Annotated in this window: 92 protein-coding genes, 1 other RNA gene, 7 pseudogenes and 1 riboswitch (1 of these 101 running past the window's edge); of the genes and pseudogenes, 50 read left to right on the top strand and 50 right to left on the bottom strand. The window is 63.1% G+C overall.

All coding sequences use genetic code 11. The features are described from left to right. From IHE30_RS10565 to IHE30_RS10550, 4 genes and pseudogenes are all read left to right on the top strand, one after another. Nucleotides 1-3,006: pseudogene (locus IHE30_RS10565) on the top strand (hemagglutinin repeat-containing protein) (its annotated part extends 4,605 nt beyond the left edge of the window); the annotation flags it as partial. A 1,481-nt stretch (nt 3,007-4,487) separates the two neighbouring features. Next, a complete protein-coding gene (locus IHE30_RS10560) occupies nt 4,488-4,865 on the top strand; it encodes a hypothetical protein (protein WP_337690426.1) in 378 nt (125 codons plus the stop codon). 61 nt (nt 4,866-4,926) lie between these two features. Beyond that, nucleotides 4,927-5,760 carry a hypothetical protein gene (locus IHE30_RS10555; protein ID WP_337690425.1) on the top strand — a complete coding sequence of 278 codons (834 nt, stop codon included), beginning with the start codon at nt 4,927-4,929 and terminating at the stop codon, nt 5,758-5,760. A gap of 350 nt (nt 5,761-6,110) precedes the next feature. Continuing rightward, nucleotides 6,111-6,383 (top strand): hypothetical protein, encoded by a 273-nt coding sequence (locus IHE30_RS10550; RefSeq protein ID WP_337690423.1) that lies wholly within the window; start codon nt 6,111-6,113, stop codon nt 6,381-6,383. Between the two features lie 298 nt (nt 6,384-6,681). On the opposite strand, the pseudogene IHE30_RS10545 reads toward IHE30_RS10550, so the two are convergent. The 5 genes and pseudogenes from IHE30_RS10545 to lpxK form a co-directional block, all read right to left on the bottom strand. Further along, nucleotides 6,682-7,439 (bottom strand): annotated as a pseudogene (locus IHE30_RS10545) (SDR family NAD(P)-dependent oxidoreductase). A gap of 117 nt (nt 7,440-7,556) precedes the next feature. Continuing rightward, a complete protein-coding gene (gene adk / locus IHE30_RS10540; RefSeq protein WP_337690421.1) occupies nt 7,557-8,219 on the bottom strand; it encodes an adenylate kinase in 663 nt (220 codons plus the stop codon). 205 nt (nt 8,220-8,424) lie between these two features. Continuing rightward, nucleotides 8,425-9,240, bottom strand: coding sequence for a 3-deoxy-manno-octulosonate cytidylyltransferase (gene kdsB, locus IHE30_RS10535; RefSeq protein ID WP_337690420.1), 816 nt, complete (start codon nt 9,238-9,240; stop codon nt 8,425-8,427). Nucleotides 9,241-9,244: 4 nt separating this feature from the next. Then, entirely contained in the window at nt 9,245-9,439 is a 195-nt protein-coding gene (locus tag IHE30_RS10530; protein ID WP_337690418.1) for a Trm112 family protein, read from the bottom strand. Continuing rightward, nucleotides 9,420-10,445 (bottom strand): tetraacyldisaccharide 4'-kinase, encoded by a 1,026-nt coding sequence (gene lpxK / locus IHE30_RS10525; RefSeq protein WP_337690551.1) that lies wholly within the window; start codon nt 10,443-10,445, stop codon nt 9,420-9,422. The genes IHE30_RS10530 and lpxK overlap by 20 nt, the downstream gene beginning before the upstream one ends. Before the next feature lie 454 nt (nt 10,446-10,899). Between lpxK and xseA the strand changes: the two genes are divergently transcribed. Next, nucleotides 10,900-12,276 carry an exodeoxyribonuclease VII large subunit gene (gene xseA / locus IHE30_RS10520; RefSeq protein ID WP_337690416.1) on the top strand — a complete coding sequence of 459 codons (1,377 nt, stop codon included), beginning with the start codon at nt 10,900-10,902 and terminating at the stop codon, nt 12,274-12,276. A gap of 232 nt (nt 12,277-12,508) precedes the next feature. Beyond that, nucleotides 12,509-13,093: a superoxide dismutase [Fe] gene (gene sodB, locus IHE30_RS10515; RefSeq protein ID WP_337690414.1), complete on the top strand. Its 585-nt coding sequence runs from the start codon at nt 12,509-12,511 to the stop codon at nt 13,091-13,093. A gap of 199 nt (nt 13,094-13,292) precedes the next feature. Here sodB and mdtD read toward each other — a convergent pair whose 3' ends face one another. From mdtD to IHE30_RS10485, 6 genes and pseudogenes are all read right to left on the bottom strand, one after another. Then, nucleotides 13,293-14,741, bottom strand: coding sequence for a multidrug transporter subunit MdtD (gene mdtD / locus IHE30_RS10510; RefSeq protein ID WP_337690413.1), 1,449 nt, complete (start codon nt 14,739-14,741; stop codon nt 13,293-13,295). A gap of 301 nt (nt 14,742-15,042) precedes the next feature. After that, nucleotides 15,043-15,308: pseudogene (locus tag IHE30_RS10505) on the bottom strand (ABC transporter substrate-binding protein); the annotation flags it as partial. Between the two features lie 97 nt (nt 15,309-15,405). Beyond that, entirely contained in the window at nt 15,406-17,517 is a 2,112-nt protein-coding gene (fusA, locus tag IHE30_RS10500; protein ID WP_337690411.1) for an elongation factor G, read from the bottom strand. Nucleotides 17,518-17,754: 237 nt separating this feature from the next. Next, nucleotides 17,755-18,249: a DUF192 domain-containing protein gene (locus tag IHE30_RS10495; protein ID WP_337690550.1), complete on the bottom strand. Its 495-nt coding sequence runs from the start codon at nt 18,247-18,249 to the stop codon at nt 17,755-17,757. A 248-nt stretch (nt 18,250-18,497) separates the two neighbouring features. Next, nucleotides 18,498-18,686, bottom strand: coding sequence for a hypothetical protein (locus tag IHE30_RS10490; RefSeq protein ID WP_041753068.1), 189 nt, complete (start codon nt 18,684-18,686; stop codon nt 18,498-18,500). A gap of 616 nt (nt 18,687-19,302) precedes the next feature. Further along, nucleotides 19,303-19,872, bottom strand: coding sequence for a pseudouridine synthase (locus IHE30_RS10485; protein ID WP_337690409.1), 570 nt, complete (start codon nt 19,870-19,872; stop codon nt 19,303-19,305). Nucleotides 19,873-20,163: 291 nt separating this feature from the next. On the opposite strand from IHE30_RS10485, the gene icd reads away from it, so the two are divergent. The 3 genes from icd (at nt 20,164) to IHE30_RS10470 (ending at nt 24,290) form a co-directional block, all read left to right on the top strand. Next, nucleotides 20,164-21,417, top strand: a complete 1,254-nt coding sequence (icd, locus tag IHE30_RS10480) for an NADP-dependent isocitrate dehydrogenase (RefSeq protein ID WP_337690408.1) — start codon at nt 20,164-20,166, stop codon at nt 21,415-21,417. A gap of 220 nt (nt 21,418-21,637) precedes the next feature. Beyond that, the gene (locus IHE30_RS10475; RefSeq protein ID WP_337690407.1) at nt 21,638-22,069 is read left to right on the top strand and encodes a DUF2946 domain-containing protein; all 432 of its coding nucleotides are present in this window, start codon (nt 21,638-21,640) and stop codon (nt 22,067-22,069) included. An 88-nt stretch (nt 22,070-22,157) separates the two neighbouring features. Then, nucleotides 22,158-24,290 (top strand): TonB-dependent copper receptor, encoded by a 2,133-nt coding sequence (locus tag IHE30_RS10470; protein WP_337690405.1) that lies wholly within the window; start codon nt 22,158-22,160, stop codon nt 24,288-24,290. A 70-nt stretch (nt 24,291-24,360) separates the two neighbouring features. Here IHE30_RS10470 and IHE30_RS10465 read toward each other — a convergent pair whose 3' ends face one another. Then, nucleotides 24,361-24,567, bottom strand: a complete 207-nt coding sequence (locus IHE30_RS10465) for a cold-shock protein (protein ID WP_337690403.1) — start codon at nt 24,565-24,567, stop codon at nt 24,361-24,363. Nucleotides 24,568-25,075: 508 nt separating this feature from the next. Between IHE30_RS10465 and clpS the strand changes: the two genes are divergently transcribed. Together clpS and clpA are read left to right on the top strand one after the other, a co-directional pair. Beyond that, nucleotides 25,076-25,390 carry an ATP-dependent Clp protease adapter ClpS gene (gene clpS, locus IHE30_RS10460; protein WP_337690402.1) on the top strand — a complete coding sequence of 105 codons (315 nt, stop codon included), beginning with the start codon at nt 25,076-25,078 and terminating at the stop codon, nt 25,388-25,390. Further along, a complete protein-coding gene (clpA, locus tag IHE30_RS10455; RefSeq protein ID WP_337690401.1) occupies nt 25,387-27,687 on the top strand; it encodes an ATP-dependent Clp protease ATP-binding subunit ClpA in 2,301 nt (766 codons plus the stop codon). Before clpS ends, clpA begins: the two co-directional genes overlap by 4 nt. A gap of 58 nt (nt 27,688-27,745) precedes the next feature. Here the strand turns inward: clpA and dut are convergent, their stop codons facing one another. The 6 genes and pseudogenes from dut to IHE30_RS10425 form a co-directional block, all read right to left on the bottom strand. After that, nucleotides 27,746-28,192: a dUTP diphosphatase gene (gene dut, locus IHE30_RS10450; RefSeq protein ID WP_443193643.1), complete on the bottom strand. Its 447-nt coding sequence runs from the start codon at nt 28,190-28,192 to the stop codon at nt 27,746-27,748. A 109-nt stretch (nt 28,193-28,301) separates the two neighbouring features. Then, on the bottom strand, nt 28,302-29,321 hold the full coding sequence (locus tag IHE30_RS10445) for an LLM class flavin-dependent oxidoreductase (RefSeq protein ID WP_337690400.1): 1,020 nt from the start codon (nt 29,319-29,321) through the stop codon (nt 28,302-28,304). Nucleotides 29,322-29,389: 68 nt separating this feature from the next. Then, on the bottom strand, nt 29,390-30,592 hold the full coding sequence (coaBC, locus tag IHE30_RS10440; RefSeq protein WP_337690399.1) for a bifunctional phosphopantothenoylcysteine decarboxylase/phosphopantothenate--cysteine ligase CoaBC: 1,203 nt from the start codon (nt 30,590-30,592) through the stop codon (nt 29,390-29,392). Between the two features lie 59 nt (nt 30,593-30,651). Further along, nucleotides 30,652-31,158 carry a signal peptidase II gene (gene lspA / locus IHE30_RS10435; protein ID WP_337690397.1) on the bottom strand — a complete coding sequence of 169 codons (507 nt, stop codon included), beginning with the start codon at nt 31,156-31,158 and terminating at the stop codon, nt 30,652-30,654. Further along, the gene (gene ileS / locus IHE30_RS10430; protein ID WP_337690395.1) at nt 31,159-33,996 is read right to left on the bottom strand and encodes an isoleucine--tRNA ligase; all 2,838 of its coding nucleotides are present in this window, start codon (nt 33,994-33,996) and stop codon (nt 31,159-31,161) included. A 148-nt stretch (nt 33,997-34,144) separates the two neighbouring features. Next, a pseudogene (locus tag IHE30_RS10425) lies at nt 34,145-35,229 on the bottom strand (bifunctional riboflavin kinase/FAD synthetase). Nucleotides 35,230-35,340: 111 nt separating this feature from the next. Here IHE30_RS10425 and purN point away from each other — a divergent pair. The 6 genes from purN to nadC all read left to right on the top strand — a co-directional run bounded on the left by purN (nt 35,341) and on the right by nadC (nt 42,293). Further along, nucleotides 35,341-35,982 (top strand): phosphoribosylglycinamide formyltransferase, encoded by a 642-nt coding sequence (gene purN, locus IHE30_RS10420; RefSeq protein ID WP_337690394.1) that lies wholly within the window; start codon nt 35,341-35,343, stop codon nt 35,980-35,982. After that, entirely contained in the window at nt 35,979-37,265 is a 1,287-nt protein-coding gene (locus IHE30_RS10415) for an RsmB/NOP family class I SAM-dependent RNA methyltransferase (protein ID WP_337690393.1), read from the top strand. The genes purN and IHE30_RS10415 overlap by 4 nt, the downstream gene beginning before the upstream one ends. A gap of 1 nt (nt 37,266) precedes the next feature. After that, nucleotides 37,267-38,640, top strand: coding sequence for a mechanosensitive ion channel family protein (locus IHE30_RS10410; RefSeq protein ID WP_337690391.1), 1,374 nt, complete (start codon nt 37,267-37,269; stop codon nt 38,638-38,640). A 228-nt stretch (nt 38,641-38,868) separates the two neighbouring features. Next, entirely contained in the window at nt 38,869-40,065 is a 1,197-nt protein-coding gene (locus tag IHE30_RS10405; protein WP_337690389.1) for a DesA family fatty acid desaturase, read from the top strand. Nucleotides 40,066-40,233: 168 nt separating this feature from the next. After that, a complete protein-coding gene (nadA, locus tag IHE30_RS10400) occupies nt 40,234-41,373 on the top strand; it encodes a quinolinate synthase NadA (protein ID WP_337690547.1) in 1,140 nt (379 codons plus the stop codon). Further along, nucleotides 41,373-42,293 carry a carboxylating nicotinate-nucleotide diphosphorylase gene (nadC, locus tag IHE30_RS10395; RefSeq protein WP_337690388.1) on the top strand — a complete coding sequence of 307 codons (921 nt, stop codon included), beginning with the start codon at nt 41,373-41,375 and terminating at the stop codon, nt 42,291-42,293. Before nadA ends, nadC begins: the two co-directional genes overlap by 1 nt. Before the next feature lie 39 nt (nt 42,294-42,332). Here nadC and nadB read toward each other — a convergent pair whose 3' ends face one another. From nadB to radC, 4 genes are all read right to left on the bottom strand, one after another. Beyond that, nucleotides 42,333-43,931: an L-aspartate oxidase gene (gene nadB / locus IHE30_RS10390; protein WP_337690386.1), complete on the bottom strand. Its 1,599-nt coding sequence runs from the start codon at nt 43,929-43,931 to the stop codon at nt 42,333-42,335. 198 nt (nt 43,932-44,129) lie between these two features. Further along, nucleotides 44,130-44,297, bottom strand: a complete 168-nt coding sequence (gene rpmG, locus IHE30_RS10385) for a 50S ribosomal protein L33 (RefSeq protein WP_013434320.1) — start codon at nt 44,295-44,297, stop codon at nt 44,130-44,132. A gap of 11 nt (nt 44,298-44,308) precedes the next feature. Beyond that, entirely contained in the window at nt 44,309-44,542 is a 234-nt protein-coding gene (gene rpmB, locus IHE30_RS10380) for a 50S ribosomal protein L28 (protein ID WP_041753083.1), read from the bottom strand. Between the two features lie 133 nt (nt 44,543-44,675). Next, nucleotides 44,676-45,395, bottom strand: a complete 720-nt coding sequence (gene radC / locus IHE30_RS10375; RefSeq protein ID WP_337690381.1) for a RadC family protein — start codon at nt 45,393-45,395, stop codon at nt 44,676-44,678. 91 nt (nt 45,396-45,486) lie between these two features. On the opposite strand from radC, the gene IHE30_RS10370 reads away from it, so the two are divergent. From IHE30_RS10370 to IHE30_RS10335, 7 genes are all read left to right on the top strand, one after another. Next, complete coding sequence (locus IHE30_RS10370; protein ID WP_337690380.1) at nt 45,487-45,942, top strand: FKBP-type peptidyl-prolyl cis-trans isomerase; 456 nt, start codon at nt 45,487-45,489, stop codon at nt 45,940-45,942. A gap of 8 nt (nt 45,943-45,950) precedes the next feature. Beyond that, nucleotides 45,951-46,904 (top strand): 4-hydroxy-3-methylbut-2-enyl diphosphate reductase, encoded by a 954-nt coding sequence (gene ispH, locus IHE30_RS10365; RefSeq protein ID WP_337690379.1) that lies wholly within the window; start codon nt 45,951-45,953, stop codon nt 46,902-46,904. A 717-nt stretch (nt 46,905-47,621) separates the two neighbouring features. Next, nucleotides 47,622-47,774 (top strand): hypothetical protein, encoded by a 153-nt coding sequence (locus IHE30_RS10355; protein WP_337690378.1) that lies wholly within the window; start codon nt 47,622-47,624, stop codon nt 47,772-47,774. Between the two features lie 206 nt (nt 47,775-47,980). Next, complete coding sequence (locus IHE30_RS10350) at nt 47,981-48,931, top strand: branched-chain amino acid ABC transporter permease (RefSeq protein ID WP_337690377.1); 951 nt, start codon at nt 47,981-47,983, stop codon at nt 48,929-48,931. A 22-nt stretch (nt 48,932-48,953) separates the two neighbouring features. Continuing rightward, a complete protein-coding gene (locus tag IHE30_RS10345) occupies nt 48,954-50,123 on the top strand; it encodes an ABC transporter permease subunit (protein WP_337690375.1) in 1,170 nt (389 codons plus the stop codon). A 28-nt stretch (nt 50,124-50,151) separates the two neighbouring features. Continuing rightward, entirely contained in the window at nt 50,152-50,928 is a 777-nt protein-coding gene (locus IHE30_RS10340; protein WP_337690373.1) for an ABC transporter ATP-binding protein, read from the top strand. Between the two features lie 25 nt (nt 50,929-50,953). Continuing rightward, a complete protein-coding gene (locus tag IHE30_RS10335; protein WP_337690546.1) occupies nt 50,954-51,670 on the top strand; it encodes an ABC transporter ATP-binding protein in 717 nt (238 codons plus the stop codon). A gap of 176 nt (nt 51,671-51,846) precedes the next feature. Here IHE30_RS10335 and IHE30_RS10330 read toward each other — a convergent pair whose 3' ends face one another. Both IHE30_RS10330 and IHE30_RS10325 read right to left on the bottom strand, forming a co-directional pair. Then, complete coding sequence (locus tag IHE30_RS10330; protein ID WP_337690372.1) at nt 51,847-53,034, bottom strand: acetylornithine transaminase; 1,188 nt, start codon at nt 53,032-53,034, stop codon at nt 51,847-51,849. Between the two features lie 324 nt (nt 53,035-53,358). Beyond that, nucleotides 53,359-54,390, bottom strand: a complete 1,032-nt coding sequence (locus IHE30_RS10325) for a CDP-6-deoxy-delta-3,4-glucoseen reductase (RefSeq protein WP_337690370.1) — start codon at nt 54,388-54,390, stop codon at nt 53,359-53,361. Between the two features lie 177 nt (nt 54,391-54,567). On the opposite strand from IHE30_RS10325, the gene IHE30_RS10320 reads away from it, so the two are divergent. Then, nucleotides 54,568-55,665 carry an SDR family NAD(P)-dependent oxidoreductase gene (locus IHE30_RS10320; protein WP_337690544.1) on the top strand — a complete coding sequence of 366 codons (1,098 nt, stop codon included), beginning with the start codon at nt 54,568-54,570 and terminating at the stop codon, nt 55,663-55,665. Nucleotides 55,666-55,672: 7 nt separating this feature from the next. Here the strand turns inward: IHE30_RS10320 and IHE30_RS10315 are convergent, their stop codons facing one another. Beyond that, nucleotides 55,673-55,864 carry a hypothetical protein gene (locus IHE30_RS10315; RefSeq protein ID WP_337690368.1) on the bottom strand — a complete coding sequence of 64 codons (192 nt, stop codon included), beginning with the start codon at nt 55,862-55,864 and terminating at the stop codon, nt 55,673-55,675. A 174-nt stretch (nt 55,865-56,038) separates the two neighbouring features. Next, nucleotides 56,039-56,740, bottom strand: coding sequence for a pseudouridine synthase (locus tag IHE30_RS10310; protein WP_337690542.1), 702 nt, complete (start codon nt 56,738-56,740; stop codon nt 56,039-56,041). 217 nt (nt 56,741-56,957) lie between these two features. Here IHE30_RS10310 and IHE30_RS10305 point away from each other — a divergent pair, with 217 nt between their 5' ends. After that, nucleotides 56,958-58,268 carry a hemolysin family protein gene (locus IHE30_RS10305; protein WP_443193642.1) on the top strand — a complete coding sequence of 437 codons (1,311 nt, stop codon included), beginning with the start codon at nt 56,958-56,960 and terminating at the stop codon, nt 58,266-58,268. A gap of 738 nt (nt 58,269-59,006) precedes the next feature. Here IHE30_RS10305 and IHE30_RS10300 read toward each other — a convergent pair. Then, nucleotides 59,007-59,948, bottom strand: a complete 942-nt coding sequence (locus IHE30_RS10300) for a CysB family HTH-type transcriptional regulator (RefSeq protein WP_337690366.1) — start codon at nt 59,946-59,948, stop codon at nt 59,007-59,009. 216 nt (nt 59,949-60,164) lie between these two features. Between IHE30_RS10300 and IHE30_RS10295 the strand changes: the two are divergent. The 3 genes and pseudogenes from IHE30_RS10295 to IHE30_RS10285 form a co-directional block, all read left to right on the top strand. Continuing rightward, nucleotides 60,165-60,550 (top strand): annotated as a pseudogene (locus IHE30_RS10295) (nitrite/sulfite reductase); the annotation flags it as partial. Further along, nucleotides 60,507-61,736: a sulfate adenylyltransferase subunit 1 gene (locus IHE30_RS10290; RefSeq protein WP_337690538.1), complete on the top strand. Its 1,230-nt coding sequence runs from the start codon at nt 60,507-60,509 to the stop codon at nt 61,734-61,736. The pseudogene IHE30_RS10295 and the gene IHE30_RS10290, both read left to right, overlap by 44 nt. Before the next feature lie 45 nt (nt 61,737-61,781). Further along, nucleotides 61,782-62,066, top strand: a pseudogene (locus IHE30_RS10285) (SAM-dependent methyltransferase); the annotation flags it as partial. Between the two features lie 38 nt (nt 62,067-62,104). Here the strand turns inward: IHE30_RS10285 and lptG are convergent. Together lptG and lptF are read right to left on the bottom strand one after the other, a co-directional pair. After that, nucleotides 62,105-63,253: an LPS export ABC transporter permease LptG gene (gene lptG, locus IHE30_RS10280; protein ID WP_337690364.1), complete on the bottom strand. Its 1,149-nt coding sequence runs from the start codon at nt 63,251-63,253 to the stop codon at nt 62,105-62,107. 3 nt (nt 63,254-63,256) lie between these two features. Then, nucleotides 63,257-64,354 carry an LPS export ABC transporter permease LptF gene (gene lptF / locus IHE30_RS10275; protein ID WP_337690363.1) on the bottom strand — a complete coding sequence of 366 codons (1,098 nt, stop codon included), beginning with the start codon at nt 64,352-64,354 and terminating at the stop codon, nt 63,257-63,259. Between the two features lie 220 nt (nt 64,355-64,574). Between lptF and IHE30_RS10270 the strand changes: the two genes are divergently transcribed. Both IHE30_RS10270 and IHE30_RS10265 read left to right on the top strand, forming a co-directional pair. Beyond that, nucleotides 64,575-66,092, top strand: coding sequence for a leucyl aminopeptidase (locus tag IHE30_RS10270; protein WP_337690362.1), 1,518 nt, complete (start codon nt 64,575-64,577; stop codon nt 66,090-66,092). A 55-nt stretch (nt 66,093-66,147) separates the two neighbouring features. Beyond that, a complete protein-coding gene (locus IHE30_RS10265) occupies nt 66,148-66,564 on the top strand; it encodes a DNA polymerase III subunit chi (protein WP_013434351.1) in 417 nt (138 codons plus the stop codon). 51 nt (nt 66,565-66,615) lie between these two features. Here the strand turns inward: IHE30_RS10265 and ilvD are convergent, their stop codons facing one another. Next, nucleotides 66,616-68,289 (bottom strand): dihydroxy-acid dehydratase, encoded by a 1,674-nt coding sequence (ilvD, locus tag IHE30_RS10260; protein ID WP_337690360.1) that lies wholly within the window; start codon nt 68,287-68,289, stop codon nt 66,616-66,618. 119 nt (nt 68,290-68,408) lie between these two features. On the opposite strand from ilvD, the gene IHE30_RS10255 reads away from it, so the two are divergent. Further along, nucleotides 68,409-69,359 (top strand): LysR family transcriptional regulator, encoded by a 951-nt coding sequence (locus tag IHE30_RS10255; RefSeq protein ID WP_337690358.1) that lies wholly within the window; start codon nt 68,409-68,411, stop codon nt 69,357-69,359. Nucleotides 69,360-69,385: 26 nt separating this feature from the next. Continuing rightward, nucleotides 69,386-70,297, top strand: coding sequence for a prolipoprotein diacylglyceryl transferase (lgt, locus tag IHE30_RS10250; protein ID WP_337690357.1), 912 nt, complete (start codon nt 69,386-69,388; stop codon nt 70,295-70,297). A 95-nt stretch (nt 70,298-70,392) separates the two neighbouring features. Here lgt and IHE30_RS10245 read toward each other — a convergent pair whose 3' ends face one another. From IHE30_RS10245 to IHE30_RS10225, 5 genes are all read right to left on the bottom strand, one after another. Further along, the gene (locus IHE30_RS10245; RefSeq protein WP_337690536.1) at nt 70,393-71,115 is read right to left on the bottom strand and encodes an SIMPL domain-containing protein; all 723 of its coding nucleotides are present in this window, start codon (nt 71,113-71,115) and stop codon (nt 70,393-70,395) included. A gap of 226 nt (nt 71,116-71,341) precedes the next feature. Then, complete coding sequence (locus IHE30_RS10240) at nt 71,342-71,809, bottom strand: EVE domain-containing protein (protein WP_337690534.1); 468 nt, start codon at nt 71,807-71,809, stop codon at nt 71,342-71,344. Between the two features lie 60 nt (nt 71,810-71,869). Continuing rightward, nucleotides 71,870-72,051, bottom strand: a non-coding RNA gene (gene ssrS / locus IHE30_RS10235) — 6S RNA. A 68-nt stretch (nt 72,052-72,119) separates the two neighbouring features. Continuing rightward, nucleotides 72,120-72,440 carry a cell division protein ZapA gene (locus IHE30_RS10230; protein ID WP_337690355.1) on the bottom strand — a complete coding sequence of 107 codons (321 nt, stop codon included), beginning with the start codon at nt 72,438-72,440 and terminating at the stop codon, nt 72,120-72,122. Continuing rightward, nucleotides 72,437-72,787, bottom strand: coding sequence for an ATPase (locus IHE30_RS10225; protein ID WP_337690353.1), 351 nt, complete (start codon nt 72,785-72,787; stop codon nt 72,437-72,439). Before IHE30_RS10225 ends, IHE30_RS10230 begins: the two co-directional genes overlap by 4 nt. Nucleotides 72,788-72,906: 119 nt before the next feature. Continuing rightward, nucleotides 72,907-73,162: riboswitch (cobalamin riboswitch) on the top strand. A 532-nt stretch (nt 73,163-73,694) separates the two neighbouring features. Here IHE30_RS10225 and IHE30_RS10220 point away from each other — a divergent pair. The 3 genes from IHE30_RS10220 to IHE30_RS10210 are packed head-to-tail and all read left to right on the top strand — an operon-like array spanning nt 73,695 to nt 77,421. Then, a complete protein-coding gene (locus IHE30_RS10220) occupies nt 73,695-75,515 on the top strand; it encodes a TonB-dependent receptor plug domain-containing protein (RefSeq protein ID WP_337690532.1) in 1,821 nt (606 codons plus the stop codon). A gap of 50 nt (nt 75,516-75,565) precedes the next feature. Beyond that, entirely contained in the window at nt 75,566-76,552 is a 987-nt protein-coding gene (locus IHE30_RS10215) for a FecCD family ABC transporter permease (protein ID WP_337690351.1), read from the top strand. A gap of 11 nt (nt 76,553-76,563) precedes the next feature. Beyond that, nucleotides 76,564-77,421, top strand: a complete 858-nt coding sequence (locus IHE30_RS10210; RefSeq protein ID WP_337690530.1) for an ABC transporter ATP-binding protein — start codon at nt 76,564-76,566, stop codon at nt 77,419-77,421. A gap of 143 nt (nt 77,422-77,564) precedes the next feature. Here IHE30_RS10210 and IHE30_RS10205 read toward each other — a convergent pair whose 3' ends face one another. Further along, the gene (locus IHE30_RS10205) at nt 77,565-78,578 is read right to left on the bottom strand and encodes a cobalamin-binding protein (protein WP_337690349.1); all 1,014 of its coding nucleotides are present in this window, start codon (nt 78,576-78,578) and stop codon (nt 77,565-77,567) included. A 114-nt stretch (nt 78,579-78,692) separates the two neighbouring features. Between IHE30_RS10205 and IHE30_RS10200 the strand changes: the two genes are divergently transcribed. Next, nucleotides 78,693-79,316 carry a ParA family protein gene (locus tag IHE30_RS10200; RefSeq protein WP_337690348.1) on the top strand — a complete coding sequence of 208 codons (624 nt, stop codon included), beginning with the start codon at nt 78,693-78,695 and terminating at the stop codon, nt 79,314-79,316. 37 nt (nt 79,317-79,353) lie between these two features. On the opposite strand, the gene panD is transcribed toward IHE30_RS10200, so the two are convergent. The 4 genes from panD to IHE30_RS10180 all read right to left on the bottom strand — a co-directional run bounded on the left by panD (nt 79,354) and on the right by IHE30_RS10180 (nt 81,779). Beyond that, the gene (gene panD, locus IHE30_RS10195; RefSeq protein ID WP_337690346.1) at nt 79,354-79,746 is read right to left on the bottom strand and encodes an aspartate 1-decarboxylase; all 393 of its coding nucleotides are present in this window, start codon (nt 79,744-79,746) and stop codon (nt 79,354-79,356) included. 107 nt (nt 79,747-79,853) lie between these two features. Further along, complete coding sequence (gene panC, locus IHE30_RS10190) at nt 79,854-80,687, bottom strand: pantoate--beta-alanine ligase (RefSeq protein WP_337690344.1); 834 nt, start codon at nt 80,685-80,687, stop codon at nt 79,854-79,856. Nucleotides 80,688-80,716: 29 nt separating this feature from the next. Next, entirely contained in the window at nt 80,717-81,592 is an 876-nt protein-coding gene (locus tag IHE30_RS10185) for a segregation and condensation protein A (protein WP_443193641.1), read from the bottom strand. 1 nt (nt 81,593) lies between these two features. Next, nucleotides 81,594-81,779, bottom strand: coding sequence for a DUF3460 family protein (locus IHE30_RS10180; RefSeq protein WP_337690343.1), 186 nt, complete (start codon nt 81,777-81,779; stop codon nt 81,594-81,596). Nucleotides 81,780-82,110: 331 nt separating this feature from the next. On the opposite strand from IHE30_RS10180, the gene IHE30_RS10175 reads away from it, so the two are divergent. Together IHE30_RS10175 and IHE30_RS10170 are read left to right on the top strand one after the other, a co-directional pair. Beyond that, complete coding sequence (locus IHE30_RS10175; protein ID WP_337690342.1) at nt 82,111-83,817, top strand: autotransporter assembly complex protein TamA; 1,707 nt, start codon at nt 82,111-82,113, stop codon at nt 83,815-83,817. Between the two features lie 38 nt (nt 83,818-83,855). Continuing rightward, nucleotides 83,856-87,986, top strand: coding sequence for a translocation/assembly module TamB domain-containing protein (locus IHE30_RS10170; RefSeq protein WP_337690341.1), 4,131 nt, complete (start codon nt 83,856-83,858; stop codon nt 87,984-87,986). A gap of 33 nt (nt 87,987-88,019) precedes the next feature. Here IHE30_RS10170 and metG read toward each other — a convergent pair whose 3' ends face one another. Both metG and IHE30_RS10160 read right to left on the bottom strand, forming a co-directional pair. After that, complete coding sequence (gene metG / locus IHE30_RS10165) at nt 88,020-90,134, bottom strand: methionine--tRNA ligase (RefSeq protein ID WP_337690339.1); 2,115 nt, start codon at nt 90,132-90,134, stop codon at nt 88,020-88,022. Between the two features lie 294 nt (nt 90,135-90,428). Next, complete coding sequence (locus IHE30_RS10160) at nt 90,429-91,091, bottom strand: OmpA family protein (RefSeq protein WP_337690336.1); 663 nt, start codon at nt 91,089-91,091, stop codon at nt 90,429-90,431. 333 nt (nt 91,092-91,424) lie between these two features. Here IHE30_RS10160 and apbC point away from each other — a divergent pair, with 333 nt between their 5' ends. From apbC to IHE30_RS10140, 4 genes are all read left to right on the top strand, one after another. Then, nucleotides 91,425-92,513, top strand: coding sequence for an iron-sulfur cluster carrier protein ApbC (gene apbC, locus IHE30_RS10155; RefSeq protein WP_337690334.1), 1,089 nt, complete (start codon nt 91,425-91,427; stop codon nt 92,511-92,513). Nucleotides 92,514-92,602: 89 nt separating this feature from the next. After that, entirely contained in the window at nt 92,603-93,130 is a 528-nt protein-coding gene (locus IHE30_RS10150) for a superoxide dismutase family protein (RefSeq protein WP_337690332.1), read from the top strand. A 102-nt stretch (nt 93,131-93,232) separates the two neighbouring features. Continuing rightward, the gene (gene dcd / locus IHE30_RS10145) at nt 93,233-93,802 is read left to right on the top strand and encodes a dCTP deaminase (protein ID WP_337690330.1); all 570 of its coding nucleotides are present in this window, start codon (nt 93,233-93,235) and stop codon (nt 93,800-93,802) included. A gap of 104 nt (nt 93,803-93,906) precedes the next feature. Then, on the top strand, nt 93,907-96,192 hold the full coding sequence (locus tag IHE30_RS10140) for an arginine/lysine/ornithine decarboxylase (protein ID WP_337690327.1): 2,286 nt from the start codon (nt 93,907-93,909) through the stop codon (nt 96,190-96,192). A 188-nt stretch (nt 96,193-96,380) separates the two neighbouring features. On the opposite strand, the gene argH is transcribed toward IHE30_RS10140, so the two are convergent. The 3 genes from argH to ppc form a co-directional block, all read right to left on the bottom strand. Beyond that, nucleotides 96,381-97,790, bottom strand: a complete 1,410-nt coding sequence (gene argH, locus IHE30_RS10135; RefSeq protein WP_337690325.1) for an argininosuccinate lyase — start codon at nt 97,788-97,790, stop codon at nt 96,381-96,383. A gap of 63 nt (nt 97,791-97,853) precedes the next feature. Next, nucleotides 97,854-98,837, bottom strand: a complete 984-nt coding sequence (locus IHE30_RS10130; RefSeq protein WP_337690323.1) for a helix-turn-helix transcriptional regulator — start codon at nt 98,835-98,837, stop codon at nt 97,854-97,856. A 188-nt stretch (nt 98,838-99,025) separates the two neighbouring features. Next, nucleotides 99,026-102,019: a phosphoenolpyruvate carboxylase gene (gene ppc, locus IHE30_RS10125; RefSeq protein ID WP_337690322.1), complete on the bottom strand. Its 2,994-nt coding sequence runs from the start codon at nt 102,017-102,019 to the stop codon at nt 99,026-99,028. Nucleotides 102,020-102,150: 131 nt separating this feature from the next. On the opposite strand from ppc, the gene hemC reads away from it, so the two are divergent. The 4 genes from hemC (at nt 102,151) to ppa (ending at nt 107,751) form a co-directional block, all read left to right on the top strand. Continuing rightward, nucleotides 102,151-103,119, top strand: coding sequence for a hydroxymethylbilane synthase (gene hemC, locus IHE30_RS10120; protein WP_337690527.1), 969 nt, complete (start codon nt 102,151-102,153; stop codon nt 103,117-103,119). Nucleotides 103,120-103,135: 16 nt separating this feature from the next. Continuing rightward, nucleotides 103,136-105,508, top strand: a complete 2,373-nt coding sequence (gene hemDX / locus IHE30_RS10115) for a fused uroporphyrinogen-III synthase HemD/membrane protein HemX (protein ID WP_443193640.1) — start codon at nt 103,136-103,138, stop codon at nt 105,506-105,508. Between the two features lie 3 nt (nt 105,509-105,511). Continuing rightward, nucleotides 105,512-106,705 (top strand): heme biosynthesis protein HemY, encoded by a 1,194-nt coding sequence (locus tag IHE30_RS10110; protein ID WP_337690321.1) that lies wholly within the window; start codon nt 105,512-105,514, stop codon nt 106,703-106,705. A gap of 515 nt (nt 106,706-107,220) precedes the next feature. Continuing rightward, complete coding sequence (gene ppa, locus IHE30_RS10105) at nt 107,221-107,751, top strand: inorganic diphosphatase (RefSeq protein WP_337690319.1); 531 nt, start codon at nt 107,221-107,223, stop codon at nt 107,749-107,751. Nucleotides 107,752-107,934: 183 nt separating this feature from the next. Here ppa and IHE30_RS10100 read toward each other — a convergent pair whose 3' ends face one another. The 3 genes from IHE30_RS10100 to IHE30_RS10090 form a co-directional block, all read right to left on the bottom strand. Further along, nucleotides 107,935-108,390, bottom strand: a complete 456-nt coding sequence (locus IHE30_RS10100; RefSeq protein ID WP_337690317.1) for a DUF3331 domain-containing protein — start codon at nt 108,388-108,390, stop codon at nt 107,935-107,937. A gap of 152 nt (nt 108,391-108,542) precedes the next feature. Next, nucleotides 108,543-108,806, bottom strand: coding sequence for a GIY-YIG nuclease family protein (locus tag IHE30_RS10095; RefSeq protein ID WP_337690316.1), 264 nt, complete (start codon nt 108,804-108,806; stop codon nt 108,543-108,545). 1 nt (nt 108,807) lies between these two features. Then, a complete protein-coding gene (locus tag IHE30_RS10090; protein WP_443193639.1) occupies nt 108,808-110,034 on the bottom strand; it encodes a GNAT family N-acetyltransferase in 1,227 nt (408 codons plus the stop codon). 9 nt (nt 110,035-110,043) lie between these two features. Here IHE30_RS10090 and IHE30_RS10085 point away from each other — a divergent pair, with 9 nt between their 5' ends. Then, on the top strand, nt 110,044-111,723 hold the full coding sequence (locus tag IHE30_RS10085; protein WP_337690314.1) for an NAD+ synthase: 1,680 nt from the start codon (nt 110,044-110,046) through the stop codon (nt 111,721-111,723). 145 nt (nt 111,724-111,868) lie between these two features. Beyond that, nucleotides 111,869-112,207: a P-II family nitrogen regulator gene (gene glnK / locus IHE30_RS10080; protein ID WP_337690313.1), complete on the top strand. Its 339-nt coding sequence runs from the start codon at nt 111,869-111,871 to the stop codon at nt 112,205-112,207. A gap of 45 nt (nt 112,208-112,252) precedes the next feature. On the opposite strand, the gene IHE30_RS10075 is transcribed toward glnK, so the two are convergent. Together IHE30_RS10075 and trxB are read right to left on the bottom strand one after the other, a co-directional pair. Further along, nucleotides 112,253-113,032: a Smr/MutS family protein gene (locus IHE30_RS10075; protein ID WP_337690311.1), complete on the bottom strand. Its 780-nt coding sequence runs from the start codon at nt 113,030-113,032 to the stop codon at nt 112,253-112,255. Between the two features lie 49 nt (nt 113,033-113,081). Then, on the bottom strand, nt 113,082-114,077 hold the full coding sequence (gene trxB / locus IHE30_RS10070; RefSeq protein WP_337690309.1) for a thioredoxin-disulfide reductase: 996 nt from the start codon (nt 114,075-114,077) through the stop codon (nt 113,082-113,084). Between the two features lie 378 nt (nt 114,078-114,455). On the opposite strand from trxB, the pseudogene IHE30_RS10065 reads away from it, so the two are divergent. Beyond that, nucleotides 114,456-115,343: pseudogene (locus tag IHE30_RS10065) on the top strand (DNA translocase FtsK 4TM domain-containing protein); the annotation flags it as partial.

Here is a 115,343-nt window from a genome sequence, read left to right as displayed (position 1 = left end):
CCAGGGCTGACGATCGGCTCGCTCAACGGCAACGCGAGCGGGACGAAATCGCCGGGGTTGCCAGTACGGGGCAGCATATCGACGATCGTCGATCCAATCATCGCGAGTGCCACGGCGCTAAATGTGCTGAACAACCTAACGATTCCGCAAGGCGGGTTGTTCAGACCGAATCCCGCACCGAACCCAAGCTATGTGATCGAGACGAACCCCGCGTTCACGAACCACAAGCATTTCATGTCGAGCGATTACTTCTTCAAGCAGATCGGCGTCGATCTTACGCCTCTCGAGAAACGTCTCGGCGATGGGTTCTACGAGCAGCAACTGGTGCGCAATCAGGTTACAGCGCTTACGGGCAAGGCGGTGCTCGGTCCGCACACGGATGTGCAGTCGATGTACCAGTCTCTGATGGCTGCCGGTGCCGCGTTGTCCAAGTCGCTTGATTTGCCGATTGGCGTGAGCTTGTCAGCCGAACAGGTGTCGAAGCTGACGAGCAACGTGGTGATGATGGAGACGCGCGTGGTCGACGGTCAGTCGGTTCTGGTGCCGGTCGTGTATCTGGCGAAGACTAGCCAGCAGAACATGGATGGCCCGCTGATTACTGCGACAAATATCGATCTGCAGAATGTGCAGTCGTTCACGAACAGTGGCACCGTCAAGGCAGAGCATACGCTTGCCATTCAGGGCAAGCAAATCGCCAATGCGTTTGGCGCGCTGCAAAGCGGCGGTCTGATGTCACTCACGACCGAGGGCAAGATCGACCTGACGTCGGCCAACGTGAAGGCCGGCAGCCTGCAACTGGATGCGGGGAAAGATCTGGTTCTCGATACCGCGACGAAGACGACGCACCAGGTGAGCCGTGACGGCGCGACGCGCGTTACGACGAAGCTGGGACCGACCGCAAAACTGGAGGTGGCGGGCGATGCGAGCATGGTGACCGGTGGGGATGTCCAGCAGCATGCCGGCAATCTTGTGGTTGGCGGCGATCTCAGTACCGATATCGGTGGTCACTGGACGCTCGGCGCGCAGCAAATCGGCGAGCACAAAATCGTACAACGTGCGAATGGTGTATCGAACACGGACATCAACAGCGTGGTCGGCAGTTCGGTCAAGGTCGGTGGTATGTCCAATATCAACGTTGGCGGCGACCTCACGGCGAAGGGTGCGCAGATCGACCTCGGGCAAGGCGGCAACCTTGTCGCCAAGGGGGACGTGTCACTCGGCTCGGCGAGCGCGACAACGATCACGAATAGCAACAGCTCGGGCAGCGACAGTCATGGCAGCTATGCGGAGACGCGGCATACGCTGAATCAGACACTCACGGGCACGACACTCAAGGGCGGCAACACCGTCAATATCGTGTCGGGTCAGGACATCACGCTCAGCGGCAGTGCGATCAGCCTAGATAAGGGCCGTGCGAATCTGCTGGCAGCCGGAGACGTGAACGTGGGCGCGGTGACTGAAACGCACATATTGAATTCGCGCGAGACGCATAGCCACAGCAATGTCGTGAGCGGATCCCAGGCGGCGAGCGGTATTGACCAGACGGCGGCCTACAGTCAAGGCAGCACGGTTTCAGCCGACGGCGTGACGGTGGCAAGTGGTCAGGACGTCAGCATCATGGGCAGCCAGGTGGTCGGCACGCATGAGGTAAAGTTGCAGGCGGGCCGCGATGTCAACATTACGACTTCGCAGGACAGGGCACAGTCGTCGAGCTACTATGACAAGAAGGAATCGGGCCTGCTATCCGGAGACGGACTGGCCGTGACGATTGGCTCGCGCGCGCAGTCGGACCAGGTGCAGTCCTCGTCGGTCACGCATTACGGCAGCGTGGTCGGTTCGGTCAAGGGCAACGTGACGATCGATGCGGGCAACGAACTGCTTGTGAAAGGCAGCGATCTCATCGCCGCGAAGGACATGGTGGACACGGCCAAAACGGTGACGCTGCAGAGCGTGACCGATGAACAGCACCATAGCGGACAACAGGCGAGCCGGCAAAGCGGCGTGACGCTCGGGATTCAAACGCCGGGCATCGCAGCGGTAAATAATGTGGTGCAGCAGGCCAGCGCAGGTGCCCACAGTCAAGACGATCGGGTACGGGCGCTGCGCGGGTTAGCCGGAGCCAGCGGCCTGTACGGTGCGTACCAGTCGGTGCCGGACGAATTAGGCACGCTGGCTAAGGGTGAGCTGCCTGAAGCGAAGCTGACGGTGAGCGTCGGCTCGTCCGGCAGCCGCTCGGCGTTCAGCGAGGACCGCACGCAAGCGCGCGGCAATCGCGTGCAGGCAGGCGGGAGCGCGACACTCCAGGCGACGGGCGAGAAGGACCAAGGCCAGGGGAATGTGATCATTCGCGGCTCGCAGATTGATGCGCAAAACGTCCACCTTGCGGCCACCGATCGGGTCGATCTGCTCAACAGCACCGACACCGAGCGTGTGCGTCACGACAATGGCTCGACAAGCGGCAGCGTCGGCGTCTCGATCGGCACGAAGGGGCTGGGGGTGTCGGCGTCGGCTGCGCGTGCTAACGGCGACGGTAACACGGACGGGGCGATGCAGAACAACACCCATGTTCGCGCGAGCGACACCGTGACGATCAAGAGCGGTGGCGATACGAACGTCGTAGGCGCGAACGTGAAGGGCAATCGGGTGGTCGCCGACGTGCAGGGCGACCTGAATGTGGCGAGCGTCCAGGACACCAGCATGAGTGCGGCGCACCAGCATAGCGCGGGCGCCGGGCTTAACGTGAGCCAGGGTGGGGGCAGTGCCAGTTTCAACGTGCAGAACGGCAACGCGCGCGGCAACTACGCGAGCGTTGCCGAGCAGGCGGGGATCGAGGCTGGCGAAGACGGTTTTGACATCGCTGTGAAGGGCAACACCGATCTGAAGGGGGCGTTTATTGCGAGTGAGGCGGCGAAGGCGCAGAATCGCCTGCGGACTGGCACGCTGAGCTACTCGGCGATTGAGAACCACTCGAATTACCAGGCGGGCACCTTGGGCATCGGCGGTGGCGCGACGGCAGGCGACGGCGGCAATGTGTACCAGCCGACCGGATCAAGCTCGGGCAAGAATGCCGGGGGAGCGTCGCCGTTGTATCTGAGCGAGAGCGGCAGCAGTCGTGCCCGCACGCAGAGCGCGATCAGCGATGCTGAGATCAAGATCACGAACCCTGATCAACAAAAGCAGGCTATCGCGGGGCTGAACCGCGATGCGACGAATCTAAACGGTCGGGTGGACAAGACGCCGGACGTCCAGCAGAGCTTGCAGAATCAGAGTGAGCTGATGGGCGCGATGCGTGACGCCGGTGAGGCGCTCGCGCGGCGGATTGGGGACGTGGCGGATGCCAAGCGCGATGCCTTGCTCAAGGCGGCTAGCGAGAGCGACGATCCGCAACAGAAGCAGCAGTATTTGGCCGAAGCGGAGCAATGGGGTGAGAGCGGGCGCTACCGTGTTGGCCTGCAGAGCGCGGGCGGCTCGCTGGTGGGGGGCATTGGCGGAGGGCTGTTGGGGGCGGCGCACAGCGGCGCGGGGTCGTTGGTATCGGCGTTGCTGGCGAACAAGCTCGATGAGGTAAGCCGACAGATTGCGCAGCAAAAGCCGACCGGCAATGCGGAGTTGGACAAGATGCTGGGCAACATTGTGGCGAATGTGATGTCGACTGTGGCGGGGGGCGTGGTCGGCGGGGCACAAGGGGCGCAGGCGGCGTACAACGTCGATCGGTTTAATCGGCAGTTGCATGAAGACACGAAAGCGAAGGAGCAGACGCTGGCGAAGAAGCTAGCGGCGGAGAGCGGCGGCAAGTACACGGTGCAACAGATCGAGGACCAGATGGCGCAGATGAATTTGGTGACGTCGGATGGCGGGATGCTGTCGGGAAATGTGCGTGTGGCGTCGGGAGATAAGCCGCAGGCTGGTACAGCTTGGACTCTTTATGGGGTGAATAGGGCGGGCCAGACGGTATGGATGCAAAGCCTTGGATCGGGCGATGCGGATTTGCAGACGTATATTGTAAAGGGCGCACAAGGTAGCGGGTTCTCGTATCAACCGACAACGGATAAATTTACCCAATATTCTGTCGGTGTTTCGGGAACGGTGATGCTGCCGTTCGTTGGTGGCGGTGGAGGCTTGAATATGGGAATTTCCACAGATGGAACAATGGCGGGAACATCACCGTTCATTCAGGTTCAAGCTAACGGCATGGCAAGCGCGGGAGCGTACGCTGGGGTAGGCGGAAGTGTGGGCGTTAGTCATACAAATGGTCCTCTGACGTCTGGCGCTAGCACTGGGGGATACGCAGAATTGGATGCGGGCTTTGGACCGTCAGGCGGAGCAAATTTCTCAATTAACAATAACGGAACCATTGGCGGAATTGGTGGGGCAGCACCTATGAAGGTGTTTCCTGGTGTTGGCTATGGAGCTGGGATCGGCGCAGGTCTTTCGACGACATCCACAATTGTTTTCCCATCGTGGAATGATCTATTTGGGCATAAAAAATGAAATCGAGAAACGCAGATATCTTTAAATCAATTGCTATTTATATTTTAGAAACTGCATTTTTCTATACGCTTTCTTTTTTTTTGGTCTACCTTGTCGCTCCTCCAAAGGCCGTATTTCTTGCAGGCTTGTCATTATTTTTCTTGGTGTGCGCATGTCTTATCGGGCGACCGGTGGCGCCGCATTTGCTGCTCATGCTGCTTACTCGTCCAGCGATTTTTCTTATGTGCTTCGTTGTGATTGGCTTTGGAGCATTCGGAACGGGAGAGCCTGATTTGACGGTATTTGCTCCTGCTCTTTCATTATCTTTGCTCGGTGCTGCATTTGCAGATCGAGTAGAAAAATCGCATCACAAGAAAAATAAGGCAGACGAGTGATCGGTTCAATAGGCAGCTGCATCAAAACGAATATGATTTAGCGAAGCGGCATGCGAAGCTTGTGGCGCAGCAGCTAAAGATTAGTGAGCAGGAAGCGGAGGGACGAATCGTCGCGGAGATACTGCGCAATTCGGATCAGCAGACGGCGCAGGCGTCAGGCGGTAAACAGGATTACGAGATTCGCCGCATCGTGGGCTGCCAGAATCTGAATTGCTACGGTGATAAGAAGGATCCGCAATATGCGGATCAAGATTACAACCGCGAGTACATCGAGCCGAATCAGTCTTCGTACGATTTAGGTCAGCAGCAGCTTGGACAGGGTCAAACGTATAATGAACTGGTAAAGGCGAACATTCAGAAAAATCCGGTTGGCGCAACATTGGCGGGAGCAGGAATGATCGGCTTGGGTGTTGCAACGGTAGGTGGCATACCGTCTCTGATTGGCATGGCTGCTGGCGGCAGTATTGGCGCTGCGGTAAATAGTGGTGCGGAATACGTATTCAACAACGGACAAATTGACCCGGTCGATGCAGGGGCATCGGGTTTGGCTGGTGCGCTGACGTTTGGTACAGGCCTCTTACCCGGTATGTTAATGCAAAGAGGAGCTTTATTGGGCTCTGCTGTTAAAGGTGAAAATCCGAATATTGGCATGGCAGGCGCTGCTGCTGGTTCGCTGGTTGGTTATAAGGCGGGCGGCTCGCTTGAGCGTGCTTTGAATGTCAGAATGAACCCGTGGTATCGGCCGGAGTGGGTTGATGTGGGCTTTGGTATGTCGAAATATGTTTCGTCCAGCGTACTGCCATCGCTTTTAGGTACGGCATTAGGAAATGTGGTATCAGAATCGACAAGTGGTACTACTGTCATATTGTTTGATATTCTATCTTCTAAGGAATAAATCTACGAATGGGGTAAAATATTCAGACGTTGCTTGTGTATATGCTTATTTGCTTGTTGACGTTTATTATAGGTGCATTGTTTGTTGAGTTTGGTTTGATGCCTTTTATTGTGTGTCTCCAGGGTGGTAAATCATATTATTTGCCAAGTTTAAAAAGGATTTGTGAGTGGGGTAAATTGATAGTTTTTGCTACAATTTTGTGCGGATTTTGTGCGTGGTTGTGTGATAAAAATAATATTAATCGATAGTTTTTTCCAATAGGTAGTTGCATCAAGATGCGAATCCGCGTAAGGATGAAAGAAAGCGCATTAAAAAATATCGCACCGGCGTACGCGGCGGCACATGCTGGAATGACAATAAAGGAAGCTACCGATAGGCTCGCGGCCCAGTTGTTGCGTCAGGTCGATACGGTGGCGGTGAGCCAGGGCGGTTGGGACCAGGATGCATCGAACTATTATTTGAATGCTTATGCAGCGGCCCATCCCGGCGAGACGATTGGAAAAGACCAGTGGGGCAATGCAGTGCCGTTGTTTGGTGACAGCACGATCTTTAGCGCGACTCCGCAGACAACGAGCCCGCCACCTCAATTAGGATTGAGTGCGGTCGAGGATACTTTGTCGTGATGCCGCGTCGGCGCAAATTATTTCGACATCGACGGCAGTCGTAACCCTTGTCGGCATGCCGTTTGTTGTCTGCATGCTTGTGTGCTCGCCCTTCGAGGCCCGGCATAGGCGTAATAGCCTCTAACGTTGACTCAAAAGCCATCGCAATCGTGAATCAGTAGCTCAAAAGCCACCCACAACTTGTGGCTAATTTTTTTTCTTGTCATGGGCGACACAATATAGGCCACCGCGCGCCGTGTTTAGTTGCGTTAGCGGCTCTAAGTTATTTCGTCTGCACCGCTTATCCAGCTGTACCCGATTACTTCAGCTGCACCCAGATCATGCCGTCAAGCCGGATTACTTCACCGTTGAGCATTGGATTATTCAAGATCTGCTTGACCAGCATCGCATATTCGAAAGGCTTGCCGAGCCGGGAATGACGCCATCGCGCCGAGCGCGTGCTGACCCTTTTGGGGCATGCCTAGCAACATCGGCCGTCTCGAAGATGCCGAGGGCGATCGTCATGATACGGATTGCGCTGCGTGACAGCTCGCGAGCGACCGGCAGCGTCATCCCAACGACACCGCCCTTGAAGGCTGCCTAGGTGGCCTGGCCGATCTAGCCATCGAAAGCGGCGACCGATGCGGTGTTCACAATGATCCCGCGCTCGCCCCGCTCATTGGGCGGGTTGGCCGACATCGCGGCTGCCGCAAGCCGGATCGTGTGTTAAATGTGCCGATCAGATTCACGCCAATAGTTTTGGCAAACAAATTAAGCGAAGGCGGGCCATCCTTGCCAACGGTCTTGGTGCGCTGGCGCGATGCCAGCGCAATTGACCAGGCCGCGCAACGTTCCAAGCCGTGTGGCGGTTTCGATCACGTCGCGCGCATCGTCCTCGCGTGACACGTCGCACTTGACGAAGTGGCTATCGAGTTGGTCGGCCAGTGCTTGGCGCGCCGCTTTATTCAGGTCGGCGATGACCAGCTTGCCGCCGTGCTCGGCCAGCATCCCGGCTGCGCCCGCGCCTAAGCCCGAGGCGCCCCCCGCGATGACAAAAACGTGATCGCGGATCTGCATGCCGATTGTCTCCTAATGTCGATACGCGTGCAGCCTCGTGAGCCGCGCCGCATGGGCGGCGCTACGATCGTGGCAATCTTGGATCGTTGTGTCCTGGATCGTGTCGCTCTGTGCCGGCTACTGCAGCGCGTCGAACACGCGTTGGCGGATCTCGTCGACGGTGCCGAGCCCGGAGATTTTCCGGTACCGGGGGGCCTTCAGCCCATTCTCGTCACCGTGCTGCGCCCATTGCATATAGTAGTTGATCAACGGGCACGTTTGCGCGACGTAGACGTCCAGGCGCTTGCGGACCGTTTCTTCCTTGTCGTCGTCGCGCTGGACCAGGGGCTCGCCGGTCACGTCGTCCACCATATCAACCTTCGGCGGATTGAACTTGATGTGATACGTGCGTCCCGAGGCCGGGTGCGTGCGGCGTCCGCTCATGCGCTCAATGATCTCGTCAAACGGCACGTCGATCTCCAGCACGTAGTCAATCGCCACGCCAGCCTGCTTCATCGCGTCGGCCTGCGGGATCGTACGTGGAAAGCCGTCGAACAGGTAGCCGTTCTTGCAATCGGCCTGCTGAAGCCGTTCCTTGACGAGTCCGATGATCAGCGTATCCGGAACGAGTTCGCCCGCGTCCATGTAGCGCTTGGCCTCGACGCCGAGCGGCGTGCCGGCCTTCACGGCCGCACGCAGCATGTCGCCGGTCGAGATTTGCGGGATTGCAAACTTGTCCTTGATGAAGTTCGCCTGGGTGCCCTTGCCCGCGCCAGGGGCGCCTAACAGGATCAAACGCATGATGATTATCTCCGAGATTGCTTGTGAATTCTGTGAGCGGGCAGACCATCAGCGTCGCACGCCAATCAGACTGCAGCCTGACGCACGGTGCGTGTGCGCGGCGGACAATTCATCGCCAATGAGCGCCGTACATGCCGCCTGTCGCCCCTGTCGCTACCGGGCCGCGCGGCATAAGCGTCCGATTATGCCACGCGGCGCGTGATCCTCAGCCTCGTTGGGCGAGAATCGCGCGAACTCGCGCCAGGTCCGCCGGCGTGTCGACACCGGGCGGCGGCGCGTGTGGCGTAAGCAACACCGCGATCCGTTCTCCATGCCACATCGCCCGCAGTTGCTCGAGTGCCTCGGCGATTTCGATTGGTGCCTGCGAAAGGTCGGGGTAGCGGCGCAGGAAGCCAGCCCGGTATGCGTACAGGCCGATGTGACGATGTACCGCAGTGCTCGGCGCCGGCAGCCGCGCGATGTTGACCACGGGCGCCGTGCTGTCCTCTGGGCTCCACTGCGGCTGGTATGCGTCGCGTGACCACGGGATCGGCGCGCGGGAAAAGTACAGTGCGATACCGCGGGCATCGAGGACCACCTTCACGATGTTCGGATTGAAGACCTCCGCTGACTCAGTAATCGGATGGGCGGCGGTGGCAATCGCACAATCGGGATTGGCGGCCAGGTGCGCGGCGACGCCGGCGACCAACCGCGGCTCGATCAGTGGTTCATCGCCTTGCACATTGACCACCAGCGCGTCGTCGGGGAGTCGACATGCCTGCACCACTTCGGCCAGCCGGTCGGTACCGGTCGGATGGTCGGTGCGGGTCTGCAGTGCCTCGATGCCATGCGCTCGGCACGCATTGAGCACGACTTCGGCGTCGGTGGCGATCAACACGCGGCTCGCGCCTGACGCGCGGGCCTGCTCGGCCACGCGTACCACCATAGGCTTGCCGGCTAGGTCGGCGAGCGGCTTGTCCGGCAGGCGGGTGGACGCGAGGCGGGCCGGAACAACGACGATGAATGGAACTGCGGCGTGCATCAGATTAGTTGCCGGCCGGCTCGACCGGTGTGCCCTCGACCGTCTGGCGCGCTTCATCGGCCAACATCACTGGAATGCCGTCGCGGATCGGATACGCGAGTTTATCAGCATGGCAAATTAATTCCTGCGCGTTGCGATCATGGTGCAGAGGCCCCTTGCACAGCGGGCAGACAAGGATTTCAAGCAGGCGAGCGTCCACGAAGTTTCTCCACAACGAGCGCAATCAGGCGAGGGTCGAGCGTGGCGTCGACGGGCACCGCCCATAGACGCGTGTCACGCCAAGCCGAGCATTTTACCGCATCCTTTTCGGTGATCAGGATCGCATCGGCTGCATCGGTTACGAACGGGTTCTCATCGAAAGCGTAGTGGTCGGGCAGTGCGCGTGTCGCGGGCACGAGGCCGCTCGCGCGCAGTGTCGCGAAGAAACGCTCCGGCGCGCCGATGCCGGCAGCGGCCAGCACGCGCTCGCCGGCGAACTGCGCCAGCGGCCGGCGCAGGTGCGGATGATCCAGGTGCCATGCGTCGGCGGGCTGCAGCGTCAGCGCGAAAGTCGCTGGCCACGGTGGCAGGCTGCACCCGTAAGGGCTGTTGATCAGCGTTGCGTCGCGGGCGCGACTCAACGGCTCGCGCAACGGCCCGGCGGGCAGCAGGAACCCGTTGCCCCCTAGTCGGTGATCGAAGACCACCAGCTCGATGTCGCGTGCGAGCCGGTAGTGCTGCAGGCCGTCGTCGCTGACGATCACATCCACTTCCCGATGGGCTTGCACCAGCGCGCGGGCGGCCGCGACCCGGTCCGGGCAGACCCACACGGGTGCCCCGGTGCGGCGGGCGATCAGCAGCGGCTCATCGCCCGCTAGCGCAGGTGGCGACACGGGGCTGACCGCGGTGGGCTGCACGATGCGCGCGCCATAGCCGCGCGACACCACGCCGGGCGTGAAGCCTGCGTCGCGCAACGCCTCGATCAGCGCGATGACGGTGGGCGTCTTGCCCGTGCCGCCGACCGTCACGTTGCCCACTACCACGACCGGTACGCTGACGTGCCACGTCTTGCGCCAGCCGCGCGCATACGCGAGCCGGCGCAGCGCGCAGACGGCGGAAAATAACTGGGACAAGGGCCATAGCGTGTACGCGAGCGCGCCACGGCGCTGCCATTCACGCGAGAACAGATGCTCGAGACGGGCGATGAGGGCACGGGGCAGTGGCATAGGCATGGCGGTGGGTACGGATGGGGAAAGGCGCCGGACAATGGGACGGCGTCGGTCAACGGCACGGCAGGCCGCAACTCTAACGTGGCGCAGGCGCGCGCGGCAAGCCGGCTGATAGGCCGGGTGGGCCGATGTTCGCATGGGCGCGCCGATCACATTCGTTCACAATGGGTTCAATGTCGACATACGTTCAATGCCCTCAGCATACTATCCCCAGTTATTGTGGATAAATGTGTGGGAATCTCGGGGTTACCGCCGGTAAGCCCATGGAGGGGAAAGGTTTTTATTGACTTGCCTCCCACTGGAGCAGTACGCAAAGCTTTGCGCGGCAACGGTTTGACGATCCCGCGGGAGGACGGCCGACCGGTGCGGCGCAAAGACCGGTAGAATTGACCGTGTGGACAGCTGCGGCCCCGTCGGGGTCGTGCCGATCCTCCCGTCCCCAGTACGCCCGATGACAGCAGAATTTTCCTCCCCGGCCACCTTTGTCGGCGACGACGCGGTGATTCCCGTGTCCGCCTTGAATCGCGCGATCGGCACCTTGCTCGAGCGTGCGTTTGCGCTTGCCTGGATCGCCGGCGAAGTCTCGAACTTTACGCGGGCAGCCAGCGGCCATTGGTATTTCTCGATCAAGGACGATTGTGCGCAGATTCGTTGCGTGATGTTCCGTGGCCGTGCCCAATATGCACAGTTCACGCCGCGCGAGGGCGACCGGATCGAAGTGCGCGCCACGGTGACGATGTACGAGCCGCGTGGCGAGTTGCAACTGAACGTGGAGGCGGTCCGGCGCACCGGGCAAGGTCGGCTGTACGAAGCATTTTTGAAGCTGAAGGCGCAGCTCGAGGCCGAGGGCCTGTTCGCCGCTGAGCGCAAGCGCGCGCTGCCGCCGCACCCGCGGGCCATCGGTATCATCACGTCGCTGCAAGCCGCGGCGCTGCGCGACGTGCTGACCACGCTTGCACGGCGCGCCCCGCATGTACCGGTCATTGTCTACCCGGCGCCGGTGCAGGGCGCTGAGGCGGCCGCGCGCGTCGCGGCAATGATCGACACGGCCAATCGCCGTGCCGAAGTCGATGTGCTGATCGTGTGCCGCGGCGGTGGTTCGATCGAGGACTTGTGGGCGTTCAACGACGAATCGCTCGCGCGGGCAATCGCTTCCAGCGCGTTGCCGATCGTGTCCGGCGTCGGGCACGAAACCGATTTCACAATTGCCGACTTCGCGGCGGATGTTCGCGCGCCGACGCCGACGGCGGCAGCGGAACTGGTCAGTGCGCAGCGCACCGTGCTATTGCGCGAATTGGACCATCGCCACGCGGCGCTGGCGCGCGGCTTCGGCCGGATGATGGAGCGGCGCGCGCAGCAGTTGGACTGGCTGGCGCGCCGGCTCGTGAGCCCGTCCGAGCGAATCGCCCGGCAGCGTCAGCACCTGCGGCAACTGTCGCTGCGGTTGGGCTCGGCTGGCGCGCGTCCGGTGCGGGACGCGCGCGCGCGGCTAACGATGGTGCAGTTGCGCTGGCGGCGCGGCCGGCCCGACATCGAGCGAGCGGCTGAACGTGTGCAGCGGCTCGGGCAGCGCCTGCACGATGCCCTGCATAGGCAGCACGAGCGTCGACGCGCGCAGGTATCCGAGTTGGCTGCCCGCACCGAATTGCTCAGTCCGCGGCGCACGCTGGAGCGCGGCTATGCGGCGCTGATCGACCCGCACAGCGGCGCGGCGGTGCGCGCGCCGGACGCGCTCAATCCGGGCCGCCGCGTGACGGTGCATCTCGCGCACGGCAGCGCGGATCTCGGTATTGCGCACGTGCAGCCCCGCCTGGATGAGGAATTCTAGAGCGGCGCATGAGTGTCCGGCGCATAAGTGTTGCCTGCCGGCGATATCGGCGCTGGCTATCGCGCAGGATGGCGCACTGCCGAGCAGTTCTGACTCATTCACAGGAATAAGCAAAGTTATGCTGCGCGTAAAGGTCCGACGATTTGCGGGGTTATTCCAACTCACCTAGAATCGGGTGCTCGGCAGCATGACTCTCCCTAGTCCCCAATCTGTTATAAAGGAAGTTTGCACCATGGCACAACATACGCTCCCCCCTTTGCCGTTTGCGAAGAATGCGCTGGCTCCGCACATCTCGGAAGAGACGCTGGAATTCCACTACGGCAAACACCATCAGGCCTATGTGACGAACCTGAACAACCTGATCCCGGGTACGGAGTTCGAGAACTTGTCGCTGGAGGCGATCGTCAAGCAATCGTCGGGCGGCATCTTCAACAACGCAGCACAAGTGTGGAACCACACGTTTTTCTGGAACAGCCTGTCGCCGCAGGGCGGCGGCGTGCCAACCGGCAAGCTCGGTGACGCGATCAACGCGAAGTGGGGCTCGTACGACGCATTCAAGGAGGCTTTCACAAAGGTGGCAATCGGCACGTTCGGCTCCGGCTGGGCCTGGCTCGTGAAGCAGGCCGATGGCTCACTGAATATCGTCTCGACTAGCAACGCCGCAACGCCGTTGACGACTGACGTCACGCCGTTACTGACGCTGGACGTCTGGGAGCACGCTTACTATATCGACTATCGCAACGCACGTCCGAAGTTTGTCGAGGCGTTCTGGAACGTCGTGAACTGGGATTTCGCCGCCAAGAACTTCGGCGTGTGAAGCTTGCGCGCGGCATCGCCGCGCGCGTACCCGCCACGCGTCGCTCCTACGTGAGCGACGCGCCATTCCAGTCGATGTCCGCGTTGTGCGGCGCCCCGTTGCGGTGCGTACGCGTAGTGCGACGGTGTTGCGCGGTGCGCGGTGCGCGATATGCGATATGCGATATGCGATATGCGGCGTGCACGCAGCCGTGCGCCGCTTAGAGGGTCTCGGCATCGCCATCGTGCCTGTCGGGGCTGCGGATGTCCGGCGCCAGTTGCCCGAATATCCACGCAGATAGTGCAGTAATCACGCCAACGCAGATAAATGTCGCGTGAAATGCCGGCAGCGTCTGCGATGGCGCGTTGGGTCCGAACAGCGCCGTGAACGTGGTGAGCAGCGCGCCGGCGATCGTGACGCCCAGGCTCATCGACAGCATTTGCACAAGCGAAAACAGGCTGTTACCGCTGCTTGCCCCTTCGCGTCCAAGGTCTTTCAGCGTCAACGTATTCATCGCGGTAAATTGCATCGAATTCACGCTGCCGAAGATCGCCAGTTGCACGAGTCGGACCCACAGCGGCTGATCGGGTGACATCAGCGCAAAGCTGGTCATGGTTGCCCCAACCAGGACGGTGTTGGCCAGCAGCACGCGGCGGTAGCCGTGGCGCATGATCAATGTCGTGACGATGCGCTTGGACACCATGCCGGCCGCTGCCACCGGCAGCATCATCAGACCCGCATGAAACGGTGTGTAGCCGAGGCTCACCTGCAGCAGAAGCGGCAACAGATAGGGCATCGCACTGCTGCCGATGCGCGCAAACAGATTACCCAGCAGGCCGACGCTGAACGTGTGAATACGGAATAGCTCGAGCGAGAATAGCGGGTGCGGGCTGCGCGTCGCGTGCAGTCCGTAGGCTGTCAGGCATGCGAAGGCTAGCACCAGTAATACCAGCACGGGCGCGTGCGCCAGTCGCAACTCGGCTAGCCCGTCCAATGCCAGCGTCAACGCCAGTATGGCCACGGCGAGCAACAGGTAGCCTTTCACGTCGAAGCGCCCGACTGTGTCCAGCGGTTCACCAAGCATGAACAGCGCCGTCGCGATGCAGCCTGCCAGGCCGACCGGCACGTTGATCAAGAACACCCAGTGCCATGACGCGACGTCGGTGAGCCAGCCGCCCAGCGTCGGCCCGATCAATGGCCCGACTAGACCGGGAATGGCCACGAAGCTCAGTGCTGGCAGGTAACGCTCGCGTGGGAAGCTGCGCAGCACGGCAAGCCGTCCGACGGGCAGCAGCATCGCACCGCCCACGCCTTGCACCACACGCGAGGCGACGAGTTGCCAGAGGGCCGACGCGTTTGCGCACATGAGCGAGCCGAGTGTGAAAACGAGGATGGCGCTGAAGAACACGCGTCGCGTGCCGAACCGGTCGGCCAAGAAACCAGAAATCGGGATCATCAACGCCATCGTCAGCGAGTACGCAATCACCACGGACTGCATGCGCAATGCCGATTCGCCAAGGCTGTGCGCCATGGCTGGCAGTGCGGTATTGACAATCGTCGTGTCCAGCGCCTGCATGAAGAATCCTGTCGCGACCAGCCACAGCATGATGGTCAGCTTGCGCTCCGGTGCAACGGCGTGGTGGGTGGGTCGAGACGGGGTTCCGGACATAGGTTAATCGGACGGTTTCGCAACACAAGCCGCTATTCTAGGCGGCTTTGGTCTGTCGTTTGCGCCGCCTGCTCGATAAAACGCCGCGCCCGCGCCTCGCCGGTTAGCGTGACGCTCACGCGCACTCCGTGTTCTAGAACACGAGCTGCAGCGCGTCGATTGACTCGGCACTACGCCGTGCCAATGGCCGCCGGCGGTAGGGCCTGCCGGCGAACTTGATTGTGGCGCCGGGGTCCGACGCGACCACGCCCAGTACGACCTTGGTCAGCGTTGTCTTGCCGTGTGCGGCGGCACGATGGCCCGCATTGTCATTGTCAGGCGATATGTCTATGTCGTGCGGGAAGTTGCCGTTAGGCGCGTCCAGATGGAATGAGACGGTATGGCTGTCCTGCGCCCGGGCGCCGCTAGGGCTGAGCCCGCCCTTGAGGATCGAGGCAGCAGCCGAGCCGGTTTTCGGAGCGCGCAACCGGTCGGAACGTTGCGACGATGTCGTTGGCGGTAAACGGCGTACCGTCGTGTGTCGTGAAAACACACGTTTTCTCGTAGCCTGAACGTCCATACGCTGCCATTCGTCGATCGCGTGGTGCCGCAGCGGATCGCGACACGCCGCGGCGCGCGGCCTGCCTGACAGCGCCGCGGCGCGGCAAGGGGGCATGGGCGGGGCTCAGCGTGCCGACTTCGCGTTGATAACGGCGTCAGCGACATGCTGCGGACTTTCCGCGTAGTGCTTGAACTCCATCGTATAGGTCGCGCGCCCCTGTGTCAGCGAGCGCAACGTGGTCGAATAGCCAAACATTTCGGCCAGCGGCACTTCGGCGCGCACCACCTTGCCGCCTCCGCCCGCGATGTCCTCCATGCCCTGGACGATGCCGCGGCGGCTGGACAGATCGCCCATTACGTTGCCCATGAAATCCTCCGGCGTTTCGACCTCGACCGCCACCACCGGCTCGAGCAGCACGGGCCGCGCGCGTCGCATGCCTTCCTTGAACGCGATCGAGCCGGCCATCCGGAACGCGTTTTCGTTCGAGTCCACGTCGTGGTATGAGCCGAATGTCAGCGTCACCTTGATGTCCACGACCGGATAGCCAGCCAGCACGCCGGCCTGCATCGCTTCACGGATGCCCCGATCCACTGCCGGGATGAACTCGCGCGGAATCACGCCGCCTTTGATCGCGTCGACGAACTCATAGCCCTTGCCGTGCGGCTGCGGCTCCAGTGCGATCACCGCGTGCCCGTATTGGCCGCGGCCGCCGGACTGCTTAACGAATTTACCCTCGATATCCTGTACTGCGTTGCGTACCGTCTCACGATAGGCCACTTGAGGCTTGCCGACCGTCGCTTCAACGTTGAATTCGCGTTTCATCCGATCAACCAGGATTTCCAGGTGCAGCTCGCCCATGCCCGAGATGATCGTCTGGCCTGACTCCTCGTCGGTCTTCACACGGAACGATGGATCCTCCTGCGCGAGGCGGTTCAATGCGATACCCATCTTTTCCTGGTCGGCCTTTGTTTTCGGCTCCACGGCCTGCGAGATCACCGGCTCCGGAAAGATCATCCGTTCTAAGATGATCACGTTGTTCGGGTCGCACAGCGTATCGCCGGTGCTCGCCTCCTTCAGGCCGACTGCCGCGGCGATGTCACCGGCGCGCACCTCCTTGATCTCGGTTCGCTCGTTCGCGTGCATTTGCAGGATACGGCCGATCCGTTCTCGCTTGCTTTTGGTCGGATTGAGCACGGTGTCGCCCGAGTTGACGACCCCTGAGTACACGCGAAAGAAAATCAGCTGACCGACAAACGGGTCTGTCATGATCTTGAACGCCAGCGCGGAGAACGGCTCGTCGTCGGCCGGATGCCGCTCGGCCTGTTCGTCGTCCGGCGTGTGGCCGAGGATCGCCGGCACGTCGACCGGTGACGGCAGGTAATCGATGACCGCGTCGAGCATCGCCTGCACGCCTTTATTCTTAAACGCACTGCCGCACAGCATCGGCACGATCTCATTGGCGATCGTGCGCTTGCGCAGTGCATCCTTGATCTCTTGCTCGGTCAGCGAATGATGATCCTCGAGGTATTTTTCGAGCAACGCTTCGCTGGCTTCCGCTGCCGCCTCGACCATCTTATCGCGCCATTGTTGCGCGAGCTCGGCCAGATCGGTCGGGATGTCCTGGTACTCAAATTTCACGCCAAGACTGTCCTCGTCCCAAATGATCGCCTTCATTTTGACCAGATCGATGACGCCCTGGAAATGGTCTTCTGCGCCGATCGGAATCTGAATTGGCACCGCGACGCCGCGCAGCCGTTCGCCGATCTGCCGCTGCACGCGGAAAAAGTCCGCGCCGACGCGGTCCATCTTATTGACGAACGCGATGCGCGGCACGTTGTACTTATTGGCCTGGCGCCATACCGTTTCCGATTGCGGCTGAACGCCGCCGACCGAGTCGTAGACCATGCACGCGCCATCGAGCACGCGCATCGAGCGCTCGACCTCGATCGTGAAGTCCACGTGCCCCGGGGTGTCGATAATATTGATCCGGTGTTCCGGATAGTTGCCCGCCATGCCTTTCCAGAACGCCGTGGTCGCCGCTGACGTAATGGTGATGCCGCGCTCCTGCTCTTGCTCCATCCAGTCCATTGTCGCGGCACCCTCGTGCACTTCACCCATCTTGTGGCTCACGCCGGTGTAGAAGAGGATGCGCTCGGTGGTCGTCGTCTTGCCGGCGTCAATATGGGCGCTGATGCCTATGTTCCGGTAGCGCTCAATGGGAGTTTTACGGGCCACTTGAATCTCCTTCTTCGCGATGGGATGGCCGGTCCGGCAGGCATCAGACACCGTGTCCGCCCGACGAACCGGGAAAAACGGCCTGCGCGGGCGCTCAGTAGCGCGCGCCAATAGACATAGGATAGCGTTGCGCGGGCCGTTTTGCTTGATTCGGTGAGCAAGCGCGTTGCCCGATGAGCGGGTCGGGCGGGCAGCAAGTGAGGCGCCGCGGTGTGGGCGCTGCGGTTCGGAGCGCGATCAGCGTGCAGGCGGCAAGCCGAGCACGCGCATGCCAGGCTTGATGCCCTTTGATGCAAACCATCCCTTGCTCATCTCGAGCGCGTATACGCCATGGTGAGCGGGACAGTGGTTATTTTGTGTCTGCGCCTGCATTTCGTCCAGATCCGTGATCGTGCCATCGGCGCGGATGAAGGCGATCGACAGCGGCAACGGCGTATTTTTCATCCAGAAGCAATGAATGGCGTTCTCGTCAAATACGAACAACATGCCTTCGTTCGGCGCCAATGACTCGCGGAACATCAGGCCTTGCTCGCGATCGGCCGGGTTCGCGGCAATGGCCGCGTCGACCACGTACATGCCGATCGTCAATGAGGCACGCGGAAATTGCTCGGGGCGCTTCAGTGCGGCCGGCAGCGGCTGCGCCAGCGCGCCGCAGGCCCCCAGCGCGAGCGTGGCGCCGGCTACCAGCGCGGCGGCAACACGGGCCAGCGGTGCTGGCCTCGAGGTACCGATGCCAAGCCGCGGTGAGGCGGGGCGGGCATGCCGGGCGGGCACGCGGAGCAAGCGGGACACAGACAGCGCGGATCGCACCGGAACAACCACGGCAGACTCCTCGTAATGTGAATAGTGAATACGCGCATGTTACGCGAATCACTGGGTAGTACAGACCAAAAAAGGCAGATCGCCTTACGGCAACCTGCCTTTGAATGCCGTCGCAACGGCAGTGCAGCGTCGTTCTTGTCGCTTGAGGGACGAAAAACTTAATTCGAAGCCGCTTCCGAAGCAGCAGCGGCCTTCTTCGCCGCCTTCTTGTGCGACTTGTGAGCCTTTTTGTGTGCTTCGGTCTTCGAAGCAGCTGCCGGCGCCGATGCGGCTTCCGGAGCCGACGATTGCGCGAAAGCAGCAGTGGCAAACAGGCCAGCGACCAGGGCAGCGATCAGTTTGTTCATGTTGTTTTACCTCAAATTTAGTTAACTTAACCAAATGACCCGCTTGATGAGTCATGTCAATCAACGCGGGATCCCGCTTTCGGTTGACAGGCTCGTTCGACAATTCGTGCGGGCCTGCTGCGTTCGTGCCATCCTGCGTACGGCAGGGTGGTGACGTCGGCTGATGCCGGAGCACGCTGTGGCGGCATCCGAGTTCATAACGCGGCGCCCGGCGATCGGGTTGACGTGCGCTTCGGCAAATGGGTGACAACCTATGCCGGCAATTGGCACTGGGCAGGGGCAGCGCTAGGGCTTGGGCTTGGGCCAAGGACCAGGGGCCAGGGGCCAGGGACCAGGGACCAGGGACCAGGGACCAGGGACCAGGGACCAGGGACCAGGGACCAGGGACCAGGGACCAGGGACCAGGGACCAGGGACCAGGGACCAGGGACCAGGGACCAGGGACCAGGGACCAGGGACCAGGGACCAGGGACCAGGGACCAGGGACCAGGGACCAGGGACCAGGGACCAGGGACCAGGGACCAGGGACCAGGGACCAGGGACCAGGGATCAGGGATCAGGGATCAGGGATCAGGGATCAGGGATCAGGGACAGGGACAGGTGGCACGACAGGCGCGTCAGCGCGTGCCGTGCCACGGCGCTGACGGTGGCAGCGCGCGCCATTGGCCGGGCGCCAGGCCGAGCGCGAATACATCCAGCGCGCCGATACCAACGCGAATCAGGCGCAACGTCGGAAAGCCCACCGCTGCGGTCATCCGTCGCACTTGGCGATTACGGCCCTCGCCAAGGGCCAACTCGATCCACGTGGTCGGAATCGCAGCGCGATAGCGTACCGGCGGATCGCGCTGCCACAGGCCGGCGGGCGGCTCGATGAAGCGGGCGCGGCAGGGCCGGCTCACGTAGTCCCCAAGGTCCACGCCGCGCTCCAGGGCGGCCAGTGCCGAAGCCGGTGCAGCGCCGTCCAGTTGTGCCCAGTAGCGCTTGACCAGCTTGTGGCGCGGCTCGGCGATGCGCGCCTGCAGCGCGCCGTCGTCGGTGAGCAACAACAGGCCCTCGCTGTCCGCATCGAGCCGACCTGCAGGGTAGACATTGGGCACGTTGACCCATGTGGCCAGCGATGCACGCGTCTCGTGGGCGGAGAACTGGCAAATCGTGCCATATGGTTTGTTCAATGCAATTAATCGCATGGGCGATGCGCGGGCGCCAAGACCCGCCCCTATGGCAAACGGCGTGATATTAGCGCATAATATGGAACGCTAGTCTTATATCTTATATAAGACTAAACGCATCGACGTGGTGCCGTGGTGCCGTGGTGTCTTGCCGGCGCGCTAGAAGCTAGAATAGCGCTTCGCCACGAGCGACCCGCGAGTCTCAGTGAGGCCGCCGCGAGCTGCCTTAGCAGTCGACGCAGGAATAACGCATGTTGACGCGTAGCCGCGCAGCATATTTTCAGCCCGTCCATACCATTGGAGTCGAACATGCCGTATCAGCACATCAGGGTTCCGGCCGGTGAGAAGATCACCGTCAATCAGGACTTTTCGCTCAACGTCCCGGATCAGCCGATCATTCCGTACATTGAAGGCGATGGCATCGGCTTCGACATTACGCCGGTGATGATCAAGGTGGTCGATGCGGCGGTCGAAAAGGCTTATGGTGGCAAGAAGAAGATCGCATGGATGGAGATCTTTGCCGGCGAGAAAGCAACTAAAATCTACGGGCCGGATGTGTGGCTTCCGGAGGAAACGCTGCAGGTCCTGAAGGAGTACGTCGTCTCGATCAAGGGGCCGCTAACCACACCGGTTGGCGGCGGCATCCGCTCGCTGAACGTGGCGCTGCGCCAGGAGCTGGACCTGTACGTGTGCCTGCGTCCGGTGCAGTATTTCAAGGGCGTGCCTTCGCCGGTGCGCGAGCCCGAGAAGACCAACATGGTGATCTTTCGCGAAAACTCGGAGGATATCTATGCGGGCATCGAATGGGCCGCGGAGTCCGAGCAGGCCAAGAAAGTGATCCAGTTCCTGCGCGAGGAAATGGGTGTCAAGAAGATCCGTTTCCCGGAGACATCGGGGCTTGGCATCAAGCCCGTGTCGCGCGAAGGCACGCAGCGGCTGGTGCGCAAGGCCATTCAGTATGCGCTCGACAATAACCGCAAGTCGGTCACGCTGGTGCACAAGGGCAACATTATGAAGTTCACCGAAGGCGCGTTCCGCGATTACGGTTATGCGCTCGCCCAAAAGGAGTTCGGCGCGCAGCTGATCGACGGTGGCCCGTGGATGAAGATCAAGCATCCGAAGAGCGGTGCCGAGATCGTGATCAAGGATGTGATCGCCGACGCATTCCTGCAGCAGATCCTGCTGCGCCCGGCCGAATACGACGTGATCGCGACGCTGAATCTGAACGGTGACTACATTTCGGACGCGCTGGCGGCGCAGGTCGGCGGCATTGGCATCGCGCCGGGCGCCAACCTGTCGGATTCAGTCGCAATGTTCGAGGCGACCCACGGGACCGCGCCGAAATACGCGGGCAAGGACTACGTGAACCCGGGCTCGGAAATTCTGTCGGCCGAGATGATGCTGCGCCACCTAGGCTGGACTGAAGCGGCTGACGTGATCATTTCCGCGATGGAAAAGTCGATCTTGCAAAAGCGCGTTACGTATGACTTCGCGCGCCTGATGGAGGGCGCGACGCAGGTGTCGTGCTCTGGCTTCGGTCAGGTGTTGATCGAAAATATGTAACAGTATCCCGCACGGGCCGGCGTATCAGCCGGAACATAGGACCCCTGTGGCACAGGTAATGTGCCACAGGGGTTGTTGCGTCGGCGCGGCGCGCATGCGCTGACCATTTGTCGCCTTTCATCGCGTCGCACCCACGGCATGGCGAGCTGCGGCAATTCGCCACTCACCCACAGCGGTGGCTGAAATACAATTGAAAGAACGGCGTTGGCGACGGATAATCTTGACCCGTCCGATCTTCACGATCTTCACCGTCATCTCTGCGACGCTTGTGCGTTGTTGTCCGATGCCCCATCGCCGCACCCGAAAACTGACCGCCTGGCTCGGCCTGACGGCGATCTGGCTGATCGTCTTGATGCCGCTCGCCTCGCAGTGGCTCGGCCACGCTGGTCGCGGCGTCGACACGGTACTGTGCAGTGCGGCCACGACGGGCGAACGGGCCTCGGCCCACGGATCGGCGCATGTGGGTGGACACCTGGACGCATGCGGCTATTGCAGCCTGCTTGCCCACAGTCCGGCCATCGGCGCACCGCAGGTCGCGACGCTCATGCTGCAGCGCCAGCGCGCGGCCATGCTACCGGTGATCGATGGCACACCCCGGCCCGCGTCGCGGCATCTTGTCTCTTACCCCCGAGCCCCCCCAGGCGCGGTTTGACGGCTGCTTTTTTGCTCATTCCGTAACCGATGCCTGCCGGACCGGCTATTTAACTGCCGGCCTGGATGGCATGCCATGGGTTGTTTGCATGAAATTCTCCTTCCTGAATCAGGCGGCGTCGCGTCGCCCGATCGACGCGCATCTTGTATTGGAATGCAACCGCTGTCGGCGTTGGGCGCCTTCGGTGTTCGCCGCAGTGGCGGGCTTATTGGGCACAGTGAGCGCTCACGCGCAAGCTGCTGCGTCGTCGCCTGACGCGCCCCCGGCGGGCGCCGCGTCGATGCTCGTGCCGATCGAGGTCATCGCCAATGCGCCGAAGCATCCGCTGGTCGTGGTGACCGACCCGAAGCAGCCACGTCAGCCGCTGCCCGCGAGCGACGGCGCCGACTATCTGAAGACGGTGCCGGGCTTTTCGGCGATCCGCAGCGGCGGCACCAATGCAGACGCGGTGTTTCGCGGCATGTCCGGATCGCGGCTGAGCCTATTGAGCAATGGCGCGCCGATGCTGGGTGCCTGTTCGGGCCGCATGGATGCCCCGACCTCGTATATCGCGCCGGAGAGCTACGACAAGGTGACCGTCGTCAAAGGGCCGCAATCGGTACTTTACGGGCCGGGCGCATCGGCTGGCACGGTGCTGTTCGAGCGTACGACCCGCCGCTTCGACGCGCCGGGCATGCGCTTCGATGGGAGTCTGGTTGGCGGCTCGTTTGGCCGCAACGACCAGAATGTCGACTTGAGCGCGGGCGTGCGCGAAGGCTATGCGCGCGTGATTGCGAATCACGCGCATCAACAAGACTACCGCGACGGCAACGGCAATACGGTGCCATCGCAGTGGGACAAATGGAACGTCGACACGGCACTGGGCTGGACGCCAAACGAGCATACCCGCATTGAAGCGAGCGCCGGTACTGGCGACGGCTATGCGCGCTACGCCGGCCGCTTCAAGGACGGTGCACGGTTCCGGCGCGAAAGTTATGGTCTGCGTGCCGAGCGCTCGCACCTGGGCGAGGTTTTGGACCGCGTCGAAGCGCAGGTCTACTACAATGATTTCGACCATGTGATGGATAACTTCACGCTGCGCTCGCCGGCAGGCGGCGGCAGGTCCATGCCGATGGCATCCGAAGTGCGACGGCGCACGTTCGGCGCTCGCAGTGCCGCGACGCTGCGGTTCACGGACCAGTTTAAGCTGGTGGCGGGAGTGGATGGGCAGCACCATGCGCTCGACAACCGGTCGCTGCAGCAGGCCGCCGCCAACGGCAACGGTCCGTGGAAGCCGTCGGCAACCTTGTGGAGCATGGGCGGATTTGGCGAACTAACCTGGTACGCGACGCAGGCTGAGCGGATGGTGACGGGGCTGCGGGTGGACCGTGCCGCGGCACGCGACCGGCGCGTCAACGTCGGCCAAGCACCGAATCCGACGGCCGACGTGCAACGCGAGCGCACTTTGCCCAGCGGCTTCGTGCGTTACGAGCGCGATCTCGCGACGTTGCCCGCGATGTGGTACGTCGGGATCGGGCATGCTGAGCGTTTCCCTGATTACTGGGAGCTGTTCTCGTCGAAACGGGGTCCAGAGGGCTCGATCAACGCGTTTTCGTCATTGCGTCCCGAAAAGACGACGCAACTGGATATTGGCGCGCAGTACAGTGGCGAGCGCGTTGACGCCTGGGTGTCGGCGTATGCGGGCAGCGTGCGGGATTTCATCCTGTTCGACTACGTGTCCGAGCCGATGGGACCAGCCAGTCGGACGCAGGTTGGTGCACGGATCCTCGGTGGCGAATTGGGCGCCACGTGGCGCGCCACGCCGGCGTGGCGGTTCGAGACCTCACTGGCGTACGCATGGGGGCGTAACAACGCCACGGGCGGGCCGTTGCCGCAGATTCCGCCGCTGGAAGCGCGCGTTGGCGCAAACTACCAGCACGGGACGTGGTCGGTCGGGGGACTGTGGCGCGTGGTGGCGGCGCAGCGTCGGTACGCGTTCAATGAAGGGAACGTGGTCGGCAAGGATTTCGGGCCAAGTGCCGGCTTCGGCGTCGTGTCACTGCATGCGCAGTACGCGTTCGGCAAGGCGGCCACGCTGACGCTAGGCGTAGACAACTTATTCGACAACGCGTACACCGAGCATCTGAATCTGGCGGGCAACGCGGGCTTTGGTTACCCGGCCAATTCACCGGTCATGGAGTCCGGCCGCACGGTGTGGTTGCGCCTCGGCGTCAAACTGTAGCGTCGCGGAAAAAGAAAAACCCGGCTTACAACCGGGTTTTTCTGCTTCGCACCGCAAGCGATTCGAACGATCAGGCTGCCGCCTGGATATTCGAAGCCTGTTTGCCTTTCGGTCCCTGCACGACTTCGAAGCTGACCTTCTGTCCTTCCTTGAGGGACTTGAAGCCGTTCATTTGAATAGCCGAAAAATGCGCGAACAGATCCTCACCGCCTTCGTCCGGCGTGATGAATCCGTAACCTTTGGCGTCATTGAACCATTTGACCGTACCAGTCGCCATCCTACTTCCCCTGTTACTCGTCCTTGCTACACGAGCACGTTCGAAAAGCTCCGTGCCCCATGCGGCCGGATCCCTCTAACAAGCTCACCCGGCATTTTTCCTTCGGCTACAACTAGAAAAAAGTGCCAGCTTGATTGTTGGTGGTCTAAAAGTCAGTGTCAAGGAAATTTTGCAACGCCCGAAAACCCGTTGTTTGGGCTCCCAATGCAGGCCTGCACGACGCGCGAGCGTCATCTTGACGTTATCTCAATGCGCTCTGTCCGACGCCCACGCAGCGCGAGGGCTTGAAAAGTCGCATAATGCACCGAGATAGCCACGGAACGAATTTTGCGTAGGCAGGATCAGCGCAACGCTGTGCGCCTCGCCGCAGGGTGGGGGTGACCGTTGGCAGGGTGCCGGAGAGGCTGTCGCGCTCTGGTGACGAAAGGATGTGTGCCGCGCCGTATCGGGTGCCCGTTGGAGTTTTTGGCGGGATTGCTTGCGTGGCCGAGTTGTTTAGAATGGGCGTATGGCCATTATCCCGGATAAGCAGGACGGTACAGTACTGGAGCGGCAGGAACACAAGGCCAAGCCGCCGTCAATGTACCGCGTGGTTTTGCTGAACGACGACTTCACGCCAATGGAATTCGTCGTGATGGTAATACAGCAATACTTCAACAAGGATCGCGATACTGCGACGCAGATTATGTTGAAAGTGCATCACGAGGGGCGTGGAATTTGCGGGGTCTATACGCGGGACATTGCGTCGACCAAAGTTGAGCAGGTTGTAACGCACGCGCGGCAAGCGGGACATCCGCTGCAGTGTGTGATGGAGGAAGCATGATTGCCCAGGAACTGGAAGTCAGCCTTCATATGGCGTTCATGGAAGCACGCCAGGCAAGGCATGAATTCATCACCGTCGAACACCTGTTGCTCGCCCTGCTGGATAACCCGACGGCGGCGGAGGTGCTTCGCGCGTGCGCCGCGAACATCGAGGATCTGCGCCAGAATCTGCGCAACTTTATCCACGATAACACGCCGATCGTGCCGGGGACCGACGACGTCGACACGCAGCCTACATTGGGCTTTCAACGCGTGATCCAGCGCGCGATCATGCATGTGCAGTCAACCTCCAGCGGCAAGAAGGAGGTGACCGGCGCGAACGTGCTGGTGGCGATCTTCGGCGAGAAGGACTCGCACGCGGTGTACTACCTGCAGCAGCAGGGCGTGACCCGGCTGGATGTGGTCAACTTCATTTCGCACGGCATCGCGAAGACTGCGGGGCCGGATGTGGCGAAGGCTGGCGAGCCGCCGGCCGACGGTGACGATGCCAGCGCGCAGAAGGAAACGCCGCTGGCACAATTTACGCAAAACTTGAATCAGCAGGCGCGCGACGGCAAGATTGACCCATTGATCGGACGCGAGCCCGAGGTCGAACGGATGGTGCAGGTGCTGTGCCGACGCCGCAAGAACAATCCGCTGATGGTAGGCGAGGCCGGCGTGGGTAAGACGGCCATCGTCGAAGGGCTGGCATGGCGGATCGTGCGCGGCGAGGTGCCCGACATCCTGGCGGATGCGCAAGTGTTTTCCCTCGACTTGGGGGCGCTGCTGGCGGGCACGAAGTACCGGGGCGACTTTGAGCAGCGGCTCAAGATGGTGCTCAAGGAGTTGAAGGACCGTCCGCATGCGATCCTGTTCATTGATGAAATTCATACGCTGATCGGTGCGGGCGCCGCCTCGGGCGGCACGCTCGATGCGTCGAACCTGCTCAAGCCGGCGCTGTCGTCCGGTCAGCTCAAGTGCATCGGGGCAACGACCTTCACCGAATTCCGGGGCATCTTTGAAAAGGATGCGGCGTTGTCGCGGCGCTTCCAGAAAATCGACGTCACTGAGCCGACGGTCGAGCAGACGGTGGCGATCTTGCGTGGCTTGAAGTCCCGCTTTGAGGAGCACCACGGCGTCAAGTACTCGTCCGGCGCGCTGTCGGCGGCGGCCGAGTTGTCTGCCCGGTTCATCACCGACCGGCATTTGCCGGACAAGGCGATCGACGTGATCGACGAGGCGGGTGCGGCGCAGCGGATCCTGCCCAGGTCCAAGCAAAAGAAGACGATCGGCAAGACGGAGATCGAGGACATTATTTCCAAGATCGCGCGAGTGCCGGCGCAAAGTGTGTCGCAGGACGACCGCAGCAAACTGCAGATGCTGGACCGTGATTTGAAGAGTGTGGTGTTTGGCCAGGATCCGGCAATCGATGCGTTGGCCGCGGCCATTAAGATGGCGCGTGCCGGGCTCGGCAAGACGGACAAGCCGATCGGCGCGTTCTTGTTCTCCGGGCCGACCGGCGTCGGCAAGACAGAGGTGGCGCGTCAACTGGCCTTTACGCTGGGCATCGAGCTGGTGCGCTTTGATATGTCCGAATATATGGAGCGCCATGCGGTGAGCCGGCTGATCGGCGCGCCGCCTGGCTATGTCGGGTTCGATCAGGGCGGGCTGCTGACGGAGGCGGTGACAAAGAAGCCGCATTGCGTGCTGCTGCTCGACGAGATCGAAAAGGCGCACCCGGACATCTTTAATGTGCTACTGCAAGTGATGGACCATGGCACGTTGACGGACAACAACGGCCGTAAGTCGGATTTCCGTAATGTCATCATCATCATGACGACGAACGCGGGCGCCGAGGCGATGAACAAAGCGACGATCGGATTTACGACACGTCGCGAGACCGGCGACGAGATGGCGGACATCAAGCGGATGTTCACGCCGGAGTTCCGCAATCGGCTCGACGCGATCATCAGCTTCCGTTCGCTCGATGAGGAAATCATCATGCGCGTGGTCGATAAGTTCCTGATGCAGCTGGAGGATCAGTTGCACGAGAAGAAGGTCGATGCGTTGTTTACCGATGCGTTGCGCAAGCACTTGGCCAAGCACGGTTTCGACCCATTGATGGGTGCGCGGCCGATGCAGCGGCTGATCCAGGATACGATCCGCCGCGCTTTGGCGGATGAACTGCTGTTCGGCAAGTTGATGAACGGTGGGCGTGTGACGGTCAACGTCGATGACAACGGCAAGGTGCAACTCACGTTCGACGAGAACGCGGCGCCGCGCAATCCGACAAACCCGGAAACGGCCGAAGTCGAGTGACCGCGGCGGTGGTTGCGCAATAGCAAGGCGCGGGCGACGTCCCGCGCTCTTTTATCGATTAGTGCCGGCCAGTGCTGCCGAAGCCGCCGGCACCCCGTTCACTGTGCGAGAAATCGTCGACCACGTTGAATTGCACCTGCGCCACTGGCACCACCACGAGTTGCGCAAGCCGCTCCATTGGATTCAGCGTGAACGCGGTCTCGCCGCGGTTCCATGTGGAGATCATCAACTGGCCCTGATAATCGGAATCGATCAGTCCCACCAGGTTGCCGAGCACGATGCCGTGCTTGTGGCCCAATCCGGAGCGCGGCAAGATCAATGCCGCATAGCCGGGGGTACCGATATGGATGGCCAGGCCGGTTGGCACCAGCGCGGTGGCGCCTGGTTGCAGCACCAGCGGTTCGTCCAGGCAGGCGCGCAGGTCCAGACCGGCGCTACCGGCAGTGGCATAGGCGGGTAGGGCATCCTGCATGCGCGGGTCGAGAATCTTGAGGTCGATGTTCATCAGTCAGTAATGGGAGCAGCGTGCTGGCATGACGGCATGCGCTATGACACGCCGTCGCGGCATCGACGCCGTACAACGCGATGACATCGCCAGCACGCAAAAGACTCAATTATGCCGTCTCGTGCGTTGGCGCGGCCAGATCGAATGCTTGCGCCAGCAATTCGTACGAGCGCAGCCGTGCCTTATAGCTGGCCGCGACGGTGAGTACAATCAACTCGTCGGCGTTGAACTGCTGCTGAATCTCCAGCACACGCGGTACCACCGACTCTGGTGTGCCGATGATGCTGCGTGCTCGTTCGCGCTCGATGATCAGTTGTTCGCGTTCGCCATATGTCTGCTCGAGTGCTTGTTCGACGGTCGGGATCGGTTCATTCAAGCCATACGCCATTTGCACGCGGCGCAGATCGACGGCCTTTTCCAGCGCGTCGGCCTGTTGCTCGGTATCCGCGCAAATCACAAAAACCGCGGCGGCTAAGTAGGGACGAGCTTCAAACCCGGGTTTGAATTGCGTCCGGTATGCCTGCGCGACCGTGTGGCCAAAGAACGCGTTGATGAAGTGCGCGAACGCGAATCGGATGCCAAGCTGCGCAGCCAGTGCACCGCCGAAGTCGCTTGACCCGAGTATCCACAACTGCGGCTGCGTGGCGACATGGGGTTGCAGCAGCACGTCTTTTGCGAGCGAGTCTTCAGCGAGTTGCCCGCGGAACAGCCCGGCCAGTTCGGTCACTTGCTGCGGAAAACACTCGCCACGATTGTACGCGCCGGCCGCGACGGCCTGCGCGGTGCGCATATCACCGCCGGGCGCGCGGCCCACGGCCAGATCGACACGCCCTGGGAACAACGCCTCGAGCATCATAAACTGCTCGGCGACCTTAAACGCACTATAGTAGGGCAGCATGATGCCGCCCGAGCCGATCCGGATGCGTTGCGTGACGCTGCCCAGGCGCGCGAGCATCACCTCCGGTGCGGGATTCGCCACCGAGCGCAAGCCGTGATGCTCCGCGCACCAAAAGCGGGTATAGCCTAGCTGGTCGGCAAGCTGCGCAAGTTCGACGGTGGCGGCAATGGCGTCGGCGACCGAATGGCCGTCGATCACCGGCGTTTGATCGAGTACTGACAGTCGAGTCATCTGAAGACTGGATAGCGTGCCACACGCGTGGCGGGCCGAGAGCAGGGCGCCGTGCGCGCGGGCGTGACTTACGCGAAAAGACTGCCCGGCACGCGCTGCGCAATTTCGTCGACCAACGTGCGCGCGAGTGATTGCTTATCCGCGCGCGGCAACGGCGTCGAGCCGGTTGCTTCGAATAGTACGACTTCGTTGTCATCCTTGCCGAATGTTTTCGGTCCCAGGTTGCCAATCAGCAGCGGGACGTTCTTGCGCCGCCGCTTCGCTTCACCGTTCACGCCAAGCTCGGCGCTTTCCGCCGCGAAGCCGACGCAGTAAGGCGGCGAGGGCAGCGCAGCGACGCTGGCCAGGATATCCGGATTCTCGACGAAGCCCAGCGGCGGCGCCGGCTGACCGGCAGCTTTCTTCAGCTTGTGCTCGGATACCTGAGCGACACGCCAGTCGGCGACCGCGGCGACGGCGATGAAAATGTCGGTGTCGGCGATGGCCGCCATGACCGCGTCGTACATTTGCTGCGCGGTCTGTACGTCCTCGCGGCTCACGCCCCACGGCGTGGCGAGCGCGACCGGGCCGGCGACCAGGTGCACACGCGCACCGGCCTGCGCCGCGGCACGCGCGAGCGCGAAACCCATCTTGCCGCTCGAACGATTGGTGATGCCGCGGACCGGATCAATCGGCTCGAACGTGGGGCCCGCCGTGATCAGCACGCGTTGTCCCGCCAGCTTCTTCGGCTGGAAAAAGGCGATGATCGCTTCGTACACCGCTGCGGGTTCGAGCATGCGGCCGGCGCCGATCTCGCCACATGCCTGCGGGCCGGAGTCCGGGCCGAGCACTGTGATGCCGTCCGCGCGTAGCTGGGCGACGTTGCGTTGCGTCGCCGGGTTTTGCCACATCTGGCGGTTCATCGCCGGCACGACCAGCAACGGGCAGTCACGCGCCGCGGCCAGCGTGGACAAGAGATCGTCGCATAGCCCATTGGCTAGCTTGGCGATGAAGTCAGTCGACGCGGGGGCGATCACGATCGCGTCTGCGCGGCGCGACAGGTCGATGTGCGGCATGTTGTTATCGATTCGTGCGTCCCACTGGCTGGTGTAGACCGGATGGCCGGACAGGGCCTGCATCGTGACCGGCGTGATGAATTGCGTGGCCGCCTCCGTCATCGCCACTTGGACGGTGGCGCCGGCTTGGGTCAGCATGCGTGTCAGCTCGGCCGACTTGTAGCATGCAATGCCGCCCGTCAGTCCAAGCACCAGGTGTTTGCCCGCCAGGTCCATATCGCTCCTTCCGCTATTGCGTGTGTCCGGTGCCGGCATTGTTTCCCGATCCGGGTTTTTCAGCGTGCCGCGCGCACGCGCCTAAGCTCGTCGAGCACCAGCAGCACCGCACCGATCGTGATGCTGCTGTCAGCAATGTTGAACGCCGGCCAATGCCAGTCGCCGACATGAAAATCAAGGAAGTCGATTACATGGCCGTGCACCAGCCGGTCAATGACGTTGCCCAGCGCGCCGCCAAGAATCAGCGCCAGCGCGGTGCAAAACAGTTTCTGCCCGCTGTGGCGCTTGAGCAACCAGGCGATCACCAGCGCGGCGACGATGCCTAAGGCGGTGAACGCCCAGCGCTGCCAGCCGCCGGCAGTCGCCAGAAAACTGAACGCGGCGCCGCGATTGTAGACCAGTAGTAAATTAAAGCATGGCGCAATCGGATGCGGGTCGCCGTACACGAACAAGCGCGACACGGCGATCTTGGATAGCTGGTCGAGCAGGATCACGATTAACGATATGCCTAGCCACGGCATGAGCGTGGCCGAACGGACGGCGTTGCGGGATAAGGTCTTCGCCATTTATGCAATGCTCCGGTGTTCGCCATCTCCGAATAGGTTCGCCGTGCAGCGCCCGCACAGCGTCGGATGCTCGGCGTTCGCGCCCACTTCCTCGCGGTAATGCCAGCAGCGCTCGCACTTCAGGTACCGGGATGCGATCACGTCGATTGCCTCGTCAGCCTCGTTGTCGACCTTGATGACCCGCGCCGCGGAGGTGATCAGCACGAATTTCAAGTCGTCACCGAGGCTCGCGAGGGTAGCGTAGCGTGCACCATGCGCGCGGATCTCGACTTCGGCCTGCAACGACGAGCCGATCCGGCCGGCTTCGCGCGCCGCTTCGAGTGCCTTGGTGACATCGCCGCGCAATTGGCGCACGAGCGCCCATTTATCCAACAACGCCGCCCCTTCGGGCAGCGGCGGATAGACGTAGTATGTTTCAGTGAAAATCGTCGTGTGCCCCGGCTGGAAGATCTTCCACGCTTCCTCCGCGGTGAACGACAGGAATGGCGCGATCAGCCGCAGTAGCCCCTGCGTGATGTGGTACAGCGCCGACTGGGCGCTGCGCCGCGCGTGCGAGTCAACCGCCGACGTATATAACCGGTCCTTAAGCACATCGAGATAGAAGCCGCCGAGGTCCTCTGAGCAGAAGGTTTGCAGCTTGGCCACGACCGGATGGAATTCGTACGCGTCGTAGTGGTCGAGCACTTCCTTTTGCAGCGCGGCGGCGCGCGCAAGCGCGTAGCGGTCGATCTCGAGCCACTGCTCAGGCAGCACCATGTTCCGGTTCGAGTCGAAATCCGACAGATTCGCCAGCAGAAAGCGTAACGTGTTGCGGATCCGGCGGTAGCTTTCCACCACGCGCTTTAGAATCTCATCGGAGATCGACAGTTCGCCGGAGTAGTCGGTCGAGGCCACCCACAGGCGAATGATCTCGGCGCCAAGCTTGTTCGAAACCTCCTGCGGCGCGATCACGTTGCCAACCGATTTCGACATCTTCCGGCCCTGTCCATCGACCGTGAAGCCGTGCGTCAACAGCGCCTTGTAGGGTGGCCTGCCATCGAGCATTGAGCCGGTCAGCAGCGACGAATGGAACCATCCGCGGTGCTGATCCGAGCCTTCGAGGTACAGGTCGGCGGGCCACTGCAGCTGCTGCGCGTGTGAGCCGCGCAGCACATGCCAGTGCGTCGTGCCGGAGTCGAACCAGACGTCCATCGTGTCGCGGTTCTTTTCATATAGGTCAGCGTCGTCGCCGAGTAGCTCGCGTGCATCAAGCGACTGCCATGCCTCGATGCCGTGTTGCTCGACGCGTTGCGCGACCTGTTCGAGCAATTCCAGCGTGCGAGGGTGCAACTGGCCCGTCTCCTTGTGTACGAAGAAGGCCATTGGCACGCCCCACTGGCGCTGGCGCGACAATGTCCAATCGGGTCGATGCGCGATCATGTTGTGCAGTCGCTGCTTACCCCACGCCGGATAGAACGTGGTGGCCTCAATGCCGTCGAGCGCGGTCTCGCGTAGCGTCTTGCCGCCACCGACGGGCGTCAGGTCCATGCCGGCAAACCATTGCGACGTCGCGCGGTAGATGATCGGCGTCTTGTGCCGCCAGCAATGCATATAGCTGTGCGCGTAATGGTTCGTGTGCAGCAATGAACCGGCATTGCGCAACGCGTCGACGATCTTCGGGTTCGCCTCCCAGATCGACAGGCCGCCGAACAGCGGCAACGATTCGATATAGCGGCCGTCGCCCATTACCGGGCTTAGGATGTCGCCATCGTCGATGCCATGCGCCTTGCACGACTGGAAGTCCTCGATGCCGTAGGCCGGCGACGAATGTACGACGCCGGTGCCGGAGTCGATGGTCACATAGTCGCCGAAATAGACCGGCGCAGTGCGCTTGTAGCCCGGGTGCAGGTTGGCCAGCGGATGGTGGAAGCGGATCCCGCCAAGCGCGGCGCCTGGCGCCGACGCGATGACCGTGCCGTCCAGGCCGTACGTGGCCAGGCACGGCTCGACGCGCTCGGAAGCCAGGATCAGCAAGCCGCGCGGCGTGTCCACGAGGCTGTACGACAGCTCTGGGTTCACGTTCAGCGCCTGGTTCGCGGGAAGGGTCCACGGCGTGGTGGTCCAAATCACGATCGCGCCGTCGGCACTGGGCAACGACGGCAGCCCGAATGCCTCGGCGATCCGGTCGGGCTCGGCAAACGGAAACGCGACGTCCACGGCGGGATCGACACGGTCCTTGTATTCGACTTCCGCCTCGGCAAGGGCCGAGCCGCAGTCAAAGCACCAGTTCACCGGCTTCAGGCCGCGGAACACATAGCCCTTTTCAAGGATGCGTGCGAGCGCGCGGATTTCGTTCGCCTCGTTCGCGAAGTTCATCGTGCGATACGGGTTGTCCCAATCGCCGATCAACCCAAGCCGGCGGAAATCGGCTTTCTGGCGCTCGATCTGCTCGGCGGCATATTCGCGTGCGTTACGTTGCACCTGCTCGACCGGCAGCGACTTGCCGAAGCGCTTCTCAATTTGGATTTCGATCGGCATGCCGTGACAATCCCATCCGGGCACATAATCCGCGTCAAAGCCGGCCATGTTGCGCGCCTTGACGATCATGTCCTTTAGGATCTTGTTGACCGCGTGTCCGATATGGATATCGCCGTTCGCATAGGGCGGGCCGTCGTGCAGCACGAACTTCGGCCGCCCCCGGCTGGCCTCGCGAATCGCTTCGTACACCTTGTTCTGTTGCCATTCCTGGACCCATTGCGGTTCGCGCTTGGGCAAGTCGCCGCGCATCGGAAACGGCGTGTCGAGCAAGTTGACGGGGTACTTGGAAGGCTGCTTGGAATCGGCTTTCTTGTCACTCATGATCGGGATGGTAGAGAAGTTCGGTGGCCGCTAACGGCGCATGCCGGCCGCATCGGCGAAGCACGGCATGTCGCGCGGGCGCGGGGCACATGTCGTCGGCCCCCCACACGCGTCACCGCGCACCTTGCCGGTACGCGGTGACGCAGCGCTATCTAATTCGGTCAGTGGCGGACGTCGCAAAATCGCCCCCCGGGCCGGGGCCGCCACGCTGCTCGGGCTGCGTGGCGGGATGGGCCGGTGCTGCCGCCCGGTCGCCTTGCGCGGCGAAGTATTCACGGGCGGTGGCGACATCGCACGCGATCGCCCGGCCGAGCGCCTCCAGGTCCACAAACTTCTGCTCGTCGCGCAATTTTTCAAGAAATTCGACCCGCACCAGCTTGCCGTACGCGTCGCCATGCCAGTCTAGTAAATGTACTTCCAACAAGACGCGGCCAGAATCGTCCACGGTCGGGCGCCAGCCCAGGCTGGCTACGCCAGGCAACGGGCCCGCCTCGATGCCGTGTACCCGCACGATAAAGATGCCGGCCAGCGCGGGACGCTTGTGCGAGATCGGCAGATTCAGCGTCGGAAAGCCGAGGTCGCGTCCCAGTTTCATGCCATGCACGACGTGGCCGCTGATCACGATCGCTCGGCCGAGCGCGGTGCGAGCCGCCGCGAGGTCGCCCGCAACGAGCGCGGCGCGCACGGCCGAACTGGAGATGCGCGCGCCGGATGGGTCCGCTACGGTGGGCATCTGCTCGACCTCGAAGCCATACCGTGCGCCGGCCGCCTTGAGCGACAGGAAGTCACCGGCGCGCTTTGCCCCGTACCGAAAGTCGTCGCCGATCATGACCCAGCGCGCGTGCAATCCGTTGACGATGATGTGCTCGACGAACGCGGCCGGCGACTGGCTGGCGAACGTGTGGTTGAAATGCTCGACCACGACCCGGTCCACGTCGTTGCGCCGCAATGCCTCAAGCTTGTCGCGCAGCATCGTGATGCGCGGTGGTGCGCCGGCCGGATCGAAGAACTCGCGGGGGTGCGGTTCGAACGTCATCACGCAGACCGGCAGCGCGCGCGCGTTGGCGGCGGCACGCACCCGCGCCAGCAACGCCTGGTGGCCGCGATGCACGCCGTCGAAGTTGCCGATCGTCAACGCGCAGGGCGCGCGCTCTCGGCATTTGGAAGACCCCTGAAGACTCTCACGATGATTGGCCGGTCGGGCTGCGGCGTTGGATGGCCGCGCCGACGCATCGCGTCGGCACATTGCCGCAAAGCCCACGATTATAAACGCTCGCACCCGATTTCGGCGGGGAACCGGTGGATCGGCGCAGGCAGCAGGGGCGCCGATGATAAAATCCATGGATGAAAAAACTCGTCATCCTGATTTCCGGACGCGGCTCTAACATGGAGGCGATCGTGCGCGCATGCGCCGCGCAACGCTGGCCGGCGCGCGTTGCCGCGGTCGTCTCCAGCCGACCCGATGCCGCGGGCTTGACGTTCGCTGCCGCGCACGGCATCGCCACGGCGGTCGTTGACCACGCACAGTTCGACGGGCGCGAGGCGTTTGATGCAGCGCTGGCACAGGTGCTGGATGCGCATGCGCCGGATCTCGTCGTGCTGGCCGGCTTCATGCGCGTGCTGACGCCGGCGTTCGTTGAGCGCTATGCGGCCCGCATGATGAACGTGCATCCATCGTTGCTCCCCAGCTTCACGGGTCTACATACGCATCAGCGCGCGCTGGACGCAGGCGTGGCGGTGCACGGCGCGACGGTCCATTTCGTGACTGCTGAATTGGATCATGGCCCGATCATTGCGCAGGGCGTGGTGCCGGTGCTTGCCGGCGACGATGCTGCTGCGCTTGCTGCACGGGTACTGCGCCTGGAGCACGAGCTTTATCCGCGCGCGGTGCGCTGGTTTGTCGAGGATCGGCTGCGCGTGCGTGACGGCCGGGTGGAGTTGGCGGCCGCCGAGCCGCGGCTGGTGTTGGGCGGGGATAGGGTATGAAGCTACATGGATTTTTGATCGGCCAGACCGAAGCGTTGCTGGGCGACGTGCTGAAGTTTGCCGGTCCGGCTGACGTGGCCACGAGCCGATTCTTTCGCGCGCATCCGAAGCTTGGCCACGCCGAGCGCGGTGTGATCGCCGAGACGGTATTCGCGGTACTGCGCCGCAAGATGGAATATGGGCATTTGGCTGAGAGCGGCAGCGGCACGCCGGCACGTCGGCTGACGCTGCTCGGCCTGATGCAGACCGCCGGCCTGAACGCATTGCGTCCGCATCTGTCGCAACAGGAATTCGCGTGGCTCGACCACGTGTCGAAGATCGATCCGGCGAGCCTGCCGGCGCGCGTGCGCACAAACTTGCCGCCCTGGATCGAGTCTGCGTTGGGTGTGCGTCTGGCCGCCCTCGATGCTGGGCCGGATGCGGTGGCGCAGGAGTTGGCGCGGCTCGCTGCGGCGCTGAACTATCCGGCGCCGCTGGATCTGCGTGCCAATCCGATCCGCACCAATCGCGATGCGGTGCTCGCCGCGCTGGCGGAGGCGGGCGTGCAGGCGGAGCCGACGCCGTATGCGCCGCTGGGCATTCGGGTAGCCGGCAAGCCCGCGATCCATACGTTGGCCGCTTTTCAGCAAGGGTGGTTTGAGGTACAGGACGAGGGCAGCCAACTGTTGTGCCAGCTGGTCGCGCCGCGCCGCGGCGAGATGGTCGTCGATTTCTGCGCCGGAGCGGGCGGCAAGACGCTCGCGCTGGGTGCGATGATGCGCTCGTCCGGGCGGCTGTACGCGTTCGATGTGTCCGACAAGCGGTTGAGCAAGCTCAAACCCAGGCTCGCGCGCAGTGGCTTATCGAACGTGCACCCGGTCGTCATCGACAGCGAGCATGATGTGAAGATCAAGCGGCTGGCCGGCAAGATCGATCGCGTGCTGGTCGATGCGCCGTGCAGCGGCCTGGGTACGCTGCGCCGCAATCCGGATCTCAAGTGGCGTCAAACGCCGCAATCGGTCGCTGAGCTGGCGGTGAAGCAGGCATCAATCCTTGCCGCTGCCGCGCGACTGCTCAAGCCGGGCGGGCGGCTCGTCTACGCGACGTGCAGCTTGCTTGGCGATGAGAACGAGGGCATCGTCGAGTCATTCATCGCCGCTCACCCGATGTTCGAACGCGTGCCGGCGAGCCAGGTGCTGGCCGAGCAAAAGATCGCGCTCGATACCGGCGATGACCTGACGCTGTGGCCGCACCGGCACGGCACCGATGGCTTCTTTGCGGCGGTGATGCAACGGGTGGCGTGACATGCAGGATCAGGTACTGACGCACCTGTTCGGCGACTTGATGCGCGAGATCGGCCAGCCGATGCGTGACCTTGGCCAGCCGGCGGTGCTTTGGCAAGTCGTTGCGCTGATCGGCGCGCTAGCGCTGGCATGGGGGCTCGCCGGTTACGCCCGCCAGCGGCTGGACGCGTATCGCCGCGCCCGCCACGCGGCAGTACGCTTCGGCGCGGATGGACTGAACAAGGCGTTGTTTCCGTTCCTCGGCTGGTTGATCGTTGGCGGCACGGGACTTGTGCTGGGCCAGGCGATGAAAACGTCGCTACTGGACCTGGCGCGGGTGCCGCTGTTCGGTATAGCGCTGATCTATGTGGCGTTGTACCTAATGCGCCGGGTGTTTTCCCGGGACGGGCACCTGCGCGGGCTCGCGTACCTGGTTGAGAAAATCGTCACCGTGCTGGTATGGGCCGGCATGGCGCTGACCGTGGTGGGCATTCAGGACGACGTGCTGCACTGGATGGCCAGCGTGGAGTTTCGCGTGGCCAACGCGCACTTGAGCCTGCTGTCGCTGTGCAATGGCCTGCTGTGGGTCATGATCACGTTGATTGGCGCACTGTGGGCGGGCCGCACGCTGGACGAGCGGCTCATGCGGGCCCATTCACTCGATGCGAACCTGCAGGTTGTGCTGTCGCGTATCGGCCGGGCGTCATTGATCCTAGCCGCGGTGCTGGTAAGCCTGTCGATCGTCGGCATCGATATCACCGTGCTCGGCGTATTGGGCGGCGCGCTTGGCGTCGGGCTGGGCTTTGGATTGCAGAAGATTGCCAGCAACTACGTGTCGGGGTTTATCATCCTGCTGGACCGCTCACTGCGGCTCGGCGACACAATTTGCGTGGGCGGTCTGCAAGGCCGGGTCACGCAGATCCGCACCCGCTACACGGTGGTGCGCGGGCTGGATGGCGTCGAGACGCTGGTGCCGAACGAGAAGCTGATCACCGATATTGTGCAGAACCAGTCGTCGTTCCTCACGCGCGGCTGGACCAAGGTGTCGGTCCAAGTGGTGTATGGGACGGACGTGGACCTCGCGATGCGCGTGCTCGTCCAGGCTACGCAGGGCGTGGAGCGCGTGTTGCAGGATCCGGCGCCACGCCCTTATCTTGCCGGATTCGGTGCCAACGGGATCGAGCTGGAGCTGGGTTTCTGGATTGCCGACGCGGCGCTCGGTACCGCGTCGGTGCGCTCGGCCGTCAACTACAATATCTGGGCGGGGTTCAATGCGCACGGTATCCGCATTCCGGTCGCGCAGCGCGAGGTGCGGATTCTCAATGCCGCGGCCATCGAACCGTTCTCTACTGCTATTGAACCGATGCCGGTCGCCGCAGTCGAAATAGCCGATTAGCTCGATTCCTCCTTTCCTATGCCATGCACTAGTCCTATGTCTTGCACTAGAGTATGTCGCGCGTCAGGGGCTGCGACTGTGTGCCACGCAACAGGGAATCATTTTTGTGACAGGCACTTGCGGTTGATCAGGTAGAATCTTGAATCAGCCCTTTCGCGGCCGCCGCGACAGGTCACGTCCGATACTTTAATCGGGCGTTTTTTCCGATTTTGTTTTCCGGGTATTAATTTGCTGAATTTCGTGCTTGATTTCGTTGCCCATGGCCTACTGAACTGGTCTTGGTGGCAAATCGTGCTGTATACGCTCGTGATGACGCACATCACGATCATCGGTGTCACTGTTTACCTGCATCGGCACCAGGCGCACCGCGCGTTGGACTTGCATCCGATCGCCAGCCACTTCTTCCGCTTCTGGCTGTGGCTGACCACGGGCATGGTCACCGGCCAGTGGGCGGCGATCCATCGCAAGCATCATGCGAAATGCGAGACCGATGAGGATCCGCACAGTCCGCAGACGCGCGGGATATGGAAAGTGCTGCTCGAAGGCGCCGAACTGTACCGCGCCGAGGCGAAGAACGAGCAAACGCTGAAGAAGTACGGGCACGGCACGCCGGACGATTGGCTCGAGCGGCATGTCTACGCGAAGCATGCGGTGCTCGGCGTGACGATCATGGCGTTGATTGACTTGGCGCTGTTCGGCATCGTCGGCATTTCGGTGTGGGCCATCCAGATGGTGTGGATTCCGTTCTGGGCTGCTGGCGTGGTCAATGGCCTCGGCCATTTCTGGGGCTACCGCAATTTCAACTGTGCGGATGCAAGCACGAACCTGTTCCCATGGGGCATTCTGATTGGGGGGGAGGAGCTGCACAACAATCACCACACCTATGCGACGTCGGCAAAGCTGTCCAACAAATGGTACGAGTTCGACATCGGCTGGATGTACATCCGACTCATGTCGGCATGCCGGCTCGCGAAGGTGAAGAAAATTGCACCGACGCCGAAGCTGGCGGCGCGCAAGGCGGTGCCCGACCTGGATACATTGCACGCGGTGCTGGCCAACCGCTACGAGGTGATGGCGCGCTATGCGAAAACGGTCAAGCGGGCGTACCGGCAGGAGTTGGCACACTTGAAGGAATTGGGCGCGCGTGAGAAGTACGCGCTGATCAAGGGCGCGCGCGAGTGGATCCATAAGGATGAGGCTGGCCTGGACGAGCCGCAGAAAAGGCAACTGATGCAGATCTTCGCCAGCAGCCAGCGCCTGCGCACGTATTATCAGTTGCGGGTGGAGCTGGCACAGATATGGGATCGCTCGAACGCGTCACGCGAGCAATTGCTGTCGCACTTACAGGACTGGTGCCATCGCGCCGAGCAAAGCGGCATCCAGGCATTGCAGGAGTTCGCATTGCGCCTGCGCCGCTACGCGTAAAGGCGGGCGTCGGCCAATTCCGTTACACTTGAAGTTCGTCTTGCCACAAAAACCCCGCATAGGCGGGGTTTTTCGTTTCGGCGCACCATAAAGGCGACCAGCGTGCGTCAATGGGGATGCTCGCGGATGGTGGTGCAGACGGTCACACTGAGCAGCGAGAGGATCATGATGAACCAGCATTCGATCAGGACGGTCGAGTTTGACCAACCGGTGATGCCCAACGGAGCTTGCAGCGTCGGGCAAGCATGGGCGCGTGTGCCGCAGAGCCTATCGGCGGCTGAGCGCGCCGAGCTGCGCGTGCGCCTGCGCGAGTTGCTGGCGCAGCGGCAGGCCGTGCTGGTCGCCCATTATTATGTCGACCCGGAGCTGCAGTCTCTCGCGGAGGAAACCGGCGGGTGTGTTGCCGATTCACTGGAAATGGCCCGCTTCGGCCGTGATCACGATGCCCGTACGCTGGTCGTGGCCGGCGTGCGTTTCATGGGCGAGACCGCGAAGATTCTGAGCCCCGAAAAGCGCGTGCTGATGCCGGACCTGGATGCGACATGCTCGCTCGATCTAGGCTGTCCTGCCGACCAGTTTGCCGCGTTCTGCGACGCCCATCCTGACCGAACCGTCGTCGTGTACGCGAACACGAGCGCGGCGGTCAAGGCCCGTGCGCACTGGATGGTGACTTCGTCAATCGGGCTCGATATTGTCGCCGCGCTGCATGCGCGCGGCGAGAAGATCTTGTGGGCGCCGGACCGCCATTTGGGCAGCTACATCCAGCGCAAGACCGGCGCCGATATGCTGATGTGGCAGGGCTCGTGTCTCGTGCACGACGAATTCAAGGGAATCGAGCTGGACTTGTTGCGTGCCGAGCATCCGGACGCCAAGGTACTCGTGCATCCGGAGTCGCCGGAATCGGTCGTTGCGCAGGCCGACGTGGTCGGCTCGACCACGCAACTGATCGACGCGGCGAAGGCGCTTGACGCGACCCAGTTCATCGTAGCCACCGACCTGGGCATCCTGTACAAGATGCAGGCGGCGGCGCCGGGCAAGACGTTCATCGCCGCGCCGACCGCGGGCAACAGCGCAACATGCAAAAGCTGTGCGCATTGCCCATGGATGGCGATGAACAGCCTGACCAATCTCGTCGCCGTGCTGCAGTCTGGTGCAAACGAGATATTTGTCGATCCGGCCATCGCTCAGCGTGCGCGGATGCCGATCGACCGCATGCTGGACTTCGCGGCGCAGAAAAAGCGCAATATACGGGCGAGCGGCGACCTGGCGCGCGATGATGCGTTGTTTCGACATGTGGGGGCGGCGTGATGGGCGTGACCAACAGCCGCGAGATCCGCACGGTGGCGGTGCCGCAGTGGGACGGCTATGAGCAAATCCGCCAGCACTACGGCGACGCGTTCACGGCCGCGCTGCACCGGAACGTGCAAGACGCGCTGGCCGAGGATGTTGGCGCGTGCGACTGGACGGGCTTGCTTGTGCCCGCCAACGACGTGTTCGATGCCCGGATCATCGTGCGCGAGCCCGCTGTGCTATGCGGTGTACTCTGGTTTGCTGAAGTGATGCGTCGTGTCGATGCCCGCATCGAACTGTCATGGCATTATCGTGAAGGCGAATGGATGCACGCCGATACGCCAGTGTGCTCGTTGCGCGGCCCCGCGCGCGCGCTGTTGACGGCCGAGCGCAATGGCTTGAATTTTTTACAATTGTTGTCCGGCGTCGCGACAGCCACGCGCCGATACGTCGATGCGATTGCCAGCACCCGGGCGCGGATTCTCGATACACGCAAGACGCTGCCTGGCCTGCGGCTGGCGCAAAAATATGCCGTTCGGGTCGGCGGCGGCGACAACCAGCGGCTGGCGCTGTATGACGGCATCCTAATTAAGGAAAATCATATTGCGGCCGCGGGCGGTGTTGCCGCCGCGCTGCAGGCCGCGCATGCGTTGCAGGCGAGTGTGCCGGTGCAGGTCGAGGTCGAGACGCTTGAACAACTGCAGGTGGCACTGGCGCATCGTGCTCAATCGGTGTTGCTAGACAACTTCACGCTGGACATGATGCGTGATGCGGTTGCGCTGAACAATCATCGGGCCCTGCTTGAGGTCTCCGGGGGGGTTGGCTTGGACACGGTGTGCGATATCGCGGCGACCGGCGTGGATCGGATATCGATTGGCGCACTGACCAAGGACGTGCGCGCGACCGACTATTCGATGCGGATCCTCGATCGCGCGTAGCCGCCGGCGCTGGGTCGTCGCGGGCGTGGCTACGGGCAATCAGATCGAGTGGTGGCGGGCTCGCTTCGGGCTCAGCACCGTTGGCATCGCTTTAGGTAACGCCTGCTCCCAGTCGCGGCTGAAATGCAAGCCGCGGCTTTCGCACCGGGAGCGGGCACTGTCGACGATCAGCAACGCCACATCGACCAGGTTGCGCAACTCGAGTAGGTCGCGGCTGATACGAAAATGCGCATAGTACTCGTGGATCTCATCGCGCAGCAGCGCTAGCCGGTGCTTTGCCCGCGCCAGTCGCTTGTCGGTTCGCACAATGCCGACATAGTTCCACATCAGCCGCCGCACCTCATCCCAGTTGTGGGCCACGACGACCTCTTCGTCGGCATCGGACACGCGGCTCTCATCCCACTCCGGCAATTTAAGCTTGTGCGCGGCATGAAACCCTGCGTCTTCGATGGCTCGCGCCGCGGCCCTGCCGATGACCAAGCACTCCAGCAGCGAATTGCTGGCAAGCCGGTTGGCGCCGTGTAAGCCCGTATAAGAGGTTTCGCCGACCGCGTAGAGTCCGGTAAGATCGGTTCGGCCGGCCAGGTCGGTCACGACGCCGCCGCACGTGTAATGGGCGGCCGGTACGACGGGGATTGGGGCGCGTGTGATATCGATGCCGAACTGCTGGCATCGGGCAAGGATTGTCGGGAAATGCTTGTGCAGGAATGCAGCCGGTTGGTGACTGATATCGAGATAGACGCAATCGATACCGCGCTTTTTGATTTCAAAGTCAATTGCGCGGGCGACGATGTCGCGTGGTGCCAATTCCGCGCGCTTGTCATGCTGCGGCATGAAGCGGGTGCCGTCCGGCAGCTTCAGTAATCCGCCTTCGCCGCGCACCGCCTCGGAAATAAGGAACGAGCCGGCATACGGATGGTACAGGCAGGTCGGATGGAATTGAATGAACTCCATGTTCGCCACCCGTGCGCCTGCCCGCCAGGCCATCGCAATGCCGTCGCCAGTCGCGGTGTCCGGATTCGTCGTGTATAAGTAGACCTTGCCGGCACCGCCGGTGGCCAGCACGGTGTGCGGTGCCTCGATCGTTAGTGTCTTGCCGCTTTCAATGTCGAGCACGTACAGCCCGAGGCAATGCCGGCCCGGCAACCCGAGCCGGTCGGACGTGACCAGGTCGATCGCGCAATGATGCTCGAGCAGGGTGATGTTCGGGCGTCGGCGAGCTTGTTCGGCAAGCGTCGACAGTACCGCGTGGCCAGTGGCATCGGCCGCATGAATGATGCGCCGATGGCTGTGTCCGCCCTCGCGCGTCAGGTGAAACCCCAATTCGGCGTTATCGTCCTTGGTGAACGGCACGCCTTCGCCGACCAGCCATTCGATCGCCGAGCGTCCGTTCTCGACGATGAAGCGCGTTGCGGGTTCGTCGCATAGGCCTGCGCCGGCGACCAGCGTATCGCGGACATGGCTCTCGATGCTGTCTGCCGAATCCAGTACAGCTGCGATGCCCCCTTGCGCCCAGTTGCTGGCACCGTCGGACAGGGCCCGCTTTGCGATGACGGCGACCCGGCAGGTGGGCGCTAGGTTCAACGCCACGCTCAACCCAGCTAGCCCACTACCGACGATGACGACGTCGAAATTCATTGGGATGGTCTCCTCATACCATACGTGACGGGCCCGAACCCGTACGTGGAAACGAAGGAGCATACCCCGATGTGACACGACGTGCAAAAAGCAAAAGACCCCGGAGGCCGGGGTCTTTTGCTCTTCGTCAGGCTCCACAGTCTCGAGAGAGACGTTGAGCTTCCGACCGGCGGGCCGATCGGAGGTCCCGCAGATCCATTACTTGATCTTCGTTTCCTTGTATTCCACGTGCTTGCGCGCGACTGGGTCGAACTTCATGATCGCCATCTTTTCAGGCATCGTGCGCTTGTTCTTCGTCGTGGTGTAGAAGTGGCCGGTTCCGGCCGTCGATTCCAGCTTGATCTTGTCGCGAGCGCCTTTGGCCATGTCGCAGCTCCTTAAGCTTCACCGCGCGCACGCAGGTCTGCGAGCACGGGATCGATGCCATTCTTGTCGATCAGGCGCAGGCCCGCGTTCGAAACGCGCAGTCGCACCCAGCGATTTTCGCTTTCCACCCAGAACCGGCGGCTTTGCAAGTTCGGGAGGAAGCGACGCTTGGTCTTGTTGTTCGCGTGGGAAACGTTATTGCCGACCATCGGCGCTTTCCCAGTAACTTGACATTTGCGTGCCATCAGAGCACTCCTAATACGCTTAAATTCGGGTGATACGAGAGGGTTGGTATGGGCAAACCGCAATCCTAGCAGAAAAAGATAAGGAAAATCAACCTGTTTTGCGTCATCCGCACGAACTGTCGTGCGTGCCCGGCTATAGCAGTCCGTGGCGCGCGAGCGACAAAATGGTGTCCGATGTCACGATGAAATGATCGAGCAGCTTGACGTCCATCAAGCACAACGCATCCTTGAGCGTGCGTGTCATCGACAGGTCCGCCGCACTGGGCTGCGCCGCGCCGGAGGGGTGGTTATGCGCAATGATCAACGCGGCGGCGTTGGTTTCCAGCGCGCGTCTGACGACTTCGCGCGGATAGACTGCGGCATGCGACAACGAGCCGCGGGACAGCTCCTCCGCATGGATCATACGCAGCCGAGTGTCGAGGAACAAGCAAACAAACACCTCATAGGGCCGGGTGCCAATCATCAGGCGCAGATAGTCTTCGACGATCTCGGGGCGATCCAGTGTCGCCTGCTCGCGCGATTGCTCGCCCAGCGCGCGTCGCGCGATCTCCGTGGCCGCCTGCAGCCGTGCGATCTTTGCTGGTCCGACGCCGGTGACCTGAATCAACTCGTCATGGGACGCGCTGAACAACCCGCGCAGTGAGCCAAAGCGCGCCAGCAATTGCTGACCCAGTCCGACCGCATCGCGTCCGCGACTGCCGCTGCCCAGGTACAGTGCAACCAGCTCCGCGTCGGTCAGGGCACGCGCACCGGCAACGAACAATCGCTCCCGTGGCCGCTCATGTTCCGGCCATTGACGGATCGGGATCGGCACATGTTGGCGCGCCGTCGGGTTGTCGGTTCCGGGTTGCATTGATTAACCTCCATGTTGGTGTCGCTGCGGTGGCTTACAATGACAGCTTGCGTGGTCGCAGTCCGCGGCGCGCGGTATTTGAAACTTGCGCATGAGCATCATTGATATTGCCGAGGTGAAGCCCGGTTCCCATGTCACGCTGCACTACCGGCTTTCGCTGGAGGGGGGCGCGGACATCGTCAACACGTTCGACGACAAGCCTGCGACGCTGTTGCTCGGCGCGGGACAGCTCGCGGGACCACTGGAAGACATTCTGCTCGGCATGAAAGTCGGGCACCACTCGGCCATTCGGCTGGCACCGGAGCAGGCATTTGGCGTGCGTAATCCGGAACTGGTGCAGAAGGTCTCGCTGGCCACGCTGCGTGAAAATTCGATGATTGGCGAGGATTTCTCTCCTGGCGATTTGGTCGAATTCAACGCCCCTAGTGGAGCGCGCTATGCCGGCGTGCTCAAGGAGGTCGGCGAGACGTATGCGCTGTTCGACTTCAACCACCCGCTGGCCGGCCAGCATCTGACCTTTGAGGTCCAGATCATCGGCATTCTGTAGGAAGCGCTATGACCGCAACAACCGAATACCCGAGTGAAATACTGCTGGCGCAGCCGCGTGGATTTTGCGCGGGCGTCGATCGGGCGATCGAGATCGTTGAGCGTGCATTGACGCTGTTCGGTTCGCCGATCTACGTGCGTCACGAGATCGTGCACAACGCCTATGTTGTGGATGACCTGCGTCGCAAGGGCGCGATATTCGTTGAATCGCTCGACGACGTCCCGGACGGCGCGACGCTGATCTTCAGCGCGCACGGCGTGCCGAAGGCAGTGCGCACCCGCGCGCTCGACAGAGGATTGCGGGTCTTTGACGCCACCTGCCCGCTGGTCACCAAGGTGCACATGGAGGTGGCCAAGCTGCGTGCCGAAGGTTTCGAGATCGTGATGGTTGGCCATCGCGGCCATCCGGAGGTCGAAGGTACGATGGGGCAGGCCAGTGCGGGCATGCACCTAGTCGAGACCGCGGCGGACGTTGCTGCGCTAAAGGTCGCCGATGCCGACCGGCTTGCATACGTGACGCAGACCACGCTGTCGATCGACGATGCAATGGAGGTGATCGGCGCGCTGAAGGCGCGCTTTCCCGCCATTCGCGAGCCGAAGAAGCAAGACATCTGCTACGCGACGCAAAACCGGCAGGATGCGGTGAAATTCATGGCGCCGCAGTGCGATGTCGTGATCGTCGTCGGCAGTCCGAACAGCTCCAACTCGAACCGCCTACGCGAAGTGGCGCAAAAGCGTGGCGTGCCGGCCTACATGGTTGATGCGCCGGAGCAAATCGATCCGGCCTGGTTGGGCGGCAAGCAACGCGTTGGCGTGACGGCGGGCGCTTCGGCACCCGAGGCATTGGCACAGGCGGTCGTCGAGCGGCTGCGTCAATTGGGCGCTTGCTCTGTCCGGACGCTGGATGGCGTCCAGGAAAACGTCTCCTTCCCATTGCCCAAAGGGCTGGCGCTGCTAGCTTGAGCCACCGCGGCGGCGCCTTACCGCCTGAGGCGGCGGCCTCATCGGCCTTGCGCAGTAGCGCTGCACGCTGTGTGACAGCATCGACTTCAACTTGCTCCCGCGCTTCGCGTTGGCGCTGGACGAAATCGCGCATTAGATCGCGCACCACTTGGGACGCCGGGCGGTGCGCTGCTTTGGCTTCGGCCGCAAAAGCGTCGCGCAGCTCGGGTTCCAGCTTCATCGTGAAAACAGGGGTTTTTGACACGGGTGACCTCAATCCATTAATTGATACTGATTCGGTATAGACGATGTCAGTATCAATGGCAGCCTTCGTATTTCGCAGACGCGGCCGGCCCATGCGCTTTGCCAAATCAGGCGTGGTTTTACGGGGCGGCGGCGAAAATGCGAGGGCTGTTGGGGGAGGACCACTCTTGTGGAAGTCGAGCTGCGACTGTTCTGGCGGATCGTCCGAGCCTTCTGGCGACGGGTCGTCCGAGCCGAGCGCGCCATGCCCGACGCTACCCCATCCTCACGTGCCGTCAGCACAGGAATAGGGCGCAGGCTGGTTTTGAATATTGTTCACTGCAAAAACGGCGTTACAATGCGCGCGTTTCGTAACCTGTTTAGGGACGAAAGTCGTCTTGCTGTAAGGCGCGGGAGACCTACTTAATGCGGAACCGATTTGTTGGCACTGTATCCGGGACGCGCTTGCGGCGTACACCGATCGCGCGCAGCAGGATGAAACGAAGACTGGTGGATTTTGCCGTATCGTCCTATTCGGAAAGTTGGGCTGCTATTCGCACGGGGCAGATGGCGGCGCCAGGCCGTGTGCGGCTCACTGACTACAGCGAGGTAATGCGCCACATCAAACTGGTTGACAACGGCGTGTAGCGCTGCGGCACCGGGCTAACCCTCGGTGCCGTTTTCGTATCCGCCACGCCAATTGACGTATTTCCATGACGAATACGCCAATATCGTCGGCGGCAGACCTTTACCGGTTCATTTTGGGTACCAGGAGCACCGCGCGCTTCGCCTCGCCATGCCGCATCACCTGCGGCCCGGCTGCGTTCCGTGGCGTACGGTCCAAGGAGCATTCAATGGATATTTTCATCCAACAGATCTTGAATGGTCTGGTGCTGGGCAGCGTCTACGCGATCATCGCGTTGGGCTACACAATGGTGTACGGGATTCTGGGCATCATCAACTTCGCGCATGGTGACGTACTGATGGTGGGCGCGATGGTCGCGCTCTCGGCGATCAGCGTGCTGCAGACGCATTTCCCTGGGCTGGGCAACGTGCCCACGCTGGTCATTGCACTGATGATTGCCGCAGTCGTATGTGCGTGCCTCGGTTTCACGATTGAAAAGGTGGCGTACCGGCCGCTGCGTCGTGCGCCGCGCCTGGCTCCGTTGATCACCGCCATCGGTGCTTCCATCCTATTGCAGACGTTAGCGATGATCATTTGGGGGCGCAACCCGCTGTCGTTCCCGCAGTTGATTTCCACCAATCCGCTTCATGTCATCGAGGCCACTGATACGTCGCCTGGCGCCGTGATCTCGCCCACTGAAGTGGTGATCATCGTCACGGCGTTTGTCGTGATGGTCGGGCTGCTGCTGCTGGTGCACAAGACCAAGCTCGGACGGGCAATGCGCGCGATCGCGGAGAACCCAAATGTGGCCAGTCTGATGGGCGTGAACCCGAACGTCGTGATCTCAGCGACGTTCATGATCGGCTCGGCGCTGGCTGCCTTGGCTGGCGTGATGATCGCCTCCGAGTACGGCAGCGCGCATTTCTACATGGGCTTCATCCCGGGCCTGAAGGCATTCACGGCAGCGGTGCTGGGGGGCATCGGCAATCTGGGCGGCGCAATGGTGGGGGGCGTGCTGCTGGGGCTGATCGAGCAGCTGGGCGCCGGCTACATCGGCGATCTCACCGGCGCAGTGATCGGCAGTAACTACCAGGACGTGTTTGCGTTCGTGGTGCTGATCATCGTGCTGGTCTTGCGTCCGTCCGGCTTGTTGGGCGAGCGCGTTGCCGATCGTGCCTGACGCGTCTTGAGGAGCACTCAATATGACTTCCATTCAACCCACCGAGACGTCCATGGCACGGGTTCCGGTCAAGAGGACGGCTAAAGACCATGGGATCATACTGCTGGTGACAGTGCTGGTCGTCTGCACGCCACTGCTCATTGGCGCCGTGGGCGGGCCCTATTGGGTGCGCGTGCTGGACTTCGCGATGCTGTACGTGATGCTGGCGTTAGGGCTGAACGTGGTGGTGGGGTTCTGCGGATTGCTGGACTTGGGCTATATCGCATTCTATGCCGTGGGCGCCTATACGGCCGCACTGTTGTCCTCGCCTCATCTCACCACCCAATTCGAGTGGATCGAGCATCTAGCGCCCGGCGGGCTGCACGTATCGATTCTGCTGATCGTGCCGGTGGCGATGGCCTTGGCTGCCGTGTGCGGTGTGTTACTCGGCGCGCCGACGCTGCGCCTGCAGGGCGACTATCTGGCGATCGTCACGCTGGGCTTTGGTGAAATCGTGCGGATCTTCATGAACAACATGGATCGCCCGGTGAACGTGACCAACGGCCCGAAAGGCATCACGGGCATCGATCCGGTGCAGATCGGCGGCTTCAATCTCGCGCAGACCCACGAACTGTTCGGCCTTAAGCTCCCGGCGGTCTACCTGTATTACTACTTGTTCGTGCTCTGTTCGCTGTTCGTGATCTTCGTCTGCACGCGGCTACAGCATTCGCGTATCGGCCGCGCGTGGGCCGCGATTCGGGAGGATGAGGTCGCCGCGAAGGCGATGGGCATTAATACACGCAACGTGAAGTTACTGGCGTTCGCAATGGGTGCCTCATTCGGCGGGCTGTCCGGCGCGATGTTCGGTGCGTTCCAGGGATTCGTGTCACCGGAGTCGTTCACCTTCTGGGAATCGGTAATGGTGCTCGCGTGCGTGGTGCTCGGCGGCATGGGACATATTCCCGGAGTGATTCTCGGCGCGGTGCTGCTCGCGGTATTCCCGGAATGCCTGCGCTCGACGATGGGACCGCTGCAGAACGCGATCTTTGGCCATCAGATCCTCGACACGGAAGTGATCCGACAGTTGCTGTACGGGCTGGCGATGGTGGTAATCATGCTGTATCGGCCGGCAGGGCTGTGGCCGGCGGCCAAGCATGAGGACAAGCTCGCCAAGATCGCGCGGCGCAACGGCAAGCAGGCCTTGCGCGCGTGACGCGTCTGCAGACACGGAGTCAACAGCAATGAGTGAACAAACGATTCGGCTATCCGTGAAGGGCGTCAACAAGCGCTTCGGCGGCCTGCAGGCACTTTCCGATGTGGGGCTGGAGATCCGCTCGGGCGAAATCCATGGGCTGATTGGCCCGAACGGAGCGGGCAAGACCACGTTCTTCAACGTGATTACCGGGCTGTATACGCCGGATTCGGGCGAGTTCGTGCTGGACGGCTGTCCGTACATGCCAACCGCGGTCTACCAGGTGGCCAAGGCCGGCATCGCGCGTACTTTCCAGAACATCCGGCTGTTCGGCGGGATGACGGCGCTAGAGAATGTGATGGTTGGGCGTTACGTGCGGACGCGCCAGGGGTTGATCGGCGCAATATTGCAAACGCCGGCCGAGCGGCAGGAAGAGCGCGAGATCAAGGCGCGCGCGCTGGAATGGCTGGATTATGTGGGTGTGCTGCAGTACGCCGACTACACGGCCCGCAATTTGTCATACGGTCACCAGCGGCGGCTAGAGATCGCGCGGGCGCTGGCGACCGACCCGAAGCTGCTCGCCCTGGACGAGCCGGCCGCGGGGATGAACGCGACCGAGAAAGTCGAGCTTACGCGCCTGCTGGAGAAGATCCGCGACGATGGCAAGACCATTTTGTTGATCGAGCACGATGTGAAGCTGGTGATGCACTTGTGCAACCGCATGACCGTGCTGGATTACGGCAAGGTCATCGCGCATGGCCTGCCGCAGGACGTGCGCAAGGACCCGAAGGTGATCGAAGCCTATCTGGGCGCGGGAGTGCATTGAGATGGCGACGAGCGATGTGAGCGCAATGAACGGGGCAATGCTGGAGATCCAGGGACTGCAGGTGGCCTACGGAGGTATTCAGGCGGTCAAAGGGGTGGACCTGAAGGTCGGGCAGGGCGAGCTGGTCACGCTGATCGGTGCCAATGGCGCGGGCAAGACCACGACGATGAAGGCGATCGCCGGGATCAAGGAATGGGCCGGCGGCGATATCCTCTATCTGGGTCAATCGATCAAGGGCGTACCCACGCACGAATTGCTCAAGCGGGGCTTGGCGATGGTGCCGGAGGGCCGGGGTATCTTCGCGCGCATGTCGATCTTGGAAAACATGCAGATGGGCGCGTATCTGCGTACCGATTCGGCGGGCATCAAGGCTGATGTGGAGCGCATGTTCGGTTTCTTCCCACGCCTGAAGGAGCGCGCCACGCAGTTGGCGGGCACGCTTTCGGGCGGCGAGCAGCAGATGCTGGCGATGGCGCGCGCGCTGTTGTCGCGGCCAAAGCTGCTGTTGCTCGACGAGCCGTCGATGGGCCTGTCGCCGATCATGGTGGAGAAGATCTTCGAGGTGGTGCGGGCGATTTCCTCGGAAGGCATGACGGTGTTGCTAGTCGAGCAGAACGCCCGCCTCGCGCTGCAGGCGGCCAACCGTGGCTACGTCATGGACTCCGGTGCAATTACGATGTCGGGCGACGCCGAACAGATGCTGGACGATCCCAAGGTGCGTGCCGCCTACCTCGGCGAATGAGCCAACTGGGCACCGGCCGAGCCTCGACGTGCGGTCGGTGCCGGCACTTCAGGCCGGCGCGGGCAGGCACCCCATCGATACCGCGGGTTGGGCCCCATTAATCTTTTAAGGACGAGGGACGCAGCCCATACTGCCGGCAACCGGGCGCCGGCCCGCATGCCGGCCTTGCTCCCGGCTCAAAGCACCTGGTCCAGCACGTTGTCGAGCATCGTGAGCATCTGGTCGATCTCGGCGCGCGTCACGTTCAATGCCGGCATGAAGCGCAGCAGGTTAGGGCGGGCGGCATTGAGTAGCAGGCCTTCCGGCGCCAAGTCGCGTGCTTTCTGGACGATTTGTGGCCCGACGTCCCGGCCGAGCAGCAACGCGCGCAGCATGCCTTCGCCACGCTCGCCAGCCAGCCCGCGCGCGTCGGACAGCGCGAGCAACCGCTCGCTCAGGTAGCGAGCGTTCTCGCGCACGTGTTCGAGAAAGCCCGGCGCAACAAGCTGCGATATCACCGCTTCGCCGACCGCGGTCATCAACGGGTTGCCGTTATACGTGCCGCCCTGGTCGCCGGCCTCGAAGCACGCGATTTCGTCGCGGGCGAGCAACGCGGCCAGCGGTACGCCACCGCCGATACCCTTACCCAACGTCATGATGTCCGGCTCAATGCCGCTGAGCTGATAGGCGAACAGCGTGCCAGCGCGGCCGCAGCCGCTTTGCACTTCGTCGACGATCAGCAGCACGCCGCGTTCGCGCGTGAGGGCCCGCAATTGCTGCATGAACTCGCACGACGCGGGCACCACGCCAGCTTCGCCCTGTATTGGCTCGAGCATCACCGCAACGGTCTTGTCGGTGATCAGCTTCTCAACAGAGCCGATATCGTTAAGCTCGGCCTTCGGGAAGCCGGGTACCTGCGGCGCGTACAGCGTGTCCCAGCCGGGCTTGCCGCTGGCCGACATCGTCGCCAGCGTGCGGCCGTGGAAGCCATGGTTGAACGTGATGATCTCGTATGCGCTGCCCTTAAACTTGCGGCCCCATTTGCGCGCGAGCTTGATCGCACCTTCATTGGCTTCGGCGCCGCTGTTGGCGAAGAACACTTTGTCGAAGCAACTGTTGTCGGTCAGCAGCTTCGCTAGCCGCGCCATCGGCTCGTTGTAGAACGCTGGGCTCGGGTTGATCAACAGTCGTGCCTGCCGGTGCAGCGCGTCGATCATCGCGTCGTTGCAGTGCCCGAGCGCATTGACCGCCCAGCCCTGGATGAAGTCCAGATAGCGCTTGCCGTTGTTGTCGTGTAGCCACGATCCGTTGCCGTGCGTGAAAACGATATCGGGACGATCGGTGATGTACATCAGCGACTGGATTGGGTAATCCTGGAAATTCATGGCAAGTCTCTCCGCTCAACGGGAATGCGATCGCACGCAACGACCAACGGGAACAAAAGATCCGGAAAAACAAAAGCCACGGAAGTCCGTGGCTTGGTAATCCGGTGCGCGGCAATTCTGCGCGACAGTCCGGGACGAGCCAGCGGCTTCCCTATGGAAGCAGCAAGCAGCGACGTCGGAGATGAGCTTGCGCGCGAATCATCCGCGAAGAATACGCGACGCCAGCGCCGGTTGTAAACCGGAAATTGCGTCGCGCTTGCTCGGAAATGGCGTCGCGCGTGCTCGATACGAGGCTTGAGGCGGGCACGCCGCCGTGCGAGCCGGTCAGACCGCGTTTGCCAGATCCGCTGCGCTGGTGAACGAGTCCGCATAGAACGCGTCGGCCGGCAAGCCGTGATGCGCGGTGAAATCGCGCTGCGCGGCCTCAACCATCACCGGGGCGCCGCAGGCATATACCTGATAGCCGGACAAGTCTGGCAGATCCTCGACGACGGCACGATGAACGAAACCCGTGCGGCCCTGCCAGCCGTCGGCCGGATCGGGTTCGGAGAGCACCGGCACGAACTTGAAGCCGGGCACGTCGCGTGCCCATTGCTCGGCCAGGCTTGCCAGGTACAGATCGCCGCGCCGGCGGCCACCCCAATACAGCGTCATGGGCCGTGTCATGCCCTTGAAGATGGCATGCTCGATGATCGCCTTGATGGGCGCAAAGCCGGTTCCCGAAGCGAGCAGCACGATCGGCTTATCGGCGTCCTCGCGCAGGAAGAATGTGCCGAGCGGACCCTCGAAGCGAAGGATATCGCGCTCCTTCATCGCACCGAACACGTGGTCGGTGAACACGCCGCCCGGCATGTGCCGGATATGCAGCTCGAGCGGGCCTTCATGGTGTGGCGCACTCGCCACTGAATAGCTGCGGCGCGTGCCATCTTTCAGGATGAACTCGATGTACTGGCCCGCCAGATATTGCAGCCGCTCATTGGCTGGCAGTTGCAGCTTGAGCACGATCACGTCGTGCGTTACGCGCTCTAGTGCATTGACGCGGCACGGCAGCTTCTTTACTTGCATGTCGCCCACGCCGGCGATCTCACGGATATCGATTTCCAGGTCCGATTGCGCGGTGGCGCAGCAAAATAGCGCCATGCCGCGGGTTCTTTCTTCGTTCGACAGCGCCGATGACGAATGCGAGCGCTGCTCGATACTGCCGCTCACGAGCTGGCCCTTGCATGAGCCACATGCGCCGTTTTTGCAGCCGTACGGCAAGCCGATGCCCTGACGTAGCGCCGCGGTCAGAACCGGTTCGTCGGCTTCGACTTGGAATTGCTTGCCGCTTTGTCGGATCGTTACGTTGAATGCCATAGTTCAATCGAGTAATAACAAAAACGTCTGATCGGCCGGCCCGTTACAATGCACCCAATGACCCTTTCCAGCCGATCTTTTCAATCGTGCGCCACGCCGCCGCACGCAGTGGACGCTGCTTGCGCCGCCGCGTCGCCCATGCGCAGCGGCGGTGGCGCGCCTGTGTGGCCAGCCGTGCTGCCGCGTCGCCGTGCTTTTGGCCGCCCCCGCATCCTGGTGGTCGGCTGCGGTGATATCGGGTTGCGCTGTGCGGCATGGCTGCGCGAACGCTTTCGCGTGTTCGCCCTGACGACTCAACCAGCCCGTTTCGTATCGCTGCGGGCAGCCGGGCTCGTGCCGCTGCTCGGCGATCTCGACGACCGGCGCTCGCTGGCACGTGCCGCAAGCGTGGCGCGACAAATGCTGCATCTGGCGCCGCCGCAAGCCCACGGCACGACAGATCGCCGCACTGCCGCGCTATTGGCTGCGTTGGGCGCGCGGCAGGGTCTGCGGCGCGCCGCCCGCGCACCGCGCGTCGCCATGGGTGCGCCGACAGTCATCACACGTCGAGCCGGTGGCGGGACGCACGCGACTGCCAGGCGCTTCACGACCGAGAACGTCATTGTACCCGAGCGGCCAGCGCGTGCCGCGCCGCACCGGCGGTGGCAGCGGGGCACGCTGCGTCAGCCGCCGCCGGTGCGCATTGTCTATATGAGCACCACAGGGGTCTATGGCGATTGCGATGGCGCGCTCGTCGATGAGACGCGGCCTGTGCGGCCGCTCAACGCACGCGCGGTGCGCCGTGCATCGGCTGAGCGCCAATTGCGTCGCGCCGGCTCACGAGGGGTTGTCAGGGTGTCGATTCTCAGGGTGCCCGGGATCTACGCCCTGGAGCGGCTGCCCCTGGAGCGGCTGCGACGCGGTACGCCGGCTTTGTGCGATATCGACGACGTCTATACTGGTCACGTCCATGCGCACGACCTCGCTGCTATCACGGTCCGGGCGTTGTTCCGTGGTCGAGCGCAGCGCGTCGTTCACGCGGTCGACGCGACGCATTGGAAAATGGGTGAGTACTTCGACCGTATCGCCCGCGCATGCGGCTTGCGCCCGGTGCCGCGCATCACGCGGCAACAGGCCGAGGCCACACTGGATGCGACGTTGTTGTCGTTCATGCGCGAATCCCGCCGCCTGGCCAACCGACGTTTGCGCGATGAACTCATGGTCAAGTTGCGCTATCCGAGTGTCGAGGACTTTTTGCGCGAGCACGCGCGCCAATTATCGAGCGTGCACCGTTGAACGCCGTTCACGACGCGAGCAATGGCATGGCCTCGATGATCGCGAAACACAACAGTGCGCCAAGGATCGCGCCGATCAGGTTGGGATGGTACTTGCGCTTTAGATGAAGTGCGGTCAACAGTGCTCCGATCAGTATTGCGCCGAGCAGCGCGAACGCAATCGTGATATAGGTGATCTCGAAGGTGTCGCTGATGATCATGGTGCCGTCCCTCCACAGCGTACGCTTGATGGCGTTCTTATTTGTCAGTATAGACATAGGACTGCGGAAAGCATGCTGCAGTGCAGCAGTGGCACGCCCGGGCTAACGCATACGAAGGGTCTACAGTTTGCCGGCGTGCCGAAGCTCGGTCGAAGTTCGGTTATACCGCTCGTTTCATCCCGTCAACCTGCCCAGTTCGTCGGTTTCGAGCCACCGCCACTGCCCCGGCGCGAGCGCCGTGGGCAGTACGAGTGCCCCGATGGCTTCGCGATGGAGTTGCTCGACGCGGTTACCGGCGGCGGCGATCATCCGCTTGACCTGGTGGTATTTTCCCTCGGTGAGCACCAACTCGATCGTGCGCTCATCACGCTGCCGTGCCGAGCGCGCCTTGCTCACCGCCGGCTCGCCGTGCAGCTGCACCCCCTGACGCAGCGCATCGAGCTGGGCGTCCTGCACCGGATGGCGCGTGGTGGCGACGTATGTCTTCGGTATCTTGTGCTTGGGCGAGCCCAGCCGATGGATGAAGGCTCCATCGTCGGAGAGCAGCAATAGGCCCGTTGTATCCGCATCGAGGCGGCCCACGCATTGCACACCGCGCGTGATCAGCGCCGAGGGAAGCAGGCTATAGACGCTCGGATGGTGCTGCGGCGCGTGCGAGCACTCATACCCGGGTGGTTTGTGCAAGACCAAGTAGGCCTTGTGCCGATACGCCCAGCGTACGCCGTCCACGTGGAATATCAGCCCCGCCGTCTCGAAGACGGCATTCGGATCGTCGCAGCGCTGCTCGCCAATCGTGACCGCGCCTCGGATGACGAGCGCTCTGCACTCGCGCCGCGATCCGAAGCCTTGGGAAAAAAGAATGTTCTCGAGGTTCATGCGTCGGGATTCTAACAATGCCATCGTCGCGCCGCGGTCGGTGTAGGCCGCGCCCGTTATCGCGTGCCTGGGCACCAGCGCGTCGCGGCTTGTCGGTGTGCGGGGCAGGTCATCGACTGCGCAACACCTGTGCGTCAGGCCGATCCAACATCGTCACCGTGCTGACATACAATGGCCCTTTGTTCCCGCGCGTCGGTGAGCCGTTTCGATTTTTCTGATGCAGACATTTCTTGCGTTTGTCGCCGCCCTGCTGCTGGTCTTTCTCAATGGTTTCTTTGTTGCCGCGGAATTCTCGCTGGTCAAGCTGCGCGGTACGCGGGTCACAGCGATTTCCCGGCAATACGGCTGGCGGGGCCGCGTATTGGCGCGCGTACATGCCCACCTGGATGCTTACCTGTCGGCTTGCCAACTCGGCATCACGCTTGCATCGCTTGGGCTAGGCTGGTTAGGAGAGCCGGCGTTTGCCCATTTGCTGGCCCCGCTGTTCGGCATGCTGCAAATCGTGCCGCCGCTTGCCGACGCGATCGCGCTGGCGCTAGCGTTTCTGATCATTTCGTTCCTGCATATTGTGGCAGGTGAGCTTGCGCCGAAATCGCTCGCCATCCGGATGCCGGAGCGCGCCGGCCTGCTGACTGCCGTGCCGCTCTATCTGTTCTATTGGATCATGTATCCGGCCATTGCACTGCTTAATGTCAGCTCGAACCGGATGCTCGCGTGGTTTGGCCTGTCGGATGCCGGACAGGCCGAAGCACCGTATGGTCGTGACGAGTTGAAGCTGATCGTGCGCGCGAGCCGGTCGCATCGGCAGTTCTCGAGCGACGAGCTGAGTACGTTGTCGCACTCGCTGGAGTTCGGCGAGCTAACTGCATCGGACCTGATGCGTCCGCTGCGCGACGCGGTGAGCTTCAACGTGGGCCTGTCATTCGACGCGAACCTGGCGTTGGCGGCAAAGAGTCGCTACAGCCGGTATCCGCTATTCGACGAAAGTGGCGACAAGGTGCTTGGCATGGTCGACGTGAAAGACTTGCTGTTTCGCCGTCTTGAAGGGCATACATCGCGCGACCTACGCGAGCTTGCGCGCCCTGTGCTCGAGGTGTTGCCGGAGATGCCCGCGCTCGAGTTGCTGCAGCGCTTTCGCTCGGGTGCGCCTCACTTTGCGGTGATCGGGCGTCCCGGGCTAAAGCCGGTCGGCTTCGTCACGTTGCCGGACCTGCTTGCGGCGCTGGTCGGCCAGATTCGGGACGATACGCGCGCGACTGACGTTGAATGGCAACGGCAGTCGGATGGCAGCGTGATCGGTCGCGGCAGTCTGTCGATCGTCTCGCTCGAGCACCTGCTGGGCGTACACTTTGGTGAGCAGTCGGCCGAGTCAGTCGGCGGCATGATCCTGGACAAACTGGGCGAATTGCCGCAGCAGGGGCAGAGCGTGGACTTTGGCTCATGCCTAATTACCGTCAACGAACGGGTCGGTCCGCGCATCGTGACGGTCAAGGTCTGGCCGAAAGCGCCGCAGGGCGCGCAAGCTTAGCCGCGCCGATTCCCATTGGCCGCAAAAGAAAAAAACCCGTGAGAGGTGATCTCACGGGGTTTCTCCGCATACTGCGGCCTATGCCGAAATACTGTTGGTGCCCGGGGCCGGAATCGAACCGGCACGCCTTGCGGCGGGGGATTTTCTTCCCACTTCGGCTTTCGCCGCCGTCCACTCAGAGAGAGGACGTTCGTGGTCTGGAGCACGCCTTCACCTTAGCCTATTGGCCTTAGGTGCCCGCCGTCTGCTCTCTACACCTTCCAAGGCGCCTGACAGCGCCAAGGCTTGGCTCGGCATTAGCTCGGACTCGCGTCCAGGGCCTTCACCGAGTTTGACGGGCTTCACCTTCGGGGTTTCCCCTGAAGGGCTCAAATTTGGTCTGAGTCCCCTGCGTCTACCAATTTCACCACCCGGGCAAAACGGTGAAGCAGCTTGCAACACTACCTCACACTCACTATCCGTGAGCGATGCTGATCCGCGTAGGATCGAAGTCACCACGCGGCGCAAACCGTGATTATGTCGTAATTCGACACGCTCGGCAAGCATGTCGGTCATGCGTGTCGTGAGCCCATGAATTGTCCGGGTTTATAGCATGTCATGTGTTCGGTTTTGGGGTGTCGTATGGAGCCACCTGTAAGCCGGGGCACGTTGGTGACAGGAAACCCGGAAGATGGGATTCGAAGCACAGTCTCCAGCCACTGGTAGAACAAGCGGCTCACGCAGGACGAGGCGGCACGGCTATGCATATGAATCGGCGTTGCCCCGCATTGCCTGCTCGATCAGCTTGCGGTTCAGCGCCGGCGAGAGCAATTCGATAAAGGTATAGATATAGCCGCGCAGGTAGGCGCCTTGCTTCAACGCAATCCGCGTGATGTTGGTGCCGAACAGGCGGCCCACGGGAATCGCGCGTAGCTGCTGGTCACGCTCCGCGTTGAATGCGACGTCGGCCATGATCCCCACGCCCAGGCCCAGTTCGACATAGGTCTTAATGACATCCGCGTCGATCGCCTCGAGGACGATGTCCGGTGTGAGTCCGCGCAAAGCGAACGCCTGGTTGATCTTCGAGCGCCCCGCGAACGCGTTGTCATAGGTGATCAACGGAAATTGCACGAGATCGTCCAGCGTGATCTGTTCCTTTTTATCAAGCAACGTATGTCCGGGCGGTGTGACTGCCAAATGATGCCACTGGAAAGCCGGCAGCGAAACCAGGTCCTTGTACGTCGAGATGGCCTCGGTTGCGATGGCTAGGTCGGCCTGGTCGTGCAGGACCATTTCGGCGACTTGGGTCGGGTTACCTTGCAAAATCGACAGGTGCACCTTCGGAAACCGCTTTTTGAATTCGGTCACCGCCTGCGGCAAGGCATATCGCGCCTGCGTGTGGGTGGCGGCGATCACCAGATTGCCTTGGTCTTGCGCTGCGTAGTCCTTCCCGACTCTTTTTAGGCTTTCAACCTCTTGCAGGATTTTTTCCACCGAGGACAAGATGATCCTGCCGGGCTCAGTCAATGAGCGCACGCGCTTGCCGTGCCGGGTGAAGATCTCGACGCCAAGCTCGTCCTCCAACTCGATGATCGCCTTCGATACGCCGGGCTGCGATGTGTACAGGGCCTTGGCCGCCTCCGTTAAGTTGAAATGCTGACGGACGGCCTCGCGCACGAACCGGAACTGATGCAGGTTCATATATAACCCTTCCGCATAAAGACAGAATTTTTTAGTCGTTTGACGTATAAAGCGAGTCTATTACGATTTTCTAGTTTTCCCAATATCGATATCTGTTTTTGTGCTTTGCAAATGGCGGATTATTCGAACGGGACGGCGGCGCGCAGGGGGCCCAGCAAGAGTGGACCGGCGTAGTGCACCGTCGGCGCGCAACGCACACGAAAGACTGGGCTTCCCATGTATCAATACGACCCGTACGACCAGGCGATCGTCGACGAGCGTGTCCGGCAGTATGCCGACCAGGTTCGCCGGCGTTTGTCTGGAGAACTGACCGAAGAAGAATTCCGCCCGCTGCGGCTGCAAAACGGGTTGTACATGCAGCGGCACGCTTATATGCATCGTATTGCGGTCCGTACGGCAACCTGCGCAGCGACCAGCTGCGGATGCTGGCGCGCATTGCACGCGAGCACGATCGCGGCTACGGCCATTTCTCGACGCGCCAGTTCGCCGGCGTCGCGCCGGACGAGATCGTCGATCCGCGCCCATGGGCCGAGTTGCTGCGCCAATGGTCCGCGTTCCATCCCGAATTTGCGTGGCTGCCGCGCAAGTTCAAGACAGTTGTCGGCGCTGTCGCGCGCAAAGAACAAGCGCGCCGTCGGCGAGGACATCGACTTGTCGCTGTTGACCGATGGACTGGAGGCCGAGCGTGAGCAGGGAATCACGATCGATGTGGCATACCGGTACTTAGCCACTGCCAAGCGCAAGTTCATCATCGCGGACACGCCGGGGCATGAGCAATACACGCGCAACATGGTGACTGGCGCGTCAACTGCGCACGCGTCGATCATCCTGGTAGATGCGACGCGGGTAAGGGTGGATGACGCGGCGCGCACGCAGCTGCTGCCGCAAACCAAGCGCCATAGCGCGATCGTCAAATTGCTGGGCTTGCCGCACGTGATTGTCGCGGTCAACAAGCTGGATCTGCTCGAGTTCAGCGAAAAACGTTTCAACCAGATTCGCGATGCATACGTTGAGCTGGCCGCACAACTGGGCCTGGCCAACGTGCGCTTTGTGCCGGTTTCGGCGCTCAAGGGCGACAACATTGTCGCCGCGAGCGAGCGCATGCCGTGGTATGCCGGCGAGCCGCTACTGGATATGCTGGAGTCGCTGCCGGTGGACCTGCAGGTGAGGGCGGCGCTGCGCTTGCCGGTGCAATGGGTCGCGCGGCAGGACGGCACGCAGGCGGACGATTTCCGCGGCTACATGGGGCGCGTCGAATTCGGCGAGATCAAGCTCGGGCAGGCCGTGGCCGTGCTGCCGGCCCAGCGCCGGGCGAGCGTGGCGCAGATCATCGTGCCGGTGCCAGGTGGCACCGCCTCGGTCGATCGCGCGTTTGCCGGCCAATGCGTGACGGTGCGCCTGGCCGAGGATATCGACGTATCGCGTGGCGATACGCTGGTGGCCGCGGACGATGTCCCGACGCCGGCCCGCAAACTGCAGGCGGACCTGTGCTGGTTCGACGATGCGCCGTTGTCGCTGCAACGCAAGTACCTGCTCAAGCAGACGAGCGCGACCGTGTTGGCACGCGTCAGTGCGATCGAACGGGTGCTTGATGTGCATACGTTGTCGCATGCTACTGGGCGGGACGCATTGGCAATGAACGATATCGGCACGGTGTCCCTGACGCTGCAAAAGCCGGTAGTTGTGGACACGTACGATAGTCATCCGGGTACTGGGGCGTTCGTGCTGATCGACGACGCGACCCACCAGACGGTCGCCGCTGGCATGGTCCGTGCATATTCGGCGTAATCTATCCCATGGTGATCCAGTGATCGCGAACGGACAGGAACGATGATGGGCAAGGTGTACTTGATCGGGGCGGGACCCGGTGCGTCGGATCTCATCACGGTGCGCGGCGCACGCATGCTGGGCATTGCCGATGTGGTGCTGCATGATGCACTGGTCGAGCCGGGCATGCTCGAGCATGCGCCGCAGGCCCGTAAGATCGCGGTCGGTAAGCGGTGTGGCCAGCGCTCGAGTGCACAGCATTTTATTAACAAGCAGATCATCGATGCGGCGCGCGAACACGCGCGGGTCGTGCGGCTCAAGGTCGGCGACCCGATGTTGTTTGGCCGTGCCGGCACGATGAGGTGATCGAGGTGACACCGGCGCGGGTGTCAGTGGCGATCGACCCAGCGCAGCGCGAGCAATCCCAATGCGAGATAGAGTAGGCCGGGGGTTGCGGCGGTCAACGGCGCGGGCCAGGTATTGAGCGTGCCGATGTGCGAGAACAGCGTGTTGAACAGCTGGAAGCTCATGCCGAGCATGATGCCGCCGAACACCTTGACGCCGACGACGCCCGCGCGCGTATGCAAGTAGGCAAACGGCAGCGACAGCACCAGCATCACCAGTACGGCGAACGGATAGAGCACCTTGCGCCACAGTGCAATCACATAGCGTTGCGCATCTTGGTGATTCTCGCGTAAATGCTGCACGTACGAAAACAGGTTTGTCATCGACATTCGGTCCGGCGCGACCAGCAACACCGACAGGATCTGCGGAGTCAGCTCGGAGCGCATCTGGTACGCTGGCATCGAGACCTGCGCGGACTTATACACGGGATTGAGCACGTCCTTGGCTGTCGCGGTGGCCGGTGCCACATCATGTAGCTGCGTTTCCGTCACGCCCTTGAGCAGCCACTGGCCCGGCCGCATATAGCGGCCGCTGTCCGCCGTGCGCACGTCCGCAAGGCGGAACTGTGAATCGAATTCATAGATCCGCACATTCGAAATGGTCGCGTCCGGCTTCAGTTCTCCCACGTTCACGAAGCGCGTGACCTGCGCGGCGGTGCCATTGCCCGGCACGGTATCTTTGACCCACACGCCCGATTGAAAATTGCTGGATACCGACGAGCCGAGCGCCTCTAGGCGCACGCGCTCGGACAACTGGTCGGTGTAGGGGCCGATGACTTCGCCGATCGCAAAGGTTAGCACGACGATCGGCACGCCGATTTTCAGCAGTGAGCCGAGCGCGCGATGCGTGGATAGCCCTGAGACGCGAAAAATCGTGAACTCGGAACTGGCCGCCATCTGCGCGAACACATAGATTGCACTGATCAGTGCGGCGACCGGAATGATCTCGTAGAACCGTGACGGCGTCTGCAGCATCACGCGCAGCACCGCATAGCTGAACTTGTAGTTGCCGTGCCCGACGGCGTTCAGTTCGCTGATCAAGTCGAAGAAGAAAAACAACCCCGAGAACGCGAACAGGATGAATGCAAAGGTTAGGTAGACCTGCTTGGCGAAGTACCTTTCGTAAATGCGCATCGGTCAGCCCCCGGATGCCGCGCGCAGCGCCGGGCGCCGCAGCAGTGGACGGTTGCGTACGCGCAACCAGAACACGAAGGCGACGATCGCCGAGACGATCACGTGCAGCCCCAGCAGCCCGGGCAAGAACGCGATCTTGCCTTGCTCGACCCAGGCTTGCACCAGGTTCATCAGGTTCGAATACGTCAGGTAGATGAGCACTGCAAGCACCAAGTTGATCGTGCGGCCACGCCGCGGGTTCTGATACGCGAGCGGAATCGCCAGCAGCATCAGGTTCAGCGCAGTCAACGGCAGGCCGGCCCGCCACGCGAATTCGGCTAGATGGGTCGTGTTCGGCTCGCGCAGCAGCGTGGCCGTCGGCAGGCTGGTGGTCGTCGGTCGGTTCACCAGTTGTTGGCTCTGGATTTTTACCCCGTAGCGCGCGAATTCCATGATGCGAAAATCGGGCTGACCCGGCTCGCCATCGTAGCGACGTCCGTTCTCCAACACGACGAAGCGGTCGCCATTCGGGTGGATCTCCGTATGGCCGGTTTTGGAGACGACGACGTTGATCTTGCCGTTTTCTGTGCTTGTCACGAATACGTTTTCGACGCGTTTTTGATCGGGACTCATCTTCTCAATGAAGAACACGCGATGGTTCGCGGCGGATTCGCGAAACTGGCCGGGCGCGAGCAGCGACACCTCGTCACGCTGCTGGAAGCGCTCACGGATCAGCTTGCTTTGCTCGTTCGCCCATGGCCAGCCGACGAAGGCAAAAAAGGCGATCAGCACGACAATCGGCGCGGCAAACGTCGCGATCGGCTTGACCAGCCGAGTCAGGCTTACGCCGGATGAGAGCCAGACCACCATCTCGGAGTCGCGGTACCAGCGCGTGAGCACGAACAGGATCGACACGAACAGCGTCGCAATCAGCATCACTGCCATATAGCTGATCATGGTCAAGCCAATCAGCACGACGACGTCGCGGGGATCGATCTCGCCCGAGGCGGCGAAGCCGACGATGCGGATCATCATCGTCGTCAGCACGAGGGTGAGCAGCACGAGGAAAACCGCGCCGGCCGTATAGGCGAGTTCGCGCTGCAAGGAGCGTTCAAGAATCATCTGGTCACATCATGTTCGTGTCCTGGCTGCCGGCTTGGACCACGATTGCGAGTCGGGATTCACCGCCCGTCCACGATGGGCGTTTCCACGAGCGTGATGCACGTGGACCGGTCCGTCGAAGGAGGACATCCGGTGCCAGCAGCGCCGCGGCAGGAAAAATAGCGGATAATTGCGGCTTAGTTTGAATAACAGCCCAGGATTCTAGCCAAGGACGAGCGCGATGGACTTTAGCACAAAAGCCTGTGATTGGAACAAAGCCGCGGACAGCACCTTGCTCAACGCAAAGTCGGATTGCATCGTGGTCGGCGTATTCGATGCGCAGCCGCTGTCTGGCGCCGCACAAAAGCTTGATGCCGCGAGCAACGGATTGGTCAGCCGCCTGGTCAAGCGCGGTGACCTGGACGGCAAGGCCGGCTCGACGCTGATGCTGCACGAAGTGGCCGGCATTGGCGCGTCGCGCGTGTTGCTGGTGAGCCTTGGCAAGCAGGACGCGCTGGGCCCGAAGACGTTCACCGATGCGTCGCGCGCGGCTTGGCGCGCGGTGCTGGCCACGCGCGCGGCCAGTGTGACATGGGCGCTCGCGCAGGTAGCGGTCAACGACCGCGATGCCAGCTGGAGCGTGCGCGTGAGCGCGTTGACGCTGCGCGAGCTGACCTACCAATACACGCAGACTAAGTCCAAGCCGGCGGCCGACGCGACCCATGGCGGCGCAGTGAAGAAGGTCGTCATGGTGGTGGACTCGGCGCACGAGAAGGCGGCGCGCGTCGCGTTGAAGCAGGGCGTGGCGATCGCCAATGGCATGGACCTGACCCGCGAGCTGGGCAACCTGCCCGGCAATATCTGCACGCCCACGTATCTAGCCGGTGTCGCGAAACAACTGGCGAAGGACTGGAAGCTGAAGGTCGAGGTGCTGGGTCAGAAGCGGATCGAGGCGTTGAAGATGGGGGCGTTTCTGTCGGTCGCCAAGGGCTCGGCGCAACCGCCGCAGTTCATCGTGCTGCAGCACGATGGCGCTGGAGCGAGGCAGGCGCCGGTGGTGCTGGTCGGCAAGGGCATCACATTTGACTCAGGCGGCATCTCGATTAAGCCGGGTGAAGGCATGGACGAGATGAAGTACGACATGTGCGGCGCCGGCTCGGTGCTCGGCACGTTCCGCGCGATCGCCGAGATGGGTCTGAAGCTGAACGTCGTCGGTCTGATCCCGACTTGCGAGAACATGCCCAGCGGCAGCGCGAACAAGCCGGGCGACATCGTGACCAGCCTGTCTGGCCAGACGATCGAGATCCTGAACACCGACGCCGAGGGACGGCTCATCCTGTGCGATGCGCTCACGTACGCAGAGCGCTTCAAGCCGGCTGCCGTGATCGACGTCGCGACGCTGACGGGCGCCTGCGTGATCGCGCTGGGGCACCATCATAGCGGCTTGTTCTCGAAGGATGACGCGTTGGCCGATGCGTTGCTCGCGGCCGGCCGCCATGCGTCGGATCCCGCGTGGCGGTTGCCGCTGGACGACGAATACCAGGAGCAGTTGAAGTCGAATTTCGCGGACATGGCCAACATTGGTGGGCGGCCAGCCGGCAGCGTAACAGCCGCGTGCTTTCTCGCGCGTTTTGCGCAGGCCTACCCGTGGGCGCACCTGGACATCGCCGGCACCGCGTGGAAGAGTGGCAGCGCAAAGGGCGCAACCGGCCGTCCCGTGCCGCTGCTTACGCAATTTTTGCTCGATCGCGCGAAGTGATGCCCGCCAAAGCGCACCGCGCCGCATCCATGAACCAGCGAGGCTTGGGCTGTCGATGACCCGTGTGGATTTTCACACCCACGTCGCGGATCCACTGAGCTATGCGTGCCGGCTGGCGCGCAAAGCCTACCAGGCCGCGCAGCCGCTCGTCGTGCTGGGCGAGCCTGCCGTGCTGCGCGCCTTCGATGAGCGGCTGTGGACGTTCTCGCCGCTGGACTTCATCCCGCATTGCATGGCCGACTCGGCGCTGGCCGGCGAGACGCCGGTGGTGTTGACCACTGATCTGGATCAGGCGCCGCACTACGCGATTCTGCTCAACTTAGGCAGCGCGGTGCCGCCGCAATTCGCGCGTTTTGAGCGGTTGCTCGAGGTGATCGGCAATGACGAGCACGGGCTGGCGGCTGGGCGCGAACGGTACCGTTTCTATCGGGACCGCGGCTACACGTTGAACATGTACAAGCAAGGCGAGTGACGCGATGATACGGGTCCCGGCGCGGGGCCGCCGGAACCTGCGCTGCGCGGTTTAGCCGGTGACCGCGCCTTTGTCGGCCGGGCGCGCGAGCGCGGCATACTTGGCTAGCACGCCGCGGGTATAGCGTGGCTTGGGCGGGGTCCATGCGGCGCGGCGGCGCGCCAGTTCGGCCTCGTCGACGTTTAATTGCAGCAGGAGCTGATGCGCGTCGATCGTGATCGAGTCACCTTCCTGTACCAGCGCAATCGTGCCGCCCGCGAAGGCTTCCGGCGCGACGTGGCCGACCACCATGCCCCAGGTGCCGCCGGAGAATCGTCCGTCGGTGATCAGCCCGACCGATTCACCCAGTCCCTTGCCGATGATGGCGGAAGTCGGCGCGAGCATTTCCGGCATGCCGGGCCCACCCTTGGGACCGAGATAGCGCAGCACCATCACGTCACCGGCCTTGATTCGGTCCGCCAGAATCGCCTCGAGCGCACTTTGCTCGTCATCGAACACGCGGGCCGGCCCCGTGATGACGGGATTTTTCAGGCCGGTGATCTTTGCGACCGCGCCGGACTCGGCCAGGTTACCTTTTAGGATCGCCAGGTGCCCTTCACTGTACAGCGCCTTGTCGATCGGGAAGATCACTTGCTGGTCCGCGCGGGGCTGGCTCGGCACGTCCTTCAGTGCGTCGGCGATTGTCTTGCCGGTGATCGTCATGCAGTCGCCGTGTAGCAAGCCGGCGTCCAGCAAAATCTTCAGCACTTGCGGAACGCCGCCGGCACGATGCAGGTCGGTGGCCACATATTGGCCGGACGGCTTCAGATTGCAGAGCACTGGCACGCGCTTACGGATGCGCTCAAAGTCATCAATTGTCCACTCGACCTCGGCGGCGTGAGCGATGGCTAGATAGTGCAGCACCGCATTCGTCGAGCCGCCGGTTGCCATGATCAGCGATACGGCGTTCTCAATCGATTGGCGTGTGATGATGTCGCGCGGCTTCAAGTCGTTTTTCACCGCTTCGACGAGCACGCGCGCCGATTCAGCGGCGGATGCAACCTTCTCGTCGTCCGGATTGGCCATCGTCGACGAGTACAGCAGTGACATGCCCAGCGCCTCTAACGACGAGCTCATCGTATTCGCGGTGTACATGCCGCCGCACGAACCGGTGCTCGGACATGCGTTGCGCTCGACCCCGTCAAAATCCTCTTGCGTCATGCGTCCCGCGGTAAACTCGCCGACCGCTTCGAACGACGACACGATCGTCAAATCCTTGCCTTTCCAGTGACCCGGGCGGATCGTGCCGCCGTAGACGTAGATGCCTGGCACGTTCATCCGGGCCAGTGCCATCATGCCCCCCGGCATGTTCTTGTCACAGCCGCCGATGACCACCACGCCATCCATCCACTGTCCCTGCACGCAAGTCTCGATGGAATCGGCGATCACTTCGCGCGACACCAGCGAGTACTTCATGCCTTCCGTGCCCATCGACATGCCGTCCGAGATGGTCGGCGTGCCGAACGTCTGCGCATTGGCGCCGGCGTCCTTGATCGCGCCGACTGCCGCGTCGGCGAGCCGTTGCAGCCCCGCGTTGCACGGCGTGATCGTTGAGTGAGCGTTGGCGATGCCGATCATCGGCTTGTCAAAATCTTCCTTCTTATAGCCGAGCGCGTAATACATCGAGCGGTTGGGTGCACGCGCGACGCCTTGAGTGATGTGCTTTGAACGACGATTGTACGGCATGGTGGGGAACCTCCTGTAGCTTGGCGTGACAGCATGCAGTGGCGCGAATCAAATGTCCAATATATTATTTGAAGCTAAATAAGTCGTAAAATGTATCAATTCCCACCCTGCATATCCGTATGTCCTTCGATTTGCGCCAATTGCGTTACTTTGTCACGCTGGCCGAGGAGCAGCACTTCAGCCGGGCGGCGGCCCGGCTCGCGATGACACAGCCGCCGCTGTCGCAGGCGATTCGCTTGCTGGAAGACGCGCTCGGCGTGCGTCTGTTCGAGCGCACCAAGCGCTCGGTCGAGTTGACACCGGTGGGCGCCGCGCTGCTACCCGAAGTGCGGCGGGTGCTGGCCGCTGCCGATGCGTTGGCGCCGCTTGCGTGCAGTCTGGCGCAGGGTGAGACCGGGGTGCTCGCGCTGGCGTTTGTGTCGAGCGCCGACTATGGGCTGCTGCCCGGCCTGTTGCGGCAATTCGGCGAACGTTTTCCGCGCGTCAGGCTCCAGTTGCTCGAGGCGACCAGCGACGTGCAGATTGACGAACTGGTGGCCGGACGCATCGACGCGGGCATCGTAATCCCGCCGATTCCGCCCCGTCACGCGGCTGCACTGTCCTATTTGCCGATCGCGCGTGAGCCATTGATCGTTGCCATGTCGTGTGAATTGGCCCAGACGCTGGACACGGCGTACGACCAGGCCCAGGCGCTGGATACGGCGCACGATCAGGCCGAAATCGAATTGGCGCGGATTGCCGACGTGCCGCTGATAATCTTCCCGCGGCGTTTGGCCCCCGCGTTTTATGACATCATAATGGGCTGCTACAAGGCTGCGGGCGTTGTGCCGCGGATCGGCCAAGAAGCGATCCAGATGCAGACGATCGTCAGCCTCGTGTCGGCCGGCATGGGCGTCGCGCTGGTACCGCAATCGCTTTACAACCTGCGGCGCACGGGCGTCGTCTATCGGGCGCTGCGCGGTGCGCTGCCGGTCATCGAAACGGGCCTGGTATGGCGCACGGGCGACGTCAGCCCGGTACTGGCGGGCTTCATCGACGTCGTGCGCGCGCATGCGCTATCGATCCCTTGACCTCCCACTGACCTTAGATTCCTATCGTGCTGATTCATCCGAATTTCGACCCCGTCGCGATCCACCTCGGTCCGCTCGCGGTGCGCTGGTACGGGTTGATGTACCTGGTCGCGTTCATCGCGGCGATCGTTGTCGGCCGGTTGCGGCTGCGCCTGCCGCATGTCGCGGCGCAAGGCTGGACGGTGCGCGACATCGACGACATACTATTTTATGGTGTGCTAGGCACGATCCTCGGCGGCCGTCTCGGCTATGTGCTGTTTTACAAGGCCGACTTCTACCTGGCCCATCCAGCTGACATCTTCAAGGTTTGGGAAGGCGGGATGTCGTTCCACGGTGGCTTCCTCGGCGTGACGCTCGCGATGGTCGTGTTTGCGTACCAACGCAACCGCACGTGGCTGCAGGTCACCGATTTCGTCGCGCCGATGGTGCCGACGGGGTTGGCAGCCGGACGGTTCGGCAATTTCATCAACGGCGAGCTGTGGGGGCGCGTCACGGCACCGGATGCCCCGTGGGCGATGGGATTCCCCGGCGCAGTCAATGAAGACCTGGGGTGGCTCGCGTCGCATCCGCTGCAAGCTGCGCAATGGCACTTGCTGGAAGGGTTCCAGCGCTACTCGATGCTGCCACGCCATCCATCACAGCTTTACGAGATCGCCCTGGAGGGCGGTGTGCTGTTCGTCGTGCTTGGGTGCTTCACGCGCAAGCCGCGTCCGATCGGCGCCGCCTCGGCGCTCTTCCTGCTCGGCTACGGCATGGCGCGCTTCACGGTCGAGTTCGCGCGCGAGCCGGACGACTTTCTTGGATTGCTCGCGTTCAATCTGTCGATGGGGCAGTGGCTTTCCTTGCCGATGATCGTTGCCGGCGCACTGTTGCTCGTCTGTTCCTATAAGCGGGATGCGCGTTTGCGCAGTGCCCGCTCGGCGGAATCGGCCGGCTGACGCACGCCGCGCACCGCACACGCCCGCTCGCCGGCGCCGCGACACGCGTGCGCGGCGGGGGCGGGCAACGGCCGGCCGGCGATGATGCGTCAGCCTCAGCGCATCATCTGGACTGAACCGGATACGTCGACCGTCACCGTACGCTTGCCCGCCTCAATCGGCAGCGGCGCTGTGGCCTTCGCTTCGGCCCTCGCGGGCGCGGCCATCATCATGAACGGTCGCGGGCCACCGCCGGTTCCCCGGTTGATGTGCACTTCCCGGATCGTGTAGCCGCTATAGCCGAACGCCTGCGCGGCGGCTTGCGCCTGGTCGCGGAACGCCGCAATGGCACCCGAGGTCAGCTTGGTTTGTGCGTCGCGGCGCGCCTGTGGCGATAACGAGAACGCCACATTGTCCACTTGCATCGTATTGCTCAACTGGCCCGCGAGCCGCGACGCAGCACCGAAGTCGCGCGATTCGAGCACGATCTCAGTTCGACCGCGCCAGGCGGCGATCTTGCCGTCGCGGTTAGTCGACGGATAGATCGTGAAGGCGCCGGTTTGCACGGTCACGTTGCTGTCGCTACGCGCCTGCCGCAGCGCATCGTCGGCGCGCTTGTTCAGCGCCCGGGTCAGGGTGGCAGCATCCTGGCCCTCTTGCTCATAGAACAGTGTGATGCGCACGATGTCCTCTTGCACGTCGATGCTTTGCTCGGTGCTCAGCGACAGCACGCCGGACGGCTGTACCACTGGCGCGGCCTGCGCAAGCGCGGCGCCGGGTGCCAAGCTTAGCGTCAGCGGAACACTCGCAAGCGCGCCTGCAGCCGCGATGCCGCGCATCCGACGCGCGATGTGCCGCGAGGGTATGGATTGATCGATCATTTTCTTAGGCTCCCAACGAGGTTGTCGGCTCCGTCGCAACCCATGCGACGGACTGTGCTCTACTAGGCAATACGTGCGGCGGCCGGTGCGCTATGAGCTGAACACGTGCAATGCGAAGTTCCACGAAACAAAGGCGGGGTCGCACCGCACCGGTTTTGAGAGGACGGGGTGCCTCGCGATCTCGCTATCCGGCCTTAGCCAGCGTGTCGGTGATATAGCGCCATTGACCGGGCGTAACCGGCGTAATCGACAGACGGTTGCCGCGCGCCAGCACCCGCATGTCCGCCAGTGCCGCGTGCGTGCGCAACTCGGCCAGCGGAATCAGTCGCAGCTTCTTGACGAAGCGCACATCGACCAGTAGCCAACGTGGTGCGTCGCGACGCGACTTGGGATCATAGTAAGGACTGGTGGCATCGAATTGTGTCGGGTCCGGATACGGACCGGAGGCGACTTCAGCCAGGCCCGCGATGCCCGGTTCGGCACAACTGCTGTGATAGAACAGCACGCCATCGCCGGGTTGCATGCCGTCGCGCATGAAATTACGTGCCTGGTAGTTGCGCACGCCGGTCCACGGCAACGTGCGGGTAGGGGACGCGGCGAGATCGTCGATGCTCGCTTCGTCGGGTTCGGACTTCATCAGCCAGTAGTGCATCACCGTGGGAGACGCTCGAATGAAAAACGGCATCGAACTTAAGGTTCGATGCCGCTGAATAAGGTCCCCGCCTTGGCCGCTAGGCCGGCATCCTGAACCTAAGGTTCAGAATTGGTCGCAGTTAGCAGCACTTCGGGTACGTCAGACACAGTGACGCGCACGCCCATGCTACAAATTTCCGCAACCGTGCACATGGCATTGGTTCAAGGAATCTATGACCTTGGCGAACCAGGCAGGGAAGCCAAAAAGAACGTATGAGCCGTATCGCTCGTGAACCGTAGGCTGCACAAGCCACGCAACGTGGCGCAGTCTATGCTTGCGTCAAATCATGCTGGCGGATGACTGCCGCGAGCTGATCATTCATTTGACGCATTGTACGCTGGATTTCCTCCGCGGGGAATGCTTCACCGTGCCGCACGCTCTTTTGCAATTGCAGCAGTTCGGAGGCGATCGACAGGGCAGCCATCACCGCGATCCGGTCCTGACCGCGCACGCTGCTCGTGGCGCGGACCTTGTTCATTTCTCGGTCCACGCGCTCGGCCGCCTCGCGCAGCGCGGGCTCGTTTTCGGACGAGGTAGCGAGCCGATATGATTGGCCGAGAATCGACACGTCGATCTGTTTTGTCGTCATGCGGTTTCTCCTTGGCGATCGTCTCCAGACGCGAGCGATGGCATGTCACCGGCTTGCGATGGCTGCACATCGAGCGGGGGATCCGGCAGTCGCGTGTGCGGCAGTTTCTCCAGGATTGCGTTCAAGCGGACCTGGGCATCGTCGATCTTCGCGGACAACGTGTCGCGTTCGATGCGCAGCGCGTCGCGCTCGCGCTGCGCCTGTTCGAGTTGTGCCCGCAGCGCGTCGCGTTGCGCACGCGCGGCCTCGAGTTGCTGTTCGACGACTAGCCGCGCTTGACGGTTCCGGTCGCTGATCTCGACCAGTCGACCGATGTTCTGGGACAAATTTTCAAGTTCGGTGAGCATCGTTGCGTCCTCTGCAGAACCGGCATTTTAGCGCGGTTCTGCTGGCGCTCGATGCCCTAGCTCGTATCCAGACGTAACAGTGGCGTGTTTCGGCCATTGACGCCCCGCATGGCGCTACCTACACTTGCGGCACTTTCGGTGCCCATGCGCACGGTTCACGCGCGGGGTTAAACGGGAAACAGGGAGCGAAGTTCGCCATGAACTGGCCAACCTGTGCTGTCCCCGCAACGGTAAGCGACCCGCTTTTTTTGCACATCGAACCGCCCACCGCCACCTGCACCAGCGTGCGGCGGTGCGTGCCACTGCGCGTAGAGCGTGGGAAGGCCGGGCCGATGCGTCGCCAGCCCGGATACCGGCCGAGAGCGCGAAGCGCAGGGTGTGGCCGTGGATTGCCGCGCCGCGCTTCATGGTAGCGCGTGGCCCGCGGGGGACGGGCGTCGTGCAGTCGCACAACAAGGAAAACACCATGCGTACGCCTATTGCAGCGGCAGCGCTGCTCGCGTTCGCCAGCTTGCCGCACGTCGCCACGGCGCAGCTTGTCCAGACCATCGACGATGACCGCCGGACAGGTTCGCGCGCAGACCGTGACCTCGGTCCTGTCACGCGCTCCGGCATGGCGGCCCACGTCGATCCAGTGAAGAATGCCCACGCTGCGGCGCACATCGACACGGCAGCGCACATCGACACTGCGGCACACACTGGCACGGCAGCGCACACCGATACTGCGGCACACACCGATACTGCGGCACACACCAACACTGCGGCACACACCAACACTGCGGCACACACCAACACTGCGGCACACACCAACACTGCGGCACACACCAACACTGCGGCACACACCAACACTGCGGCACACACCAACACTGCGGCACACACCAACACTGCGGCGAACGTTGGCACTGCTATGAGCACCGGCTTTCCGGCAACCGAAGCCGGGTCTCGCGTCGGCGATGACGCGGCGCAGAGCGGCGCGCTGGTGCCGATTGTGGTGAGCGCCGCGCGCAATGCGCAGGCGTTGCCGGACGCGCTGCCGCAAACGACGCTGTTCGACCGGCGTGCCATCGAGGACAGCAGCGCGACGGATCTAGCCGGGCTGCTGCAATTTGCGCCGGGTGTGCAGATTACCCGTAACGGTGGCGCGGGCCAGGCGGCGGGGCTGTTCATGCGCGGCGCGCCGATCGCGCAGACATTGGTGATGATCGACGGCGTGCGCGTGGATTCCGCGGCGCTGGGCGCGACGCAAATCGCTCAGATTCCACTGGATCAGGTCGAGCGCGTCGAGGTCGTCAACGGCAACGTGTCGGCGCTGTACGGATCGAGTGCGATTGGCGGTGTCGTGCAGGTATTTACGCATGCCGGCGGCAATGAGCCGCCGCGCGTCACGCTGAATGGCGAGTATGGCAGCTATCGCACGCAGCGCCAGCATGCGGGCGTGAACGGGGCGCTCGACGCGGCCGGTGCGACAACGTTCAGCGTCGATGCGTCGCGCATGAAGACGGAGGGTTTTTCTTCGATCGATCCAAACCGGGCCCCGGTGAATCCGAATGCGAACGGCACGTTCAACGAGAGCGTGAGCGCGTCGCTGAAGCACCGCTTCAGTCCGGGTTGGGACGCGGGCATCCGCTACTTTCAATCATTCTCGAAGACCAGCTTCGATAATCCGTTCGGCATGCTAACAAACTTGAATGAAGAGCGAGATCGCGTCGGGCAAGTCTCCGTATTCGTTAATGGCAGCCCGACCGAGCGTTGGAGCACGCATCTGAGCGTCGCGCAGGGCACCGACCGCTCGCAGATCCTCGTGAACGGGTGGCAGACTAGCCGCTACGACACGACAAACGACCAGCTGGACTGGCAGAACGACTATGCTATCGCCGCCGGCCACAAGCTGGTGTTCGGCTACCAGCACGTCAATCAGGACCTGGACGCGTCGGACTTCACCACGCCCGCGCGGCGCGTGAATTCCGGCTACGTCGGCTATAACGGCGAGCTGGGCCGCAACGAGGTGCAGCTGAACCTGCGGCGCGATCAGTATTCAGATTTCGGCGGCGCCAACAGCTACTTCGTCGGCTATGGCTACCGATTCACCGATCACTGGAAGGCCATCGTCAACTATTCCGATGCATTTCGCGCACCGACCTTCAACGACCTGTATTTTCCCTTTTTCGGCGATCCGAGCTTGAAACCGGAGCAGGCGCATTCGCTCGAAGCAGCGTTGCAATATGCGTCGCCGGCGTTTGGCGTGGCGCGCGTCACCGCGTTCCAGACCCGCTATCGGAATCTGATCCAGTTTGCGCTTGCGGACCATGGGCGGTATGTTGCACAGAACGTGGGTCGGGCAAAAGTCCAGGGTATCGAGGCCTCATGGTCGGGCCAGGTGGGCCGTACCGATGTGCGTGCCAGCTTCACGTTCCAGCATCCCGTCGATGAGGTTTCGGATCGGGATTTGACGCGGCGGCCACGTCGCTTTGCCACCGTGTCGGCGAACCACGGCTTCAACGGCTGGCGGCTTGGCGGGCAATGGCTGTTGACTGGCGCGCGCCACGACAACAGCCAGCCGCTGGGCGGATATGGCGTGGTCAATCTGAGTGCCCGATACAATATCACTCAGTCGTGGTATGTTGCGGCGCGCGTCGAGAACCTGTTCGATAAAGATTATGAGACGCTCTATACGTACAACACGCCAAAGCGTGGCGCGTATCTCACGCTTGGTTGGCAGCAGCAATAGTGCGGGGCGCGCGAACCATGGGCGCGGCGTCTAGCCGCAGCGCTCGCCCGATGTCGCCGCGCCGCGCGGCAGCGATCTGGCTCGCGTTGGCCGCCGCCGCCGGCTTGCTGCTGGTGATCTCGCTTGCCACGGGCAGCGTGCGGATCGCGCCAGCGCGTGTGCTCGCCGCGTTGGCCGGCAGCCCCGGCTTTGACGCGGATATCGTGCGCACGCTGCGACTGCCGCGCGCGCTCGCGGGCTTTGCCTGCGGCGCGCTGCTGTCACTGGCCGGCGCGTTGCTGCAGGTGCTGTTGCGCAATCCGCTTGCCGATCCGTACGTGCTCGGCGTATCGGGCGGCGCGGCGGCATTCGCGGTGGCCGCAATGTTGCTGGGCGTGCCGTGGTGGGGCACGCAGGTGGCCGCGTTCGCCGGCTCGCTGGCGTCGATGGGCATTGTGTTCGGCCTTGTACGCCGCGCATTGTGGCTGGGTGAGCCGCGCGACGCCTCGCCGCGGCTGCTGCTGACCGGCGTCGTCGTGGCTGCGGGCTTCAGTGCGGCCACCGCGTTAATGATGACGTTGAGTCCCGAACGCGCATTGCGCGGCATCGTGTTCTGGTTGCAAGGCGATTTGAACGGCGCCGGCATGCCGTGGTTCGCGCTGGCCGTGCTGGCGATGCTGGTCGCCTCATGCGTGCCGGCCACGCGCCAACTCAATGCGCTGGCCCGCGGCGACCAGTTTGCGCAGGCGTTGGGCGTGCCGGTCGTGGTGTTGCGCGCGCGCGTTTATGTGATGGCGTCGTTGGCCGCGGCGGCGGCCGTTACCACGGCCGGCACGCTCGGTTTTGTCGGTCTAGTGGTGCCGCATTTGGTGCGGCTGGCATGGGGCAACGACCAGCGTATGCTGGTGCCCGCGTCGATGCTCGGCGGCGGCGCCGCCGTGATGGGTGCGGACCTGGTCGCGCGCAGTGCCTTCGCGCCGACGCAATTGCCGGTGGGCGTGGTGACCGCGTTGGTCGGTGTGCCGCTGTTCCTTTGGATGCTGTTGGGGCGCAGGTGATGAAGCAGGCGATGAATCGGGCGGGTGGGTTGGGACCGGGGCCGGCGCCGTTGAGCGTACAGACCCTGACACTGCAGGTGGGCGGCCGCACGCTGCTCGACGCGCTGTCGCAGTGCTTCGAACCCGGCGAGCTGTGGTGCATTGCCGGACCGAATGGCGCCGGCAAGTCGACCTTGTTGATGACCCTCGCCGGATTGCGTCCCCCTACGCGCGGCAGCGTCGCATTCGATGGCGTGCCGCTCGCCCAGTGGCCGGTCCATCGGCTCGCGCGGCATCGGGCGTGGATGACCCAGCAGCTTCACGATGCGTTCAGCGCAACGGCCCTCGATACGGTACTGCTAGCACGCTATCCCCACCTGTCGGGCTGGGGCTGGGAGCGCGACGTGGATCGTGCCGCAGCATATGAGGCGCTGGCGGCGGTCGGCCTAGCCGGGTTTGCCATGCGCGACGTGCTGTCGCTGTCCGGCGGCGAGCGGCAACGTGTGGCCCTTGCCGCTGCCCTCTGCCAGGAGGTGCCGCTGCTGTTGCTGGACGAGCCGTTGGCGCATCTGGATTTGCACCACCAGATTGATGCGGTGGCATTGCTGGCGAAATGGGTCGGTGTCGCGCCCCGTACAGTGGTGTTCTCGTGCCACGATCTCACGCTGGCACGGCGGTTTGCAACGCACGCATTGTTGATCGACGGGCGGGGGCGCGCGTGGGCTGGGCCCGTGCGTGACGTGCTGACACCAGCCCTTGCCAGTTACGCGTTTGGCTATCCGCTGGTGCTGTTGCGCGACGGCGCGCACGAGGCGCTGATACCCGCGCTGACGCCGGCGCAGGGCGATGCCCCTGTTCTGAGTGGGCGAGATGGCGATGATTTCTGGTGAGGTGCCCGCGGCGATCGAGCCGCTCGACCCAGCTGGCACTGCGCTGCATACGTCGCTGCAATGCGCATCGGCGGCGATACCAATGATTTTACGCCGCCGGGTGCTCGCCCTGCTTTCGCGTTGGAGCTGGGCTGCTGGAACCGTTAGGGGTGACGTGAGCCGGCGGGATTTCGCGACGGGGCGCGCTGGCGGACTTGCTCTAACTGCTGGCACAGCAACGCTGTGGCATCGGCTAACCGCGGGCCGGGACGGCTGATCAGGTCTGCGTCGATGGTGAACAGATTGTCGTGCGCGACCACGCGCATGCCCGGCCAGCGCCGCCATCCGCGCAGCGCCGGGTCGCCGCCGCTTGGATCCGTGGGGTGCGCGACCCGGTGCGCCCGTGCGGGTTCCGGCCGCGTGGCAATGATTGCGTCAGGATCGACTGCGATGACCGCTTCGGTTGACACCGTCGGTACCCGTTCGTTCAGCGAGCCGAACAGATTACGCCCGCCGCAGACGCAGAGCACGTCGCTGATGATATGCGTGCCGTTCAGCGTCATCAGCGGGTCATCCCATACTTGAAAAAAAACCGAGACGGGTGGCCGGCTCGCGTAGCGCTGTCGCAGCGCGGCGATACGCGTGTCAAATGCCCGGGCGGCCTCGCGCGCTTGTGACTCGGTGCCAAGCAGCGTGCCCAAGCGGATCAGCGTCGAACTAATGTCGGCCAGCCGATGCGGTTCACTGTAGAACAGCGGTACGTGCAGCGACTTCAACCGTTCGACCTGGCGCTGTGGATTGCCGTGCCACCAGACGACGATCAAATCCGGGTGCGTTGCTGCAATCCGTTCGAGGTCCAGTGCCGTGTTGCTGCCGATGACCGGCACGTCGCGAGCGGCGCGCGGGTAATCGCTGAAGCTGACCGTGCCGACCAGCCGGCTGCCGCCGCCGGCTGCGTAGATCAGTTCCGTGATGCTGGGCGCCAGGCTCACGACGCGCCGTGCCGGCGCATTCAATGTCACGCGCGCACCGCTGTCGTCTAGCACTTGCACGGGTGCGGCCGCGCAAGCCACGGGTGCGCCGACGCCCGACAGCGCGAGCAGCAGATTCACCAATACGCCGCTTGCGCGCCGTGTGCGGCGCCGGGGCCGCACGCCAGGGGACCGCCGGGCGATCATGCCTTCATCCTGAAAAAAGTGCCGAATGAGTCAAGTTCTTTGATAATACCTGGATTCGACTGAGTAATTGGATAGGCTAACGGCTATGCCAAGCCATTGACCCTGGGGGAATTCATGACGGTCATCGTTGTCGCTAATCCCAAAGGCGGTGTGGGTAAGAGCACGCTGTCAACGAATCTAGCAGGCTATTTCGCGTGGCGTGGCGAGTGGGTGGCGCTCGCTGACCTGGACAAGCAGCAATCATCGCGATCCTGGCTGGATTTGCGGCCCGACACGCTGCCCAGGATTGAGCCGTGGGACATGAGCGGGGAGCGCCGTGCCCGGCCGCCAAAGGGATTCGAGCATGCGGTTGTCGATACGCCGGCCGGTTTGCACGGCCCACGCCTGAACCTGGCGCTGTCCGTCGCCGACAAGGTGCTGGTGCCGCTGCAACCGTCGATGTTCGACATTCTCGCCACGCAGCACTTCCTGCAGCGGCTGGCACATGAGAAGGGCGCGCGCAAGGGCGGCATCCAGATCGGCGTGGTCGGCATGCGCGTGGACGCCCGCACCCGTTCGGCGGAACAGTTGCATCGATTCGTCGACGGGCTCGGTCTGCCGGTGCTGGGCTACCTGCGCGATACGCAAAACTATGTGCAACTGGCCGCGCATGGCCTGACGTTATGGGATGTGGCGTCGAGCCGGGTCGACAAGGACCTGGAGCAGTGGCAGTCGGTCGTCGCGTGGGCCGAGCAATGAAGCCGCGGGGATGGCATGGGGCGCCCGGCCGCATCGCTTAGCGCGCGTCCCAGTTCTGCGTCGGTACGTGGTCCCGGGTGCCCTTGATCGTATTGCGTTCGTCGCAGAATACCAGGTTTGGCTTGAAGCCATGACGGACGTCAGTGTCGTCGACCAGCGCGAACGCGGCGATGATGATGAGGTCGCCCACTTGCGCGCGGCGCGCGGCGGACCCGTTCAGCGAGATCATGCCGCTGCCCCGTTCACCGCGGATCGCGTAGGTGGTCAGGCGCTCGCCGTTATTGATGTTCCAGATGTCGATTTGCTCGTTTTCCGCGATGTTGGCGGCCTCGAGTAGAGCTTCGTCGATTGCGCAGGAACCTTCATAGTGCAATTCACAGTGCGTGACGGTGGCGCGGTGAATCTTCGATTTGAGCATCGTACGTTGCATGGGGGTCTCCGGTAAGGGGGGCTCCGGTACTGCGGTGTGCACTGCGCCGTGCGTGGCGAATAAGGTACGGCGCGCGAGCAAAGGGATCAGCGAATCGGCGTGGACGATCAAATTTCCAGGTTATCGATGAGCCGGGTCGCACCAAGCTGCGCGGCAGCGAGCACGACCAGCGGTTCATGCCCTTCGTGCGGTTGTGGCGAGCGCAGATTGGCGCGCTTGCGAATCGCAATGTAATCGGGCTTCCAGCCGCGCTCGATCAACGTCTCGAGCGCGGCTAGCTCGATCTTAGCAAAATCGCGGCGACCCGCGAGCACGCTGTCGCGCACGTGCTGCAGTGTGCGATACAGGGTGGGCGCCTCGGCACGCTCCGAGGGCGTCAGATACACATTGCGTGACGACAGCGCGAGCCCGTCCGTGTCGCGCACCGTCTCGGCGGCGACCACTTCGACGGGCAGCGCGAATTGCTCACACATCTGCCGCACGATCATCAACTGCTGGTAGTCTTTCTTGCCGAACACTGCGACGCGCGGCTGCACGCACGACATCAGTTTCATCACAACCGTGCAGACGCCGTGAAAGAACCCTGGCCGGAACTCGCCCTCGAGAATGTCGCCCAGATCATGCGGCGGGTGCACGCGATATTCCTGCGGACGCGGGTACATGTCCCGCTCGGTCGGCGCGAACAGCACGTAGACGTTTTCCCGCTGCAGCTTGTCGATGTCGGTCTCGAGCGTGCGCGGATACTGGTCGAAATCCTCGTTCAGCCCGAATTGCAGCCGATTCACGAAGATGCTGGCGACCACGGGGTCGCCGTGCTGGCGCGCCAGGCGCATCAGCGACAGGTGCCCTTCGTGCAAGTTGCCCATTGTAGGCACGAACGCGACGCGGTTCTGCCCGCGCAGCTGGTCGCGCAATTCGTTGATCGAGCTAATGACTTTCATGTAGCGAAAAAGGATCGCTGAGCGGATCCTTAGGTCGGTGAGTACGCCAGCCGGACGTAGATCGGTGCGAACGGCTCGGCCTGCGTGATTTCGAGCAACGATTCGCGGGACAGCTCCAGCATCGCAATAAAGTTGACGACCACCACGGGCACGCCACGCGATACATCGAACAGTTCGGTGAATTCCATGAAACGCGCGTGCTGCAGCTTGCGCAGGATTTGGCTCATATGCTCGCGCACCGACAGTTCCTCGCGGGTGATCTTGTGATGCTGCACGAGCTTGGCGCGCTTGAGCACGTCGGCCCACGCGCCGCGCAGGTCATCCGCGTTGACGTCCGGCCAGCGTGGCGCCAGATTTTGCTCGATATACACTTGCGCGCGCAGGAAGTCACGGCCGTGCTGCGGCAGGCGGTCCAACTGCTGTGCGGCAAGCTTCATTTGCTCATACTCAAGCAGCCGGCGTACCAACTCGGCGCGCGGGTCTTCGGCATCCTCGCCGGTGTCGGCCTTTTTCACCGGCAGCAGCATCCGTGACTTGATCTCAATCAGCATGGCCGCCATCAGCAAATATTCGGCCGCCAGCTCCAGGTTCGTCGTGCGAATCTGCTCGACGTAGCCCAAATACTGCGCGGTAACGTCCGCCATCGGAATGTCGAGCACGTTGAAATTCTGCTTGCGGATCAGGTAGAGCAGCAGATCGAGCGGACCCTCGAATGCTTCCAAAAAGACTTCAAGCGCGTCCGGTGGGATGTACAGGTCCTGCGGCACCTTGAACAGCGGCTCGCCGTATAGGCGAGCGAACGCGACGCCGTCAACCGTGCCCGGCGTCGAGTCGGTGGTGGGCGCACACAGTGCGACCGCGGATGCCTGCTGGCCCGGCTCGTCCGGTGCCGGAACGGCGCTCACGTCAGAAATGCTGGTAGTACACGTAGGGCGTCTGTGGCACACGTGCCTGTTGCTGGCGCGTGCGCTCGTCCAGATCGATCGGCGCCTTGTCCCACAGCAGTGCGCGGCCGTTGCGTTGCTGTTCCTCGAGTTCCGGATGCTGCTGCTTGAGCTGGGTCAGGAATTGGGTGATGTCCGACTGATACATGACAATACTCCGCGAACCAAAAAATCCGATCCCAGATTTTACCGCAAGCTTCCGGGCCCGGAACAAAGGGGGCGGGCTGCCGTTCCAATGGCGCAACCCGGCCTGCGCCAGCGCATTGCGTCATTCATGCCTGAGTGCCTGGCGCGTGTGATATGTTCCAATATGGGTTTGTCGGTTCGCACCACCGCCGCTGCGACGTTGACCGCCATGTTCCTCGACGGAGTTCGATTTGCCACGTAGTTCCCCTGGGCTGCCTTGCGGCGTCGTGCGGCGCGCGCGAGCAATATACACGCGAGTGCACGCGGCGCGTTGGGCGCTGCAATGCACTGCAATGATCGTGCCACTGATGGCACCTGGCGTCGCCCTGGCCAAGTACGACGTGGAGATTGATGCGCCGTCCTATTTGCTGCGCAAGCTGCTGCGCGCCCACCTGGATGTGTCGCGTTTTGCCAAACGACATGACATCTCGGACGAGCAATTCGAGTTTCTCGTGACGGCGGTACCGCAGCAAGTGCGCGACCTACTCTCCACTGAAGGGTATTTCGAGCCGGTGGTACGCACCGACGTGCGCGCCGGCAAGCGCCGCGCGGTGACCGTTCATGTGGAGCCGGGCCCGCGCACGCACGTGGCGGCGGTCGAGTTGTCGTTCACTGGGCCGATGCTGACCGAGGCGCCCGAACAGAAAAAGGCGGTACGCAGCGCGTTCGGGCTGACGAGCGGCGAGCCGTTCACGCAGGCGGCGTGGGACGGCGCCAAGCAGGCCTCGCTCAAGACGCTGCAGTCATACCGCTACCTGGGCGCGACGATCGTACATTCGCAAGCGCGGATCGACCCGCGTACCCACGAGGCGCGATTGAGTATCACGTATGAGAGCGGGCCGACGTTTACCCTCGGGCCGCTTGACGTATCTGGCACGCGGCGCTATCCGCAATCGATTATCACGAACGTCAACCCGCTGAGTGCCGGCGAAATCTACAGCGCCGAGCGTATCGCCGAGCTGCAGCGGCAGGTGCAGAACACGCCGTACTATGGCAGCGTCGGCATCTCGGTCGATGACGACGTGAGCAAGCCGCGGCACACGCCCGTGCACGTCAAGGTCAGCGAATACCAGTACAACGCAGTGCGTACCGGCATCGGCTATTCGTCCGATACCGGCGGACACATCCAGGGGGCATACTCGTACCTGGACATGTTCGGCGCTGCCTGGCCCTTCAGCTTCTCGGGCCGGCTGGACCAGACGCAGCAGTATGGGCAGGTGCAGCTGTCGATGCCGCCGGGACCGCGCGCGTGGACCAACACGCTGCTCGGCTCGTACACGCGTACCGACGTGTCGGGCACCGATATCCATAGCGTGCGGGTTGGCGCGCAGCGCACGCGCACGTCGCAGAATATCGACTACAACTACCAGGTGCTGTTCTACCTGGATCGTCTGGACCAGAATAGCGCCGGGCCCACCGTGAGCCGCGCGCTCGTGCCGGCGTGGTTGTGGACCCGGCGCAACGTCGACGATCCGGTGTTCCCGCGAGCGGGCAACCTGCTGCGCCTGGAGGCCGGTTTGGCGATCAAGGGCGTGATGACAGATCAGACATTCGGGCGGGCCTACGCGAACGCACGGCAGTACGTGCCGATCGGCCGGCGCGACATCGTGCTGCTGCGGCTGCAAGCCGGTGGCGTATTCACGGCTGGCGGCTCGCGCGGCGTGCCAGCATCGCTGCTGTTTCGCGCTGGCGGCACGGAGACGATACGCGGCTATGGCTATGACAGCATTGGCAATAATGTGGGTGGCTCGGTGCTGCCGACCAAATATTTGCTCAGCGGCGGCGCCGAATACCAGCACTGGATCAACCACGACTGGGGCGCGGCGGCCTTCTGGGATATCGGCACGGCGACCGACAACTGGACCGAGAAGATTTTTTACCAGGGCGTGGGCGTCGGCGCACGCTGGCGCAGCCCCGTCGGGCCGATCAATGTTGATCTCACGTATGGCCTGCGCAATCATAGCTGGCGCCCCTATTTGACCCTGGGCATCGCATTCTGATTTTTGATCACCTTACGGCACTACCCGATACTTGACGCATGAGCGACGACGACCATAAGTCTGCCGACCATGAACCCTCCCGCCCCGGCGACGAGCTGCACGCGGGTGGTGCTGCCGGGCAGCACGGCGATCGCGCGCCAGCCCGGCGTGGCCGCGGCCGGCGCGCGCTGCGCTGGGCCAGCGTCCTGGGGCTTGGTTTTGTGCTGGTGGTGGTCGCGCTGCTGGTGGCCGTGCAGACCGAACCGGGCACACGCGCGCTGTGGCAAATCGCGACTCGGGTCACAGCGGGTGCGTTCTCCGGGACACTTGACGGGGGCACGCTTGCGCACGGACTGCGCGCGCGCGACGTCAGATGGCAGCACGCGGGCACGGCTATCTGGCTCGATCGGATCGACGGACAGTGGAGGGTGACGCTTTTACCGTGGCGATTGTCCGTCCAATCGCTACGAATTGGCGCTGTCGATGCTCGGCTTGCCCCGGCCGGCAAACCCGCCACGCGTGCGACGTTGCCGCAGCGGTTGACTGTGCCGCTGCCACTGCAGATCCATTCGCTGGACGTGGCTGCGATCCGCCTGCACGAGCCGGGATCGACGATCGAGTTATCGGCGTTGCACGCGCACGGCAGTAGCGACGGGCGGCGCCATCATCTTGTGCTCGACAGGCTGCAGACACCGTATGGGCCGCTTCATGCGGACGTGGCGCTGGACGGCGTACGGCCGTTCGCCGTGCGTGGCGATGCAGGGCTGGCAGGCCAGTTTGGCGGGCATGAGATGCGGCTTGGCATGCAGGTGTCCGGTTCGCTGCAGGCGCTCGTCGCCGACGTGCAGGCGAATGGTGTGCAGGCGAACGGCATGCCGTTGAGCGGAGCCGCGCACGTGGAGGCTACCCCATTTGCTGACGTGCCGCTGAAGGTCGTCACGCTCGATGCCGACCATCTCGATCCACGGGCCTTTAATCCGGGCGCGCCGCATGCGGACCTGTCGGTACGCGTCCGCTTGCGGCCGGTCGAGCCCGCGCCGACCGCGCAGGCGCGTGACGCCGCTGCCCCCGGCATGCCGCTGGTCGTTGCCGGTGAAGTATCCGTCGTCAATGCGATGCCCGGACTGCCCGCACAGCACCACCTGCCGCTGATCGACGCGCGTGCCAACGTGAGTCTGGACGCGGGCCGGCAAGCCATCTCCGCGCTGAAGGTCCGTCTGCTCGGCGGTGCGACGGTGAGCGGAGCGGGCGCGCTGGAGCATGGCCGCGGCCGTGTTCAGTTGCGTACGTCTGGCTTGGACCTGAGTGTGTTGAGCGCCACGTTGCGCGCGACCCGGTTCGCCGGACCTATCGGCATCGAGCTCGACGCCGGTCGCCAGCAGGTGCAGGTTAATCTGGCGGACGCTGATGCCAAGCTGCGGGTGCAGGGGGCCGTCGCGATCGGTCCCAGGCAGGTCGCGCTTGAGCGCATGAGGCTGACGGCGGGCGATGGGTACGCGGAGCTTGCCGGCGTGCTGCGTCGCGATGGGCACGGCAGCTACGAATTGCAGGCTACGCTGGCGGCGCTCGATCCGTTCGCGCTGCTGGCGCGTGACAGCCTGCAGATAGGCCGCACGAGCCAGCCGGTTCAGCACAATGTCAGCCGCATGGCGTCCAAGACTGCCGGCAGCGGTTCGGGCAAGGCTGCCGGCGCCGCTGGCAAGGGGGCTGCCCAGCGGCTCGCTGCACGCGTGACCGGCACGCTCAACGCAAAAGGCGCATTGACGCCGGCACTGACCGTCCAGGCCGACTTTGCGTTGCGCGACAGCGTCTACAACGGCTTGCCGCTGAGCGGCGGCGGTACGCTAGCGCTGGCCGGCACGCGAATCCTGCCCAGTGATGTGCGCGTGAGCGTGGCCGGCAACGACGTTCAATTACGCGGTAGCTTCGGCGCGGCCGGCGACCGGTTGCTATTCCATGTCGATGCGCCCGCGCTAGAGCAGCTTGGCTTTGGCATTGCCGGCGCAGCGCGCGCCAATGGCGACGTGACCGGCTCTCTCGCGCATCCGAATGTGGTCGCCAGCTATCAGGCAGACGGCGTGGTCATGGGCGGCAACCGGATCGGCCATGCCGCGGGCCGTGTCGAGTTGCGCGACGGGGCGCAGGGCGCGATGGTTGCCACTGTTGACGCGCGAGCGGTAACCACGCCGCAGGTGCGACTCAATGCGCTGTCGCTACGGCTGGACGGGGTGCGCGCGCACCACACGCTGGTTGCTAGCGGGAGCGGCAGCGTCGGGGGACAGCCGGTCGATTTCAATGTGGCGGCGAGCGGCAAGCTGACCGACGCGCGGGGCGGCATCGGCTGGAATGGCACGATCAGCCAACTAGAAAACCGCGGCCTGCCCGAGATCAAGCTGGCCGCGCCAGCGACCGTGAGCGCTAGCGCCGGGCATTGGGTAATCGGCGCCACGCGCTTGAGCGTGGCGCGCGCGCTGCTGGATTTGAAGTCGTTCCAGTATGCGGGTGGGCGCTTGCAGTCGAGCGGCTCGCTAACGCATGTCGACGTGGCGCGACTGTTGCAGCTTTGCGAGCCACCCACGCACCAGCAGGCGTCGTTTAGAACCGATTTGGTGTTCGATGCGCAGTGGGACGTGTCGTTCGGGCAGCGTGCCGCGGGCTATGCGCAGATCAAGCGGCGCTCGGGGGACGTCACGATCGATGCGGGACGTGGCATGGCGGCGCTGGGCATCAGCGACGCAATGGCGCGCGTTGACTTCGCCGCGGACCGCCGTCTGAATGCAACGGTCCATGCCGTGGCCGGGCGCCTTGGCACGCTGGACGCGACGCTGCGCATGCCGATTGCCGTGCATGACGGCGTGCCGGCGATAGTCAGCGACGCACCGTTGGACGGTGCGGTTGTATTCGACCTGCCGTCGTTGCGGACCACCGGCGGGCTGCTCGGGCCCAGCTATCTGCTCGATGGGCAGATGTTGTTGAAGCTGGCGATCGCGGGCCAGGCATCGCACCCGAAGCTCTCCGGCACGCTGACCGGCGACGGCTTGTCGGCGACCGTTGTCGACCAAGGTATCACGCTCAAAGATGGTATCGTGCGCGTGGTGCTGACCGAAAACCGGGTCGAATTCCGTCAGGTCCAGTTTCATGGCGCTCAAGGCACGTTGCGCGCCACCGGCAACGTGATGCTCGACCAACAAAACCCTGATTTAAGCGCGCATATTGTGGCCGACAAGCTCGAGTTGTTCGCGTCGCCGTATCGCCAGCTGTCGTTGTCCGGTGACGCGACGGTGGCCAATGCTGGCGCGCAGGGCGGGATGGCGATCAATGGCCGGTTTTTCGTCAACAAGGCACTGTTTGATTTGCCGGAGCAATCGGCGCCAAGCTTATCCGACGACGTCGTAATCGTGCGCTCGGACGGCACGGTCGAGGACGAGCACGCTGCGTCGTCTGTCGCTGGCAAGCCGGCGGGCCCGTTTGCACCGCGCGCCAACATCGACGTCGACTTGGGCCACGACTGTCATTTTCGCGGCGCGGGCGCTGATTTGGGACTGCGTGGCGTGATCAACCTCGTTAGCGCGCCGAACCAGCCGTTGCGCGCCGTGGGCAACGTGCGGGTCGTGGAGGGGTCCACCTATACCGCGTTTGGCCGCAAGCTGGGTATCGAGAACGGCTATTTCACGTTCAATGGGCCGGTTAGCAACCCGGGCATCAATATCCTCGCGATGCGGCGCAACCAGGAGATCGAAGCCGGCGTACAGGTGACCGGCACCGTGCAGTCGTCCAAGGTCAAGCTGGTGTCGGAGCCCAACGTGAGTGACAACGAGAAGCTGTCATGGCTGCTGCTCGGACATGGTACCGATACCGGTGCAAACCTTGGGCAGCAGAGCACGATGAATGCGGCGATCGCGCTGCTTGGCAGCGCGACTGGCAAGCGGATCGCGCAGACCTTCGGGCTGGACGAAGTCTCGGTCGGCCAAAGCGAGGTCGGCCTGACGGACCCGCAAGTGGTGACGCTCTCGAAGGCCATCACCGAGCGGCTCGTGCTCGGCTACGAGCAAGGCATTGAGACGACAAACAACGCGTTCAAGGTGACGGTGAACCTGTCTCGGTTCTGGGCCATCATGTCCTATGCCGGCACCTATAATGGCGTGGACCTGCAGTTCACCCGCCGCTTTGACGGCTTTTGGAAAAAGTAGCGGCAGTAGTGGTGCGCCGTGCGCACCAGTGCGCTATTTGACCCGCATGCCGGGCTTTGCACCGTTGTGCGGCTCGAGCACGTAGATGCCGGGCTCCTTTTTCTCATCCGCCGCTGATGCGGCCAATACCATGCCTTCGGACACGCCGAACTTCATCTTGCGCGGCGCGAGGTTCGCGACCATCACGGTCAGCTTGCCGATCAACGCCTCGGGGCGGTAGGCCGCCTTGATGCCGGAGAACACATTGCGCGTGCTCGCCTCGCCCACGTCCAGGGTGAGTTGCAACAGTTTGTCGGACCCCTCCACTGCCTTGCAGTCGACGATGCGCGCAATGCGCAGGTCGATCTTTGCAAAATCGTCGATCGTGATGAAGCCCTCGCCGTTTGCCGACGTGTCGTGGGCGCCGGACGACTTGGCCGTGCCCACCGTGGTGGTGGCCGTGTCCGTGGCCGCGGCCGGTTGCAATGACTGGCGGTTGGCGGCAAGCAGCGCGTCGATTTGCTTGGGGTCCACGCGCCGCATGAGGTGTTGATACGGCCGGATCGGCCGCGCCGACGATAGAGGCACTGAGACGTCGGCCCATTTGAGCGGCTCAATTGAGAGGAATGTCTCGACCGATTCGGCGAGCTTCGGCAATACGGGCTTCAGGGCCAGCGTAAGCAACCGGAATGCCTCGAGACTGACGCTGCACGTCTCGTGCAACGCCACCGCATTGGCGGGATCCTTGGCCTGTTCCCAAGGCTTGGCGGCATCCACGTACGCGTTGACGGCGTCCGCTAGCTCCATCGTTTGGCGCAGTGCGCGACTGTATTCGCGGCTTTCGTAGTGTGCCGCGATCGTCGGGATGGCGTCGCGCAGCCGGGCCAGCAGCGGATGGTTCATCGCGCTGTCCTGCACGCGTGCATCAAACCGCTTGACCAGGAAACCGGCGGCGCGGCTCGCGATGTTCACGTATTTGCCGACCAGGTCGCTGTTCACGCGCGCCTGGAAGTCGTCGAGGTTTAGGTCGATGTCCTCCATCGTGCTGTTAAGCTTCGCGGCGAGATAGTACCGCAGCCATTGCGGATCCAAACCAGTCGTGATGTAGCTGTTCGCGTTGATGAAGGTGCCGCGCGACTTGGACATTTTCGTGCCGTCCACGGTCAGGAAGCCATGCGCGAACACGTTGGTCGGTGTGCGGTGGCCGGAGAATTGCAGCATGGCAGGCCAGAACAGCGTGTGGAAATACAGGATGTCCTTGCCGATGAAGTGGTATTGCTCGGTGGTCGAGCCCGGACGGACCCACTCTTCAAAATCCAAGCCACGACGCTCGCACAGGTTCTTGAAGCTGGCATAGTAGCCGACCGGTGCATCGAGCCACACGTAGAAGTACTTGCCGGGTGCGCCTGGGATCTCGAAGCCGAAGTACGGCGCATCGCGCGAGATGTCCCAGTCGGCGAGCGTCGCGTCGCCGTCCTCGCCAAGCCATTCGCGCATCTTGTTGGTAGCCTCCTGCTGCGCGAGCTGGCTGACCCAGCCGCGCAGGAAGGTCTCGCAGCGCGGATCGGACAGTTTGAAGAAATAGTGCGTCGAGGTTTTTTTCACCGGCGTCGCGCCGGACAACACGGAATACGGCTTGACCAGTTCGGTTGGCTGGTACGTTGACCCACACACCTCGCAACTGTCGCCATATTGATCCTTCGCACCGCATTTCGGGCATTCACCCTTGATGAAGCGGTCTGGCAGGAACATCTCCTTGACCGGGTCATACGCTTGTTCGATATCGCGCGCCGCGATCAATCCGGCATCGCGAAGTGCGGTGAAAATGGTCTCGGACAACACCCGGTTCTCGTCTGAGTCCGTCGAGTAATAATTGTCGAACGAGATGCCGAAATGGTCGAAATCGCGCTTATGTTCCTGCCAGACGCGCTCGATCAACTGCCGCGGCGTGATGCCCTCGGACTGCGCGCGCAGCATGATCGGCGTGCCATGAGTATCGTCCGCGCCGACGTAGTACACCTCGTGCCCGTGCATTCGCATCGCGCGCACCCAGATGTCGGTCTGGATATATTCAACGAGATGGCCGATGTGGATCGGGCCGTTCGCGTACGGCAGCGCGGATGTGACGAGCATGCGGCGTGGCACGCCGGTGGAGACGGGAGCTGACATGGCGATAGCGGGTTTGATTCGACAAAAACGGGATGGAGCGCCGATTTTAGCAGGCGCGGCTGCGATGACACGGTCGCAAGAACGGTCGCGCGATGCTAAAAAAAAACCGGGGCTTCGAGCCCCGGAGCAACAACGACAAGAGGAGAATGGTAACGCAGCGGTATTGCCGCCACGTACCATATGAACAGACAGCGAATCGGCTGCGGAGTTCGAAGAATTTTAAAATGAACAACGGCCGGTTTGCCGCCGCGTGTCGCGGCGGCTGACATCGCGGCGGGAAAAATTAGGGTTGCATCATTCGCGCGGTTGTGACGTGGCCCGCAGGTAGATCTCCACGCGCCGGTTCTGCGCGCGGCCGGCCTCTGCGCTGTTGTCCGCAATCGGCTGCGACTGGCCGCGGCCTTCGGCGGCCAACCGTTGCGCGGCAACGCCGTGCAGCGCCAGGTATTGCGCGACGCTCTGCGCACGTGCCTGTGACAGCGTCTGATTGTATTGCGGCTGGCCGGTGCTGTCGGTGTGGCCGAGCACGTGCGCCACCAACTCGGGATGCTGGGTTAGGGTCTGCGCCACTTGGTCGAGCACCGGTGTGAACGAAGGTTTGATCGCATAGCTGTTCGTGTCGAACGAGATCGAGCTGGGGATATTGACCTTCAGCGAGCCGTCTGGTTGCTCAGACACCTGGGTGCCGGTGCCTGCGGTGGCGCCCGACAACTTGTTCTTGATCGCTTGCCAGTTATACCCGGTCATGCCGCCGACCGCGGCGCCGGCCGCAGCGCCGATTGCCGCACCCTTGCCGCCGCCAAAGATTGCACCGAGTCCGGCGCCGGTGGCTGCGCCGACGCCGCTACCGACCGCTGCGTTGCCGCCTTGCGGCGTCTGGCAGCCGGCCAGCAGCGCACCCGCCACTGCGAGGAGCGACAATTGCAACGGAAGGCGGAGGGTGAATTTTGCGTTCATATGACACCTCATGGGTTAAATGGATTAAACCGATGTGCACAGCACACCGTCGGGAGCGACGCTTGCGCGTGGCATCGAAGCGCGATTTCCCGACAGGCGCGCCCGAAGCCTCGCAGGCAGGCTTCATGCCACTACAATGTCGGCATAGCCGCTGATCCATGTCGGAACAACCGCTGGTCGCGGAGCGTGTCGCGTGAAGCGCCGTTTGGCAACGCCACGCAACCATTTTTTGCCATTTCCAGCGTGAGGTTCGACGCGACCCCGCGCGCAAGGTTCGATGCACGTGGCAGGTGTTGGGCGAGCGGATGGAACACTTCAAGTAACGGAGCAACGATGACAATCGACAGGGCCCAGATCGACGCTGTGCTGCACGGCATGATCGACCCGAATACCGCAGAGCCGATAACAGCGGGCAAAGGGGTGCGCAACGTCGTGATTGACGGCGACACGGTATCGCTCGAGGTCGTGCTAGGCTATCCTGCCAAGAGCCAGTATGGGGTAATCCAAGCGCGCGTTGAGCAGGCGCTGCGCGCCGTGCAGGGCGTGGCGCATCTGCACGTGGCGGTATCCCATCAGATCGTGGCGCACGCGGTGCAACGCGGCGTGCAGTTGCTGCCGAATGTGCGCAATATTGTCGCGGTCGCCTCCGGCAAGGGCGGAGTCGGCAAGAGCACCACGGCCGCGAACCTCGCGCTGGCGCTGGCCGCCGAAGGCGCGTCGGTCGGCGTGCTGGACGCGGACATCTACGGCCCGTCGCAGCCGACGATGCTCGGCATCGACGGCCGTCCGGCGTCCGAGGATGGCAAGACGATGATTCCGCTTGAAGGCCATGGCGTACAGGCTAATTCGATCGGCTTCCTGGTCGAGCAGGACAACCCGATGGTGTGGCGCGGGCCGATGGTCACGTCCGCGCTCGAGCAGTTGCTGCGGCAGACGAATTGGCGCGACCTGGACTATCTGATTGTCGACATGCCACCCGGCACCGGCGATATTCAACTCACGCTCGCGCAGCGGGTGCCTGTGACCGGTGCGGTGATCGTCACGACGCCGCAGGACATTGCGCTGCTGGACGCCCGAAAAGGGCTGAAAATGTTCGAAAAGGTCGGCGTGCCGATCCTAGGCGTCGTCGAGAATATGAGCATCCATATCTGTTCCCACTGCGGCCACGCCGAGCCGATCTTCGGTGCTGGCGGCGGCGAGCGCCTCTGCGCGCAGTATGGCGTGCCGTTTCTGGGCAGTCTGCCGTTGGATATCGGCATTCGCGAGCAGGCCGATGCGGGACGTCCGACAGTAGTCGCCGACCCGCACGGACGCGTCGCCGGCCTGTATCACGACATTGCCCGCCAGGTCGCGATCCGGATTGCGAAGCTGTCGCGCGACATGAGTTCGAAGTTCCCGACCATCGTCGTCCAGAACACCTGACGCGGCTCGGTGACATCCTTTACGGTGGCCGTCTCGCCAGATGGGCCAGACGCGGTATCATTGCGGCTTGTTTAGTACCCTGAGGCTGAATGGAACCGCAATTGGGATGGCGTCTTGCCGGCACGATGAGCACGCTGCTCGTGACCAGCGTGATGCTGGTCGGTTGTGCGTCGATCTTCGGCAGGCACGACAAGCGTGCCGACGTCCAGATCGTGCCGGCGGTCGGCCACGCCGCACGCGGCACGGTCACGTTGATCGAATATGCTGACGGCGTGCAGGTGACCTATAACCTGAGCGGGCTGCCGCCGGACAGCGACCATGCGCTGCAGATCCATGAGCGTGGCGACTGCCATTCGCCGGGCGCCGCAGGCGGGGTGTTCAGCCCCGGGGCCGAGCGCCTGAAGCAGGGGATCCGGCTCGAAGGCGACCTGGTGAACCTGCACGCGGACGCGAACGGCGTGGCGGCCGGGTTCATCGTGTCGCCAGACGTGTCGCTGGACGGAGTGCGCTCGGTGGTCGGTCGCGCACTGATCGTACACCGCGACGCGCAGGACTATTATGCGTTTCCGCCTCGCGACGCTGGCCCTGCGTTGGGTTGCGGCATTATTCGCAAATAAGGGTCACGCTGCGATGACATGGCCACGCTGCGATGAGGCAGCGGCGTCAAGCCTCGTTTGCTCGTTTTCAACCTGCGGCCTTGCCGCCTTTCGATTGCACGTATGACGATCAAATCCGATAAATGGATCCGGCGCATGGCCGAGCAGTACAGCATGATCGAACCATTTGCGCCGGATCAGGTGCGCGTTGCGCCGGATGGCCATAAGATCGTCAGCTACGGCACGTCGAGCTACGGCTACGATATCCGCTGTGCGGACGAATTCAAGATCTTCACTAACATCAACTCAACGATCGTCGATCCGAAGAACTTCGATGAGAAGTCCTTTGTCGACTTCAAGGGCGATGTGTGCATCATCCCGCCGAACTCGTTTGCGCTGGCACGTACCGTCGAATACTTCCGTATCCCGCGCAATGTGCTGACCGTGTGCCTGGGCAAATCGACGTATGCGCGCTGCGGGATCATTGTCAACGTCACGCCGTTCGAGCCTGAATGGGAAGGACACGTGACGCTGGAGTTTTCCAACACGACACCACTGCCAGCGAAAATCTACGCGAACGAAGGCGTGGCGCAGGTGCTGTTTTTCGAGAGCGACGAACTCTGCGAGACCTCCTATGCGGACCGTCGCGGTAAGTACCAGGGCCAGCATGGCGTCACGCTGCCCAAGACCTGAGTTTCGCGCGCCGCCGTGCCATGCTGCGTGGCGCATGCCGGCATGTTGCGGCCGCTGCTTACTCGAACGGTAGAGTGCAGCGGTTTGTTTTTGGAGAGTCACCGATGAAGTTTCGCTACCCTGTCGTTATCATCGACGAGGATTTTCGCTCGGAGAACATCTCCGGCTCGGGTATCCGCGCGCTGGCCGAGGCGATCGAGCGCGAGGGGGTCGAGGTGCTTGGCCTGACCAGCTACGGTGATCTGACCTCGTTCGCGCAACAATCCAGCCGCGCGTCTTGCTTCATCCTGTCGATCGACGACGACGAGATCGCGCTGGTCGATGAAGTTGCCGCGACGCACGACCAAGTGCCCGAGCTTGCCAACGCGATCCTGGCGCTGCGCGCATTCGTCGCCGAGGTGCGGCGTCGCAACGCCGACATCCCAATTTTCCTGTACGGCGAGACGCGCACGTCACGTCACATTCCGAACGACATCCTGCGCGAGCTGCACGGCTTCATTCATATGTTCGAGGATACGCCTGAGTTCGTTGCGCGGCATATCATCCGCGAGGCGAAGGTGTACCTGGATTCGTTAGCGCCGCCATTCTTTAAGGAGCTGGTCAAGTACGCGGACGAAGGCTCGTATTCGTGGCATTGCCCAGGTCACTCTGGAGGCGTCGCGTTCCTGAAGAGTCCACTTGGCCAGATGTTTCACCAGTTCTTCGGCGAAAACATGCTGCGCGCGGACGTGTGCAACGCCGTGGACGAGCTTGGGCAACTACTGGACCATACCGGGCCGGTAGCCGCGTCCGAGCGCAATGCGGCGCGCATCTTCAGCGCTGATCACCTGTTTTTTGTGACTAACGGCACGTCCACGTCGAACAAGATCGTCTGGCACGCCACCGTCGCGCCGGGCGACATCGTCGTGGTGGACCGCAACTGCCACAAGTCGATCCTGCACGCGATCACGATGACTGGTGCGATCCCGGTCTTCCTGACGCCCACCCGCAACCATTTTGGCATCATCGGGCCGATCCCGCGCGATGAGTTCCAACCGGAGAACATCCGCCGCAAGATCGACGCGAATCCGTTCGCGCGCGAGGCGCTCGCGAAAAACCCGAAGCTCAAGCCGCGGATTCTGACGATCACGCAAAGCACCTACGATGGCGTCGTCTACAACGTCGAGATGATCAAGGACCTGCTGGGCGACACGATCGATACGCTGCACTTTGATGAGGCCTGGCTGCCGCACGCCGAATTCCACCCGTTCTATCAGGACATGCATGCAATCGGGCAGAACGCCCGCCGCACCGACGCGCTGGTGTTCGCGACCCATTCGACGCACAAGCTGCTGGCCGGCATCTCGCAGGCGTCGCAGATCCTGGTGCAGGATTCGCAGTTGCCGCGCTTTGATCGGCATCGCTTCAACGAGGCATACCTGATGCACACGTCGACCAGCCCGCAATACGCGATCATTGCGTCGTGCGACGTGGCTGCGGCGATGATGGAGCCGCCCGGCGGCACCGCGCTCGTCGAGGAGTCGATTGCCGAGGCGCTGGATTTCCGTCGCGCGATGCGCAAGGTCGATGCCGAATATGGCGACGATTGGTTCTTCAAGGTGTGGGGGCCCGATCAGCTCGTCACCGAGGGCATTGGCTCGCGTGAGGACTGGCTATTGCGGCCGAACGACCGCTGGCATGGTTTCGGCAACCTGGCCGAAGGCTTCAACATGCTGGACCCGATCAAGGCGACGATCATCACACCGGGGCTGGACGTGGACGGCGAGTTCGGCGAGACGGGTATTCCGGCGGCGATCGTCACCCGCTACCTGGCCGAGCATGGCATCATCGTCGAGAAGACCGGACTGTACTCGTTCTTCATCATGTTTACGATCGGCATCACCAAGGGCCGCTGGAACTCGATGGTCACCGAATTGCAGCAGTTCAAGGACGACTACGATCGAAACCAGCCGCTATGGCGCGTGCTGCCAGAGTTCGTCACGCAGTATCCTATGTACGAGCGTGTCGGGCTGCGCGACCTGTGCGAGCAGATTCACAGTGTGTACCGTGACAATGACATCGCGCGGCTAACGACCGAGATGTACCTGTCCGACATGGAGCCGGCCATGCGCCCGACCGACGCGTTTTCGAAGATCGCGCACCGCGAGATCGACCGCGTGCCGATCGACGACCTCGAGGGCCGCGTCACTAGCATCCTGCTCACGCCGTATCCCCCGGGCATTCCGCTGTTGATTCCGGGCGAGCGGTTCAACGAGACCATCGTGCGCTACCTGAGGTTTGCGCGCGACTTCAATGCGCGGTTTCCCGGCTTTCATACCGATATTCACGGGCTGGTCACCGAAGGGGTCGGCGGCAACGTCAAGTACTTTGTGGATTGCGTGCGGCCGTGAGCGGCGCGCCGGCCATCGGCCGGCGGGCGGCGCCGATAGCGCGGCCGTCAGCGCAATAGGCGAGTCGGCGATCGATGGTGCGATGGCGGGCCGGTGATCGATGGTGCGATGGCGGGTCGGCGATCGATGGTGCGATAGGTGGGCGGCAATCGACGGCGTGATAGCCGGTCAATAGCCGCGCGCCGCTGTTACCGAGACAGCGCGGTGCGTGCGGCTGCGATTGCGGCGCGCACCTGCTGCGGCGCCGTACCGCCCACGTGATTGCGGCTGGCGACCGAGCCTTCCAGTGTCAGGTAATCGAACACGTCGTCACCCAGCAGCGACGCGACTTTCGGCAATTCGGCGCGCAACTGGTCGAGCGTCAGGTCCGCCAGGTCACAGCCCCGGTCTACGCAGACGCGTACCGCATGGGCCACCGCCTCGTGCGCGTCGCGAAATGGCAAGCCACGCTTGACGAGGTAATCGGCCAGGTCGGTCGCAGTCGAAAAGCCTTGCAGCGCCGCGGCCCGCATCGCATCCGGCTTGACGGTGATGCCGGCGACCATTTCGGTGAAGATGCGCAGCGTGTCGGCCACCGTGTCAACGGTATCGAACAGCGGCTCTTTGTCTTCCTGGTTGTCCTTGTTGTACGCGAGCGGCTGGCCCTTCATGAGTGTGAGCAGCGCGATCAGGTGGCCGTTTACACGGCCGGTCTTGCCGCGCGCAAGCTCAGGCACGTCGGGGTTTTTCTTCTGTGGCATGATCGATGAGCCGGTGCAGAAGCGATCGGCCAGATCGATGAAGCCGACTCGCGGGCTCATCCACAGCACCAGCTCCTCAGACAGCCGCGACACGTGCGTCATGACTAGCGCCGCAGCCGCCGTGAATTCGATCGCGAAGTCCCGGTCCGACACCGCATCGAGTGAATTCGCGCAGACACCGTCGAAACCGAGCGTCCTAGCGACGTGCTCACGGTCGATTGGGTAGCTGGTGCCCGCAAGCGCCGCAGCGCCCAACGGTAGCCGGTTGACCCGCTTGCGGCAGTCGAGCATCCGTTCGGTGTCGCGCGTAAACATCTCCACGTATGCCAGCAAATGGTGGCCGAAGGTCACCGGTTGCGCGACCTGCAGGTGTGTGAAGCCCGGCAGGATCGTGTCGGCATATCGTTGCGCGAGTTCGAGCAGCGCGCCTCGCAAATCCTTGAGTAGCACGCTGATCCGGTCGATCTCGCCGCGCAGCCAGAGTCGGATGTCCGTTGCAACTTGGTCGTTGCGCGAGCGCCCGGTGTGCAGCCGCTTGCCCGCATCGCCAATTAGCGCGGTTAGCCGGGCCTCGATGTTTAGGTGGACGTCTTCGAGGTCTAGTTGCCATTCGAATTCGCCGCGCTCGATCTCCCCGCGAATCTGCTCCATGCCTTTGCGAATCGCCGCGACGTCGTCGTCGCTGATGATCCGTTGCGCGCCGAGCATCGCCGCGTGCGCAAGCGAACCCTCGATGTCAACGAGCGCGAGCCGCTTATCGAAGAACACGGACGACGTATAGCGTTTGACGAGATCGGACATCGGCTCGGAAAAACGCGCCGACCAGGCTTCGCCCTTTTTGTGCAATTGGGAGGTCATGACAGGATGCCGCAATAGTAGAGGTGCCGCTTGCCGCACCGCCGTGCGGCAAAGACAAACATTCTAGCATCGCGGCAGCGTGGCACCGGCGTCGTGCGCGGCGGCCGCGGCGGTGGCTTCGCCGCGCAGTTCATGTTGCGCGATCAGCACCACGAGCTTCATGTCGTCGCGCTGGGCCGGCACGAAGGTGATCTGATCGTAGGCGATGCGCCCGCGCACCGGATGATCGAACTCGCGGCGGCCGCCTTCGCGCTCAAACACGTCCTGCGATGCCCAGAAGCGCGCGAACGGGTCGCATTGCGCAATCAACGTGTCGAGTAGCGCGCGCGTGGGTGCGTCGTTCAAATGTCGGATCGAGTCGGCGCGGAATTCGGCGACGAGCCGGCGTGCACGGGTTTCCCAATCGACAATCAGCGTGCGCGCGGCCGGCGAGGTGAAGGTGTAGCGCAGCAGGTTGGGGTCGCTGCCGTGCGTGTCCCGAGGAACCAGCACACCGGCAGTCGCGGCCGGCTTGGCCGCGTCGAGCCAGCCGATAAACAATTCCGCCGCTGCCGCGTTCCAGGCGAGCGCGTTCCACTGTGGGTCCAGCACGTAGGCGGGGGTGGCGATCAACCCGACGCTGGCCAGCAGCGCCGCGGGCACGCCGGCCGTGACCGCGTCCGGCTCGGCGGGATCGCGCTGCGCGGCAAGCTCGAACAGATAGGCCCGTTCCGCGCGCGACAGCCTCAATGCGACGGCGATCCGCGCCAGCGCATCGGCGGATGCTGATACGGGGCGGCCTTGCTCGATCCACGTGTACCAGGTGGCGCTGACCTCGCACAACTGTGCGACTTCCTCGCGTCGCAGACCCGGCGTGCGGCGCCGCGTCCCGCGCGGCAGGCCGACGTCCGCCGGCGTGAGCCGCTCCCGATGCGAGCGAATGAAAGCGCCGAGCGCGCGTGCCACTGATGCGTCGGCGCGTGACGCAGGTCGGCGATTGTCTCGAACAGGGGGGGCACCATCAAGCTGACGCGAGGCACCCCATGCAGCAGGCAAAGCGGTCGTCATGATCCGGGAAGTCATCGATACCAGGATAGCAAGCGATCTTGTACCAGTATAACGCAGCAGCGTAGTGTGCAGGCTCGCACCATGTGTAAGCTCACGCCATGTGTACAGGCTTACGCCCTATGCAGATTCACGTCATATGCAGGTTCATGTTGCATGTAGGCTCACACCGTATCGCCAGCATGCCGGCGTCAGCCCGTGTTGCGCAACCCCGCGGCGATCCCGTTGATCGTCAAGTGAATGCCGCGTCGCAGCCGTGCGTTCGTGGTGCCCGCGCGGTGCCGGCGCAGCAGTTCGACCTGCAAGTGGTTCAGCGGATCGAGGTACGGGAAGCGGTTCTTGATCGAGCGGGCGAGCAGCGGATTGTCCGCCAGCCGCGACGAATGACCGGTGATCTGCGCGAGCGCCTCCGTGGTGCGATGCCATTCGGCGACGATCTGATCGAATACCTGCTTGCGAAGCTTCTTGTCCGACACCAGTTGTGCGTAGCGCGACGCGACCGCCAGATCCGACTTGGCGAGCACCATGTCCATGTTGGACAGCAGATTCGAGAAAAACGGCCACGTCTTGACCATTTTGCGCAGCAGCGCCACGCGCTTTTCCCGGTCCACCGCATCCGGTGCGGCATCCAGGTACGCGCTGATCGCGCTGCCAAAGCCGTACCAGCCGGTAAGCAGCAGCCGGCATTGACCCCATGAGAAGCCCCATGGAATCGCGCGCAAGTCCTCAATGCGACGATGCTTGGGATCGTGCAGCTTGCGCGAGGCGGGGCGGCTGCCGATATTGAGTTCCGCAATCTCGGCAATCGGCGTGGACTCGAAGAAATAGTCGGTAAAGCCCGGGGTCTCGTACACGAGCGCGCGGTATGCCGACATCGCCGCGTCCGACAGCGTCTGCATCAGGGCCTCGAACTGCGGCAGTGCGCGAGGTGACTGGGCATGCGGCTGCAACGTCGCCTCCAGCGTCGCGGCCACTACGGTTTCAAGATTGCGCCGGCCGATTTCCGGATTGCCGAACTTGCTGGCAATCACCTCGCCCTGCTCGGTCAACCGGATCTGTCCATCCACGGTGCCCGGCGGCTGTGACAGGATCGCCTGATAGGTCGGGCCGCCGCCGCGCCCAACTGTGCCGCCTCGGCCGTGAAACAGTCGCAGCCTCACGCCACGCTCGCGAAACAGCGCGACCAGCGCCAATTCGGCCCGATACAGTTCCCAGTTCGACGTGAGAAAGCCACCGTCCTTGTTGCTGTCCGAGTAGCCGAGCATCACTTCCTGTTCGCCGCCCTGGTGGCGCACGATTGAGTCCATGCCCGGCAGCGCCAGCAGCGCTTCCATGATGCGTGGCGCGTGACGCAGGTCGGCGATTGTCTCGAACAGAGGGATCACCATCAAGCTGACGCGCGGCGCACCATGCCCAGCATGGGTTGCGTGCTGGCCGTTGCCCGCCTGTGGGGCCGCGGCGGGCAGGCTGCCGTGCATCAGGCCGGTTTCCTTTTGCAGCAGCATCACTTCAACCAGATCTGATACGGTCTCGGTATGGGAAATGATGTAGTTGCGCACGGCCCGCTCGCCAAAGCGCTGCCGTATCGCACGCGTGGCCTCCAGCACGGCAAGCTCGCTGTGCACCAGCGGCGAGTACTCCGCGTACGGCAGGCGCAAAGCGCGCGGCTGCGCCAGCTCAGCCAGCAGCAGCGTCAGCTTGTCGTCCTCGGACAACGCGGCATAGTTGTCGACCACGCCGGCACGGGCAAACAGCTCGGTCAGCACGGCTTCGTGGACATCCGAACTTTGCCGCAGATCGATGCTCGCAAGATGAAAGCCGAATACTTCGACCGCGCGCGCGAGCGGTGACAGCCGGGGGGCGGCAAGCGACGCGCCATGGCGCGCCTGCAGTGAGTCGATCAGCACCTGCAGGTCGGCGCGCAATGCGTCGGGCGACGCGTAAGGCACTGCGTCGCGGTGCTCGCCGCGGATCGAGACGGCTGCGTCGCCGAGCAGCGTGCGCGCGGTCGCGGCCAGCCGCGCATAGACGCCGATCAGCGCGCGCCGATACGGCTCGTCCACGCGGTGCGGCGAAGTATCGGGCGAGGTATCCGCCAGTTGCTTGAGCGCGTCGCTGGAGCCTGCCAGCAACTCGGAGACGGACAGCTCCGCGCCGAGCCGGTGCACCTGCTCCAGATAGTGTTGGAAGAGCACCGCCGCCTGGCGCGTGATTGCCCGCTCGAGCGTGGCCGCCGTTACGTTCGGATTGCCGTCGCGGTCGCCGCCGATCCAACTGCCCATCTGGAAGAACGGGGGCAGTCGGGTGGGCAGGCCGTGCTCGGCCAGTGCCTGCTCGATGTCCGCGTACAGCGCCGGGATCTCGTCCAAGAAGGTCGTGCGATAATACGACAGCGCGTTTTCGATCTCGTCGGCGACCGTGAGCCGCGAGCCGCGCAGCATGCGGGTTTGCCACAGTGACGTGACGCGGGCGCGCAGCAGCGCTTCGTTGGCCGCGCGCTCGCGCGCGGTGAGCGGCTGGTCACGCTTGGCCAGCAAGCGTGCGATGTCGTGTTGCGCGTCCAGGATGCTCTTGCGCTGCACCTCGGTGGGATGGGCGGTGAGCACCGGCACGATCAGCCCGGTGTCGAAGAACGTCTTCAGCGCGGACAGCGATTCGCCATCACTTTTGGCTAGCCGCGCAAGGGCGCATGCGACGGTGCCTGCCTGCGGCGCGGAGCCGGCCAGCGCATGGATGCGCCGGCGGCGGTTATGGTGGCAATCCTCGGCGATGTTCGCTAGATGTGAAAAGTAGCTGAATGCGCGCACCACGCTGACCGTTTGCTCTGGTGTGAGGGCCTTGAGCATCTTGTCTAGCTTCTTGGCCGCGTCGATGTCGTCCTCGCGGCGAAATTTCACCGCCGACTGGCGGATCGTCTCGACCACGTCGAATACAGCGTCTCCCTCTTGCTCGCGGACCACGTCGCCAAGCAGCCGGCCAAGGAAGCGGATATCCTCGAACAGCGGCCTGTCTTTGTCCTCGCGGGTGCGGCCGTGCGCGGGCGATGCCGCGGCGTGCGCCGGCGGTGTCACCGCGGTCGGGGTCGGCCGTGCGGGCGTGGCGCGGGAGGCGGTAGAGGTAGCAGAGGCGGTAGCGGCGGTCTTGGCGTTGCGGCGCGCGGCAGCGGCCGATCCGGAAGTCGTCACAAGCAATTCCCCAAACTGGCGATTGAAGGGTTCCGGCATCCGCGCGCAGCATCGGGATACCGAAGGGTGCGTGCTACCATTTGATTCGTTATCACATCCCGATTGGGTACGAGGTCGACTTGAGTCTCGAGATGCAATGCGCGATACCGCCCGCGACGCTGGTGATCGCCTCGCGTGAAAGCCGGCTTGCGCTGTGGCAAGCCGAGCATGTGGGCCGTGCGCTGCACAAATTATATCCGTCTTGCGACGTAAAGGTCCTCGGTATGACCACTCGCGGCGATCAAATTCTGGATCGTGCGCTGTCCAAGGTGGGCGGCAAGGGGTTATTCGTCAAGGAATTGGAGAATGCACTGGCGGACGGTCGCGCGGACTTGGCGGTTCACTCGCTCAAGGACGTACCGATGATGCTGCCTGATGGCTTCGCGCTGCCGGTTGTCCTCACGCGGGAAGACCCGCGTGATGCGTTCGTGTCGTCGCAATTTACCTCGTTGGCGCAATTGCCAGCGGGCGCCGTGGTAGGTACATCGAGCTTGCGCCGCGAGGCGATGTTGCGCAGCCGCTATCCGCATCTGGTGATCAAGCCGCTGCGCGGCAATCTGGACACCCGGCTGGCCAAGCTCGACCGCGGCGACTACGCGGCAATCATCCTCGCCGCCGCCGGGCTCAAGCGGCTTGGCCTCGCAGCGCGGATCCGCACGCTGCTGGACCCTGCCGACAGCTTGCCGGCGCCCGGCCAGGGGGCGCTCGGCATCGAGATCTGCGCCTCGCGCGCTGATCTGCACCAGTGGCTTGCGCCGTTGTGCGATATGCGCACGGCGCTGGCCGTGGAAGCCGAGCGGGCCGTGTCGCGCGCACTCGGTGGCAGCTGCGAGGTGCCGCTCGCCGCATATGCGCAGTGGCAGGGCGACGTGCTGCAACTGCGGGCGTCGGTCGCCACGCCCGACGGCAGCCGCGTACTGGCTGCGTATGGCAGCGCGGCGCCGACGGACACGGCCGGTGCGCTGGCGCTTGGCTGGCACGTGGTACAGCAGTTGCAGGCACAGGGTGCGATGCAAATCGTGCAGCCACTGCTTGACGCGTCGCGCGACGGAGCCGCGTGATGGGGGAGGGCCAATCGTGACGCAGGCGTCGCTTCCTCCCATGTCGCAGTCGGCGGCCGCGGGCGAAGCCGGTGCGCCTGTCGCGGCACGTCCGACCGTGGTGATGACGCGCCCGGCCGGACAGAGCGCCGAACTGCTGACCGCGCTTGCCGCAGCTGGGCTGGATGGTTTCGAGTTTCCGCTGATCGACATTGCTGATGCAACGGACAATGCGCCGCTGGTCGATGGGTTGCTCGATCTCGAGCGTTATGCGCTGGCGGTATTCGTCTCGCCGAACGCGGTTGATCGCGCATTCGCGGCGCTTGCCGCAGCTCGGCCGAAGGCATCGCCGGAAAACGCCTCCCCGGTGGACATACCGCCCGCAGATGCATCGTCGGCTGATACGTTATCGGCTGATACGTCATCGGCGCATGCCTCGTCAGCCGATAGGCCGTCGGCACATGCGCCGGCTGACGCCGTGCTGTCGCCCGCTTTCTCGTGGCCAACCACGGTACCGGTCGCCGGCGTGGGTCCGGGCACGGTGCGGGCGTTGGCGCGCCACGGCGTGCAGCCGCACACGCATCGGATCATCGCACCCGGCGATGCGGTGCGCGTCGCGCTGCAGGCGTCGGTGTACGACGGCGGCAACGACGGCGGCGCGGGCGTTTCCCATGCTGGCGAGCCGCCGGGGCGCGACGATACCCCTGCGGTGCAGGTCTCTTCCGACTCGTATGCGAGCGGCGATGCGCCGCGCTACGATTCCGAGGCGTTGATCGACGCGCTTGCCACCGCCTTTGCGCCGGACGGACTCACCGCGCTGCAAGGGCGGCATGTGTTGCTGGTGCGCGGCGACGGCGGCCGCGAGTTGCTCGCCGAGACGCTGCGTGCGCATGGCGCGATCGTCCAGGCGCTCGGTGCGTACCAGCGACGGCTGCCCGAGCCGAGCTTTGACGCGTGGCAACGCGTGCACGCGCTGCTCGCCGGCCAGCCGCACGCCTGGGTATTGACCAGTTCGGAAGGTGTGCGCAACCTGGAGGAGCTGGCACGCGAGCATCTAAATCGCGACGAGATTGTCGCGCTTAAGCGCGCCCCGATTGTCACACCGCATCCGCGCATCGGTGATACGGCACGCAAAGCGGGTTTTGATACGATTACGGTGTCCGGCGCCGGTGATCAAGCGATCGTCGGCGCGCTGCGCGCGGTGTTTTCACCGATCATTCAAGCCGCTTCCTTCTCGAAGACTCCATCGCAATCGGCTCAATCACGCATGACAGATTCCAAAGATTCCCAGCCAGCGCCAGGTGTGGCGCCGCAAGCGGCGCAACCGGCGCGCCCTGCCGCGGCCAACGTCCCGCCGGCTGCACCATTCCCCCCGTACGAATCGAAGCGCCGCCGCCGCTCAGTCAGCACGGCGCTCGCCTGGATCGGCGCGGTGGTGGTGCTGGCGGGCGCAGGCGCAGGCGGCTACGCGCTCGAACGCAAGATCGAGCGGCTGCAGCAGCAACTTATCGTGCGCCAGCAGGCCAACGACGCACAAAGCCGCGACACCCGGCTCAAAGCCGATGAGGCCGCGAGCGCGGTACGCCAACTCGATTCGCAGCTGACCCAAGTCGCCGGCCGGGTCGGCGACGTACAGACGCAGCATCAGGCCTTGCAGGCGTCGTTGCAGGACTTGGCAAAGAACCGCGACGATTGGACGCTGGCCGAAGTCGAGCAGACAATCTCGTCTGCCAGCCAGCAACTGCAATTGACCGGCAATGTCGGCTTGGCGTTGTTCGCGCTACAAAGCGCGGACACGCGGCTCGCGGCATCAACGGGCGCGCAGGTCATCGTGGTGCGCAAGGCGATCGCGCAGGATATCGACAAGCTGAAGGCTGCGCCAAGCGTCGATCTGGCGGGACTCGCTATCAAGCTCGACGACGTGATCGCGCAGGTGGACGCCTTGCCGTTGGCCGGCGAGGCGCCGGCTGCGCCGCTCAAGCCGCGCGCCGGCACGCCGGCGGACGTGGCGCAGGTGGCCGCCGCCAATGGCGAGCCGCGCTGGAAGGCATGGTGGCATACATTGGCGGCCGGCGTGATGACGCAACTAACCGGTCTCGTGCAGGTGCGCCGCATCGACAACGCGGACGCGATGCTGGTCGCGCCAGACCAGGGCTATCTGTTGCGTGAGAATGTGAAGCTGCGGCTGCTGTGTGCGCGCGTCTCGCTGCTCTCGCGCGATGAGAAGCTGCTGAAGGCGGACTTGCAGGTCGCGCAGCAGGCGCTCGCGCGGTACTTTGATCTGTCTGCCCAGGCCACGCAAAACGCGCGTGAACGGCTCGATCAGGTGCAAAAAGGTGCGGCGCACATTGAGTTGCCGAGCCTGGAGGCGAGCCTGAATGCCATCCATCAGAACAAGGGCCGAGGCTGAACGATGGCAATTCGAGCAATTTTGTGGCTGATGGCACTGTTTGCGACCGCCGTGCTGCTGGCGCTCGTTGGCGCACACGACGCGGGGCAGGTGCTGATCATTTGGGCGCCCTATCGGATCGATATCTCGCTGAACTTGTTCGTGGCGGCGCTGGTCGTGTCGTTCGTCGTGCTCTATATCGTCGTGCGCTCGATTCGCGCGGTGCTGAAAATGCCCGAACGAGTCACAGCGTACCGGGCGCGTGTGCGGCTTGCCAACGCGCACCAGGCGCTGCGCGAGGCAATCGGCAACTTGTACGCGGGTCGTTTTTCTCGCGCGGAGAAAGCTGCGCGCGAGGCCAGTGCAGTTGATGCAAATAAGGCGCCGGCCGGCCTGATCGGTGCAGCCGCCGCACATCGCATGCGCGAATTTGCGCGTCGCGATGAATGGCTGGCGCAGGTGACCGGCAACGATTGGCAAGAGGCGAGGTTGATGAGCAGCGCCGAATTGCGCGCGGATGCGCGTGATGCCGACGGGGCGTTGGCAGCATTGACCGAGATGCGTGCGCAGGGTGGACGGCGCATCCATGCGTTGCAAATCGCGTTGCGTGCACAGCAGCAGCTGAAGAACTGGGCGGAAGTGCTCAAGCTGGTGAAGACCCTGGAAAAGCGCGAGGCGATTCATCCGGCGGTGTCGGTGCACCTGAAGCAACTCGCCGTCGAGCATTTGCTGCGCGAGCGGCGTCATAACCTCGATGCGCTGCTGCAGCTATGGCAATCGCTGAGCGCGGCCGAGCGTCAGTTGCCCCGCATCGCGGACTTGGCCGCGGCATTGCTGATTGCGCTGAACCGCCCGGCCGATGCACGCAAGATCGTCGAAGAGGCGCTCGCGCATCACTGGGATCCTCGACTGCTGCGCCGCTACGCCGACTGCGCGGACGACGATCCATTGCCATTGATTCAGCGCGCGGAAGCCTGGCAGAAGGCGCGCCAGGACGATCCCGACCTGTCTTTTACGCTGGGACGCCTGTGCCTGCAGCAAAAGCTGTGGGGCAAGGCACAAGCATTCCTCGAGCAGGCGCTCAAGCTCGCCGCGGACAACGAGCCGCTGCAGATTCGTGCGCACCGGGCGCTCGCACGCCTGCATGAGCAGTTGGGCAACGCGCAGCAGGCCGCCGAACACTACCGCGCCAGCGCCACGGCGATGAATGTCGTCTAGCTAGTGCCGCGATGATGGCCGTATTGGGCCGCTGGCAGATCGTACGCACGGGTTGCCGGTAGCGTTGCGTGCTCGGCTGCTGACAGCGGCCGTATTCAGTGGTTGACGCCCCCACCATGCTGACCTGTGGGCGATGACAAACTGCGCGTGCCGGCGACGGCTGTCCTGCACCACCGTGCCCGCTAGCGCGATACGAGGCGCTTGGGCACGCTGAGTGTCACCAGCGAGCCGAGCACCATGAAACCCGCCACCTAGTCCATGCCGGAATCCGTGCTGCTGGTCAGGTGAGCCAGCCGATTAGGTATGGGCTGACGAATCCGGCCAGACTGCCTAGCGAGTTGATCATCGCGAGGGCTGCGGTGTGCTGACCATGATCGCGCCGAGTTCGTGATGACCGGACGAAAGCCAAGCAGTGCAGCCGGATCGGATACCGCCTTACGCGATCGCAGCAGGTCGGTTGATATAATCGAGCTTTCGCCTCCATCGTTCGTTTTATCGTTACCAGGAAATTCGACATGAGCTTCGATCACGTCCCGCCCGGCAAGGACCTGCCACACGATTTCAACGTCATCATTGAAATTCCGGCGCAAAGCGACCCAGTCAAATACGAGGCGGATAAGGAGTTGGGCCTGCTCGTCGTAGACCGTTTCATCGGCACGGGAATGCGCTATCCGGCCAACTACGGGTTCATCCCGCAAACGCTCGCCGGCGACGGCGATCCGGTCGATGTGCTGGTGATCACGCCCTTTCCGTTGTTGGCGGGCTCAGTCGTGCGCTGCCGCGCGTTGGGCATGCTGAATATGACGGACGAATCCGGCCAGGATGCGAAGCTGATCGCGGTGCCGGCCGACAAGATCTGTCCAATGACCGCCCACCTGAAATCGGCCGATGATGTGCCGGCCTATCTGAAGGACCAGATCAAGCATTTCTTCGAGCAGTACAAGGCGCTTGAGAAAGGCAAGTGGGTCAAGGTCGAAGGCTGGGAAGATATCGCCGCCGCACACAAGGAGATTACCGACGGCGTCGCGAACTTCAACAAGTTATAAACGACGCGGCGTGCTGGCGTGCTGGCGTACTGGCCGGCTCGTTTGTCGGCGATGACCCGCCGGGGTCGGACCGACTCGGCGGGTTGTTCGCGGGCGCGGCAAGTGCGCGGGGCGACCGCGGCGCCCGTCTCCCGGCCATGGCGCGCGTCGTCCGGCCGCTTAGATGAGCCCGGCCTGAGCCGCCTAGGCAGCCTCGGCCTCGACCGTCTGCGGCATCGCGCTAGCAAGGATCATGGCGTCGAAGTTGCGGGGCCTAGGCTCGCGTTGCGCCGGCCGGTACACGAGATCACCGCGCTGCACCGGCTGGCCACTTAGCGCGCATTGGCTGTCCTGTTCCGCGGTGGCGACGCGCCAGCCCTGATAACCATAGTGGCAGGTCGCCGCATCGGACCAGTACACGATGGCGGTGACGCTGCTAGGCCGGTCGATGATGCGGATGATTGGTTTGCCGGCCGCGACTTGCCGCCCAAGCGGCATCATGGCGGTATGCTTGCCGCGCTGTGCTGGGCGCGTGCGGCGGGCGGTCTGGAACGGGGGGACGGCGGCAGCGGGGCGGTCGGCAGCGCGCTCGCGCGCACGGGCGCCGAGGCAGCGGACGGTCTGCTGCCAAGGATCCGCGTGTTTTGCAATAGCAGTCATGGCGATGGTTCCGGGCATTCTCTAGCACGGACGTTACGCCGCAGGCCAGCGCGGATAAAGATCATTATTGTGAATTCTCTGTCTTGCCAGCGCAAATAATCGGCGTGAGTGCCGCGCGGTGGGCGTTGCGGCGCGGCCCGGCGCGGCCTTTGCTATGGGTGCGGCAACGGACGGCGGCCCTGCGCAAGTGCCCGCTTTTCGCTGGCGGATAACCGCTCGACATGATATTCGACGCGTGATGCGCTGGAGCGGTCAGCCATCGCGAAGGTGGCAAGCAGTCGCATGGGTTTGTGCGAGCGGGTATAGCGGGCGCCGGTGCCGTCCTGATGCTTGGCGAAGCGAGCCTGCACGTCGACGGCGATGCCCGTGTAGATGCTGCCGTCCGCGCATTCGATCAAATACAAGTGCCAGGCCATGTCAGCATGCCGTGTCGGCGCCGCGCCGGAACGGATCGTGTTCACGCAATTCATCCACATAGCGGTGTATGCCGCCCGCCTCGCTGTCCAGGAACTGGGCGACAGCGTCCGCGAATTTGGGATGCGCGAGCCAGTGCGTCGAATGGGTGACGGTGGGCAGGAAGCCGCGCGCCATCTTGTGCTCGCCTTGGGCGCCGCCCTCAAATGTGGCGATGCCGGCCTCGATGCAAAATTCCAGCGGTTGGTAGTACGCAGTCTCAAAGTGCAGACACGGTATGTGTTCGAGCGCGCCCCAGTAGCGTCCGTACAACGTGCCTCGGCCTCGGCCTCGCGACGCGGATGTGTCGCGGTCATAGACCAGTAGTGCGCTGGCGATCGGCGCGCCGGCGCGCTCGGCGATCACTAGCAGCAGATTGTCAGGCATCGTTGCGCCGATCATCCGGAAAAAATCTAGATTCAGGTAGGGGCTCGAATGATGCTCGCGATAGGTCTGCCGATAGCACCGCGAGAAAAATGCCCATTGCGCGGCGGTGATGGCCTGGCCGGGCACGCGGCGCAGTGTGACGCCGGCGTCGCGCACCTGGCGGCGCTCGGCACGAATGTTCTTGCGCTTCTTTTGCGCCAACGTGGACAAGAAGTCATCGAAGTCCCGATAGCCTTGGTTGAGCCAGTGGAACTGGACGCCTTCGCGCAGCAGCATGCCCATCTCGACCAGCAATTCGGCCTCGCGCGGCGAGGGGTACAGCACGTGCAGCGACGATACATGGGCCTGCTCGGCCGCGGCCAGCAGCGTGGCCACCAGACGGCGGCGCGCATCGTCGCTGTGCGCGAGCAGACGCGTGCCTTGCACTGGCGTGAATGGCACCGCGCACAGCAGTTTCGGGTAGTAACGCAGTCCGTGCCGCTGGTAGGCATCGGCCCACGCCCAGTCGAACACATACTCGCCGTAGCTATGCTGCTTTACGTAGAGTGGGGCGGCCGCCGCGAGCACCTCGCGCGAGTCCGGGCCCTCGTTGCACCATAGCGTGACGAATTGGGCCTGCCAACCGGTTTTGGCCACCGCGCATTGCGTTGCATCCAGCGCATGGAGGAATTCATGTCGCAAGAACGGCGTGGGCTGTGCCTGCCGCGCGAGCAGCGCATTCCATTGGCACGCGTCCACCTCGTCCAGTGACGCGAGAATCCGCGTGCGATAATCGCCCATGCGCTGTGAAGCCAACTCGCTCATCGTTCGTCCATGAAAATCGCTCTTGCCCAGATCAACGTGACCGTCGGCGACTTTGCCGGCAATATCGCGAAAATTGTCGCCGCCGCGCAAACCGCCCATGATGCTGGCGCGTCACTGATGATCGCACCGGAACTGGCGCTGTCCGGCTATCCGCCCGAAGACTTGTTGCTGCGTCCGGCGTTTTACACGGCAAGCCATGCGGCGCTTAGCGAGTTGGCCGCTCAGCTCGCGCGCTTTGCTGGACTGCACGTGTTGGTCGGCCATCCGTATCGCAGCGCGCCGACAGGCGATGTTAATCCAAATAGGCTGCTCGAGCGCGGCGTACCGCCGGTGGACACGTTCAACGCAGCGTCGCTGCTGGTTGAGGGGCAAATTGTGGGCACCTACCTGAAGCAGGAACTGCCCAATACCGAGGTGTTCGACGAAAAGCGGTATTTCGCGTCGAATCCGCAACCGTTCGTGTTCGAGTTGGAGGGTGTGAAGTTCGGCGTCATCATCTGCGAGGACGCGTGGCATCCATCGGCCGCGTTGCTGGCGAAGGCGGCGGGCGCCCAGGTGCTGCTTGTGCCCAATGGCTCTCCGTATCATATGAACAAGGAGGATGTGCGCGTCGATATCCTGCGCGAGCGCATTCGCAAGACCGGCATGCCGGCCGTCTACTTAAATCTGGTCGGCGCGCAGGACGAGCTTGTGTTCGACGGGGGCTCGTTCGTGCTCGATGCGCATGGCGAGCTAATGGCACGCCTGCCGCAATTCGTCGAGCAGACGGCGATTGTCGAGTTCGACGGTGCACAGGCGCAACGTGGCGAGATTGCGCCGCGCGAATGCGTCGAGGCGCAGATTTATGCTGCGCTGGTGCTCGGTGTGCGTGATTACTTGAACAAAAACGGATTTCCAGGGGCGATCATCGGGCTGTCCGGCGGCGTGGATTCGGCGCTGGTACTGGCCGTCGCGTGCGACGCATTGGGTGCCGAGCGCGTGCGCGCAGTCATGATGCCGTCCCGCTATACCGCGGATATGTCCACGTCCGATGCCGCGGAGATGGCGCGGCGTGTCGGCGTGCGCTACGACGAAATTGCGATCGGTCCGATGTTCGACGCGTTCCGCGCGTCACTGACCGCGCAATTTGCTGGCTTGCCCGAAGACGCCACCGAGGAGAACATTCAGGCCCGCATTCGCGGTACGCTGCTCATGGCGCTGTCAAACAAATTCGGCTCGATCGTGCTGACCACCGGCAACAAGAGTGAGATGGCCGTGGGCTATTGCACGTTATACGGGGACATGGCGGGTGGCTTTGCGGTCATCAAGGATATCGCGAAGACACTGGTGTATCGGCTGTGCCGCTATCGGAACGCGGCGACCACGTTTGCCACGCGCGACATCATCCCGGAACGGATCCTGACCCGGGCGCCGTCGGCCGAGCTGCGCGAGAACCAAACCGATCAGGACAGCCTGCCGCCGTATGAAGTGCTGGATGCGATCATGCGGATGTACATGGAGGAGGACTGGTCGCTGGAGGACATCGTCGCGGCCGGCTATGCTCGCGCCGATGTCCAGCGGGTCACGCGGCTGATCAAGATCAACGAATACAAGCGGCGCCAGGCGCCAATCGGGATTCGCGTTACGCACCGCGCATTTGGCCGGGATTGGCGCTATCCGATTACATCACATTTTAGCGAGGCATGTTGAGCATGCGCGGCAATGGCGTGGCACCGCAACGCAGCGATGTGTGGCGTGGTGCTGTGGCCGGTGGGGGCGTGCCCGCGCTCGCGCGCCCCGCGGGCGCTGGTTAGAATAGCTTCATTCCATTCCAAGCGGACAGGTGAGGCACACCATGAAGCGTATCACTGCAATCATCAAGCCCTTCAAGCTCGACGAGGTGCGCGAAGCGCTCGCGCAGGTGGGCCTGACCGGATTGACTGTGACCGAGGTCAAGGGCTTTGGCCGGCAAAAAGGGCATACCGAACTCTATCGCGGTGCGGAGTACGTAGTCGACTTTCTGCCGAAGGTAAAGATCGAGGTCGTGGTCGCGAACGACCAGGTTGATCAGACGCTCGATGCGATCATTAGCGCCGCGCGTACCGGCAAGATTGGCGACGGAAAAATCTTCGTCGCTGACATCGAACGGGTGATTCGGATACGCACCGGCGAAGAGAACGAGGCGGCGGTCTGATTCACATCGCTCGCGCTGCGTGGCAGGCAGGCGACGTGGTCCACCTCAACCACGCGGCCTTGGCTGCAGTAGCACGAGTACGGCACCGGCTCCGCCGTCATGCGCCCGGGCCTGACAAAAGGCAATCACTTCGGCCTTTTGCGCCAGCCAACTGCGTACTTTGCCCTTGAGCACCGGTTCCTTACCAATCGAGCCCAAGCCCTTGCCGTGGATCACGCGCACGCAGCGCAGCCCCCGCTTGACCGACGCACGCAGGAAATCCGCCAGGGCTTCGCGTGCCTCATCACGGCGCAGTCCGTGCAGGTCGATCTGTGCCTGCACGACCCACGTGCCGCTGCGCAGCTTGCGCACGACGTCAGTCGCCACGCCTGGCCGGCAATAAGACAACGACTCATCGACGTCGAGTAGTGCTTCCGGATCGAATTCGTCGGACAGTGCTTCATCGAGCACGGCCTGTTCGTCGCGCTGCGTTTGCAGCGGCACGGGGGGCGGCTGCACGCGGTGCAGCGGCGCGCGGCCGGAGGGCTTAAGCGGCGTGATGTCGCCAATCTCGCGGCGAAATTCGGTGGCGGCCGCTTGCGCGGCGCGCTGCTCGCGCTCGGCATGGCGACGCGCCTGCTCGCGGGCCGTGGCGTCGCTTTTGAGCATGTCGCGCAGCGCGCCGAGCGAGGCTAGGCTGGACAGGCGGCGCTTGCCGGCGGCAGGGCCGGCAGGGATCGGCGCGGATACTACCGCGCCAAGCGCGGCCCCCGCGATGGCGGATGGGGCAGCGGGCGTCGGCCGCGCCCGCACGCGGTCATTCGGATGGGCTTTTTCCTTTGGCATGGGTCGCCCTCGACTTTGATGCTGTCGCTGCGACGGTATCACGCGCCGCTCAGCGGTTGGCTTCGTGGCTCATCACGTGTGGCGCGGCCGTCTCATGGATGCTTTCCAGATAACGCTGTGCGTCCAGCGCGGCCATGCATCCGGTGCCCGCGCTGGTAATCGCCTGCCGATAGATGTGGTCTTGCACATCGCCCGCGGCGAACACGCCGGCGATCGACGTGGCGGTCGCATTGCCGTTCAGGCCGGCGTTCGTGACGATGTAGCCGTTACGCATCTCCAATTGGCCCTCGAAGATGTCGGTATTCGGCTTATGGCCGATCGCCACGAACAGGCCGTGTACCGCCAGGTCGGTGGTCTCGCCAGTCTCCGTATGCTTGATGCGCAGGCCGGTCACGCCCGAATCGTCGCCGAGGACTTCATCGAGCACGTGGTTCCACTTAATTTGGACGTTGCCTTCCTGCTCCTTCGCGAGCAGACGATCGATCAGGATCGGCTCGGCGCGGAATTTGTCGCGACGGTGGATTACCGTGACCTTCTTCGCGATGCCCGACAGGTATAGCGCTTCCTCGACGGCGGTGTTGCCACCGCCGATCACCGCGACGTCTTGATTCCGGTAGAAGAAGCCATCGCAGGTCGCGCAGGCGGACACGCCCTTGCCCATGAACTGCTGCTCTGACGGCAGGCCCAAGTATTGGGCCGACGCGCCAGTCGCGATGATGAGCGCATCGCACGTGTACTCGCCAGAGTCGCCGATCAGCCGCAGCGGCCGCTCGTTGAGCTTCGCGGTGTGGATGTGATCAAACACGATTTCGGTATTGAAGCGCTGCGCGTGCTCGAGTAGCCGCTGCATCAGCTCCGGACCCTGTACGCCGCTTGGGTCGCCGGGCCAGTTCTCGACGTCGGTGGTCGTCATCAACTGCCCGCCTTGCGCGAGGCCGGTGATCAGCATCGGCGACAGATTGGCCCGCGCCGCGTAGACGGCGGCGCTGTAGCCGGCCGGGCCGGAGCCGAGAATCAGGACTTTCGCGTGCTTGCGTTCGGACATGGCGGTTGATCCTTGTAGGGCGGCGGTGCGCACAGCCGCACCGCGCGGCAATGCGTAGGTGATATCGGGCTCACCATTATAAAGGGGCTGGCCGGCATTAGCCTGATTGCTCTTTTGCATCGGTGTGATAGGCATGATGACCATCGGCGCGATGCCCCTCCATCCATCGGCGTGATGCCCCTCCATCCATCGGCGTGATGCTCCGACGCTCATCGGCGTGATGTCCCAACGTTCGGCGGCGTTTGGGCCCCTCATCCGGCACGCTGGTGCGCGCTTGCAACACCGGTCTTACAACTTGTTGCGTGGCGCGCCGGTCCGACCGTTTACAATGAAGGCGCTCGAACTCCGGCGGCCGCATGCCGCCCTCTTGTCGATTCAATGGCGAAATCCACGTATTCTCCCGGGACACAAGCTTTACCGCATCGTCTGTCGCGTTTGCTCAGCGAGATCCGCTGGCTGCTGCAGGTCGCGCTCGGCCTGTTTTTGCTGATGGCGCTAGTCAGCTACAGCCGGCGCGACCCAAGCTGGACGCATGCCGTGCAGGTGGACCGAATCACGAATTGGGGTGGCCGTGTCGGTGCGTGGACATCCGACATGCTGCTGCTACTGTTCGGCTTGTCCGCCTATTGGTGGATCGTGCTGCTGGGGCGGCGCATCGCCGACAATTACCGGCGCATCACGCGTCACGACGCGCTGGACGAGCCGGCCACGCCGCGCGAAGGCGGCTGGTTGGCCGAGATGCTGTCGTTCGCGCTTGTGCTCGTGGCCAGCGACGGCCTCGAGGCATTGCGGATGTGGTCGCTCCAGGCTCAATTGCCTCGGGCACCCGGCGGCATCGTCGGCGACGCGGTGGCCCGCGGCGTGCAGCACGCGCTTGGGTTCACCGGCGGCACGCTGGCGCTGCTGCTCGCGCTGGCGATTGGCCTGTCGCTTTTTCCGCTTTTCGTGGCTGTCGGTGGCCGAGCGCGTCGGCGAGGCGATCATCAATGCGGTCATGCTCGCGCAGTTGCGGCGCGACGAGAAGCGCGACCGCAAGGCTGGCCAGCAAGCGGCGGTCAAGCGCGAGGGCAAGGCGAGCGCAGTCGGGTGCGGCTCGAGGAGCATGAGCCGGTGACGATCGTGCCGGACGTGGTGTCGCCGACCAAGTCCGAGCGCGTCGAAAAGGAAAAGCAGGTGCCGCTGTTCCAGGATTTGCCGGGCGATGGCACGTTGCCGCCCTTGCACTGCTCGACGCGCCGCCGGCCACGCGGGAAACCGTATCGGCCG

This window comes from Mycetohabitans sp. B46, from assembly GCF_037389205.1.
In the GTDB taxonomy this organism is placed as follows: Bacteria; Pseudomonadota; Gammaproteobacteria; order Burkholderiales; family Burkholderiaceae; genus Mycetohabitans.
The sequence above is the reverse complement of the archived record's forward strand: the minus strand, read 5'-3'. Positions and strand labels throughout refer to the sequence as shown.

Excerpts from the sequence above, each read along its gene's own strand:
- ispH (WP_337690379.1), top strand. The coding sequence starts at position 45,951 with ATGACCGCAACAACCGAATACCCGAGTGAAATACTGCTGGCGCAGCCG.
- nadB (WP_337690386.1), bottom strand. The coding sequence starts at position 43,931 with ATGAATTTCGACGTCGTCATCGTCGGTAGTGGGCTAGCTGGGTTGAGC.
- IHE30_RS10245 (WP_337690536.1), bottom strand. The coding sequence starts at position 71,115 with ATGCGCGGCATCGCGGCTGCAGGCGCGCTTGCGAGTGTTCCGCTGACG.
- IHE30_RS10325 (WP_337690370.1), bottom strand. The coding sequence starts at position 54,390 with ATGGCATTCAACGTAACGATCCGACAAAGCGGCAAGCAATTCCAAGTC.
- radC (WP_337690381.1), bottom strand. The coding sequence starts at position 45,395 with ATGCAACCCGGAACCGACAACCCGACGGCGCGCCAACATGTGCCGATC.
- IHE30_RS10300 (WP_337690366.1), bottom strand. The coding sequence starts at position 59,948 with ATGAACCTGCATCAGTTCCGGTTCGTGCGCGAGGCCGTCCGTCAGCAT.
- IHE30_RS10210 (WP_337690530.1), top strand. The coding sequence starts at position 76,564 with ATGAATCGGGCGGGTGGGTTGGGACCGGGGCCGGCGCCGTTGAGCGTA.
- purN (WP_337690394.1), top strand. The coding sequence starts at position 35,341 with ATGAAAAAACTCGTCATCCTGATTTCCGGACGCGGCTCTAACATGGAG.
- IHE30_RS10550 (WP_337690423.1), top strand. The coding sequence starts at position 6,111 with ATGACAATAAAGGAAGCTACCGATAGGCTCGCGGCCCAGTTGTTGCGT.
- IHE30_RS10160 (WP_337690336.1), bottom strand. The coding sequence starts at position 91,091 with ATGAACGCAAAATTCACCCTCCGCCTTCCGTTGCAATTGTCGCTCCTC.
- mdtD (WP_337690413.1), bottom strand. The coding sequence starts at position 14,741 with ATGTCCGGAACCCCGTCTCGACCCACCCACCACGCCGTTGCACCGGAG.
- IHE30_RS10315 (WP_337690368.1), bottom strand. The coding sequence starts at position 55,864 with ATGATCATCAGCGACACCTTCGAGATCACCTATATCACGATTGCGTTC.
- rpmG (WP_013434320.1), bottom strand. The coding sequence starts at position 44,297 with ATGGCCAAAGGCGCTCGCGACAAGATCAAGCTGGAATCGACGGCCGGA.
- IHE30_RS10140 (WP_337690327.1), top strand. The coding sequence starts at position 93,907 with ATGAAGTTTCGCTACCCTGTCGTTATCATCGACGAGGATTTTCGCTCG.
- argH (WP_337690325.1), bottom strand. The coding sequence starts at position 97,790 with ATGACCTCCCAATTGCACAAAAAGGGCGAAGCCTGGTCGGCGCGTTTT.
- IHE30_RS10255 (WP_337690358.1), top strand. The coding sequence starts at position 68,409 with ATGTCCTTCGATTTGCGCCAATTGCGTTACTTTGTCACGCTGGCCGAG.
- IHE30_RS10485 (WP_337690409.1), bottom strand. The coding sequence starts at position 19,872 with ATGCGATTAATTGCATTGAACAAACCATATGGCACGATTTGCCAGTTC.
- IHE30_RS10095 (WP_337690316.1), bottom strand. The coding sequence starts at position 108,806 with ATGGCCTGGCACTTGTATTTGATCGAATGCGCGGACGGCAGCATCTAC.
- IHE30_RS10180 (WP_337690343.1), bottom strand. The coding sequence starts at position 81,779 with ATGTATCAGTCGGACATCACCCAATTCCTGACCCAGCTCAAGCAGCAG.
- IHE30_RS10490 (WP_041753068.1), bottom strand. The coding sequence starts at position 18,686 with ATGAACAAACTGATCGCTGCCCTGGTCGCTGGCCTGTTTGCCACTGCT.
- nadA (WP_337690547.1), top strand. The coding sequence starts at position 40,234 with ATGAACCAGCATTCGATCAGGACGGTCGAGTTTGACCAACCGGTGATG.
- IHE30_RS10305 (WP_443193642.1), top strand. The coding sequence starts at position 56,958 with ATGCAGACATTTCTTGCGTTTGTCGCCGCCCTGCTGCTGGTCTTTCTC.
- IHE30_RS10215 (WP_337690351.1), top strand. The coding sequence starts at position 75,566 with ATGTCGCCGCGCCGCGCGGCAGCGATCTGGCTCGCGTTGGCCGCCGCC.
- glnK (WP_337690313.1), top strand. The coding sequence starts at position 111,869 with ATGAAGCGTATCACTGCAATCATCAAGCCCTTCAAGCTCGACGAGGTG.
- kdsB (WP_337690420.1), bottom strand. The coding sequence starts at position 9,240 with ATGCACGCCGCAGTTCCATTCATCGTCGTTGTTCCGGCCCGCCTCGCG.
- IHE30_RS10175 (WP_337690342.1), top strand. The coding sequence starts at position 82,111 with ATGATCGTGCCACTGATGGCACCTGGCGTCGCCCTGGCCAAGTACGAC.
- IHE30_RS10340 (WP_337690373.1), top strand. The coding sequence starts at position 50,152 with ATGAGTGAACAAACGATTCGGCTATCCGTGAAGGGCGTCAACAAGCGC.
- IHE30_RS10110 (WP_337690321.1), top strand. The coding sequence starts at position 105,512 with ATGGCAATTCGAGCAATTTTGTGGCTGATGGCACTGTTTGCGACCGCC.
- IHE30_RS10230 (WP_337690355.1), bottom strand. The coding sequence starts at position 72,440 with ATGACGACAAAACAGATCGACGTGTCGATTCTCGGCCAATCATATCGG.
- clpA (WP_337690401.1), top strand. The coding sequence starts at position 25,387 with ATGATTGCCCAGGAACTGGAAGTCAGCCTTCATATGGCGTTCATGGAA.
- IHE30_RS10205 (WP_337690349.1), bottom strand. The coding sequence starts at position 78,578 with ATGATCGCCCGGCGGTCCCCTGGCGTGCGGCCCCGGCGCCGCACACGG.
- IHE30_RS10370 (WP_337690380.1), top strand. The coding sequence starts at position 45,487 with ATGAGCATCATTGATATTGCCGAGGTGAAGCCCGGTTCCCATGTCACG.
- ileS (WP_337690395.1), bottom strand. The coding sequence starts at position 33,996 with ATGAGTGACAAGAAAGCCGATTCCAAGCAGCCTTCCAAGTACCCCGTC.
- ilvD (WP_337690360.1), bottom strand. The coding sequence starts at position 68,289 with ATGCCGTACAATCGTCGTTCAAAGCACATCACTCAAGGCGTCGCGCGT.
- IHE30_RS10220 (WP_337690532.1), top strand. The coding sequence starts at position 73,695 with ATGAGCACCGGCTTTCCGGCAACCGAAGCCGGGTCTCGCGTCGGCGAT.
- adk (WP_337690421.1), bottom strand. The coding sequence starts at position 8,219 with ATGCGTTTGATCCTGTTAGGCGCCCCTGGCGCGGGCAAGGGCACCCAG.
- IHE30_RS10560 (WP_337690426.1), top strand. The coding sequence starts at position 4,488 with ATGAAATCGAGAAACGCAGATATCTTTAAATCAATTGCTATTTATATT.
- apbC (WP_337690334.1), top strand. The coding sequence starts at position 91,425 with ATGACAATCGACAGGGCCCAGATCGACGCTGTGCTGCACGGCATGATC.
- IHE30_RS10225 (WP_337690353.1), bottom strand. The coding sequence starts at position 72,787 with ATGCTCACCGAACTTGAAAATTTGTCCCAGAACATCGGTCGACTGGTC.
- nadC (WP_337690388.1), top strand. The coding sequence starts at position 41,373 with ATGGGCGTGACCAACAGCCGCGAGATCCGCACGGTGGCGGTGCCGCAG.
- IHE30_RS10170 (WP_337690341.1), top strand. The coding sequence starts at position 83,856 with ATGAGCGACGACGACCATAAGTCTGCCGACCATGAACCCTCCCGCCCC.
- IHE30_RS10240 (WP_337690534.1), bottom strand. The coding sequence starts at position 71,809 with ATGCACTACTGGCTGATGAAGTCCGAACCCGACGAAGCGAGCATCGAC.
- lptG (WP_337690364.1), bottom strand. The coding sequence starts at position 63,253 with ATGCGCATTTACGAAAGGTACTTCGCCAAGCAGGTCTACCTAACCTTT.
- IHE30_RS10470 (WP_337690405.1), top strand. The coding sequence starts at position 22,158 with ATGAAATTCTCCTTCCTGAATCAGGCGGCGTCGCGTCGCCCGATCGAC.
- trxB (WP_337690309.1), bottom strand. The coding sequence starts at position 114,077 with ATGTCCGAACGCAAGCACGCGAAAGTCCTGATTCTCGGCTCCGGCCCG.
- IHE30_RS10310 (WP_337690542.1), bottom strand. The coding sequence starts at position 56,740 with ATGAACCTCGAGAACATTCTTTTTTCCCAAGGCTTCGGATCGCGGCGC.
- dcd (WP_337690330.1), top strand. The coding sequence starts at position 93,233 with ATGACGATCAAATCCGATAAATGGATCCGGCGCATGGCCGAGCAGTAC.
- lptF (WP_337690363.1), bottom strand. The coding sequence starts at position 64,354 with ATGATTCTTGAACGCTCCTTGCAGCGCGAACTCGCCTATACGGCCGGC.
- IHE30_RS10200 (WP_337690348.1), top strand. The coding sequence starts at position 78,693 with ATGACGGTCATCGTTGTCGCTAATCCCAAAGGCGGTGTGGGTAAGAGC.
- rpmB (WP_041753083.1), bottom strand. The coding sequence starts at position 44,542 with ATGGCACGCAAATGTCAAGTTACTGGGAAAGCGCCGATGGTCGGCAAT.
- IHE30_RS10270 (WP_337690362.1), top strand. The coding sequence starts at position 64,575 with ATGGACTTTAGCACAAAAGCCTGTGATTGGAACAAAGCCGCGGACAGC.
- dut (WP_443193643.1), bottom strand. The coding sequence starts at position 28,192 with ATGAACATCGACCTCAAGATTCTCGACCCGCGCATGCAGGATGCCCTA.
- IHE30_RS10100 (WP_337690317.1), bottom strand. The coding sequence starts at position 108,390 with ATGACTGCTATTGCAAAACACGCGGATCCTTGGCAGCAGACCGTCCGC.
- panD (WP_337690346.1), bottom strand. The coding sequence starts at position 79,746 with ATGCAACGTACGATGCTCAAATCGAAGATTCACCGCGCCACCGTCACG.
- IHE30_RS10265 (WP_013434351.1), top strand. The coding sequence starts at position 66,148 with ATGACCCGTGTGGATTTTCACACCCACGTCGCGGATCCACTGAGCTAT.
- IHE30_RS10345 (WP_337690375.1), top strand. The coding sequence starts at position 48,954 with ATGACTTCCATTCAACCCACCGAGACGTCCATGGCACGGGTTCCGGTC.
- IHE30_RS10350 (WP_337690377.1), top strand. The coding sequence starts at position 47,981 with ATGGATATTTTCATCCAACAGATCTTGAATGGTCTGGTGCTGGGCAGC.
- IHE30_RS10150 (WP_337690332.1), top strand. The coding sequence starts at position 92,603 with ATGGAACCGCAATTGGGATGGCGTCTTGCCGGCACGATGAGCACGCTG.
- IHE30_RS10355 (WP_337690378.1), top strand. The coding sequence starts at position 47,622 with ATGAAACGAAGACTGGTGGATTTTGCCGTATCGTCCTATTCGGAAAGT.
- IHE30_RS10445 (WP_337690400.1), bottom strand. The coding sequence starts at position 29,321 with ATGACTCGACTGTCAGTACTCGATCAAACGCCGGTGATCGACGGCCAT.
- xseA (WP_337690416.1), top strand. The coding sequence starts at position 10,900 with ATGACAGCAGAATTTTCCTCCCCGGCCACCTTTGTCGGCGACGACGCG.
- IHE30_RS10465 (WP_337690403.1), bottom strand. The coding sequence starts at position 24,567 with ATGGCGACTGGTACGGTCAAATGGTTCAATGACGCCAAAGGTTACGGA.
- IHE30_RS10330 (WP_337690372.1), bottom strand. The coding sequence starts at position 53,034 with ATGAATTTCCAGGATTACCCAATCCAGTCGCTGATGTACATCACCGAT.
- coaBC (WP_337690399.1), bottom strand. The coding sequence starts at position 30,592 with ATGGACCTGGCGGGCAAACACCTGGTGCTTGGACTGACGGGCGGCATT.
- metG (WP_337690339.1), bottom strand. The coding sequence starts at position 90,134 with ATGTCAGCTCCCGTCTCCACCGGCGTGCCACGCCGCATGCTCGTCACA.
- lspA (WP_337690397.1), bottom strand. The coding sequence starts at position 31,158 with ATGGCGAAGACCTTATCCCGCAACGCCGTCCGTTCGGCCACGCTCATG.
- IHE30_RS10335 (WP_337690546.1), top strand. The coding sequence starts at position 50,954 with ATGAACGGGGCAATGCTGGAGATCCAGGGACTGCAGGTGGCCTACGGA.
- ppa (WP_337690319.1), top strand. The coding sequence starts at position 107,221 with ATGAGCTTCGATCACGTCCCGCCCGGCAAGGACCTGCCACACGATTTC.
- sodB (WP_337690414.1), top strand. The coding sequence starts at position 12,509 with ATGGCACAACATACGCTCCCCCCTTTGCCGTTTGCGAAGAATGCGCTG.
- icd (WP_337690408.1), top strand. The coding sequence starts at position 20,164 with ATGCCGTATCAGCACATCAGGGTTCCGGCCGGTGAGAAGATCACCGTC.
- IHE30_RS10085 (WP_337690314.1), top strand. The coding sequence starts at position 110,044 with ATGAAAATCGCTCTTGCCCAGATCAACGTGACCGTCGGCGACTTTGCC.
- IHE30_RS10410 (WP_337690391.1), top strand. The coding sequence starts at position 37,267 with ATGCAGGATCAGGTACTGACGCACCTGTTCGGCGACTTGATGCGCGAG.
- IHE30_RS10130 (WP_337690323.1), bottom strand. The coding sequence starts at position 98,837 with ATGACGACCGCTTTGCCTGCTGCATGGGGTGCCTCGCGTCAGCTTGAT.
- IHE30_RS10090 (WP_443193639.1), bottom strand. The coding sequence starts at position 110,034 with ATGAGCGAGTTGGCTTCACAGCGCATGGGCGATTATCGCACGCGGATT.
- panC (WP_337690344.1), bottom strand. The coding sequence starts at position 80,687 with ATGAAAGTCATTAGCTCGATCAACGAATTGCGCGACCAGCTGCGCGGG.
- IHE30_RS10415 (WP_337690393.1), top strand. The coding sequence starts at position 35,979 with ATGAAGCTACATGGATTTTTGATCGGCCAGACCGAAGCGTTGCTGGGC.
- lpxK (WP_337690551.1), bottom strand. The coding sequence starts at position 10,445 with ATGCCACTGCCCCGTGCCCTCATCGCCCGTCTCGAGCATCTGTTCTCG.
- clpS (WP_337690402.1), top strand. The coding sequence starts at position 25,076 with ATGGCCATTATCCCGGATAAGCAGGACGGTACAGTACTGGAGCGGCAG.
- IHE30_RS10075 (WP_337690311.1), bottom strand. The coding sequence starts at position 113,032 with ATGCCAAAGGAAAAAGCCCATCCGAATGACCGCGTGCGGGCGCGGCCG.
- hemC (WP_337690527.1), top strand. The coding sequence starts at position 102,151 with ATGCAATGCGCGATACCGCCCGCGACGCTGGTGATCGCCTCGCGTGAA.